The organism is Rhizobium sp. ZK1 (assembly GCF_047782645.1).
GTDB lineage: Bacteria > Pseudomonadota > Alphaproteobacteria > Rhizobiales > Rhizobiaceae > Rhizobium.
Map to the genome: position 1 here is coordinate 940134 of NZ_CP180586.1, position 111406 is coordinate 1051539.

Annotated in this window: 113 protein-coding genes and 3 pseudogenes (2 of these 116 only partly in view); 56 read left to right on the top strand and 60 right to left on the bottom strand. The window is 59.9% G+C overall.

The genetic code is table 11. The annotated features are described in order from the left end of the window. The 5 genes in view from pip to cysS are tightly spaced (at most 8 nt apart) and all read right to left on the bottom strand, a layout consistent with a single transcriptional unit that may run on beyond the window. Positions 1-662, bottom strand: partial view of a prolyl aminopeptidase gene (gene pip / locus ACK9YZ_RS04825; protein ID WP_416065850.1) — the 5' portion only. Its footprint begins 298 nt before the window's first position; the window shows 662 of its 960 coding nt (coding positions 1-662); the start codon lies at positions 660-662; the stop codon falls past the left edge of the window. Beyond that, on the bottom strand, positions 659-1135 hold the full coding sequence (locus ACK9YZ_RS04830) for a GFA family protein (RefSeq protein WP_216757563.1): 477 nt from the start codon (positions 1133-1135) through the stop codon (positions 659-661). The genes pip and ACK9YZ_RS04830 overlap by 4 nt, the downstream gene beginning before the upstream one ends. Beyond that, positions 1132-1608, bottom strand: coding sequence for a GFA family protein (locus ACK9YZ_RS04835; RefSeq protein WP_416066819.1), 477 nt, complete (start codon positions 1606-1608; stop codon positions 1132-1134). The genes ACK9YZ_RS04830 and ACK9YZ_RS04835 overlap by 4 nt, the downstream gene beginning before the upstream one ends. A gap of 8 nt (positions 1609-1616) precedes the next feature. Then, on the bottom strand, positions 1617-2093 hold the full coding sequence (locus ACK9YZ_RS04840) for a GFA family protein (RefSeq protein WP_216757564.1): 477 nt from the start codon (positions 2091-2093) through the stop codon (positions 1617-1619). Beyond that, positions 2090-3466, bottom strand: coding sequence for a cysteine--tRNA ligase (gene cysS, locus ACK9YZ_RS04845; protein WP_416065851.1), 1377 nt, complete (start codon positions 3464-3466; stop codon positions 2090-2092). Before cysS ends, ACK9YZ_RS04840 begins: the two co-directional genes overlap by 4 nt. A 352-nt stretch (positions 3467-3818) precedes the next feature. Here cysS and ACK9YZ_RS04850 point away from each other — a divergent pair, with 352 nt between their 5' ends. Next, a complete protein-coding gene (locus ACK9YZ_RS04850; RefSeq protein WP_416065852.1) occupies positions 3819-4568 on the top strand; it encodes a GH25 family lysozyme in 750 nt (249 codons plus the stop codon). A 9-nt stretch (positions 4569-4577) separates the two neighbouring features. On the opposite strand, the gene ACK9YZ_RS04855 is transcribed toward ACK9YZ_RS04850, so the two are convergent. From ACK9YZ_RS04855 to radA, 4 genes are all read right to left on the bottom strand, one after another. After that, positions 4578-5318, bottom strand: a complete 741-nt coding sequence (locus tag ACK9YZ_RS04855) for an SDR family NAD(P)-dependent oxidoreductase (protein WP_416065853.1) — start codon at positions 5316-5318, stop codon at positions 4578-4580. 79 nt (positions 5319-5397) lie between these two features. Beyond that, the gene (gene purF, locus ACK9YZ_RS04860) at positions 5398-6888 is read right to left on the bottom strand and encodes an amidophosphoribosyltransferase (protein WP_416065854.1); all 1491 of its coding nucleotides are present in this window, start codon (positions 6886-6888) and stop codon (positions 5398-5400) included. Between the two features lie 231 nt (positions 6889-7119). After that, a complete protein-coding gene (locus ACK9YZ_RS04865; RefSeq protein WP_216757569.1) occupies positions 7120-7740 on the bottom strand; it encodes a CvpA family protein in 621 nt (206 codons plus the stop codon). 89 nt (positions 7741-7829) lie between these two features. Next, complete coding sequence (gene radA, locus ACK9YZ_RS04870) at positions 7830-9230, bottom strand: DNA repair protein RadA (protein ID WP_416065855.1); 1401 nt, start codon at positions 9228-9230, stop codon at positions 7830-7832. 146 nt (positions 9231-9376) lie between these two features. On the opposite strand from radA, the gene ACK9YZ_RS04875 reads away from it, so the two are divergent. Next, positions 9377-10012, top strand: a complete 636-nt coding sequence (locus ACK9YZ_RS04875; RefSeq protein WP_216757571.1) for a LysE family translocator — start codon at positions 9377-9379, stop codon at positions 10010-10012. A gap of 7 nt (positions 10013-10019) precedes the next feature. Here the strand turns inward: ACK9YZ_RS04875 and alr are convergent, their stop codons facing one another. Continuing rightward, positions 10020-11186, bottom strand: coding sequence for an alanine racemase (alr, locus tag ACK9YZ_RS04880; RefSeq protein WP_416065856.1), 1167 nt, complete (start codon positions 11184-11186; stop codon positions 10020-10022). 188 nt (positions 11187-11374) lie between these two features. Between alr and ACK9YZ_RS04885 the strand changes: the two genes are divergently transcribed. The 3 genes from ACK9YZ_RS04885 (at position 11375) to ACK9YZ_RS04895 (ending at position 13267) form a co-directional block, all read left to right on the top strand. Then, positions 11375-12196, top strand: coding sequence for an AraC family transcriptional regulator (locus ACK9YZ_RS04885; RefSeq protein WP_416066820.1), 822 nt, complete (start codon positions 11375-11377; stop codon positions 12194-12196). A 67-nt stretch (positions 12197-12263) separates the two neighbouring features. Continuing rightward, a complete protein-coding gene (locus ACK9YZ_RS04890; protein WP_416065857.1) occupies positions 12264-12968 on the top strand; it encodes an AzlC family ABC transporter permease in 705 nt (234 codons plus the stop codon). Then, positions 12965-13267: an AzlD family protein gene (locus ACK9YZ_RS04895; protein WP_216757574.1), complete on the top strand. Its 303-nt coding sequence runs from the start codon at positions 12965-12967 to the stop codon at positions 13265-13267. Before ACK9YZ_RS04890 ends, ACK9YZ_RS04895 begins: the two co-directional genes overlap by 4 nt. A gap of 25 nt (positions 13268-13292) precedes the next feature. Here ACK9YZ_RS04895 and ACK9YZ_RS04900 read toward each other — a convergent pair whose 3' ends face one another. From ACK9YZ_RS04900 to ACK9YZ_RS04925, 6 genes are all read right to left on the bottom strand, one after another. After that, positions 13293-14789: a replicative DNA helicase gene (locus ACK9YZ_RS04900; RefSeq protein ID WP_216758831.1), complete on the bottom strand. Its 1497-nt coding sequence runs from the start codon at positions 14787-14789 to the stop codon at positions 13293-13295. A 304-nt stretch (positions 14790-15093) separates the two neighbouring features. Continuing rightward, positions 15094-15672: a 50S ribosomal protein L9 gene (gene rplI / locus ACK9YZ_RS04905; protein WP_183730661.1), complete on the bottom strand. Its 579-nt coding sequence runs from the start codon at positions 15670-15672 to the stop codon at positions 15094-15096. A gap of 21 nt (positions 15673-15693) precedes the next feature. Then, entirely contained in the window at positions 15694-16674 is a 981-nt protein-coding gene (locus tag ACK9YZ_RS04910; RefSeq protein WP_216757575.1) for a DUF2232 domain-containing protein, read from the bottom strand. Between the two features lie 144 nt (positions 16675-16818). Next, positions 16819-17067 carry a 30S ribosomal protein S18 gene (rpsR, locus tag ACK9YZ_RS04915; RefSeq protein WP_007531286.1) on the bottom strand — a complete coding sequence of 83 codons (249 nt, stop codon included), beginning with the start codon at positions 17065-17067 and terminating at the stop codon, positions 16819-16821. Between the two features lie 12 nt (positions 17068-17079). Next, complete coding sequence (gene rpsF / locus ACK9YZ_RS04920; RefSeq protein ID WP_029616526.1) at positions 17080-17538, bottom strand: 30S ribosomal protein S6; 459 nt, start codon at positions 17536-17538, stop codon at positions 17080-17082. Positions 17539-17867: 329 nt separating this feature from the next. Next, on the bottom strand, positions 17868-18911 hold the full coding sequence (locus ACK9YZ_RS04925) for an aldo/keto reductase (protein WP_416065858.1): 1044 nt from the start codon (positions 18909-18911) through the stop codon (positions 17868-17870). A gap of 208 nt (positions 18912-19119) precedes the next feature. Between ACK9YZ_RS04925 and fabD the strand changes: the two genes are divergently transcribed. From fabD to gmk, 7 genes are all read left to right on the top strand, one after another. After that, complete coding sequence (fabD, locus tag ACK9YZ_RS04930; protein ID WP_216757577.1) at positions 19120-20064, top strand: ACP S-malonyltransferase; 945 nt, start codon at positions 19120-19122, stop codon at positions 20062-20064. Between the two features lie 29 nt (positions 20065-20093). Continuing rightward, entirely contained in the window at positions 20094-20831 is a 738-nt protein-coding gene (fabG, locus tag ACK9YZ_RS04935) for a 3-oxoacyl-[acyl-carrier-protein] reductase (RefSeq protein WP_216757578.1), read from the top strand. A gap of 286 nt (positions 20832-21117) precedes the next feature. Further along, positions 21118-21354, top strand: a complete 237-nt coding sequence (locus ACK9YZ_RS04940; RefSeq protein ID WP_003547058.1) for an acyl carrier protein — start codon at positions 21118-21120, stop codon at positions 21352-21354. 93 nt (positions 21355-21447) lie between these two features. Continuing rightward, positions 21448-22710 carry a beta-ketoacyl-ACP synthase II gene (gene fabF, locus ACK9YZ_RS04945; RefSeq protein ID WP_416065859.1) on the top strand — a complete coding sequence of 421 codons (1263 nt, stop codon included), beginning with the start codon at positions 21448-21450 and terminating at the stop codon, positions 22708-22710. Between the two features lie 117 nt (positions 22711-22827). Beyond that, a complete protein-coding gene (mltG, locus tag ACK9YZ_RS04950; protein WP_416065860.1) occupies positions 22828-24057 on the top strand; it encodes an endolytic transglycosylase MltG in 1230 nt (409 codons plus the stop codon). Positions 24058-24073: 16 nt separating this feature from the next. Beyond that, positions 24074-24961: a YicC/YloC family endoribonuclease gene (locus ACK9YZ_RS04955; protein WP_216757581.1), complete on the top strand. Its 888-nt coding sequence runs from the start codon at positions 24074-24076 to the stop codon at positions 24959-24961. 3 nt (positions 24962-24964) lie between these two features. Beyond that, positions 24965-25627 (top strand): guanylate kinase, encoded by a 663-nt coding sequence (gene gmk, locus ACK9YZ_RS04960; protein ID WP_416065861.1) that lies wholly within the window; start codon positions 24965-24967, stop codon positions 25625-25627. On the opposite strand, the gene rsmA is transcribed toward gmk, so the two are convergent. The 7 genes from rsmA to ACK9YZ_RS04995 all read right to left on the bottom strand — a co-directional run bounded on the left by rsmA (position 25624) and on the right by ACK9YZ_RS04995 (position 34108). Further along, the gene (gene rsmA, locus ACK9YZ_RS04965; RefSeq protein WP_416065862.1) at positions 25624-26451 is read right to left on the bottom strand and encodes a 16S rRNA (adenine(1518)-N(6)/adenine(1519)-N(6))-dimethyltransferase RsmA; all 828 of its coding nucleotides are present in this window, start codon (positions 26449-26451) and stop codon (positions 25624-25626) included. The two genes, gmk and rsmA, sit on opposite strands and share 4 nt — an antisense overlap. Further along, the gene (gene pdxA / locus ACK9YZ_RS04970; protein WP_416065863.1) at positions 26451-27479 is read right to left on the bottom strand and encodes a 4-hydroxythreonine-4-phosphate dehydrogenase PdxA; all 1029 of its coding nucleotides are present in this window, start codon (positions 27477-27479) and stop codon (positions 26451-26453) included. Before pdxA ends, rsmA begins: the two co-directional genes overlap by 1 nt. Positions 27480-27486: 7 nt before the next feature. Continuing rightward, entirely contained in the window at positions 27487-28428 is a 942-nt protein-coding gene (locus ACK9YZ_RS04975) for a peptidylprolyl isomerase (protein WP_216757585.1), read from the bottom strand. Positions 28429-28614: 186 nt separating this feature from the next. Continuing rightward, positions 28615-30969 carry an LPS-assembly protein LptD gene (locus tag ACK9YZ_RS04980; RefSeq protein WP_416065864.1) on the bottom strand — a complete coding sequence of 785 codons (2355 nt, stop codon included), beginning with the start codon at positions 30967-30969 and terminating at the stop codon, positions 28615-28617. Further along, positions 30969-32057, bottom strand: a complete 1089-nt coding sequence (gene lptG / locus ACK9YZ_RS04985) for an LPS export ABC transporter permease LptG (protein WP_416065865.1) — start codon at positions 32055-32057, stop codon at positions 30969-30971. The genes ACK9YZ_RS04980 and lptG overlap by 1 nt, the downstream gene beginning before the upstream one ends. Then, positions 32054-33235, bottom strand: coding sequence for an LPS export ABC transporter permease LptF (gene lptF / locus ACK9YZ_RS04990; protein ID WP_416065866.1), 1182 nt, complete (start codon positions 33233-33235; stop codon positions 32054-32056). The genes lptG and lptF overlap by 4 nt, the downstream gene beginning before the upstream one ends. Positions 33236-33334: 99 nt before the next feature. After that, positions 33335-34108: a phosphatase PAP2 family protein gene (locus ACK9YZ_RS04995; RefSeq protein ID WP_216757588.1), complete on the bottom strand. Its 774-nt coding sequence runs from the start codon at positions 34106-34108 to the stop codon at positions 33335-33337. Positions 34109-34249: 141 nt separating this feature from the next. Here ACK9YZ_RS04995 and ACK9YZ_RS05000 point away from each other — a divergent pair, with 141 nt between their 5' ends. Beyond that, positions 34250-35743: a leucyl aminopeptidase gene (locus ACK9YZ_RS05000; RefSeq protein WP_416065867.1), complete on the top strand. Its 1494-nt coding sequence runs from the start codon at positions 34250-34252 to the stop codon at positions 35741-35743. After that, on the top strand, positions 35740-36189 hold the full coding sequence (locus tag ACK9YZ_RS05005; protein ID WP_416065868.1) for a DNA polymerase III subunit chi: 450 nt from the start codon (positions 35740-35742) through the stop codon (positions 36187-36189). Before ACK9YZ_RS05000 ends, ACK9YZ_RS05005 begins: the two co-directional genes overlap by 4 nt. Before the next feature lie 110 nt (positions 36190-36299). Here ACK9YZ_RS05005 and ACK9YZ_RS05010 read toward each other — a convergent pair whose 3' ends face one another. The 5 genes and pseudogenes from ACK9YZ_RS05010 to ACK9YZ_RS05030 all read right to left on the bottom strand — a co-directional run bounded on the left by ACK9YZ_RS05010 (position 36300) and on the right by ACK9YZ_RS05030 (position 41171). Further along, on the bottom strand, positions 36300-36851 hold the full coding sequence (locus tag ACK9YZ_RS05010) for a GrpB family protein (protein ID WP_416065869.1): 552 nt from the start codon (positions 36849-36851) through the stop codon (positions 36300-36302). Positions 36852-36925: 74 nt separating this feature from the next. After that, positions 36926-37852: a Gfo/Idh/MocA family protein gene (locus ACK9YZ_RS05015; protein WP_216757592.1), complete on the bottom strand. Its 927-nt coding sequence runs from the start codon at positions 37850-37852 to the stop codon at positions 36926-36928. Positions 37853-37941: 89 nt separating this feature from the next. After that, a pseudogene (locus ACK9YZ_RS05020) lies at positions 37942-38073 on the bottom strand (polysaccharide deacetylase family protein); the annotation flags it as partial. A 70-nt stretch (positions 38074-38143) separates the two neighbouring features. Beyond that, entirely contained in the window at positions 38144-40030 is a 1887-nt protein-coding gene (locus tag ACK9YZ_RS05025) for an ABC-F family ATP-binding cassette domain-containing protein (RefSeq protein ID WP_416065870.1), read from the bottom strand. 91 nt (positions 40031-40121) lie between these two features. After that, complete coding sequence (locus ACK9YZ_RS05030) at positions 40122-41171, bottom strand: diguanylate cyclase domain-containing protein (protein ID WP_416065871.1); 1050 nt, start codon at positions 41169-41171, stop codon at positions 40122-40124. 264 nt (positions 41172-41435) lie between these two features. Between ACK9YZ_RS05030 and ACK9YZ_RS05035 the strand changes: the two genes are divergently transcribed. Together ACK9YZ_RS05035 and ndk are read left to right on the top strand one after the other, a co-directional pair. Continuing rightward, positions 41436-42125, top strand: coding sequence for a glutathione S-transferase family protein (locus ACK9YZ_RS05035; protein ID WP_416065872.1), 690 nt, complete (start codon positions 41436-41438; stop codon positions 42123-42125). An 82-nt stretch (positions 42126-42207) separates the two neighbouring features. Beyond that, positions 42208-42630 carry a nucleoside-diphosphate kinase gene (gene ndk / locus ACK9YZ_RS05040; RefSeq protein ID WP_183730591.1) on the top strand — a complete coding sequence of 141 codons (423 nt, stop codon included), beginning with the start codon at positions 42208-42210 and terminating at the stop codon, positions 42628-42630. A gap of 71 nt (positions 42631-42701) precedes the next feature. Here the strand turns inward: ndk and ACK9YZ_RS05045 are convergent, their stop codons facing one another. Beyond that, on the bottom strand, positions 42702-43208 hold the full coding sequence (locus ACK9YZ_RS05045) for a hypothetical protein (protein ID WP_416065873.1): 507 nt from the start codon (positions 43206-43208) through the stop codon (positions 42702-42704). Next, a complete protein-coding gene (locus ACK9YZ_RS05050) occupies positions 43205-43753 on the bottom strand; it encodes a CGNR zinc finger domain-containing protein (RefSeq protein ID WP_416065874.1) in 549 nt (182 codons plus the stop codon). The genes ACK9YZ_RS05045 and ACK9YZ_RS05050 overlap by 4 nt, the downstream gene beginning before the upstream one ends. A gap of 66 nt (positions 43754-43819) precedes the next feature. Here ACK9YZ_RS05050 and ACK9YZ_RS05055 point away from each other — a divergent pair, with 66 nt between their 5' ends. After that, complete coding sequence (locus ACK9YZ_RS05055) at positions 43820-44716, top strand: branched-chain amino acid ABC transporter permease (protein ID WP_416065875.1); 897 nt, start codon at positions 43820-43822, stop codon at positions 44714-44716. Here ACK9YZ_RS05055 and ACK9YZ_RS05060 read toward each other — a convergent pair whose 3' ends face one another. The 5 genes from ACK9YZ_RS05060 to ACK9YZ_RS05080 form a co-directional block, all read right to left on the bottom strand. Further along, positions 44717-45178, bottom strand: a complete 462-nt coding sequence (locus tag ACK9YZ_RS05060) for a molybdenum cofactor biosynthesis protein MoaE (protein WP_216757599.1) — start codon at positions 45176-45178, stop codon at positions 44717-44719. Between the two features lie 34 nt (positions 45179-45212). Continuing rightward, positions 45213-45467 carry a molybdopterin converting factor subunit 1 gene (gene moaD / locus ACK9YZ_RS05065; RefSeq protein ID WP_113427482.1) on the bottom strand — a complete coding sequence of 85 codons (255 nt, stop codon included), beginning with the start codon at positions 45465-45467 and terminating at the stop codon, positions 45213-45215. Continuing rightward, positions 45464-46054, bottom strand: a complete 591-nt coding sequence (pgsA, locus tag ACK9YZ_RS05070; RefSeq protein WP_183730576.1) for a CDP-diacylglycerol--glycerol-3-phosphate 3-phosphatidyltransferase — start codon at positions 46052-46054, stop codon at positions 45464-45466. Before pgsA ends, moaD begins: the two co-directional genes overlap by 4 nt. 110 nt (positions 46055-46164) lie before the next feature. Continuing rightward, positions 46165-48207 (bottom strand): excinuclease ABC subunit UvrC, encoded by a 2043-nt coding sequence (gene uvrC / locus ACK9YZ_RS05075; protein ID WP_216757601.1) that lies wholly within the window; start codon positions 48205-48207, stop codon positions 46165-46167. Next, positions 48204-48971 carry an SDR family oxidoreductase gene (locus ACK9YZ_RS05080; RefSeq protein ID WP_416065876.1) on the bottom strand — a complete coding sequence of 256 codons (768 nt, stop codon included), beginning with the start codon at positions 48969-48971 and terminating at the stop codon, positions 48204-48206. The genes uvrC and ACK9YZ_RS05080 overlap by 4 nt, the downstream gene beginning before the upstream one ends. A gap of 363 nt (positions 48972-49334) precedes the next feature. Between ACK9YZ_RS05080 and ACK9YZ_RS05085 the strand changes: the two genes are divergently transcribed. Then, positions 49335-49967, top strand: coding sequence for an outer membrane protein (locus ACK9YZ_RS05085; protein ID WP_183730567.1), 633 nt, complete (start codon positions 49335-49337; stop codon positions 49965-49967). Between the two features lie 128 nt (positions 49968-50095). Here ACK9YZ_RS05085 and ACK9YZ_RS05090 read toward each other — a convergent pair whose 3' ends face one another. Both ACK9YZ_RS05090 and ACK9YZ_RS05095 read right to left on the bottom strand, forming a co-directional pair. Next, positions 50096-50692, bottom strand: coding sequence for a glutathione S-transferase (locus ACK9YZ_RS05090; RefSeq protein ID WP_416065877.1), 597 nt, complete (start codon positions 50690-50692; stop codon positions 50096-50098). Positions 50693-50748: 56 nt separating this feature from the next. Then, positions 50749-51618, bottom strand: coding sequence for a 23S rRNA (adenine(2030)-N(6))-methyltransferase RlmJ (locus ACK9YZ_RS05095; RefSeq protein ID WP_416065878.1), 870 nt, complete (start codon positions 51616-51618; stop codon positions 50749-50751). 17 nt (positions 51619-51635) lie between these two features. Here ACK9YZ_RS05095 and ACK9YZ_RS05100 point away from each other — a divergent pair, with 17 nt between their 5' ends. The 3 genes from ACK9YZ_RS05100 to ACK9YZ_RS05110 all read left to right on the top strand — a co-directional run bounded on the left by ACK9YZ_RS05100 (position 51636) and on the right by ACK9YZ_RS05110 (position 55719). Further along, entirely contained in the window at positions 51636-53825 is a 2190-nt protein-coding gene (locus ACK9YZ_RS05100) for a molybdopterin-containing oxidoreductase family protein (RefSeq protein WP_416065879.1), read from the top strand. Continuing rightward, positions 53822-54415: an NUDIX domain-containing protein gene (locus ACK9YZ_RS05105; RefSeq protein WP_416065880.1), complete on the top strand. Its 594-nt coding sequence runs from the start codon at positions 53822-53824 to the stop codon at positions 54413-54415. The genes ACK9YZ_RS05100 and ACK9YZ_RS05105 overlap by 4 nt, the downstream gene beginning before the upstream one ends. A gap of 134 nt (positions 54416-54549) precedes the next feature. Further along, a complete protein-coding gene (locus ACK9YZ_RS05110) occupies positions 54550-55719 on the top strand; it encodes an alpha-D-ribose 1-methylphosphonate 5-triphosphate diphosphatase (RefSeq protein ID WP_416065881.1) in 1170 nt (389 codons plus the stop codon). 111 nt (positions 55720-55830) lie between these two features. Here ACK9YZ_RS05110 and purN read toward each other — a convergent pair whose 3' ends face one another. Next, complete coding sequence (gene purN, locus ACK9YZ_RS05115; RefSeq protein WP_416065882.1) at positions 55831-56499, bottom strand: phosphoribosylglycinamide formyltransferase; 669 nt, start codon at positions 56497-56499, stop codon at positions 55831-55833. Then, complete coding sequence (gene purM, locus ACK9YZ_RS05120) at positions 56496-57569, bottom strand: phosphoribosylformylglycinamidine cyclo-ligase (RefSeq protein ID WP_416065883.1); 1074 nt, start codon at positions 57567-57569, stop codon at positions 56496-56498. The genes purN and purM overlap by 4 nt, the downstream gene beginning before the upstream one ends. Positions 57570-57787: 218 nt before the next feature. Between purM and ACK9YZ_RS05125 the strand changes: the two genes are divergently transcribed. From ACK9YZ_RS05125 to ppx, 4 genes are all read left to right on the top strand, one after another. Beyond that, a complete protein-coding gene (locus ACK9YZ_RS05125) occupies positions 57788-58912 on the top strand; it encodes an AI-2E family transporter (RefSeq protein WP_216757610.1) in 1125 nt (374 codons plus the stop codon). Continuing rightward, the gene (gene hdaA / locus ACK9YZ_RS05130) at positions 58905-59618 is read left to right on the top strand and encodes a DnaA regulatory inactivator HdaA (protein WP_216757611.1); all 714 of its coding nucleotides are present in this window, start codon (positions 58905-58907) and stop codon (positions 59616-59618) included. The genes ACK9YZ_RS05125 and hdaA overlap by 8 nt, the downstream gene beginning before the upstream one ends. Before the next feature lie 65 nt (positions 59619-59683). Next, the gene (locus ACK9YZ_RS05135) at positions 59684-61888 is read left to right on the top strand and encodes an RNA degradosome polyphosphate kinase (RefSeq protein WP_216757612.1); all 2205 of its coding nucleotides are present in this window, start codon (positions 59684-59686) and stop codon (positions 61886-61888) included. A 10-nt stretch (positions 61889-61898) separates the two neighbouring features. Continuing rightward, positions 61899-63419, top strand: a complete 1521-nt coding sequence (gene ppx / locus ACK9YZ_RS05140; protein WP_416065884.1) for an exopolyphosphatase — start codon at positions 61899-61901, stop codon at positions 63417-63419. A gap of 105 nt (positions 63420-63524) precedes the next feature. Here ppx and ACK9YZ_RS05145 read toward each other — a convergent pair whose 3' ends face one another. From ACK9YZ_RS05145 to ACK9YZ_RS05170, 6 genes are all read right to left on the bottom strand, one after another. Then, the gene (locus ACK9YZ_RS05145; protein ID WP_416065885.1) at positions 63525-64883 is read right to left on the bottom strand and encodes an esterase-like activity of phytase family protein; all 1359 of its coding nucleotides are present in this window, start codon (positions 64881-64883) and stop codon (positions 63525-63527) included. A 109-nt stretch (positions 64884-64992) separates the two neighbouring features. Next, positions 64993-66054: an adenylate/guanylate cyclase domain-containing protein gene (locus tag ACK9YZ_RS05150; protein WP_416065886.1), complete on the bottom strand. Its 1062-nt coding sequence runs from the start codon at positions 66052-66054 to the stop codon at positions 64993-64995. Between the two features lie 175 nt (positions 66055-66229). Further along, entirely contained in the window at positions 66230-67381 is a 1152-nt protein-coding gene (gene rnd, locus ACK9YZ_RS05155; RefSeq protein ID WP_216757616.1) for a ribonuclease D, read from the bottom strand. Positions 67382-67476: 95 nt separating this feature from the next. After that, the gene (locus ACK9YZ_RS05160) at positions 67477-67602 is read right to left on the bottom strand and encodes a hypothetical protein (RefSeq protein ID WP_281411234.1); all 126 of its coding nucleotides are present in this window, start codon (positions 67600-67602) and stop codon (positions 67477-67479) included. Next, complete coding sequence (locus ACK9YZ_RS05165) at positions 67599-67823, bottom strand: hypothetical protein (RefSeq protein ID WP_416065887.1); 225 nt, start codon at positions 67821-67823, stop codon at positions 67599-67601. Before ACK9YZ_RS05165 ends, ACK9YZ_RS05160 begins: the two co-directional genes overlap by 4 nt. 53 nt (positions 67824-67876) lie before the next feature. Beyond that, complete coding sequence (locus ACK9YZ_RS05170) at positions 67877-69268, bottom strand: multicopper oxidase family protein (RefSeq protein ID WP_416065888.1); 1392 nt, start codon at positions 69266-69268, stop codon at positions 67877-67879. A 251-nt stretch (positions 69269-69519) separates the two neighbouring features. Here ACK9YZ_RS05170 and aspS point away from each other — a divergent pair, with 251 nt between their 5' ends. Continuing rightward, complete coding sequence (gene aspS, locus ACK9YZ_RS05175; protein WP_416065889.1) at positions 69520-71310, top strand: aspartate--tRNA ligase; 1791 nt, start codon at positions 69520-69522, stop codon at positions 71308-71310. A gap of 68 nt (positions 71311-71378) precedes the next feature. Here aspS and ACK9YZ_RS05180 read toward each other — a convergent pair whose 3' ends face one another. Next, positions 71379-72569 (bottom strand): hypothetical protein, encoded by a 1191-nt coding sequence (locus tag ACK9YZ_RS05180; protein WP_416065890.1) that lies wholly within the window; start codon positions 72567-72569, stop codon positions 71379-71381. 232 nt (positions 72570-72801) lie between these two features. Here ACK9YZ_RS05180 and parC point away from each other — a divergent pair, with 232 nt between their 5' ends. Then, entirely contained in the window at positions 72802-75057 is a 2256-nt protein-coding gene (gene parC / locus ACK9YZ_RS05185; protein ID WP_216757621.1) for a DNA topoisomerase IV subunit A, read from the top strand. Between the two features lie 162 nt (positions 75058-75219). Then, complete coding sequence (locus ACK9YZ_RS05190) at positions 75220-75717, top strand: SRPBCC family protein (protein WP_416065891.1); 498 nt, start codon at positions 75220-75222, stop codon at positions 75715-75717. On the opposite strand, the gene ACK9YZ_RS05195 is transcribed toward ACK9YZ_RS05190, so the two are convergent. The 5 genes from ACK9YZ_RS05195 to hemB all read right to left on the bottom strand — a co-directional run bounded on the left by ACK9YZ_RS05195 (position 75707) and on the right by hemB (position 78994). After that, a complete protein-coding gene (locus ACK9YZ_RS05195) occupies positions 75707-76096 on the bottom strand; it encodes a type II toxin-antitoxin system death-on-curing family toxin (RefSeq protein ID WP_216757623.1) in 390 nt (129 codons plus the stop codon). The genes ACK9YZ_RS05190 and ACK9YZ_RS05195 overlap by 11 nt on opposite strands. Further along, on the bottom strand, positions 76096-76317 hold the full coding sequence (locus ACK9YZ_RS05200; RefSeq protein WP_216757624.1) for an AbrB/MazE/SpoVT family DNA-binding domain-containing protein: 222 nt from the start codon (positions 76315-76317) through the stop codon (positions 76096-76098). Before ACK9YZ_RS05200 ends, ACK9YZ_RS05195 begins: the two co-directional genes overlap by 1 nt. Before the next feature lie 172 nt (positions 76318-76489). Then, entirely contained in the window at positions 76490-77266 is a 777-nt protein-coding gene (locus tag ACK9YZ_RS05205) for an arginyltransferase (protein ID WP_416065892.1), read from the bottom strand. Between the two features lie 182 nt (positions 77267-77448). Continuing rightward, a complete protein-coding gene (locus tag ACK9YZ_RS05210; RefSeq protein WP_216757626.1) occupies positions 77449-77907 on the bottom strand; it encodes an RDD family protein in 459 nt (152 codons plus the stop codon). 73 nt (positions 77908-77980) lie between these two features. Then, complete coding sequence (gene hemB, locus ACK9YZ_RS05215) at positions 77981-78994, bottom strand: porphobilinogen synthase (RefSeq protein WP_416065893.1); 1014 nt, start codon at positions 78992-78994, stop codon at positions 77981-77983. A 134-nt stretch (positions 78995-79128) separates the two neighbouring features. Here hemB and ACK9YZ_RS05220 point away from each other — a divergent pair, with 134 nt between their 5' ends. After that, complete coding sequence (locus ACK9YZ_RS05220; protein ID WP_416065894.1) at positions 79129-79566, top strand: DUF6163 family protein; 438 nt, start codon at positions 79129-79131, stop codon at positions 79564-79566. A 128-nt stretch (positions 79567-79694) separates the two neighbouring features. Beyond that, positions 79695-80207: a transcriptional regulator LdtR gene (gene ldtR / locus ACK9YZ_RS05225; RefSeq protein WP_216757629.1), complete on the top strand. Its 513-nt coding sequence runs from the start codon at positions 79695-79697 to the stop codon at positions 80205-80207. Positions 80208-80363: 156 nt separating this feature from the next. Here ldtR and ACK9YZ_RS05230 read toward each other — a convergent pair whose 3' ends face one another. After that, a complete protein-coding gene (locus ACK9YZ_RS05230; RefSeq protein WP_416065895.1) occupies positions 80364-80759 on the bottom strand; it encodes a VOC family protein in 396 nt (131 codons plus the stop codon). Between the two features lie 473 nt (positions 80760-81232). Between ACK9YZ_RS05230 and ACK9YZ_RS05235 the strand changes: the two genes are divergently transcribed. The 5 genes from ACK9YZ_RS05235 to ACK9YZ_RS05255 all read left to right on the top strand — a co-directional run bounded on the left by ACK9YZ_RS05235 (position 81233) and on the right by ACK9YZ_RS05255 (position 86475). Continuing rightward, complete coding sequence (locus ACK9YZ_RS05235) at positions 81233-82534, top strand: L,D-transpeptidase family protein (protein ID WP_216757633.1); 1302 nt, start codon at positions 81233-81235, stop codon at positions 82532-82534. 180 nt (positions 82535-82714) lie between these two features. Further along, a complete protein-coding gene (gene glyA, locus ACK9YZ_RS05240; RefSeq protein ID WP_416065896.1) occupies positions 82715-84013 on the top strand; it encodes a serine hydroxymethyltransferase in 1299 nt (432 codons plus the stop codon). 109 nt (positions 84014-84122) lie between these two features. Further along, positions 84123-84599 (top strand): transcriptional regulator NrdR, encoded by a 477-nt coding sequence (gene nrdR / locus ACK9YZ_RS05245; RefSeq protein WP_007819993.1) that lies wholly within the window; start codon positions 84123-84125, stop codon positions 84597-84599. 2 nt (positions 84600-84601) lie between these two features. Further along, complete coding sequence (gene ribD / locus ACK9YZ_RS05250) at positions 84602-85855, top strand: bifunctional diaminohydroxyphosphoribosylaminopyrimidine deaminase/5-amino-6-(5-phosphoribosylamino)uracil reductase RibD (RefSeq protein WP_416065897.1); 1254 nt, start codon at positions 84602-84604, stop codon at positions 85853-85855. Next, the gene (locus tag ACK9YZ_RS05255) at positions 85855-86475 is read left to right on the top strand and encodes a riboflavin synthase (protein ID WP_216757636.1); all 621 of its coding nucleotides are present in this window, start codon (positions 85855-85857) and stop codon (positions 86473-86475) included. Before ribD ends, ACK9YZ_RS05255 begins: the two co-directional genes overlap by 1 nt. Here ACK9YZ_RS05255 and ACK9YZ_RS05260 read toward each other — a convergent pair. The 3 genes from ACK9YZ_RS05260 to ACK9YZ_RS05270 form a co-directional block, all read right to left on the bottom strand. Then, positions 86456-86971, bottom strand: a complete 516-nt coding sequence (locus ACK9YZ_RS05260) for a GNAT family N-acetyltransferase (protein ID WP_416065898.1) — start codon at positions 86969-86971, stop codon at positions 86456-86458. The two genes, ACK9YZ_RS05255 and ACK9YZ_RS05260, sit on opposite strands and share 20 nt — an antisense overlap. Positions 86972-87013: 42 nt before the next feature. Then, positions 87014-87508 (bottom strand): cupin domain-containing protein, encoded by a 495-nt coding sequence (locus tag ACK9YZ_RS05265; RefSeq protein WP_416065899.1) that lies wholly within the window; start codon positions 87506-87508, stop codon positions 87014-87016. Positions 87509-87633: 125 nt separating this feature from the next. Beyond that, positions 87634-87990, bottom strand: coding sequence for a hypothetical protein (locus tag ACK9YZ_RS05270; RefSeq protein ID WP_216757639.1), 357 nt, complete (start codon positions 87988-87990; stop codon positions 87634-87636). 346 nt (positions 87991-88336) lie between these two features. On the opposite strand from ACK9YZ_RS05270, the gene ribH reads away from it, so the two are divergent. The 3 genes from ribH (at position 88337) to ACK9YZ_RS05285 (ending at position 91612) form a co-directional block, all read left to right on the top strand. Further along, a complete protein-coding gene (gene ribH / locus ACK9YZ_RS05275) occupies positions 88337-88792 on the top strand; it encodes a 6,7-dimethyl-8-ribityllumazine synthase (RefSeq protein WP_183730477.1) in 456 nt (151 codons plus the stop codon). 3 nt (positions 88793-88795) lie between these two features. Next, on the top strand, positions 88796-89278 hold the full coding sequence (nusB, locus tag ACK9YZ_RS05280) for a transcription antitermination factor NusB (RefSeq protein ID WP_007819976.1): 483 nt from the start codon (positions 88796-88798) through the stop codon (positions 89276-89278). Positions 89279-89473: 195 nt separating this feature from the next. Continuing rightward, on the top strand, positions 89474-91612 hold the full coding sequence (locus ACK9YZ_RS05285; RefSeq protein ID WP_216757640.1) for a sodium-translocating pyrophosphatase: 2139 nt from the start codon (positions 89474-89476) through the stop codon (positions 91610-91612). A gap of 74 nt (positions 91613-91686) precedes the next feature. Here the strand turns inward: ACK9YZ_RS05285 and ACK9YZ_RS05290 are convergent, their stop codons facing one another. Next, positions 91687-92220: an outer membrane protein assembly factor BamE gene (locus ACK9YZ_RS05290; RefSeq protein WP_216757641.1), complete on the bottom strand. Its 534-nt coding sequence runs from the start codon at positions 92218-92220 to the stop codon at positions 91687-91689. A 188-nt stretch (positions 92221-92408) separates the two neighbouring features. On the opposite strand from ACK9YZ_RS05290, the pseudogene ACK9YZ_RS05295 reads away from it, so the two are divergent. The 6 genes and pseudogenes from ACK9YZ_RS05295 to ACK9YZ_RS05320 all read left to right on the top strand — a co-directional run bounded on the left by ACK9YZ_RS05295 (position 92409) and on the right by ACK9YZ_RS05320 (position 96841). After that, a pseudogene (locus ACK9YZ_RS05295) lies at positions 92409-93000 on the top strand (ubiquinol-cytochrome C chaperone family protein). 11 nt (positions 93001-93011) lie between these two features. After that, positions 93012-93566 carry a YceD family protein gene (locus ACK9YZ_RS05300; RefSeq protein WP_216757643.1) on the top strand — a complete coding sequence of 185 codons (555 nt, stop codon included), beginning with the start codon at positions 93012-93014 and terminating at the stop codon, positions 93564-93566. A gap of 101 nt (positions 93567-93667) precedes the next feature. Then, the gene (gene plsX / locus ACK9YZ_RS05305) at positions 93668-94714 is read left to right on the top strand and encodes a phosphate acyltransferase PlsX (RefSeq protein WP_183730465.1); all 1047 of its coding nucleotides are present in this window, start codon (positions 93668-93670) and stop codon (positions 94712-94714) included. A gap of 19 nt (positions 94715-94733) precedes the next feature. Continuing rightward, complete coding sequence (locus ACK9YZ_RS05310) at positions 94734-95705, top strand: beta-ketoacyl-ACP synthase III (RefSeq protein ID WP_216757645.1); 972 nt, start codon at positions 94734-94736, stop codon at positions 95703-95705. A 106-nt stretch (positions 95706-95811) separates the two neighbouring features. Further along, positions 95812-96150 (top strand): integration host factor subunit alpha, encoded by a 339-nt coding sequence (locus tag ACK9YZ_RS05315; RefSeq protein ID WP_007819963.1) that lies wholly within the window; start codon positions 95812-95814, stop codon positions 96148-96150. Positions 96151-96298: 148 nt separating this feature from the next. Further along, complete coding sequence (locus tag ACK9YZ_RS05320; protein WP_183730462.1) at positions 96299-96841, top strand: MerR family transcriptional regulator; 543 nt, start codon at positions 96299-96301, stop codon at positions 96839-96841. Between the two features lie 89 nt (positions 96842-96930). Here ACK9YZ_RS05320 and ACK9YZ_RS05325 read toward each other — a convergent pair whose 3' ends face one another. Next, positions 96931-97272, bottom strand: a complete 342-nt coding sequence (locus ACK9YZ_RS05325; protein WP_416065900.1) for a response regulator — start codon at positions 97270-97272, stop codon at positions 96931-96933. Positions 97273-97507: 235 nt separating this feature from the next. Here ACK9YZ_RS05325 and ACK9YZ_RS05330 point away from each other — a divergent pair, with 235 nt between their 5' ends. Further along, positions 97508-98206: an HAD family hydrolase gene (locus ACK9YZ_RS05330; protein WP_416065901.1), complete on the top strand. Its 699-nt coding sequence runs from the start codon at positions 97508-97510 to the stop codon at positions 98204-98206. Between the two features lie 39 nt (positions 98207-98245). Here ACK9YZ_RS05330 and ACK9YZ_RS05335 read toward each other — a convergent pair whose 3' ends face one another. After that, on the bottom strand, positions 98246-98557 hold the full coding sequence (locus tag ACK9YZ_RS05335; protein WP_216757649.1) for a hypothetical protein: 312 nt from the start codon (positions 98555-98557) through the stop codon (positions 98246-98248). Positions 98558-98603: 46 nt separating this feature from the next. Between ACK9YZ_RS05335 and ACK9YZ_RS05340 the strand changes: the two genes are divergently transcribed. From ACK9YZ_RS05340 to ACK9YZ_RS05370, 7 genes and pseudogenes are all read left to right on the top strand, one after another. After that, entirely contained in the window at positions 98604-98846 is a 243-nt protein-coding gene (locus ACK9YZ_RS05340) for a hypothetical protein (protein ID WP_216757650.1), read from the top strand. A gap of 166 nt (positions 98847-99012) precedes the next feature. After that, the gene (locus tag ACK9YZ_RS05345; protein WP_216757651.1) at positions 99013-99330 is read left to right on the top strand and encodes a hypothetical protein; all 318 of its coding nucleotides are present in this window, start codon (positions 99013-99015) and stop codon (positions 99328-99330) included. A gap of 1007 nt (positions 99331-100337) precedes the next feature. Continuing rightward, a complete protein-coding gene (locus ACK9YZ_RS05350; RefSeq protein ID WP_416065902.1) occupies positions 100338-100463 on the top strand; it encodes a hypothetical protein in 126 nt (41 codons plus the stop codon). A 308-nt stretch (positions 100464-100771) separates the two neighbouring features. Beyond that, positions 100772-101532 (top strand): annotated as a pseudogene (locus tag ACK9YZ_RS05355) (IS5 family transposase). 121 nt (positions 101533-101653) lie between these two features. After that, a complete protein-coding gene (locus tag ACK9YZ_RS05360) occupies positions 101654-103438 on the top strand; it encodes a formylglycine-generating enzyme family protein (protein WP_416065903.1) in 1785 nt (594 codons plus the stop codon). Continuing rightward, positions 103431-104021 carry a hypothetical protein gene (locus tag ACK9YZ_RS05365; RefSeq protein ID WP_416065904.1) on the top strand — a complete coding sequence of 197 codons (591 nt, stop codon included), beginning with the start codon at positions 103431-103433 and terminating at the stop codon, positions 104019-104021. Before ACK9YZ_RS05360 ends, ACK9YZ_RS05365 begins: the two co-directional genes overlap by 8 nt. A gap of 51 nt (positions 104022-104072) precedes the next feature. Beyond that, entirely contained in the window at positions 104073-104432 is a 360-nt protein-coding gene (locus ACK9YZ_RS05370) for a hypothetical protein (protein ID WP_416065905.1), read from the top strand. 7 nt (positions 104433-104439) lie between these two features. Here ACK9YZ_RS05370 and ACK9YZ_RS05375 read toward each other — a convergent pair whose 3' ends face one another. Then, positions 104440-105027, bottom strand: coding sequence for a hypothetical protein (locus ACK9YZ_RS05375; protein ID WP_416065906.1), 588 nt, complete (start codon positions 105025-105027; stop codon positions 104440-104442). 178 nt (positions 105028-105205) lie between these two features. Between ACK9YZ_RS05375 and istA the strand changes: the two genes are divergently transcribed. Both istA and istB read left to right on the top strand, forming a co-directional pair. Next, on the top strand, positions 105206-106690 hold the full coding sequence (gene istA, locus ACK9YZ_RS05380) for an IS21 family transposase (RefSeq protein WP_416065907.1): 1485 nt from the start codon (positions 105206-105208) through the stop codon (positions 106688-106690). Continuing rightward, entirely contained in the window at positions 106687-107583 is an 897-nt protein-coding gene (gene istB / locus ACK9YZ_RS05385) for an IS21-like element helper ATPase IstB (RefSeq protein ID WP_138386462.1), read from the top strand. The genes istA and istB overlap by 4 nt, the downstream gene beginning before the upstream one ends. Before the next feature lie 45 nt (positions 107584-107628). Here the strand turns inward: istB and ACK9YZ_RS05390 are convergent, their stop codons facing one another. Further along, a complete protein-coding gene (locus ACK9YZ_RS05390) occupies positions 107629-108111 on the bottom strand; it encodes a hypothetical protein (protein ID WP_416065908.1) in 483 nt (160 codons plus the stop codon). A gap of 478 nt (positions 108112-108589) precedes the next feature. Between ACK9YZ_RS05390 and ACK9YZ_RS05395 the strand changes: the two genes are divergently transcribed. Then, a complete protein-coding gene (locus tag ACK9YZ_RS05395; protein WP_416065909.1) occupies positions 108590-109936 on the top strand; it encodes a tyrosine-type recombinase/integrase in 1347 nt (448 codons plus the stop codon). Next, positions 109933-111406, top strand: partial view of a hypothetical protein gene (locus ACK9YZ_RS05400; RefSeq protein ID WP_416065910.1) — the 5' portion only. It continues 335 nt past the right edge of the window; the window shows 1474 of its 1809 coding nt (coding positions 1-1474); its start codon is at positions 109933-109935; its stop codon lies beyond the right edge, outside the window. Before ACK9YZ_RS05395 ends, ACK9YZ_RS05400 begins: the two co-directional genes overlap by 4 nt.

Genomic DNA, 111406 nt, shown 5'->3' on the forward strand with positions numbered 1-111406 from the left:
AACTTGCCGCTCGTCGATTTCTCCGGCAGCAGCGTGATCGTCTCGCCTTCCCAGAGGCTCCAGGCCTGCGCGGCCTCGAGAGCAACCGCCCGGTCCGAACCGGTGAGCCGGCGGTTATAGGCGAGCATCATCTCATGGCGTTCTTCCGGCGGGATGGGTGCGACGAAGCGCTCCCACTTGTCCGGGAACATTTCGGAGACCCCGAACTGATAATACCAGTCGAGCTCGGCCCTGGTCAGCGTATAAATGCCGCGCACGACGAGTTCGGAAACCCGCTCCGGGTGTTTCTCGGCATAGGCGAGCGCCAGCGTCGAACCCCAGGAGCCGCCGAAGACCTGCCATTTGTCGACACCAGCCATTTCGCGCAGCCGCTCGATATCGGCAACGAGATGCCAGGTGGTATTCGCCTCGAGGCTCGCATGCGGTGTGGACTTGCCGCAGCCGCGCTGGTCGAACAGGACAACGTCATAGAGCTTCGGGTCGAACAGGCGGCGATGAACAGGCGAAATGCCGCCGCCGGGGCCGCCATGCAGGAAAACCGCCGGCTTGGCGCCTGATGTACCGGAGCGTTCCCAATAGATCACATGGCCATCGCCGACATCGAGATGGCCGGAGGCATAGGGTTCGATTTCGGGATAGAGCGTGCGCAGCACTTCAGTCATATCTTCACGCCTTTCGCGGGCCAGACTGCGGTATCGTGATCGGGATGCTGGAAGGAGATGATCGCTTCCTGCCGGGCATAAAAATCCGGATCCTTGTGAACAGGCGCGTCGAAGATCGTCTCGACCCATGGCAGGCGGGCATCATAATTGACCTGGATCTGCGGCGCGAGGTCGCTGCGGTCGTCGAAGGTGCCGATCGCGAGCTCCAGACCGCCCGGATGGCGGTAGGTCATCGGCGTGCCGCAATCCCTGCAGAAGCCGCGCTCGATATTGACCGAGGACTGGAAATAGGCCGGCTCGCCGCGCGTCCATTCCATGCCTTCTTCCGGCGCCGTCACCAGCGCGGAAAAGAAACCGCCGAACTGCTTCTGGCACATGCGGCAATGGCAGATGGACGGGCGTCCGAGCTTGCCGGTTATGCGGAAGCGCACGGCGCCGCACTGGCAGCCGCCTGTTCTCGTCGTCTCTGTCATGGATGATCTCCTGAAGGCCAGTGGGATGTATCGTGGTCGGGATGTTGATGATTGCTCGCTGCGATCCTGTCCTCGCGATCGGTTGTTTCCGGTTCCGGCTCGACAGGCAAGCCATCGAGCGCATGAAACCAGGCCATTTTGCTGTCGAGATTGGACTGCATGACCGGCTTTACCGCCTGTGGGTCATCCAGCGAGCCGAGCGCGATGTTGATGGAGTCGGCATCGGGAATATCGTAGAAAAGCGGCGTGCCGCAGTCGCCGCAAAAGCCGCGCCGCACGAGACCGGAGGAGTGGAACCATTTCGGCTCGCCGCGCGTCAGCTCGAAATCGACCCGCATCACCCCTGCAAGCGGCAGGAAATAATTGCCGGCGGCCTTCTGGCACATGCGGCAGTGGCAGATATGCGGATAGTCGAGTTCGCCGTTCGCCCGGTAACGAACCGCGCCGCACTGGCATCCGCCGGTCAGTCCCATCTTTGCCGTCAAGCCTGATCCTCCGGTGGCCAGACCGCCGTATCATGGTCGGGGTGTTGATAGGATACGATCTGATGAAGGAAAGAGCCGGCAGCAAGGTCCGCTTCGGTTCGTTCCCCCGGCAGTTCGTGCAGATGGTCGACGAAGTCGACCTTGCCTTCCACCCCCCACTGAATGGTCGGCGGCAACAGCGACGGATCGTCGAACGCGCCGGCGGCAACGGCCATACCGTCCGGAGCTTCATATGTCAGAGGCGTGCCGCAATCGCCGCAGAAGCCACGGTTGACGAAATTCGAGGATCGAAAGGTCTTGCGCTGGCCTCTGGTCCATTCGAACTCCATTCCGCGTACGGAAACCAGCGGCGCATAATAGGCGCCGAACGCCTTCTGGCACATGCGGCAGTGACAGATCGAAGAATCCGTCGGCGTCCCCCGCGCCCGGAAACGAATGGCTCCGCATTGGCATCCGCCGGTATAGGTGTTCATTTCTTCACCTCCCACGTCGTCACACGTTCGCCCGTTGCCGGATCCTTGCCGTCCTTGAGTTGGATGCCCTCGGCGGCGAGCGTATCGCGGATTTCGTCGGCTTCGGCGAAATTCTTCGCCTTGAGCAACTCCAGCCGGGCCTTGACCCGCGCATCGATTTCCGCCGCTACCGCCTCGTCGATCTCGGTCTTCGTCGGCAGCACACCGAGCAGGGCCGCACTGGCGGCAAAAACGGCGTCGTTGCCGGAATGCGCCAGCGCATGCAGCGCCTGGACGGCTGCGACCGTATTAAGATCGTCGGCGAGCGCGTTCAGCACCGTCTCGTCCGGCTTGGCATCACCAGGCTCGGCCGCCGGCCATTTGGCAAGCAGCCGTTCGGCCTCTTCCAGCCGCTTGACCGAAAAATCGATCGGCTCGCGGTAATGCGTCATCAGCATCGCAAGACGCAGCACTTCGCCCGGCCATTGCCGGCCGGCGAATGTCTCCGTGTGCAGCAACTCGTAGATGGTGACGAAATTGCCTTCGGATTTCGACATCTTGCGGCCTTCGACCTGAAGGAAGCCGTTATGCATCCAGACATTCGCCATCACGTCGGTGCCGTGCGCGCAACGTGACTGGGCGATCTCGTTCTCATGATGCGGAAAGATCAGGTCCAGTCCGCCGCCATGGATGTCGAAGACATCGCCGAGATAGCGCCCGCTCATGGCCGAGCATTCGATATGCCAGCCTGGACGGCCGCGGCCCCAGGGGCTTTCCCAGCCGGGCTCGTTGTCGTCAGACAGTTTCCAGAGCACGAAGTCGCCGGGGCTTTTCTTGTGCGCCTCGACGGCGACGCGGGCGCCGGCCTGCTGTTCGTCGAGATTGCGCTTGGAAAGCTGACCGTAATCGGCCATCGACTTCGTATCGAACAGCACTTCGCCTGATGCCTGATAGGCATGGCCGCGCGCAATCAGCCGCTCGATGATCTCGATCATCTGCGCAATATTGTCGGTCGCGCGAGGCTGCACCGTCGGCTCGAGGGAGCCGAGCGCCTTAGCATCGTCGAGAAACTGCGTCTCGGTCTTTTCGGTGACCGCCCGGATCGCGTCGTTCAGCGGCAGGCCGGGATAATCCCTGAGCGCCCGCGCGTTGATCTTGTCATCGACGTCGGTGATGTTGCGGACATAGGTGACGTGGCTTTCGCCATAGACATGGCGCAGCAGGCGGAACAGCACGTCGAAGACGATGACCGGACGCGCATTGCCGATATGGGCGAAATCATAGACCGTCGGGCCGCACACATACATGCGGACGTTTTCGGCATCGATCGGCTTGAAGACCGATTTCTCCCGCGTCAGCGTGTTGTATAGCTTCAGTTCCGGCGTGCCGCCCATTTCACTCTCCCGATATGCATAAGCACAAAATACCGCCACCGGCAGGCCGGGGCGTTTCGCATCTTGGACATTTGGGAGACGAAAACGGCCAGGCCAGCTTTGGGCTAGCGAATAATCTTCCGGCAAATAATGCAGGTAACCGTTTTCATGAGGCGTTTTATGGCGCGGGATCGGAGTTTGGTCAAGAGGGCGAGCAACGATCCCCGAGGCAACCTGAGTTATCTGCCTCGCCAATCGACTGCAGCGATGGACGCCGGCGAAGGAGGTGTGTTTGCCTTAAGATTCCTTGGTCATTTTCAAGACGTAAATCTCGCATAGCCAATTGCGAAGCCATTGAAAACAGGAGGAATGGGTGAGGGGAGTGGCACGATGGACAATCGGCGCGACCGCAATTCTGGCAGTCGCGTCCGCCGCATATTTCGCCTACGATTTCGGTATGGTCCGTTTCAACAATCCGTCTCTACGCCGCTATCCGATCCAGGGTATCGATGTCAGCCACCATCAAGGCGACATCGATTGGAAGACCGTCGCCGCACAGCCGAACGTCCGCTTCGCGATCATGAAGGCGACTGAAGGCGGGGATCACCGGGATTCCAAGTTCGCTGAGAACTGGCAGCGGGCCGGAGATGCCGGGCTGGTAAGGGGTGCTTATCATTTCTTCACCTTCTGCCGCCCCGGCGAGGATCAGGCGCAGAATGTCCTCACGACCGTGCCGAAGGAAGCGGGAACCCTGCCCATCGCTATCGACCTGGAGTTCGTCGGCAATTGCGACAAAGTCCCGACGCTCGATGAAATGGCTGCGGAAGTGAATGCGTTTTTCACGGAGCTCAAAGGCACTTTTCCGGAAAAGCCCATTTTTTACGTCACCGAGGAATTCTTCGATCAATATCTGAAAGGCAATGAAGCGCGCTTCCCCGACCACTATCTGTGGCTGCGAAGCGTCTTCAAGGAACCGACGCAGGAAGGATGCGGTCGTTGGTCAATCTGGCAATTTGCCGATAACGGCACGTTGGATGGGATCCGCGGACCAGTGGATCTCAACGCGCTATGCCCATCAGAAATGGGCTTCGCACATCTCTTCCCCGCCGTTGCTGCAAACTGAAAGTTCAGCCTATCCCGGCAACCGGTAATCCACCAGCTTGTTCTCGCGCACGATGAACAGCTTGCCGGTCTCGGTCACACCCGGCCCGAGCAGCGGCAGGATCGCTTTTGCCACCTCAGACGGATGCGGCAGGCTCATCGGATCTTCGCCGGGAACCGCCTGCGCGCGCATGGCCGTGCGCGTTGCGCCCGGATCGACGCTGGTGATGCGCAACGGCGTTGATTGCGTCTCGCCGGCCCAGGTGCGCGCCAGCGCCTCGACGGCGGCCTTGGACGCCGAGTAAGCGCTCCAGAAGGGACGGCACTTATGCGCAGCACCCGAGGACATGATCACGGCGCGGCCGGCATCCGAGCGCGTCAGCAGCGGATCGACCGAGCGGATCAGCCGCCAGGTGGCGTTGACATTGATGTTCATGACCTTCTCGAAAACCTTCGCTTCGATATGGCCGATCGGCGAGATCACGCCGAGCACGCCGGCATTGGCGACGAGAATGTCGAGCTTGCCCCAACGCTCGAAGATCGAGCCGCCGAGGCGGTCGATCGCTTCCATGTCGGCGAGATCGAAGGGAACCAGCGTCGCAGAACCACCGACCGCCTTGATGGCATCGTCGAGCTCTTCCAGGCCGCCGACGGTGCGGGCGCAGGCGATCACATGCGCGCCGGCCTTGGCGAGTTCGAGTGCCGTGAAATAACCGATGCCGCGCGATGCGCCGGTCACCAGCGCGATCCTGCCTTCAAGATTGATGTTCATCTGCCGCGGCTCCGGATGTGCTTGAAAAGGTAAGGGGCGCAATAAGCGCCCCAGATAGGAAAGTCAAAGCGGAAGCGGCTCAGCCGTTGCTGGCAAGCATGGAAATCTTGTTGCCCATGGACTCGCCGTTCTTGTCGAGCAGGCGGGTCGGATAGTCGCCGGTGAAATAGTGATCGGTGAACTGCGGACGGACCGGGTTGCGATCCTCGCCACCGACGGCGCGATAAAGGCCGTTGATCGACAGAAAGGCGAGCGAATCCGCACCGATATATTTGGCCATCGCTTCGACATCGGCATACTGGTTTGCGAGCAGTTTGTCTGCGTCAGGCGTATCGATGCCATAGAAATCCGGGAAGAAGATCATCGGGCTCGCGACGCGGATATGCACTTCCTTGGCGCCGGCTTCCCGGATCATCTGTACGATCTTCAGCGAGGTCGTGCCGCGCACGATGGAATCATCGACAAGCACCACGCGCTTGCCTTCGATCATCGCCCGATTGGCGGAATGTTTCAGCTTCACGCCGAAGGCGCGGATTTGCTGCGTCGGCTCGATGAAGGTGCGGCCGACATAGTGGTTGCGGATGATGCCGTATTCGAAGGGAATGCCGCTTGCCTGCGCATAGCCGAGCGCAGCCGGCGTGCCGCCATCGGGAACCGGTACGATCACGTCGGCATCGACGGGCGATTCCTTGGCAAGGTTCATGCCCATGTTCTTGCGCGTCGTATAGACGTTGCGGCCGCCAACGACCGAGTCCGGACGAGCGAAATAGACATATTCGAACAGGCAGAGGCGTTCCGGCTGCGGCTTGCTGGGCTTGCGCGCGTCGATGGTGATCGAGCCGTCGGGCTGGATTTCGCAGATGACGACTTCGCCATTTTCCACATCGCGGATGAACTTGGCGCCGATGATGTCGAGCGCGCAGGTTTCCGAGCAGAAGATCGGCTTGCCGTCGAGTTCACCCATAACCAGCGGGCGGATACCGGTGGGATCGCGCGCTGCGATCAGCTTAGTGCGCGTCATGGCGAGCATCGAATAGCCGCCTTCCATCTGACGGATGGCGTCGATGAAGCGATCGGCTGTGGATGTATGACGGGAGCGGGCGATGAGGTGGAGGACGACTTCGGTGTCGGATGTCGACTGACAGATGGCGCCGGTTGCGATGATCTGGCGGCGAAGCGTCAGGCCGTTGGTGAAGTTGCCGTTATGGGCAATGGCGATACCGCCTTCTTCCAGTTCGGCAAAGAGCGGCTGCACGTTGCGCATCGCCACTTCGCCTGTTGTCGAATAGCGCGTATGGCCCATCGATATGCTGCCGGGCAGGCGAGCGAGCGTCATCGGATTGGTATAATGGTCGCCGACGAGGCCCATATGGCGTTCCTGATGGAAGCGCTTGCCGTCGAAGGAAACGATACCGGCCGCTTCCTGCCCGCGATGCTGCAGGGCGTGCAGGCCGAGCGCTGTCAGCGCTGCGGCATCGTCATGTCCCAGAATTCCGAAAACGCCGCATTCTTCATGCAGCGTATCTCCGTCGAGCGGATCGTCAGTCGGGAAGGAATGGGACTGGTTCATTTCTGCGGGCCTCTGCTCTCACAAGAATGGATCGGCATTTCCAATTGCATGATACCGGAAATCTCTGAGCTTTCCGATAGCCTCACGCTCAACGACACCTGCCTCAAAGTCGGTTCGCCGGCTCTGAAACGGTTGAGGCCCGGCAAAGCGAAATGCCCGGCCGGACCTTTGGTCTTACGCCCCGCTCAAATGGCAATTGCCAGGCTGCGGGTCAAGCTAGTGAACACTGCGTCAATTCGATGGCTGCTGTGCGCCATTGTTCGGCGCGGGTGCTGCGTCTTCCGCCGGAGCCTGATCGCTGGCCGGCGCATTGTCTTCTGTCGGCTTCGCGCCACCAAGATTCTCGGTGATGCTCTTCTGGATCATCTGGGCGAATTCATCCGGCAGGACCGCCTGCAGGCGAACGACGAGAGAATCCAGGAACGGCTTCGATTTGGCATTATTGACCCACGCCGGGCGATGATCGGCATCGACCAGCCAGTTCCAGAAGGCAACGGCGACGACGAGCAGAAGTATGCCGCGCGCAGCACCGAAGAGGAAGCCCAAAGTGCGGTCGAGCGCACCGATACGGCTGTCGATGATGAAATCGGCGATCTTCATCGTGATGAAGGAAATGACGATCAGCGCGATCAGGAAGACGACGGCGGCCGAACCGACGATGGCGATACGATCGTCATCGGTATATTTCTTCGCATAAGGCACGAGGTAGGGGTAGAGATAGTAGGCGGCGGCTGCCGAACCGCCCCAGCTCGCGATCGAGAGGATCTCACGCGAGAAGCCGCGGACCATTGCCAAAACGGCGGAGAAGAGCACGACGCCGATGACAATACCGTCGAAAATCGTAATGGGCATGTAAATTCCACTCCAGACTACTGCCTTGCGGGCCGCGTCGCGCTTTGTTTGGCTGATCCTATAGCATCCCCGCTATCGGGGATGAAGGATCAAACGTCTTCTTCCACACGCTGCAGCGCCCCCTTCGATCCGGCTATGCGCGCGACCAGATCCGGCAGGCTCTCGACCTCGCTCCAGCGGCCGCCGCCCTTTGGCAGTTCGGCGGAGCCGGACGGTAACAGAGCCGCCGAAAACCCCAGCTTTTCGGCTTCTTTAAGGCGCTGGGCTGTTTGCGCAACCGGCCGGACAGCGCCGGACAGACTGACTTCGCCGAAATAGACGCAATCGGCCGGAAGGGCAATACCGGCAAGCGATGAAACCAGGGCCGATGCGACGGCCAGATCGGCCGCCGGTTCCGAGATACGGAAGCCGCCGGCAATATTGAGGTAGACGTCGTGCTGGCCGAGGCGAACGCCGCAATGGGCCTCCAGAACCGCAAGGATCATCGAGAGACGCGCCGAGTCCCAGCCGACGACCGCGCGCCGCGGCGTACCGAGCGAGGTCGGCGCCACCAGCGCCTGCACTTCGACGAGAACAGGCCGCGTGCCTTCCATGCCGGCAAAGACGGCAGCACCCGGCGATTTCTCGTTGCGCTCACCAAGGAAGAGTTCCGAGGGGTTGGCGACTTCGCGCAGCCCCTTGTCCGACATTTCGAAGACGCCGATTTCGTCGGTCGGCCCGAAGCGGTTTTTTACGGTGCGCAGGATGCGGTAGTGGTGACCGCGGTCGCCCTCGAAATAGAGCACGGCATCGACCATGTGCTCGACCACACGCGGACCGGCGATCTGGCCGTCCTTGGTCACATGGCCGACGAGCACCATGGCAGCACCCGTCTGCTTGGCGAAGCGGATCATCGACTGCACCCCGGTGCGCACCTGCGTCACCGTACCAGGCGCGGATTCGGCAAGCTCGCTCCAGAGCGTCTGGATGGAATCGATGATGACGAGATCGGGGCGTTTGCCGTCCGCGAGCGTCGCGAGAATGTCCTCGACATTGGTTTCGGCGGCCAGCAATACATCGGTATCGGCCGCCGCCAGCCGTTGGGCACGCAGCCGCACCTGCGCCACAGCCTCTTCGCCCGAGACATAGATGATCCGGTGCCCGCGTCGCGAAAGGGCGGCTGCTCCCTGCATGAGTAGCGTCGACTTGCCGATGCCGGGATCGCCGCCGACGAGAACGGCCGAGCCGCGCACGAAGCCGCCGCCGGTCACCCGGTCGAGTTCGGAAATGCCGGTATGGATACGCGGCGCTTCCTCGATCTCGCCTGAGAGAGCGGTCAGTGCAACGGGCCGGCCCTTCTTCGGCGTCTTGGCGGGGCCGCCGCCGATGCCGCCCATCGGGTCTTCCTCGACGATGGTGTTCCACTCGCCGCAATTGTCGCATTTGCCGGCCCAGCGATTATGCACCGCGCCGCAGCTCTGGCAGATGAATTGTGTTCTGGCCTTGGCCATCAATGACTGCTTTCGGGTAAAGGGGCGCGGCAAGCGCCCGAATCGGAGCTTTGCCCTAGATAATGGCTTCCCGCATCGATCAAAACTAATGATTTTCCTATTAGCGAACGGGCTGGCAGCATTGCCGCGCACTCAAAGGATAGGCCATGCTCGATTATTCGCTCGCTCACTGGATCGGCTTCTTTACCGCGGCGGTTCTCCTGAACATCTCGCCAGGTCCCGACATGGCTTTCATTCTCGGCCATACGATCAAGAGCGGCACGCGGGCCGGCTTCTCGGCCGTCTTCGGCATCTGGACAGGCGCCTGCGTGCATGTGCTTCTCGCCGCCTTCGGCTTGTCGGCGATCCTTGCCGCCTCGGCAATCGCCTTTTCGGCCGTCAAATGGGTGGGCGCGATCTATCTCGTCTGGCTCGGCATTCAGGCACTCCGATCGAAGGGCGAGGGCGGTGTCGTGCGTGCGGCGGGTGAGACGCTCGGCTGGCGGCGTATCTATCGCCAAGGCGTATTGGTCTCGCTTCTCAATCCAAAGGTAGCGATCTTCTTCCTCGCCTTCCTGCCGCAATTCGTCGTTGAGGGCGCAGGCCCGGCCTGGCTGCAACTCGCCATTCACGGCGGCCTCATCATTGTCGTGGCCGCCTTCATCGAACCGCCGCTGATCCTTGCGGGAGGACGCCTTGCCGATGCCTTCAAACGGAATGCAAAGATTGGCCTGTGGCTAGACCGCGGCCTCGGCGCGCTGTTCGTGGCGCTCGGCGTTCGCCTCGCGCTGACCACACGCTAGATAGAGACTATTCCTCATCCATCTCGTATTTGCGTTCATGGCGCAGGCCGATGCTCGTCAGCATCTCGTATCCGATTGTTCCGGCAGCCTTGGCGGCGTCGTCCACGAGAATATTCTTGCCGAAGAGCTCGATATAGTCGCCGGCACGAACCGCACCTTCCGGCAGGTCGGTCACGTCGAAGATCGTCTGGTCCATGGTGATGCGCCCTGCGACCGGCACCTTATGGCCGGCAACAAAACCTTGTCCGCCCTGCGGCACGGTCTGGCGCAGCGGCACGCCTGCGCTCGACTGGCTGCGCATATAGCCATCGGCATAACCGGCCGCGACAATCGCCAGCCGGCTGTCGCGCGTCAGCTGCAGCGCCCGCCCATAGCTGACGGATTCTCCGGCCTTGACCGTGCGGATCTGGATGATGCGCGCCTCGGCCGTCGCCACCGGTCGCATCGGGTTCGCCATGCCGTTGACGGCCTGGCCGCCATAGAGCGCGATGCCCGGCCGGGTGAGATCGAAGTGATAATCGTCACCGAGGAAGATGCCGCCGGAGGCCGCAAGGCTTGAATCGATACCTTCATAGGCAGCGCTAACCATTCGGAATGATTCAAGCTGCTGCCTGTTCATGTCTGAGGAATGATCGTCGCCGCAGGCGAGATGACTCATGACAAGCACGGGCGCAAAACTCGCTGGCCGGGACACGTCGTTAGCGAGCGCGATGGCTTCATCAACCGTCAGGCCGAGCCGGTTGAAGCCGGTATCGACATGCAGCGCGCAAGGATAATCGCCATAGTCGGCAAGCACCGCCATCCAGAAAGCAAGCTGCTCTTCCGAAGAGATGATCGGCACCAGATCGTTTTCGAAGAAGCGACGCTCGGTGCCGGGCCAGATGCCGGCCAGCACGAAGATGCGCGCCTCAGGCGCAAACATGCGCAGCGTCACGCCCTCATCGACGGTTGCCACGAAGAAATCCCGCGCCCCGGCAAGGTAGAGCGCTTCGCCGGCATCCTCGATCCCCATCCCATAGGCATCCGCCTTGACGACGGCCGCCGTGCGCGCCTTTCCGGAGCGGCGAGCCATATCCCGCCAATTGTCGGTCAGCGCCGTCAGGTCGACGGTCAGCCGTAGGCCGGCGGAGGCGAAAAGGTCGTCGTCTTCGAAGGGGATGGAAAAATCTGTCATGATCGCCGCGATGAAAGGGAAAGGAAATTGTTCAAAATACACTAGAGAGCATTGTGGCAAAGAGAAAGCATGGGCGGTCACATACCAACCTTTCCCCACATACGATCACTTTTGTTCAAGACGTGGATCAGCCGGCGCGTTAGTCTGATGAGATGCAGAACGTTTCGCAGAAAGAGGCGGCAGACGCCATGCCGCTCGCCAAGGTGGAATCGGCCCGCTTCTGGCGGGATAGCCGCTTCCGCGACATGGAGTGCCTGAGCGCCAGTTTTCTCACGCATGAATATGCGCCGCACGCCCATGACACATTCAGCATCGGCGCGATCGAAAGTGGCAGCCAGATCGCGACTCTGAGTGGAAGGCGGGAAGAAACCGGGCCAGGAGACCTCTATCTGATCGATCCCGGCGTCGTTCACGACGGCGCTCCGGGCGGTGAGGGCTATCGCTACCGCATGATCTACCCGGATACGAAACTCTTCATCGATATTCTGGAGGATGTCACCGGCAAGGCCTTCAATGCGACGCCCTCCTTTGCCGGCGGGCTGCCCCGCGATCCGCAGCTTGCCAAGGCCTTCCATGCCGCCCACCGCACGCTCGAAGGCGGGGCCGGCGCACTGGAATCCGATGAAAGCATGTTTTCGGTGCTGGCAGCGATCTTCGCCCGTTACGGCAACACCATCGTCGTACCAGTCGATACGAAGGAGCGCAGCGCCGTTGCCCGCGCTCGCGATTATCTCATCGAAAATTTCGACAGCGATGTGAACCTCGAGGAACTGGCCGGGGTGGCGGGGCTGAGCCGCGCTCACCTGATCCGCGCCTTCCGCAGGGAATATCACATTACCCCGCACGCCTTCCTGACGGACCGGCGCATTCTTGTCGCCCGCCAACTGCTGCGGGAAGGCCGCATGCCGGCCGATGTCGCCGCAGTATGCGGTTTCGCCGATCAGGCGCATTTCACCCGCCACTTCAAATCGCGAACCGGCGTCACACCCGGCCAGTTCCGCGCCGGGTAATCACTTTCGTTCAATACAGCCCTTGTCAGGCCCGGCTATGTCTCCGCCGTCTTGATAGGAGCTTGCCATGTTGCAGCAAAGCCGGCCGGCCGGCGAATTTATAGCCGGAATGCGTACCATTTTCCCACTGATCGTCGCCGTCTTGCCGATCGGCCTCGTCTTCGGTGCGGTCTCCGCGACCGAAGGCCTTTCCCCGCTTGAAACCACCCTGATGAGCGCGTTCGTCTTCGCCGGCGGCTCGCAATTCGTGGCGATGGATATCTGGACCCATCCGGCGAGCTGGATCGGCGTCGGCTTCGCAGCACTGCTCGTCAATATCCGTCACGTGCTGATGAGCACGTCGATCGGCACGAAGATGCAGTCCTTCTCCAGTATCAAGCGTTATATCGCCATGCTCTTCCTGGCTGATGAGCTCTGGGCCATGGCGGAATTCCGAGCCGGCAGCACACGGCTCACACCGGCCTGGTATGCCGGCATCGTCACGCCTTTCTATCTTACTTGGGTCGGCTCGTCGCTCGCGGGCGCTCTGCTCGGTGCCTTCCTCGGCAATCCGGCGGTCATCGGCCTCGACTTCGCCTTCCCGGCCGTTTTCGTCGTGCTGGTCATGGGCTTCTGGAAGGGACAGGAAACCGGTGCCGTGCTTGCCGCAAGCGCAGTCGCATCCGTGGCCATCAACCATTTCGTGCCCGGGGTCTGGTACATCGCGGCCGGCGCATTGGCCGGGCTCGCGACCGCTCTCTGGCAGGGCAGGGCGAAGGAGCAGGCGGTATGACGCTCGATCTGAACACTCTGCTTGCCATCCTGGCGATGGCCGTCGCAACGATCTTTACCCGCGTCAGTGGTCTTGTGCTGATCCGCTACGTCGAGATCGATGAGAACAGGAGAACGGCAATCGAAGCCATCCCGCCGGCTGTGTTGATGGCCGTCATCGCCCCGACTGCCCTTGCGACCGGCTGGGCTGAGACATTGGCCTGCGCGGTAACGGCGATTGCCGCCAGCCGCCTGCCGATGTTGGCAAGCGTTGTCATCGGCGTCGCGACGGTTGCCTTGCTACGGGCGGCGGGGCTCTGAAGGAAATTGACGCGGAAAACCTGCGTCAATGCTCCTCATACTGCGTGAACGACGGATCGGCGAGATCGGCAAAGCGCGTGAATTCCGACTGGAAGGCGAGCTTCACTGTGCCGGTCGGTCCGTGACGCTGCTTGGCGATGATGACGTCTGCCGTGCCCTTCACCTTGTCGAAAAGCGCTTCCCATTCCGGATATTTCGGATCGTGGATATCGCGCGGTTCCATATTCTTCACGTAATATTCCTCGCGGAACACGAAGAGCACGACGTCGGCGTCCTGCTCGATCGAGCCGGATTCGCGAAGGTCGGAAAGCTGCGGGCGCTTGTCTTCGCGGCTTTCAACGGCTCGCGAGAGCTGAGACAATGCGATGATCGGAACGTTCAGTTCCTTGCCAAGCGCCTTGAGGCCAGTGGTGATCTGGGTAATTTCCTGAACGCGGTTATCGCTGGATTTGCCGGAGCCTGTCATCAGCTGCACGTAGTCGACCACGAGTACGTCGAGCCCGCGCTGGCGCTTCAGGCGGCGAGCCCGCGCCGAAAGCTGAGCGATCGAGATACCGCCGGTCTGGTCGATATAAAGCGGCACTTTCTGCATCATCATCGAGCAGGCGACGAGCTTTTCGAAATCGGCATCGTTGATATCGCCGCGGCGGATCTTTGAGGAGGAGACTTCCGTCTGCTCGGAGATGATACGGGTGGCGAGCTGTTCGGACGACATTTCGAGCGAATAGAAGCCGACGACGCCACCGTTCTTCGCCTTCATGCTGCCGTCGGACTGCACTTCGCCTTCATAGGCGGCTGCGATATTATAGGCGATGTTGGTCGCGAGCGAAGTCTTGCCCATGCCCGGACGTCCTGCGAGCACGATCAAGTCCGACCGCTGCAGGCCGCCCATCTTGGAATCGAGCGAATGGATACCGGTGGAAATGCCGGACAGGCCGCCGTCGCGTTCCTTGGCAACGGCCGCCATGTCGATGGCGAGCGCCACCGCATCGTTGAAAGCCTGGAAGCCGCCATCGTAGCGGCCGTTTTCGGCAAGCTCGAAAAGCCGGCGCTCGGTATCTTCGATCTGCGCCTGCGGCGGCATGTCGAGCGGCGCGTCATAGGCGATATTGACGACATCCTCGCCGATGGTGATCAGCGCGCGGCGGATCGCCAGGTCATAGATCGCCCTTCCATAGTCTTCGGCATTGATGATCGTCACGGCTCCGGTGACGAGGCTGGCAAGATATTGCGAAACGGTGATATCGCCGACTTTTTCGTCGGCCGGCAGGAAGGTCTTGACCGTGACCGGGTTGGCGATCTTGCCCATGCGAATGATGTCGCCGGCGACCTCGAAGATCTTCCGGTGCAGCGGCTCGTAAAGATGCGTGGGCTTGAGGAAGTCCGACACCCGGTAATAGGCGTCGTTGTTCATCAGGATGGCGCCGAGCAGCGCCTGTTCGGCCTCGATGTTGTTCGGCGCTTCGCGATAGTGCTGCTCTGCAGGAGCAACGGCGGCAATCTTTCGTGCAGCTTCGTTCATCGTCATCCGTATTGTCTTTTATCCAAAACTCGGATTTGCAGGGCGGGCCACATAAAATCAAGTGTCGCGCAGCAACAGCTTTCAGGCGATGGTCAAATCGGCAGCGCTTTGCACATTCTTCGACTTCTCCACAGTCGGCGGACCCGCTGAGTAGAAATATCCTGACTGTCGCTTGCGGGACACGCCGCCCGCGGCGACTCACTTTGTCATTCAAGCACGCTGCTATTTTAGCGCCCCCGATTGGAAGGCGCAGCAAAAAAGCCCGGCACGAAGCCGGGCTTTCCGTTCAGTCTGAAGACAGGAATTATGCCTCGTCTTCGGCAACGCCGTCGGCTTCCGGATCGAAGAAATCTTCCGGACGCAGGGCATCTTCGTCAACGCCGTAGATGGCATCAACAGAGGTGAGCTCTTCGCCCTTGGACTGACGCTCGGCTTCTTCGGTGGAGCGGGCAACGTTCAGCTCGATGTTGATCTCAACTTCAGCATGGAGCTGCAGCTCGACCTTGTGCAGGCCGATCGCCTTGATCGGCGTGTTGAGGTGAACCTGGTTGCGGGCAATGTTGAAGCCTTCTGCGGCCAGAACGTCGACGACGTCACGGGCAGCGACGGAGCCGTAGAGCTGGCCGGTTTCGCCGGCAGAGCGGACGACGATGAAGGACTTGCCGTCGAGAACGTCGGCAACCTTCTGGGCTTCGGACTTGCGCTCGAGGTTACGGGCTTCGAGCGTTGCGCGCTCGGATTCGAAACGGGCCTTGTTGGCAGCGTTGGCGCGCAGTGCCTTGCCGAGCGGCAGAAGGTAGTTGCGTGCGAAGCCGTCGCGAACCTTTACGGTTTCGCCCATCTGGCCAAGCTTGGAGATGCGTTCGAGAAGAATGACGTCCATGGTGTTTTTCCTTTCTTGTTCTCAGATTTCGGTATCGGGTTGTTTGGGGGCATCAGCATCCTTGGTCGGGGTCAGGGCGATTGCCTTGCGGGTATCGGCGAGACCAAGCACGAGGATGAAAAGAGCTGGCAGCATCATCGTGCATGCCAGGTAGCTGAGGATGAGGGCCGGCAGGCGCCAGTCCTTGCCGCGGGTGCGGAAATGCAGCGCGGCGAAGCCGGACATCAGGAAGCCGGCGCCGAAGGCTCCGACAACCGTGGCGCCGATCATCGCCGGAACGCCGCCCATGAACGTGGCGGCAAGACCGGCGAGGAAGATGAAGATCGAATTGCGGTTCATGCGCAACGAGGAGGGAATGTCCTCGCGCGGACGCAGGCCCTTGCCGGAAGCGGCGACGATGCGGGTCGCGATGTAATAGGCGGCAAACAGCATCACCACCCAGATGCCGCCCTGCAGGGCCGGCAGCATGAGCACGACGAGCGACTTCGTCTGCGCGGTCGCGGCCGGATCGGGGATGAATGTCGGCTGCTGCTCCTGCAGCGAGGCCATCAGCACATCGACCATCTGATCGGTAATCTCAGGCCCGTAACCGATCATGATGCCGGTGACGATGACGGCGAAGGTGACGAGACCGCACAGATGCAGCAGGATATCGGACAGCGGATACCAGGCGAGCAGATGGTCGGGGCCGCCGAGTTCGGAAGCCGGGCGCGCGAGGTTCGCAAGGTGGCTGATCCATCCTGCCGGCAGCAGCGTCACCAGCGTCATGACGAGCGCGAAGGACGGGGAAATGGCGATGGCGCCAAGCACGGCGGCGGTGACGACGGCCGAAATTGCGGCTGTATTGCCCCAGCCGAGGCCGACGAGCAGGATCGGAAGCGCGGAAGCGGCATAAAGCACGGCGCTGAACGACGGCTGCATGCTCGCGCCAAGCACCAGCAAGGCGGCGGTCAATCCGGCGAGTGCGCCGGTCGCAAGCGTTTTCAGGTTCGGTCTTGTCACTTCGCTGTCCTGCTTCATCAAGCAGTTAGAGGATTTCCCTGATCAAGTTCGGGAGAGGCCTCAACATGGGTTTTCAGGTTCCGATCCGCGCCCATCGCGGAAGGGAGGAAGCCCCGGATCGAAATCCGGGGCTCCAATAGTCAATTAGGCGACGACGTACGGCAGCAGGCCGAGGAAGCGGGCGCGCTTGATCGCCTGGGCGAGTTCGCGCTGCTTCTTCTGGGAAACGGCCGTGATGCGGGACGGAACGATCTTGCCGCGCTCGGAAATGTAGCGCTGCAGGAGACGGACGTCCTTGTAGTCGATGCGCGGAGCGTTTGCACCGGAGAACGGGCAGGTCTTGCGACGACGATGGAACGGACGGCGGACCGGAGCGGAGGAAGATTCAGACATTCTTATTTCTCCTTATGCACGGTCTTCGCGGGGAGCGCGGTCAGGGCGCGGGCCACGCTGGAAGTCGCCGTCACGGCGCGGCGGACGATCACCGAATTCGCGGCGCGGGCCACGGTCGCCGCCTTCACGCGGGCCGCGGTCGTCGCGGTCGCGCTTCTGCATCATGGCAGACGGGCCGTCTTCGTGCTTTTCGACAGCGATGGTCATGTAGCGAAGAACGTCTTCGCTGATGCGCATCTGACGTTCCATTTCCTGGATCGCAGCTGCCGGTGCATCGATATCCATCAGGGCATAGTGAGCCTTGCGGTTCTTCTTGATGCGGTAGGTGAGGGACTTGAGGCCCCAGTTTTCGATGCGCCCGACCTTGCCACCGTTAGCTTCGATCACGCCCTTGTACTGTTCTACGAGGGCATCGACCTGCTGCGTGGAAATATCCTGTCGGGCAAGGAATACATGTTCATAAAGAGCCATGACAGCTTTGCCTTTCTTGCGTTGATCAGAACCCGGCATTCGGCGGCTAAGCCTCAACGACTGCTCCTGAGAGGCGCCAGGCGCCAAGCAAGAAAAGCGTTTCCGAGACGGTCGAGAGCGGAGACACGGGAGGCTGGAACGCTTCCGTTCCGAACGGCTCGCAAGAAGCAAACCGGCCCTCCGTTCAGCCACCAGCCATAAGACCGGGTTAACGAACAGGCGCGCTTATACGGATTTTTGAGCGAAAGGCAAGCGCATATGGCGGAAAAGCAGGTCATGCGCTTGCGAGCCAGAGGCGCCAGGATGCAGAGCGCCCGCTTGATGAGTCTTTAAAGCGGCATCGGATACTGCCGGTGAACCTTCTCGATTTCAGCAAGCACATCGCTGCTGAGCTGCACGTTCGCTGAGCCGATATCCGTCTTCAGCTGCGCCATCGAGGTCGCACCGATGATGACGGAGGTCATGAAGTGGCGGCTCAGGCAGAAGGCAAGCGCCATCTGGGCGGGGTCGAGGCCGTGCCGTGATGCGACGTCGAGATAGGCCTTCGTCGGCGCTTCCTGCAACGGCTGCAGGCGTCCGCCAAGGTCGCCGTTGATCGACGCGCGTGTGCCCTCGGGCTTCTCGCCGTTAATGTACTTGCCGCTTAAGATTCCGGCGGCAAGGGGCGAATAGGCCAGCAGACCGACATCTTCGTGGTGGGAGAGTTCCGCCATGTCGAGATCGAAATGGCGGTAGAGAAGATTGTATTCGTTCTGGACGCTGGCGACGCGCGGCAGGTTCATCTGCTCGGAAAGCGTCACATATTTCTGCGTGCCCCAGGTCGTCTCGTTGGAGAGGCCGAAGGAGCGGATCTTGCCTTCCTTCACCAGTTCGCCCACCGTCTCCAGAATGTCGGTCATGTTGGCGATGGCCTTGGCGCGATCCTGCTTGAAGGGATCGTAGTGCCAGCTTTGGCGAAAATGGAAATGGCCACGGTTCGGCCAGTGGATCTGGTAGAGATCGACATAATCGGTCTTCAGTCGCTTCAGGCTGGCCTCGAGCGCGATGCGGATATTCTTGGCGTCGGCGCCTTCGCCGTTGCGGATGTAAGAGCGGCCGGTGCCGGCAACCTTGGTAGCGAGGACGATATCCTTGCGCTTGCCGGTCTTTTCGAACCAGCTGCCGATATAGTCTTCCGTGCGGCCCTGCGTTTCGGCCGAAACCGGCGTGGTCGGGTATAGCTCGGCAGTATCGAAGAAATTGATACCTTCCTGGACGGCGTAGTCCATCTGCTCATGGGCTTCCGCCTCGCTGTTCTGCGTGCCCCAGGTCATGGTGCCAAGGCAAATCTCGGAAACGGAAATATCTGTGCGGCCTAATTTATTGTATTTCATCGGGGACCTTGGACGTCAGCTAAGAAAGGAAGGGCGTGGGAGGAGCCGCGCAAATCTAGGCTGGATTTACTGAAGCGCAAGAGAAAAAACCGGCCTTTCCCGCTGGGATGAAACGCTTTGGAGAGTATCCGCCGCCACTTGACTCTGAAAGAAAGAATGTCAATTGGAGGCGAAATGGCCCAATGGGCATCATCGAGGGACCGAAAAAATGACCATTGCTTTCACTTTTCCCGGCCAGGGCAGCCAGGCCGTCGGCATGGGCAAGGATCTCGCCGAGAATTTTGCAGAAGCCCGCGCCGTTTTCGAAGAGGTCGATGAAGCGCTCGGCGAAAAGCTCTCCGACGTCATGTTCAACGGTCCCGAAGACAAGCTGACGCTGACGGCAAACGCCCAGCCGGCGCTGATGGCTGTCTCCATGGCTGTCATCCGTGTTCTCGAAGCCAAGGGTCTCGATCTGAAGGCCAAGGTCGCCTACGTCGCCGGCCATTCGCTCGGCGAATATTCCGCCCTTTGTGCCGCCGGCACCTTCTCGATTGCCGATACGGCGCGACTTCTGCGCATCCGTGGCAATGCCATGCAGGCAGCCGTGCCTGTCGGCGTCGGTGCCATGGCGGCCATCATCGGCCTCGAACATGCCGACGTGCAGGCCGTCTGCGAAGAGGCCTCGGCCATTGGCTCCTGTCAGATCGCCAATGACAATGGCGGTGGCCAGCTCGTCATTTCCGGCGAGAAGTCCGCCGTCGAAAAAGCAGCCGGGCTTGCGACCGACAAGGGCGCGAAGCGCGCCATCCTGCTGCCGGTCTCCGCTCCTTTCCATTCGAAGCTGATGGCGCCGGCCGCAGACGCCATGCGCGAGGCGCTCGCCGGCGTGAAGAAGACCAACCCGGTCGTACCTGTCATCGCCAATGTCCGCGCCGCCCCCGTCACTGATGCAGAGGAGATCGCCAATCTTCTCGTTGAGCAGGTTACCGGACAGGTCCGCTGGCGCGAGACTGTGGAATGGTTTGCCGCAAACGGCGTCACCACGCTTTATGAGCTCGGCGCCGGCAAGGTGCTGACCGGCCTTGCACGCCGCATCGACAAGAATATCAATGGTATCTCGGTCAACGGCCCTGCCGATATCGACACTGCCATTGCCTCTCTCACCGCCTGATTGCCCCATTTCATATAAGGAACGTTCTCATGTTCGATCTTTCCGGCCGAAAGGCTCTCGTCACCGGCGCATCGGGCGGCATTGGCGAGGAAATCGCCCGCCTTCTCCATAAGCAGGGCGCCATTGTCGGCCTGCACGGTACCCGCGTCGAAAAGCTGGAAGCCCTGGCAAACGAGCTGGGCGAGCGCGTCAAGATCTTCCCGGCGAACCTGTCGGATCGCGATGAGGTCAAGGCTCTCGGCCAGAAGGCGGAAGCCGATCTCGAAGGCGTCGATATTCTCGTCAACAATGCCGGCATCACCAAGGACGGTCTCTTCGTGCGCATGAGCGACGAGGATTGGGATGCCGTTCTCGAAGTGAACCTGACGGCGACCTTCCGCCTGACGCGCGAGCTTACGCACCCGATGATGCGCCGCCGCTATGGCCGCATCATCAACATCACCTCGATCGTCGGCGTCACCGGCAATCCGGGACAGGCGAACTACTGTGCCTCCAAGGCAGGCATGATCGGCTTCTCGAAGTCTTTGGCGCAGGAAATCGCTACCCGCAACGTGACCGTCAACTGCGTTGCTCCAGGCTTCATCGAAAGCGCCATGACCGGCAAGCTGAATGAGAAGCAGAAGGAAACGATCATGGGGGCGATCCCCATGAAGCGCATGGGCACCGGCGCCGAAGTGGCGTCTGCCGTCCTCTATCTCGCCTCCTCTGAAGCAGCCTATATGACGGGTCAGACCCTGCACGTAAACGGCGGCATGGCCATGATCTGAAACGATTAGCTGCCGCAGCCGTCGATTTCAGCCAATAGCGTGTTGAGCAATCACGAACGGTTGATTTTCTGGCTTTGCGGCAGACTTAAAGCATGTTAAGCGGGCCATGACTGTCAACAGTCGTCCCGAAAAAAGCAGACGGACCGGCGGGCTTTTCGCAAGCCTGGGACTTCTCTAAAGCTGGGTAAACGAGTTTGCCGAGGATGTCTGAACGCATCGCAGGCTGAAACAGGGTAGGGGTGTCAGAAGGACATTCCGATCAGGACATAAGGTCGAGGAAACCGACATGAGCGATATCGCAGAACGCGTAAAGAAAATTGTTATTGATCATCTTGGCGTCGATGCCGACAAGGTCGTCGAGAGCGCCAGCTTTATCGACGATCTGGGCGCTGACTCGCTCGACACGGTCGAACTGGTCATGGCTTTCGAAGAAGAATTCGGCGTTGAAATTCCCGACGATGCCGCTGACTCGATCCTGACGGTTGGCGATGCCGTGAAATTTATTGAGAAGGCTCAGGCCTGATACTGTGCATTCGAGAAAGGGCGGGCCAAGAGTCCGCCCTTTTCTTTTGAGCATGTTTCTCCATAAAACATAACAGACGGGGGAAAGCAGTCGATGAGAAGGGTCGTCATAACAGGTACCGGCATGGTATCGCCCTTGGGATGCGGAACGGACGTTACCTGGTCCCGCCTGCTCGCGGGAGCAAACGGTGCCCGCCTCGTGACCGAATTCGAGGTCGAAGACCTTCCCGCCAAGATTGCCTGCCGCATTCCCGTTGGTGACGGTTCGGACGGTACGTTCAATGCCGACGACTGGATGGAGCCGAAGGAACAGCGCAAGGTAGATCCTTTCATCATCTACGGCATGGCTGCCGCCGACATGGCGCTCAAGGATGCCGACTGGCATCCCGAGACCGATGAGGACCAGATCGCGACAGGCGTGCTGATCGGCTCCGGCATCGGCGGCATCGAAGGCATTGTCGAAGCTGGCTATACGCTGCGCGACAAAGGCCCGCGCCGCATCTCCCCCTTCTTCATTCCCGGCCGTCTGATCAACCTCGTCTCCGGCCAGGTTTCCATTCGTCACAAGCTGCGCGGCCCGAACCATTCGGTCGTCACCGCCTGCTCCACCGGCGCGCATGCCATCGGCGATGCCGCCCGTCTCATCGCGCTCGGCGATGCCGATGTGATGGTTGCCGGCGGCACGGAATCCCCGGTCAGTCGCATTTCGCTCGCCGGTTTTGCAGCCTGCAAGGCGCTCTCGACGCAGCACAATGACGACCCGCAGAAGGCTTCACGTCCCTACGATAAGGACCGTGACGGTTTCGTCATGGGCGAGGGCGCCGGTATCGTGGTTCTCGAAGAGCTGGACCATGCGATCGCGCGCGGTGCCAAGATCTATGCCGAAGTGGTCGGTTACGGGCTTTCCGGCGATGCCTTCCACATTACCGCGCCGTCGGAAGACGGCGACGGCGCGTTCCGCTGCATGACCATGGCGCTGAAGCGCGCCGGCCTGACGCCTGCCGATATCGACTATATCAATGCCCACGGTACCTCGACCATGGCCGATACGATCGAACTCGGCGCCGTCGAGCGCCTCGTCGGCAATGCGGCATCGAAGATCTCCATGTCATCGACCAAATCCGCGACCGGCCACCTGCTTGGTGCTGCCGGCGCCATCGAGGCGATCTTCACGACCCTCGCAATCCGGGATAACATCGCCCCTCCGACGCTCAATCTCGACAATCCTGAGCGAGAAACCGCGATCGATCTTGTTCCGCACAAGGCTCGTAAGCGAGAAATCAATGTGGCGCTATCCAACTCGTTCGGATTCGGCGGCACGAATGCATCGCTCGTGCTGCGCCGCTACGTCGCGTAACAGGCGGTTTGCGAGCGCGGGCGAACGTCAAACGGCGCCGAGAAGCGCGGCAGAACCTGTTTTTGCCGCATTACTTCGCGAAATAGCGAAGCGGGGCCCAGTTTTAGAGGATTGCCGGTGAGCGATACGACCAACCAGAGCAGCGAGAATGGCCAGAACGGCCAGCCGGCGCAGAAGGGACCGATCATCCCGAAGTCCCCGAGCGAAGCCCTGCGCCCGGAACGCGTTCCCGAGCCTCCGAAGCGCTCCAGGAATGCCCGCAGCCAGGTCATCCTCTTCCTGAATTTCGTGATGACCATGGCGGTGGTCGTCTGCATCGCCGGTCTCATCGGCTTCTATTACGCCATCACCGCTTATCAGAGCCCCGGCCCGCTGCAGACGAACACCAACTTCATCATCCGCAATGGCGCAGGCCTTTCGGAAATCGCTTCGAATCTCGAGCGCAATCTCATCATCTCGGATGCCCGCGTCTTTCGTTATCTGACGGCGACTCATCTCAACGCCGGCGAAAGCCTCAAGGCCGGTGAATACGAGATCAAGGCGCATGCGTCCATGAACGAGATCATGGAGCTCCTGAAATCCGGCAAGTCGATCCTCTATTCCGTCTCCTTCCCCGAGGGGCTGACGGTGCGGCAGATGTTCGATCGCATGCTGGACGATCCGGTTCTCGAAGGCGACCTGCCGGCGGCACTTCCTTCGGAAGGCAGCCTGCGGCCCGATACCTATAAATTCTCGCGCGGCACCAAGCGGTCCGAGATCATCGACCAGATGGCTGCCGCCCAGCAGAAGCTGGTCGACCAGATCTGGGAACGGCGCGATCCTTCGCTGCTCCTGAAGAGCAAGCAAGAATTCGTGACGCTCGCCTCGATCGTCGAGAAGGAAACCGGCGTGCCGGATGAACGCGCCCATGTCGCATCCGTCTTTCTGAACCGTCTCAGCAAGGGCATGCGCCTGCAGTCCGATCCGACGATCATCTACGGTCTCTTCGGTGGCGGGGGCAAACCCTCCGACCGGCCAATCTACCAGTCGGATCTGAAGAAAGAGACGCCGTACAACACCTACGTCATCAAGGGCCTGCCGCCGACACCGATCGCCAATCCCGGCAAGGACGCACTGGAAGCCGTCGCCAATCCCTGGAAGACGCAGGATCTCTATTTCGTCGCTGACGGAACCGGCGGCCATGTCTTCGCGGCGACGCTCGAAGACCACAATGCCAACGTCAAGCGCTGGCGCAAGCTGGAAGCCGACAAGGGCGCCGATCCCGAAATTGTCGTCGACGGACAACCGGAAGGCCAGCCTGCGGACAACACATCCGCGGTTCCGTCGAAGAAAAAGAAGATCAACTGATATCGGGAGGCCTTCGATGGCATTGCAGTCCATGACCGGTTTTGCGCGGCGCGAGGGGACGGCCGGCCGCTGGCGCTGGGCATGGGAACTGCGTTCGGTCAACGGCAAGGGGCTCGATGTCAGACTTCGCCTGCCGCCCGGCCTGGAGCGCCTCGAAGCGGATGTTCGCCGCATTGCCGGCGAGAATTTCAGCCGCGGCAATCTGCAGGCCACGCTGTCCCTGACCACGGGCGAAAGCCAGCTTGAGGCCGTGCTCAATCAGGATGCCTTCGCTGCCGTTCTCGCCATGCGCGATAAGCTGGAGGGCCTGATCGATCCGGCACCGCTGCGGCTCGACACGCTGCTTTCCATCCGCGGCCTCGTCGATTTTCGCGAGACGCAGGACAGCGAGGAGGCGATTGCCGCGCGCGATGCCGATATCCTGTCGGGACTGATGGCTGCTCTTTCCGATCTCAGGATCATGCGTGAGCAAGAGGGAGCAGCGCTTACCCGCGTGCTTCTCGGACAGATCGCGACGATCGAAGGCCTGACGAGCACGATCGAGGCCGATCCCTCGCGCTCGCCGCAGGAGATCGCGGCAAGGCTTTCGGCACAAGTCGCGCTCCTCATGGAAGGTGCCGGCGCGCTCGATCGCGACCGGCTGCATGCCGAAGCAGCATTGCTCGCCACCAAGGCGGATCTGCGCGAAGAGATCGACCGGCTGAAGGCCCATGTGACTGCCTCTCGTGATCTCCTGGTCAAAGGAGGGCCCGTCGGACGAAAGCTCGATTTCCTTGCACAGGAATTTAACCGCGAATCGAATACGATCTGCTCGAAGTCGAACGCTTCGGCCGTCACCGCAGCCGGGATCGAGTTAAAGGTGGTGATCGATCAGTTCCGCGAGCAGGTCCAGAATTTGGAGTAGGACATGAGCCCGGCGAAAATCTCGCCCATCCAGATCGCCCGTCGCGGTCTGATGCTGGTCATCTCGTCGCCCTCGGGCGCCGGTAAATCCACCATCGCGCGTACGCTTTTGGAAACGGACAGGCACATCGGCCTTTCAGTCAGCGTCACGACACGCCAGCGCCGGCCGAGTGAAGTGGAAGGCGTTCACTATCATTTCAAGTCCGTGCGGGAATTCGAGCGGCTGCGCGATTCCGATGCTCTGCTGGAATGGGCCGAGGTTCACGGCAATTTCTACGGCACGCCCCGCGAGCCGGTTGAGCAGGCCATGTCCGAAGGCCGCGACATGCTCTTCGATATCGACTGGCAGGGCGCCCAGCAGTTGCAGCAGAAGATGCAGGCCGATGTGGTCTCGATCTTCGTGCTGCCGCCGACCATGACCGAGCTCCAGTCCCGCCTGCACCGCCGTGCCGAGGATTCCGAGGAGGTCATCCAGACGCGCCTCGCAAATTCCCGTGCCGAAATCGCCCACTGGCGCGAATATGACTACGTCATCGTCAATGACGACCTGAACGCCGCCCTCGATGCCGTCCAGTCGATCGTCAAGGCAGAACGTCTGCGTCGCGACCGCCGCCACGGCATGTTCGATTTCGTCCGGGAATTGCTTGAGGAAACGCCAATACTCTAAAGGCTGTTCGCCAGCCGGCAGAATTCCTCCACCGACAGTGTCTCTGCACGCCTGGCTGGATCGATGCCGGCTTTGACGAGCAGGCTTTCCCCGCCGATCGGCTTTAGGCTCTGGCGCAGCATCTTGCGGCGCTGGCCGAAAGCGGCCTGCGTCACCTTCTCCAGATTGGCGACGGAGCAGGGGATTGGGTTTTCGTTTGGCGTCAGGTGGACCACCGTCGAGATGACTTTCGGCGGCGGCGTGAAAGCCTGTGGCGGAATATCGAATGCCATGCGGGCATGGGTGCGCCATCCCGTGAGCACGCCGAGACGGCCATAGTGATCGTCATCCTCCGAGGCGACGATCCGCTCGCCGACCTCCTTCTGGAACATCAGCGTCAGAGATTGCCAGAAGGGCGGCCATGCCTTCGGCAGCAGCCAGTTCACCAATAGCTGGGTTCCGACATTGTAGGGCAGGTTGGCGATGATCTTGACAGGGCCTTCCGGCGCTATCGCCTCGAAATCGATCTTCAGCGCATCGCCCTCGATGACCTCCAGCCGGCCGGGATAATGATCGGCGATTTCGGCCAAGGCCGGCAGGCAGCGTGCATCGCGCTCGACCGCGATGACCTTCTTTGCTCCGAGCGCCAGGATGGCCCGCGTCAACCCGCCAGGGCCGGGGCCGACTTCAAAGACCGTCGCATCATCCAGCACGCCTGCTGTGCGGGCAACCTTATGCGTCAGGTTGAGATCGAGAAGGAAGTTCTGCCCGAGCGCTTTGCGCGCATCGAGCCCATGACGCTGGATAATCTCGCGAAGCGGCGGCAGACCGTCGAGTGCAGCCATCAACGATGGCTTTCCGCAGTACGGCCAAGCTGAGCGCCGAGCTTGAGGGCCGCAACGAGGCTCGTCTCGCGTGCAAGGCCCTTGCCGGCAATGCCGAAGGCGGTGCCGTGATCGGGGGAGGTGCGAACGAAAGGAAGGCCGAGCGTTACATTCACCGAATCATCGAAGCCGAGCGCCTTGGCGGGAATCAGTGCCTGATCGTGATACATGCAGACGGCAACGTCGTAACGTGCCCGCGCTTCGTCATGGAACATCGTATCGGCGGGGAGGGGGCCGATCGCATCGATACCCTCGTCACGAAGGATTTGGACCGCCGGATGGATGATGGCCTCATCCTCCTTGCCGATTGCACCGCCTTCACCGGCATGCGGATTGAGCCCTGCGATTGCGAGCCGCGGAGCAGCGATGCCGAACCGCTGCTTCAGATCCTTGTCTGCGATCCGGCATGTCTCGACGATCAGGCCGAGCGTCAGGGCCTGTGGCACATCCTTGAGCGGAATATGGATGGTGACAGGAATGGCGCGCAGTTTCGGCCCCGCGAGCATCATGACGGGCGTGACCGACTGGCCGGTCGCATGCATGGCGAGATCGGCAAGGAATTCCGTATGACCAGGAAACTTGAAGCCTGTCTCGTAGAGCACCGACTTGGCAATCGGATTGGTAACGACCGCCAGCGCTTCGCCCTGCATCACCAGCGCCACGGCCGTCTCGATCGAGGCGATCGTGCCCTTTGCCGTTGCGACATGCGGCTCTCCAGCGGCAACATCGATGCCGGCCGGTATAGGCATGACCGGCAGCGCTTCCGCAAATATACCGAGGCTCTCCATTGCGTTGCCGATGCTGCGCAGGGGAACGTCAAGCCTCAGCTGTCGCGCCCGCACCGTAAGCACGTCGGGATCGCCAATCAGGAAGAACGGCGGCAGCCCAAGCTCGCGTCTGCGAAGCCAGGCCATAAGGGCGATATCAGGCCCCACGCCGGCCGGATCGCCCTGCGTCAACGCAAGCGGTCGCGAAAACGGTGTCGCCATGGAAAAATCAGCGATAGATGATCTGCGCGTGCTTGCGCAGTTCATCCAGATATTTGGTGCTGTTTTCGTTTTCCGGCGCTGCGGACTTGTCCGACTTGGCCTTGTCGAGATCTTCCTGGCGGAACACCATTTCGGCTGCCTGGTCGTCCGAAACCTGACGCTGGCTGCAGATTGCCAGATATTCTACGCCCTTGTCGGTCACGCGCGTTGCCGTCGTGTTGCCCTTGGCCTGTGCGACGAGATCCTTCCAGTCCGCGGGAATTTCCGGAGCCAGCATGCGGCCGAGATCGCGGATCGAGACGTCCCGCATCGTGGCGGCGAAAGTCTTCGCCTGATCGCAGCCAGGATATTTGGAGCGCGATGCCTCAGCCTCGCTCTTGCGCTTGGCCGTAATCGCATTTCGCTTGGCTGGCGGAACCACGAAGATGACCTGCTGCAGCATGTATTCCGTCGTCACCGGCTTCTGCTTGTTGTTCTGCATCATGCGGTTGACAAGATCGTAGTTCGAAATGCGTGCGCTGGAGCCATAGCGCGCATTGACGATGCGCGGCCAGCTCATCTGCACGGCAATGAAATTCTTGAAATGATCGACACCCACGCCGGCGCGGTCGAGGATCTGTGACATCTGCTCGACGGAAAGCTTGTTGCTGGCGGCGAAACGGGCGAATGAGGCATTGACGTCATCCTGCGAGACGGACATGCGCACGCGAGCGATTTCCTGCCGCTTCAGCGTCTCATCGACAAGCTGTTCTTCTGCGGCTTTGGCATCAGGTTTCTGGCGCTGCAGTCGCATGAAGGCCTGCCGCTTGGCGACATCGCCGCTGGTAATCGCAGTACCGTTTACCACCGCTTTCACTTCGCTTGCGGCGAAGACAGGGGTGCTGAAGGCAGCAAGCATGAAGGCTGCGCCTGCAATGAGCGTGGTTACGGTTTTCTTCGCGTCAATCATCTGTTGACCTCCCGATAGCGCCGACGATCCGGCGCGCGGCGTTCTTACCATAGACTGAGACGAGCGGAAATCGCATCTCTTGCTCCGCGACACCCTACGCCTCACATAACGACTGGTCGCAATGTCCTGCACAGGCTTACGGCGAAAGAATGGCCCGGCCGGAAATCTCCGGCCGTCCATCCGTCATCAGAGGCTATTTGCAGCGTCACCCGTGCCCAACCGGATATCGCCGAGCGTGCGGAAGGTCAGACGGGCGGCGATCGTCCAGTCGCTTGCCGTTTGATCCGTCGTATCCCGCCTATCCACATAGGCGATGGTGAAGATGGTGCACTCGTCCTGATAGGAAATGCCGAGCGAACGCCTGACAACGACGTCATTGTTCAGATCCCAGGCGATACCACCGAAGATCGACCAATAGTCCTTGAACTTGACGCTGCTGCTCGCCTGAATCTCGTCTTGGTCTTCAGCAAAGCCGTATGCCGGCTGGGCGCTCACGTGCGTATAGGTGAGCTGGCCCGAGAAAGTATCGTTCTGATAGGCCGTTGTCAGGTCGCCGCGATTGAAGGCGAAATCCTTCTCGTCCAGCCGGTAGGATGCTGCCACGGAGAGGCCGAAAGGCATTTCGATGCCGCCGAGGCCAACATAGTCGGAACGGTCGGTCTCAAGGCCGGAATCGGCGCCGACATTCACGAGGTCGTCGGTCGCAAACGAATTCTGACCGGCGAGCTGGTAGGACTGTCCGAAGATGCCGTGCAGCTTGTAGCCGCTGTCGAAGGTGCCCGTATACTGGAAGCCGACGTTTGCGCGCGTGCCGCCCTCGATGCGGTCGTAACCGGAGAATCTGTCACGATCGAAAAGGTTGGTCGCATCGAAGACGAAGCTCTGCGCATCTTCATTCGGCAGCCGGCCGGCGAGTGGTTCATCCGGCCGTGCATAGATCTGGGCAATCGGCTCCAGAACATGCGTGCTGTTGCTGGTCGTGAACAGGATCGGGTAGCGCATTTCCAGCCCGGCCGTCACCATTCCGCGCGCTGCCGCGTTATCCTCGTCGTAGTTGCCGGCATAGGGAATGCCGTTGGCATCGACCGGACTGTCCATGTTGAGCGCGAAAGCATCGCCGCGTGCCGCGAGCAACGGTGTGATCACAAGCCCCGTCGGCGTCACGAAGGTGCGCTTCCATTGCAGTTCCGTGCTCAAGCGGGTGGTCTGACCCTCCAGGCCACGGAAGCGGTCGAAACCTGCGACATTATAAAAATCGTCGTGGGTGCGCGAAATATTGGTGAGATTGACATCTGCCGAAAGCTCACCGCCTGCGAGTGGCTGCGGCGCAACATAGTGATAGTCAAGCGTCGGATAGACGATCGCCTGCTGCTTTTCCGCGGTGTTGTTGGGGTCGGCGTCCTGAACGTCGAAATAGAAAGAGCGCAGGTCGAAGTAATTCCGCTTGCCGAGACCCGTCAGATAGACGGTATTGGCGTGCGGCGTGTTGTCGTAACCATCGATCTTGTAGGTGCGCGAGAAGTTGTTGTCGCTCTGGACCATCACATCCCAGCCGAAGGTCCAGCGGGGATTGATCCTGAAGCTCCCTGTCGACGCGACCATGCCGCGCTGTTTGGCTTCGGCATCGCTTGTACCGGCGCTGAAATTACCGGGGTTCATCTGATCGATGCCGGCAATATGCATCGTCACCGTGCCGTTTTCGAAGCGGCGGCGATATTCACCCTCGAGCATGAAGCCCTGCGAGGTATAGCCGGTGCCCGTGACGGTGAAATCCGAACTCGGGGAGATAACGTAATAATAGGGAACGTGCAGACCGTAGCCGATATTCTGCGAAACGCTCATCGTCGGGAACAGGAAGCCCGACTTGCGCTTCACGGTATTATCGGGGACCGTGATCCACGGAACGTAGGCGATCGAACGGCCAAGCAGCTGAAAGCGGGCGTGCTCGAGCCGGATCGTGTGCTTCTGGTTGTCCTGAATGACACGCTGCGCCTTGACCTGCCAGAAGGGCGCGCGTTCGGGCTTTTCGGCACAGGGCAAGCAGGCCGTGTAGACACCTTTATTGAGAATCATCTGCGTGCCGCCGACGCGCTGGCCGGTTTCGGCAACGAGGCGGGTATTGTCGCTTGTCTCAATTCGCAGCGCATTCATGAAGCCGTCTGCGAAATTGTCGGTCACATCGAGGTGGTCGGCATAGATACGGTTGCCGTCGGGCGTCACCATCTCGATGTTGCCGGTCGCCATCATGCGGCCGGTCTTCTGGTTATAGTCGACCTTCTGGGCAACCAGCCTGTAGCCGCCGTAGTTGATCTGCACGCCGCCGATCACAGAGACGAGCTCCTGGTCCCTATTATAGACAAGCTCGTTCGCAGACAGCATCAGCTTCGCATCCGGCGAGATATTCTGGCCGATTGCAGGCATGCCTGTACTGTTCTCCTGGCCGTAGGCCAGCGGAGCATTTTCGAAATAGGAACACAGAGCTGCGCCTAAGAGCAGGGCAACCAACTGTTTACTAAACACCTTGCGGTCGCCTACCGCCACTAGCCATCCTCCTGATGAAGCAGGATCGTCGCGCCTAAAGCGAGCGCCACGATCACTGGTATCCAAGTCGCCACAAACGGCGGCACGACACCGCTGCTTCCAAATGCCTTTACAAGCACGGTGACGACATAAAGCATGAAGCCTGAAAGGATTCCACCCAGAATCACAGAGCGTGACTGGTTGAACCGGCTAAATTTTAGAGACACTGTTGCAGCAATGAGAGTCATAGCCACCAAGAGCAGCGGCTGCGACAGCAAAGAGTTGAATTGAGTCTCAAGCGCCTTCGTGGATATCCCGAAGGATTTGGCGGCAGCGATACGGTTGGAAAGGTCAAAAAAACCAATTGTTTCCGGCGCTGTGAGCCGCTCCTTGATGAAGTCCTGCTTCAGATTGGTACGAAGCTGCTCCGTAGCCTTACGCACCGGGATTTCCCCAGGCTTGCGTTCGATGACGTTGTTAAGCTGCCAGTAACCATCTTCCAATTTGGCCGATGAGGCATCCTGCCTCAGAATGACCTGACCCGTGGAATCGAAGTGGATAAGCACGGCGTCCATGAGCAGCGTGCCGTTCTCCAGTACGGTCTTGGCGCCGATGATGACATCGTCCCGGCCGCTGATCTGGCGCAGCCACGGAACCTGCAGCGCCCTGATCATGGCATTGTCCTGACCGCGCCACGCCGTTTCGAATTGCGTTGCCTGCCTTTGGCCCCAGGCGGCGAGCGGATTGAGCGCCACCACCGTCAGCACGCCGAGAATCAGGGAGCCGGCGATAAAAGGCAGCATGAACTGCCAAACCGAGATACCGGCCGCACGGGTGACGACGAGTTCATATTTCCGGTTGAGCCCGATCAGCACGGTAATGCCGACGAACAGCGCCACGAAGGGGATGGTCTGCTGCAGGATCAACGGCAGTCGAGCGGCAGTGAGCAGCACAGCACCACCCAGCGTGTAGCCGGGAAAGCTGGAGATGCGGCTCGCCGTCTCGCTGAAGTCGAGCAGAAAGGTGATGGCGCTCATGCCGACTAGGAACCACATCGTGGTCACGAAATACCGGCGGAAGAAATACCGCGACAACGTTCCGAAAATCATCGCGCAGCGCCTCCGCCGGTCCAACCCGTCACGGCAAGTACCCGCTTTTGCGCGCGCGTCCAGAGTCTCGAGGTGCGATTTCTGACGGCGAGCGGCATGGCAAGCCGCTTATGCATGTTCAGGAAAATAATCGAAACCAGGCCGGTCACGATCGGGATCGCATAGAGGATCGGGATATAGATCGTGTTCTTGTCGATCTGGTTAGCAACGTAAAACGCCGCCCAGCGCAGTATGAATGCGAGGCCCAGCGCTCCAACCATCGGATGCATGCGCGCCTCGCGATGCGATCGCGCATCCCCGGCTATTGCAAGCGAGAAAAGCGCAAAAACGAAGGGAAGCATCCAGTCGGTCAGGCGGCGATGCAGTTCGGCAGTATAGCTGCCGGGCTTGGCGATATAGTCAGGATCTTTCGGATCGGGATTGAGCAGGAAGGCGAGATCGCGGTCGCTGGCGCGAAGCGTCGCCTGTCCGTTATTTTCCGTCATGTCCGAAAGGTCGAAGGAATAGGAATCGAACTTGATGACGGAGACGTTTCCATCGGGCGTTTTGCGATGGACTTCGCCGTCATGCATGATCAGCGACGTGCCGATATCATCCACGGCGCCTTCGCGCGCATAATAGATGAGCTCGTTATTCGGATCGCGCTCGTCGGCGACGAAAAGGCCCTTCAGCATGCGGCCGGCGAGCCGCTGCGAGATCTGCACATAGAGGCCTTCATCGATCTTGCGAAAGGTCTTTTCCTCGATCACCGACGAAAGAAGATCGGCATAAGTGGCGGCGATCATCTGCCGCACGACCGTCTTCGCGCGCGGCTCGACGACATTGTCGACGAAGAACGAGAAGACGCTGATGAGGACCGCAAGGAGCAGGATCGGCCGCGCCAGGATGGTGCGGCGAGCGCCGGCGGCATCGATCACGGTCAGCTCCGAATCGTTGTTCATCGTCGTCAGCGTCTGGGTAATGCCGATGACGAGAGCGAAAGGCAGCACGATGGGAATGATCGACGGCAGGATCAGCGTCGCAAGCGTGGCGAAGGAGCCGATCGACTGGCCGCTGTCGGTTACTAGGTTGATGCGCTGCAAAACCTGGGTGGTCCAGATGATCGCAAGCACCGGGAGCAGAGCCACGAGAAACATCTGGCCGACACGCCGCAATATATATGTCTCAAGTAGTTTCATGCTCGCCCTTGAAAGCACCCTCAGGCCGATATGGCCAACAGGAGATTCCCTCTACGCTGTTTGTCGCGGTTTTGCGACAAGGCCGTGTCAAAAATTCATTCAAATTTCAGAATTTTTTTGTCGCTGTGGCGACTCAGCGAGTGCCATCAGCGCTGCGAATATGACAACCGAGGAGAGCCACGCCAGCACCACATCGGATAAATAATGTGCGCCGAAGGAAAGCCGCATCGCCGGCGTCAGGATGGAAACGGCGGCAACAGGTGCCACAAGCGCATAGCGCACCGACTTCGGAACGAAGATCAGCAGGCAGAACAGCCAGCCCGCGCTCGCCGCTTCGCCTGATATGAAGGAACAGTTCGAGATGCATTTGCCGGCGAGTGAACCGGCTTCTGCAAAGTGAAGCGTACCGCCGAAGAAATCCGTTTGCACCGGGCGCGGCCGGCCCCAATGCTCCTTGAGGATCACATTGACGAGAAGAACGGGGCCGATGAGCAGCGTGCCGAGCGCGACCTTCAGATCGCGGGCGCGCGGGGCGTTGAATGTCGCGCCATGCTGTTGATAGCATTCGGCTAGCTTCCACAGCATTACGGCGGTGACGACATAGGGAACGTAAAAGAAGAGGGTGCGCAGCAGGCTGAGGATTGCCTCGCTCCGATAGGGAAAGGAGCCGCAGACCTGCGTCGCGGGTGCCGATGCGCCACATGCCTCCTGGACGAAAAAAAGCCGGGAAAAATAAATATCTATTTCGGGAAAGGCCCGAAAGAGGCCTAGCAGAAGCCACCACGCCCAGAAGAGCAGGACAAAGACGCCGAATGCCGTTTGCGGCAGGCGAATTGCCGGACCCCGCCATCGATTTTTCGAAAAAACTGTCAACGCAAACATCTACGAAACTGACGAAAACCTTTTGGCCGGGCGGCCGCGCGGAACATAACAACTGTCGCCGGCCATTGACAGACCCGCCAAACGCGAAATTATCCCCCTGGAACGGATTTAATGAATCCCATCGGAGAAGACATGTCTGCAAAATTCGAAATTTCATTCTCAAAATCGGCAAAGCTCAGTGGTGGTCTCGCAATCCTTCTGAAGGCTTCAGAGGCTGATATGGCGGCTGGAGCCGATATTGCCGATCCGGCGGGGGTGATCGCCAAGGCGTCGAAAATTGCACGCTTCTCTGCAAAGTCGTTGGCTGCTCTTGATCTCGTCGCGCCGGAAGGCGCGCCGGTCGAGCGGATCATCGTCATCGGCCTCGGCAAGGCCGCGGACCTCACCGTCCACGACTGGCTGAAGGCCGGCGGCAGCGCCGCTTCGCGGATCAAGAGCACCGAGAAAGCGACGATCTTCATCGATTCGCCGGGTGTGGAGGTCAGTGCCAAGTCTGCAGTGGATTTTGCCCTCGGCATGCTGATGCGCGCCTACAGCTTCGATACCTATAAGACGAAGAAAAATGACGATGAGGACAAGCAGGCGAAGTCGATCAAGGTGACGATCGTCACGGCGGACGCTGCTGCCGCCAAGAAGGCCTTTGCCGATGCGGAAGCGATTGCCGCCGGCGTCAACCTTGCTCGCGACCTCGTCAACGAACCGCCGAATGTTCTCGGCCCGGTCGAATTTGCCGCCAAGGCCAAGGAGTTGGAAAAGCTCGGCATCGAGGTGGAAATCCTCACCGAGCGCGAAATGCGCCGTCTCGGCATGGGTGCGCTGCTCGGCGTTGCTCAGGGTTCCGTGCGTCCGCCGCGCCTGGCGGTCATGCAGTGGAAGGGCGGCAAGAGCAAGGACCGGCCGATCGCCTTCATCGGCAAGGGCGTGGTCTTCGATACCGGCGGCATCTCGATCAAGCCGGCCGCCAATATGGAAGACATGAAGGGCGACATGGGCGGTGCGGCTGCCGTCACCGGCCTCATGCACACGCTTGCCGCCCGCAAGGCGCCGGTCAATGTCGTGGGCATCATCGGCCTTGTGGAAAACATGCCTGACGGCAATGCCCAGCGTCCGGGCGACATCGTCACCTCCATGTCCGGCCAGACGATCGAGATCATCAACACCGATGCCGAAGGCCGCCTCGTGCTCTGCGATGCGCTCTGGTATTGCAACGACCGCTTCAAGCCTCAGTTCATGATCAACCTTGCAACGCTGACAGGTGCCATCATGGTCGCGCTCGGCAACAGCCATGCGGGGCTCTTCTCGAACGATGATTCGCTATCGGCACAGCTGACCGCGGCCGGTCTCGTGACCAACGAGAAGCTGTGGCGCATGCCGCTCGGCAAGGAATATGACAAGATGATCGACAGCAAGTTCGCCGACATGAAGAATACCGGCGGCCGCCTTGCCGGCTCCATCACGGCTGCGCATTTCCTGAAGCGATTCGTGCAGGATACGCCCTGGGCGCATATCGATATTGCCGGCACGGCGATGGGCTCGGTGCAGGATGAGATCAACCAGTCCTGGGGTTCCGGCTACGGCGTGCGCCTGCTCGACGAACTGGTCCGTGTGAATTACGAAACACGATGACGGAAATCCTCTTCTACCATCTGACGGAATCGAAGCTGGAAGACGCGCTTCCGCCGCTGCTCGACAAGAGTGTCGAGCGCGGCTGGCGCGTCGCCGTTCAGATGAAGGAAGCTGCGCGACGCGATGCGCTGGATACGCATCTGTGGACCTACCGGGAAGACAGCTTCCTGCCGCATGGCACGGACGAGGCCGATTTCGCCGGGGATCAGCCCGTTCTCCTGACCATCTCTCCTGACAATTCGAATGCCGCCACCGTCCGCTTCATCGTCGACGGCGCCGAGCCGCCGCCCGCCGCCGATTATGAGCGGATCGTTTTCATGTTCGACGGTTACGATCAGGAGCAACTTGAAGGTGCACGCGCCCAATGGAAGAAGCTGAAAGGCGAGGGGCATAACCTCACCTATTGGCAGCAGACGCCGGAAGGGCGGTGGGAGAAGAAGGCCTGACTGGAGCATGTCGCGCAAAAGTGTGCCGCGGTTTTGCGATAACGACATGCAGAAGCAAAAGCCTAATGCGTGGCAAGCGAATCTGAAAGTTCGCGACACGCATTAGGTCGTCAGGCGAGGCCCGCTTCCGCCAGAACGGTGTCGATGAAATCCTTCTTCGCTCCGGTATAGGCGGCGCGGCTCTCGGCATATTTCTGCGCAAGGCCGATCTTCAGCTCCTCATAGGCCACCGCGAGTGCCGGATCGTTTTGCAGCCGGTCACGGAAAAAAATGTTCCGCCGCCAGTTGAAGCCCTGATATTCGACGACATGGGCGAGATGCGTGCGCGTCTCGCCCGCAATGCCGCGGCCGAAGAGATGGTCGTCGGGTACGATGTCCGCGCCGGCGTAATCATAGCCGATCTTTGCCATCGGTTCGATGCAGGCAAGCCCGTCTTCGAGGCGGCGCACGCCGATCAGGATGTCGATGATCGGCTTCGCCTTGATGCCGGGGATGGCAGTGCTGCCGAAATGCTGGATATCGAGTGCCAGAGGGCCGAGCGCATCGCGAATCCTGGTCTCTTCCAGCAGATAGGCCTCCCGCCATCTGGCATTGGCGTCGGCAAGCCTGACGGCCAGATGCCGGACGCCCAAACCAAATGATTCATCCTGCTCCTGCTGCATGGAAACGGCCCCTTGATATCGGCGCCGCTATCCTAGCATTTTGCAGGCGCGATGGCATCTGCCGACAAGGCCGATCAGTCGTAAAACGCCTCGACGAATTTCCGCTTGCCGAGCATGAAGGCATCGGCGACGTGACGCAGCGGTGCCAGATCGACATCCGACTTGCCCGCCTTGATGAGCTCGGCAAAACGGCGATAGAGCGCCGGATATTCGGCTTCCGGCGCGGAGAACTTCAGCTCGCCATCGACCGAAAGCTTCGAACCGCCCTCCGACAGAACCATCTGACCCGCAGCCGTTTCCGCGATGATGTCCCAGCTCTGCTTGCCCGTCTGGCGCCAGTCGAATTCGGCATGGACGGGAACATAGTCGACATTGCGGAAATGCAGGTCGGCAGCGATCGGCGAGTCACGGTTCTCTGGGAATTCCAGCGTGCCGGCGCTGAGGAACATTGCCTTGGGCAGGATATGAGTGACGATCGAGAGCGCATTGATGCCAGGATCGAAAACGCCGAGGCCGCCGGCCTGCCAGATCCATTCCTGGTTCGGATGCCAGTGGCGCACGTCCTCCTTCCAGATCACGTGCACGCTCTTGATCTCCGTCGAGGCAAGGAAGGACTTTGCGGCTTCGACGGCCGCTGCATAGCGCGAATGCCAGCTCGCAAACAGTGTTGCGCCCTGCTTGTTCGCGAGGTCTTCCAGATCAGCCACTTCGCTCAGCGTCGCGCCCGGCGGCTTTTCGAGGAAGACATGCTTGCCGGCGACCAGCGCCTTGTAGGCGGCCTCATAACGATATTGCGGCGGCATGCAGAGCGAAACGGCATCGATCGATGGTTCTGCGCCCAGCATGTCGTCGATCGACGTATAGGCGGTAACGCCGTCGACCGTGCCGTGGCGGCTTGCCGTCGCTACCAGCTTGAAATCAGCATTGGCGGCGATGGAGGGGAGATGCTGGTCGCGGACGATCTTGCCGACGCCGACGATGGCGAGATTGATGGCTGACATGGTGCTTGCTCGCGTTCAGTGTTTCGCTAAAAGTATGACTTATTGCGCGCCGTTTTATCAGAAAGCGATCCGCGGGCAAGCCGCCCTTGTCAGAGCAAAGCCATTTCCACCGGTGTGGAGCTCTTTTTGAATTTCAGCGTCACTACCTTGTAACCTTCCGCCTCGAGTTTCGAAAGAAGTGTCGGCAACATCGTTGCGGTGCGTTTATGGATGTCGTGCATCCGGTCTCTCAGGCATGAAGATGCCGGGCGTGCGAGAGGCCCGGCTGTCCGAAGCACGGTCGATGGCACCTCAGCTCGTCATCGCTTCCTCATATTCGGCGGAAAGTTCCAGCCATTGCTCTTCGGCGGCAGCGAGCTTGGCGGCGGCTTCGCCGCGCTGCTTGGCTTTTTCTGCGGCCTTGGCGGGCGCTTTTTCGTAGAGCGCCGGGTCTGCAAGCTCTGCATCAAGAGCCTGAATCAGTTTCTCCAGCTTGCCCGTCAAGGATTCGATTTCATTGATCTTTTTCTTGAGAGGGGCGAGCGAGGCGCGCTTGTCGGCATTCAGCTTGCGCTGGTCGGCTTTCGAGGACTGTTCTTCAGGCGGTCTCTGCTTTTCGTCGTCTTTTTTTTTCCCGGAAGCGACGATCAGGTCGCGATACTCTTCCATATCGCCTTCGAAACTCGTCACCGTGCCGTTGTTGACCAGCCAGAGGCGGTCGACGGTCGCTTCGATCAGGTGGCGGTCGTGCGAGATCAGGATGACTGCGCCGTCATAGTCGTTCAGCGCCTCGATCAGTGCGCGGCGGCTGTCGATGTCGAGATGGTTCGTGGGCTCGTCGAGGATCAAGAGGTTCGGCGCATGAAAGGCGGCAAGCCCCATCAGCAGGCGTGCCTTTTCACCGCCTGAAAGATCTTTCGCCGCCGTCGCCATCTTCTCGGTCGCAAGGCCCATCTGCGCCACGCGGGCGCGCACCTTGGCCTCCGGTTCGGTCGGCATCAGCCGTCGCACATGCTCGACAGGCGTCTCGTTCGGCACGAGGTCTTCGAGTTGATGCTGCGCGAAGAAGCCAATCTTCAGGCTCGGCGCCAGACGCACTTCGCCACTCTCCGGCGCCAGGCGGCCGGAGATGAATTTGGCAAAGGTCGATTTACCGTTGCCGTTCGAGCCGAGCAGGGCGATGCGATCGTCATTGTCGATGCGCAGATTGAGCCCTTTGAGGATCGGCTTGCCCGGCTCGTAGCCGACAGCGCCGCCGCTGATCGCGACGATCGGGGAGGCCGGCTGCTTCTCGGGCTCGGGGAAGGTGATCGGCTGGACGTGATCCTCGATCACGGCGGCCACCGTGCCCATGCGCTCCAGCGCCTTGACGCGCGACTGGGCCTGCTTCGCTTTGGAGGCCTTGGCCTTGAAGCGGTCGATGAAGCTCTGCAGGTGCTTGCGCGCCGCATCGTTCTTCGCCTTGGCCTTCATCTGTAGCTCGTCGGCTTCCGCCTTCTGCCGCTCGAACTGGTCGTAGTTGCCGCGATAGAAGGTGAGCTTCTTCTGGTCGAGATGCACGATGGAATTGACCGCGTTGTTGAGCAGATCGCGGTCGTGGCTGATGATGATGACCGTGTGCGGATAGCGGCGGATATAATCCTCCAGCCACATCGTGCCTTCGAGGTCGAGATAGTTGGTCGGTTCGTCGAGCAGCAGCAGGTCCGGCTCGGTAAAGAGCACCGAGGCGAGCGCCACGCGCATCCGCCAGCCGCCCGAGAAGGAGGAGGCGGGCCTTGCCTGCGCTTCCTGATCGAAGCCGAGGCCTGAGAGGATGCTGGCGGCGCGCGCTTCCGCCGAATGCGCGTCGATATCGACGAGGCGCATCTGGATTTCGGCGATACGGTGCGGATCGGTCGCCGTCTCCGCCTCGGCAAGCAGTGCCGCGCGCTCCTTGTCGGCGGACAGTACGATATTGATCAGCGATTCCTCGGTACCTGGCGCTTCCTGCTTCACCTGGCCCATGCGCGCATTCTTGGGGATCGATATCGTCCCGCTTTCCGCTCCCAGATCGCCTGTTATGACACGGAAGAGGGTGGATTTGCCGGCGCCGTTACGTCCCACGAGCCCGGCTTTCGTGCCTGAAGGCAACGATACGCTGGCATGGTCGAGGAGCAGGCGGCCGGCGATGCGGGCGGAGATGTCTGAAATCGTGATCATGCGCGCGGTTTTGGCCGAAAGCCGCCGCCAAGGCAAGATGGGTCAGCGGCGCTTCGCCGTTCTCTGTCGTCAATTGCTCATGTTTGGCGTGTCAGCGCCCGAAGGCCTGCACCGGCTGGCGTGGGTTGGACTGGGCGGCCAGCAGCGCCACGCGGGCATTGGCCTGAAGCTGGCCCGGCGTTGCCGCATCGCCGCTCAGCGCCACACCGACCGATATCGTCAGGCAGCTCGCCTCCGACGTGTCGGATGCCGCAAAAACGAGATTGTCCTCGACGAAGCCGCGCAGCCGCTCTGCGATCGCCAGCGCATCCTGCATGCCGACATTGGCAAAGAGGAAGGCGAATTCGTCGGCCTCCAGGCGCGCAATGAAATCGTTCTTCTTCACGGTCTTGCGGAAGAGGCCGGCGAGCTTCTTCAGAAGCCTGTTGCCGGTCTGCATGCCGTAGCGTGCGGTAAGTCCCTTGAAATCATCGATATCGATCATGATCAGCGCGTTGCCGGCCGCACCGTCCTCCTGACCATAGAGGTCGTCGAGCGCGCGGTTGAACCCGATACGGTTCGGCAGGCCGGTAATCCTGTCGGTGACGGCAGCAGCCTGCACCGCCGAAATGCCGCGCTCCAGCGCCGTCAGCCGCTCGATATCCTCTTCCAGCCTGGTGCCGATCGTCTGTTCTGCTGCAAGGACGGCCGAAAGCGACGAGGCGAGATATTCGACCTCTGCCATGAAATCGGCAAGGCTCTGGTGATCCTGCTGGCCCGAGACGGATTTGAGGATGGTTTCACAGGCACGCGTGAAGGCCCGGTGATGCAGGCGCCCCTCGGCGAGCCGCTCGGCCGTTTCTTTGAGTATGCGGCTCGCCTCGATGCGCGAACGGTCGCCAGCCAGCCCGTAATGGCCGACGAGCCGGTAGCGCAGACCGAGCTCGTCCAGAGCTTCCTGCTGCGGATGCGGGCCAAGGGCCGCGATATCCTGTGCCAGCCCGGCATTCAGACCGATCAGCGCTTCGTAGAACAGTTCATAATTGCGCGGCAGACCTGCCACATTGAGCCGCATCATGTGCTGAGCGATCTTCTGGATATCGGTCGCCGCCGTGGGCCGGGCAGCCTCGCGCGCATTCAATGCATTTGCGGCAGTCGGCATGACGATCCCCTCATTGCCATCGGTTCTCTTGGGCCATCGGCTCTTCTGCTTCCGCTATGCAGGCAAGCTTTTAAGAGACATTGAATTTTCAAACCTTCTCCCGCGGGAAGCCGCAAAACCGGTTAATGCACCCTTGCTGCGTCCCGATCGGGAGTGGCCGTATCCGTTTCAACAGCAGCGGTGATGGCGCCATGAAAATTCCTGATTTGATCGCACCGGCTTTTGGGCGTGGAATGAACCAATTGCGTTTGCGAAAGGACTGATATGACCAGAGCTCTCTATTCCCTGTGTGGTGCCGACGAGCGTCACTTCTTCTCGCCGCACTGCTGGAAGGCGGTGATGGCGCTCGCCCATAAGGGTCTCGATTTCGAAGAGGTTCCGACGACCTATGGCCGCATTGCCGATATCGGCGGCGGCTTTTCCAAGACCGTGCCCGTTCTGGATGACAACGGCCGGCTGATATCAGACAGTTTCGATATCGCCCTTTATCTGGAAGAGGCTTATCCCGACCGTCCGTCGCTCTTCAAGGGTGAGGGCGGCAAGGCCCTGTCGCGCATGGTCGAGGGCTATTCGCAGATGGTGGTCCATCCGGCGATCATGCGGATTGCGCTTCTCGATATTCATTCGATCCTGGATGAGGGCGACAAGGCCTATTTCCGGGCGAGCCGCGAAGACCGCCTGGGCAAGCCGCTGGAGGAATTCGCCGCCGGTCGTGATGCGGAGAGAGAAGCCTTTGCCGCCAAGCTTGAGCCGATGCGCCATATGTTGAAGTTTCAGCCTTTCATCGGCGGTGACAGCCCGCTCTTTGCCGACTACATCCTCTTCGGTGCGCTGCAGTGGCTGCGCATTGCCGCCGGCCTCGCCATGCTGGCCCCTGACGAGCCCGTCATGGCCTGGTTCGAACGCTGCCTCGATCTTCATGAAAGCCGGGGCCGGACTGTGACAGCGGCGTGAAATTGCCGGAGACCCCTTGTTTTCAGGCGGTGAGGCGGGTAAAGACCGCCCACTTTTCCCTTACGAGTATGAGGACCTGACAATGGCGATTGAACGCACCTTCTCGATGATCAAGCCGGACGCAACGAAGCGCAACCTGACGGGCGCTATCACCAAGATGCTCGAAGATGCCGGCCTGCGCGTCGTCGCCTCCAAGCGCGTCTGGATGAGCAAGCGCGAAGCTGAAGGCTTCTACGCTGTTCACAAGGAACGTCCGTTCTTCGGCGAACTCGTTGAAGGCATGACCTCCGGCCCGACCGTCGTTCAGGTTCTGGAAGGCGAAGGTGCCATCCTCAAGAACCGCGAAATCATGGGCGCAACCAACCCGGCAAACGCTGCCGAAGGCACGATCCGCAAGGTTCATGCTCTCTCGATCGGCGAAAACTCGGTTCATGGTTCCGACGCTCCGGAAACGGCTGCCCAGGAAATCAAGTACTGGTTCTCCGACACCGAAATCGTCGGCTGATTGAGCGCCGGAGCATTCCCTGGGAATGCATTGAATTGACTCATGAAAGCCGGGCTCGTCCCGGCTTTTTGTTAGGCCGGACACTTGTCCGTATTCGAAAAATCCGTCGTCCCATCCGGCTTGAAAACCTCGGGGTTCTTCTCGTATCCGGCACCGAGCACCAGCGGCTTGCTTGGGAGCACGGTCTGGTCGAGATCGGATTTGAACTGCGTCTTCAGTTCCTGCAAGAGCTTGCCATCCTTGTCGACAAGCTTGATCGTAACGGAATAGGGCCGGTCCTTGACCACGCAGTGCAGGTTTTCGCTCTGGACGGAAATCTTGTCATCCATCGGAAAAACCTTCTGGTTCAGAACCAGTGGCGCGCCACCCTGCGGGTTATCGAACTCCGCGACGATGGTGGATCCGTCGGGAATAGGCGCCGTCTTCTTCATCGTCAGCAGGTAGGTGGCGCTGGCGTTTCGATAGTTGAAGACGAAGAGATGACCCGTCACTTCCAGCATGGTTTCGGCCTGGCGCTGGCAGGCGCAAAGCATCAGCCCCGCTGCCGCGAGGGCCATGATGATCGAACGCCGTTTCATGGCGTCTCCTCCTTCTTTTTCTTCCGGTAATGCCTGCTTGCCTTGGCGCGGTTGCCGCAGACGGCCATGTCGCACCAGGCTCGGCTTTTGTTCTTGCTGCGGTCGATGAAAAGCCAGCCGCAATTGCCGCAGATTTTCATCCGCTCCGGATCGGGCATGGCGATCAGCCGCAGAACCGAATGGGCCGTCGCCGCATCGAGTCCCTTCCCTGCTGCACCGCGGAGCGTCCGCGCCAGCGCCTCCAGCAGTTCGGCAAGAAGCCCGTTGTCGTTTCCCTCGAGCACGCGCCGGCGGAAATAGCGGTCCGTTGCTTCCCGCAGTTCGATGAAGTTCGCCCTATTCTGCGCTCGGACCGGCACTATGTCGCCGAAATGTGCCCGTTCAGCGCAGAATTCCTGCGCCGCATCGGGGAAGCGCTCCATTTGCCCTTCGGCCTCGAATCGGTCGATGCGGCGCGCAGGATCGTGACGCAGGATGACGCTGTTGGCGACATCGAGCGCCAATGCGCCGCCGGAAAAACGGTGAGGGGTCCAGGAGAAGCTCATGGGAAAATATAACTGGTAAACCGCATTTTACCAGTTATTATTTTGAGCCGATCCGGAGTTTCGGGAATGGCCTATCTTCTGCAGCAACTGGCGAATGCGGTGCCGCTCGCGGCACTCTACGCTACGCTTGCCTTCGGCTATTCGATTGCCTTCGGCGTCACCAAGCGAGCCGACATTACCTATGGGGCGATTATCGCCTTTGCCGGCCAGATGCTTCTGCTCTTCACGGACATGGCCTATAACCGGCTATGGCTGGTGCTGCCTGCGGCGATAGCGATCGGCGTCTGCGCCTCGCTGATCTATTCGGTCGGGGCAGGGGCCTGGATCGGTCGTTCCATCATGCAGCCGCTCGCCAGCAAATCGCCGAACACGGTTATGGTCGCAGCACTCGGCATGATGATCGTGCTGATGGAAACGGCACGCCTTGCCGCCAATACCCGCGCCATCTGGCTGCCACCGCTCCTGAACGACACTGTCACTTTCTGGAGCGACGGCGCCTTCCGGGTGACGCTCACTTATATCCAGCTTCTGGATACGGTCCTGATGTGTGCGATTATCGCGATCGGCGCACTGATCCTGAAGTGCACAGTATGGGGCCGCCTGTGGCGGGCCGTCATCGACGATCCGCTCGCCGCCGAACTCTGCGGCACCAGCGCCCGCCGCGTCTTCCTGGTATCCTATGCAACGGCGGCCCTCGTCGCCACCTGCTGCGGCATCCTTGCTACCTTCTACTATGGATCGATGGATTTCGGCGCGGGACTGATGTTCGGCCTCAAGGTGCTGATGATTGCGGCCGTCGGCGGCTATTCCGATCCGCTGCGCTCGGCGGGCGGCGCCGCCGGCCTGGCGCTTGTCGAAACGTTCTGGGGCGCCTACGGCTCCTTCATCTGGCGCGATCTCGCCATTTTCTCGCTGCTGGTTTTCCTGCTGGTGCTGAGCCGCCGCGAGCGCGTCGTGCTCTGACTATTTCCAGCGGTCGCGCGCCGTGTCGTCGGCGTCCTTTGCTGCGATCCAGTCGCCCGTATTTCCATCCTTGCCATGTTCCTTCTTCCAGAAGGGAGCCGAGGTTTTCAGGAAATCCATAACGAAGTTTGCGCCGTCGAAGGCCGCCTGCCGGTGCGCAGCCGCGGCGACGACCAGCACGATATTCTCCCCGGCTGCAATCTTTCCAAAACGGTGAATGGCCGTCAGGCCGTCGAGCCCGAAACGCGCGATCGCGAGTTCGCCGATGCGGGTCATCTCCGCTTCCGCCATGCCGGGATAATGTTCGAGCTCCAGCGCCGAGAGCGTGCCACCTTCGTCACGGCAGAGGCCGGAAAAGGTAACGACCGCGCCGATGCCAGGCTTGCCTTTGGACAGCCGGTCGACCTCCGCCTGCAGGTCGAAATCCTCGCGCTGGACGCGGATGGTGGGTGTAATGGTCACAGCAGGCTCCTCCGCCCGGCGGGATTTGCCGTTCTTAGCCACCCGTCATCGGTGGGAAAATGCCGATTTCCTTGGCGCCTGTTATCGGCTCGTCATGCTCCACATGCTCCTGATCGATCGCCACGCGGATCACATCGGGATATTGAAGAGCCATCTCATATTCCTCGCCCAGGCCCTTCAAATGATTCAGAAGATCGGCAACGCTGACGACGGAGGCGGGGAGCTCGATTTCCTCTTCTCCCTTGCCGATGCGTTCGCGCACCCAGGCGAAATAGACAAGCCGTGTCATTCTTCGTCATCCACGATATGTTTCAGCCCGGCGCGGAAATAGTCGTAGCCCGTATAGATCGTCAGCAGCGCAGCGATCCACAGAAGCGCGATGCCTGTCTGCGTCGTATAGGGGAAAATCTCGTCGCCAGCGGGGCCGGCCAACAGGAAGGCAATGGCGACAAGCTGCAGTGTCGTCTTCCACTTGGCGATGCGCGTCACCGGCACACTGACCTTCAGCGCCGCCAGATATTCCCGCAGGCCCGAAACCAGGATCTCGCGGCAGAGAATGGTGATCGCCGCCCAGATCGACCAGCCGGCGATGGTCTGGTCGGCCGCGACCAGAAGAAGGATCGAGGCGACCAACAGCTTATCGGCGATCGGGTCGAGCATGCGGCCGATATTTGACGTCTGGTTCCAGATGCGCGCGAGATAACCGTCGAGGAAATCCGTGATCGAGGCGATGACGAAGATCCACAGCGCCACCCAACGCGCGGTGTTGCTGATCGACAGCTTGCCCTCGATGAAGAAGCAGAGAACGATCAGCGGCACCGCCAGGATGCGGCCGTAGGTGAGGAGATTGGGGATGTTATACGCACGCGATGCCATGATGCGGTTCTCTGTGATGATGCGGCGGTAGATGACGGCTTTGACCCGCGACCGTCAACATTCTTTCTGCTTTTTCGCTGCCTTTGCGTGGAATTTGCGACCGGCGCCGCTTATTTCGCGGCGTCGTCGTGAAAATGATTGTAGACCTGCTTGGCGACGGTCTCGGAAATCCCTTCCACGGCCATGAGATCGGAAAGGGCGGCGCGCGACACCGCTTTTGCCGTGCCGAAGTGCTGCAGCAGCGCCCGCTTGCGGGATGGGCCGATGCCGCCGATCTCGTCGAGCGGGTTCTTGACCATCTCCTTCTTGCGCCGCGCGCGGTGGGAGCCGATCGCAAAACGGTGCGCCTCGTCGCGCATGCGCTGGATGAAATAGAGAACCGGATCGCGCGGCGGCAGTGTGAAGCCTCCCTTGCCCGGCGCAAAGAAACGCTCGCGCCCGGCCTCGCGGTCCACACCCTTGGCAACGCCGATGGCGATCACGCTGTCGGTAATGCCGAGTTCTTCCAGGATCGCGCGCACCGCCGTCATCTGCCCCTGGCCGCCATCGATGAGGATCACGTCGGGCCAGGCGGGGAAGGGCATGTCGGCCGCATCTGCGGCAGAGACCTGCGCGCTGCGATCAGGAATGCCTTCTTCCTTGAGCAGGCGCGAGAAACGCCGCGTCATCACCTCGCGCATCATGCCGAAGTCGTCGCCGGGGGTGATCTCGGTCGATTTGATGTTGAACTTGCGATACTGGTTCTTCACGAAGCCTTCCGGCCCTGCGACCACCATGCCGCCGACCGCATTTGTGCCCATGATATGCGAGTTGTCGTAGATCTCGACACGCTGCGGCACATAGGGCAGGCCGAACGTCTCCTTGAAGCCTTCCAGCAGCCGTGACTGCGATGCCGTCTCGGCAAGCTTGCGGCCATGCGCCTCGCGGGCATTGGCGATGACATGCTCTACGAGATCGCGCTTTTCACCGCGCTGCGGAACGAGGATCGAAACCTTGTGCCCGGCCTTTTCGCTGAGTGCTGCGGCCAGCAGTTCCAACTCCTCCACCGTTTCCGACAGCATGATCTGCCGCGGCACCGGCTTGTCGTCATAGAACTGAGCGAGGAACGCATTCAGCACCTCGGCGCCTGACAGTTGCGGATCGGCTTTCGGGAAATAGGCGCGGTTGCCCCAGTTCTGCCCGGTGCGGAAGAAGAAGACCTGGATACAGGAAATCCCGCCTTCGTGATGGATAGCGAAGACATCGGCTTCCTCGACGCCGGCCGGATTGATGCCCTGATGGCTCTGCACATGCGAAAGTGCGGCAAGGCGGTCGCGATAAATGGCCGCCCGCTCGAAATCGAGGTCCTCGGCGGCAGCATTCATCGCTTCCGCCATATGCTCTTTCACATTCTGGCTCTTGCCCGACAGGAAATCCTTGGCTTCGCGAACCAGTTCCGCATAGCCCTCATCGCTGACTTCATGCGTGCACGGCCCGGAACAGCGCTTGATCTGATAGAGCAGGCAGGGCCGGGTGCGCGTCTCGAAAACGCTGTCGGTGCAGGTGCGGATCAGGAAGGCGCGCTGCAGCGAGTTGATCGTGCGGCCGACCGCACCGGCAGACGCGAAGGGGCCGAAATAGTCGCCCTTGCGCGCGCGGGCGCCGCGATGCTTGAAGATGGCAGGCGCGCGATGATCGCCTGTTATCAGGATATAGGGAAACGACTTGTCGTCGCGCAGCAGCACGTTAAAGCGCGGCCGCAAGCGCTTGATCAGATTCGCTTCCAGCAGCAGCGCCTCGGTTTCCGTCCGCGTCGTGACGAATTCCATATTGGCTGTCTGGCGCACCATCTGGGCGATGCGGTTGGAGTGCACACGACCAACCGCGTAATTGCCGACGCGCTTCTTCAGGCTGCGGGCCTTACCGACATAGAGCACGTCGCCCGCCTCGTTGAACATGCGGTAGACGCCGGGACTGTTCGGCAGGCGCTTGACGAATTCGGCGATCAGATCGGCGCCAACAAGGCCTGTTTCGTTGACGCTGCCGGCATTCCAGTCGACCGCTGCAGAAATCGGCGAGGCAGAGGCATCACCTTCCACCTCGATGATATCGTCGTCGTTTTCGTCGGTCTCATCATAAAGAACACCGCCATCGGGCAGCTTCTTGGCATTCATTCCTTGATCTCCAGCACATCCGGCGTCTGCCACGCGAGATGCTGGCCGCCGTCGAGTGCAATCATCTGACCCGTAATCGAAGGAGTCTCGAACAGAAAACGAATCGTTCGGCCGAATTCCTTGAGCTCAGGTCCTCGCTTCAAGATAAGGGCTGAAACCTGCGCTTGGAAGTCTTCCTGCAATTGTCGTTCGCTCGGCATCGAAGGGCCAGGGCCGATTGCATTGACGCGGATGCGCGGCGCCAGCGCCTGCGCCATGGTCTGCGTCGCCGTCCACAGCGCCGATTTCGACAGGGTATAGGAGTAGAAGCTCGGCCGCAGCGCCCAGACGCGCTGGTCGATGATGTTGACGATCAACCCCTCATACGCCTCCGGCAGTTGTTCGGCGAATTTGGCAGCAAGGATTGACGGCGCGCGAACATGGATGGCGAAATGCTCGTCCCACACCTGCGCATCGAATTTGCGAAGCGAATCCTCGAGAAAAATCGACGCGTTGTTGACGAGAAGATCGATCGGGCCGAGCGCCTCGCACGCCTTCCCGACAAGCCCGCCGGCCTCATCGATTTTGGCGAGATCGGCCTTGATCGCAACCGCCCGATGCCCTTTCTGCCGCAATTCCGCCACAAAATCTTCGGCCTCGGCGAGCGAGTCGTTGGCGTGAATTGCGACCGAAAATCCATCAGCAACAAGGTCTTCGGCGATTGCCCGGCCTATTCTTTTGGCGGCACCCGTCACGAGCGCCGCGCGAAGTCTTTTCTGGGTCAAGAGATAGCCTTCTGATCCTGCGAGTCCGTTTGCTGACTATATAAGGGCAGGCTCTAATTATATAAATAGGCCGAAATCATTGCCTGTGCCGTGCGGATATTCTATGTATTATTTGCAGTCGCGATTTATTAAAACAGGTATTGTAAGTTTAACTGATTATTATCCTTAATAAACAGTATGTTGCAACCAAGCAACATCGAATTTCTGCCGTCGCGCAGCCACAATGATATCACAATTTGGCTCTTTCAAATCCGCATTTGCATTCCAATTTCACTCTCGAACCGGAAGGGACATTTAGTAATCCCCCGTGAATGCTTCGCCGAATTTGAGTTGACGGGCGCGCGGGACTGAAAGGAGAAAAGTATGCGTATACTCTTTGCTGGCCTCATGGCTTCCGCTCTCGCCGTTGGCGGTTTCTCGGTAGCCCACGCAGCTGATGCCGTGGATCAGGTTCCGCAGGCCCCGGTCGCTGAGGAAACCCCGGCTCCGGTCAACAACTGGCAGGGCTTCTACCTCGGTGGCGCAGCGACCTACAATATGGGCAGCTTTGGTTCCGATCGCGACACCTATGATTGGGGCGGTCAGCTCTTCACCGGTTACAACTTCCAGCAGGGCCAGATCGTTTACGGCGCTGAAGCCGATCTCGGCTACGGCGATGCGGACGTTACTCAGGACGGCATCAAGAACAAGACCGGCTGGAACGGCTCCGTCCGCGGCCGCGTCGGTTACGACCTGAACCCCTTCCTGCTGTATGGTACAGCAGGTCTGGCACTCGCCAACACCAAGGTTTCCGACGGCACGTCTTCCGACAGCAAGACCGCCTACGGCTACACGGTTGGCGCCGGTGTGGAAGCCTTCGTGACCAACAACATCACGACGCGTCTCGAATACCGCTACACCGACTACCAGGACAAGGACTACAATCTCGACTCCGGCAGCGTTTCGCGCGGCTTCGACGAAAACAGCGTCAAGGTCGGTATCGGCGTCAAGTTCTGATAAGAATTGTATCTGACATGATAAAAGCCGGGCCTCGTGCCCGGCTTTTTATTGCTGCGTCGATCTGAAATCTCACGGGTCCTGGAGATCTCTCAGGCCCTTCAAATCTTTCAGGCCCTTCAAATCTTTCAGGCTTGTGGCTTCAGCTGATCGTAGCCGTCGAACCTCTTCTCGAATTCCTTGAGCCAGCCGATCAGCTCGGCATGGTCTTCTTCCCACCGGCCCTTGAAGCGCAGGTCGAGATAGCCGAGCGTCGCTGCCAGCGCGAAATGCCCGCCATGCAGCTTCTTGCCGAGCTTCGGCGTATTGGCGGCCAGATAGTTCAGTGCGGTCTCGACCTTCTTCCATTGCCGGTCGATCCAGGGCTGATGCACCTTTTCTTCATTGCGGAAGCGGCGTTCGTAGACGATCGCGAGCAGGCAGTCGCAGACGCCGTCGCAGAGTGCTTCCAGTACTTCGGCGTCCGTGCGCTTGCCCTTCTTGGAAGGATAGAGCGCGCCCTTCGTCATCCGGTCGAAGTAATGCATGATGGCGATGCTGTCGAAGATGGAAACGCCGTCATCCGTCAGCAGCGTCGGGATCTTGCCGAGCGGATTGTTGTCCACGAGGATCGCCGGTCCCGCATTCGTATCGACCCGAATTTGCGCAATGTCGAGGCTGAGATAGCGGGCGGCCATGCCCACCTTGCTGGAGAAAGGGGAGGTCGGGGAGCAGAGAAGCTTCATGGGGCACCTTTTGAAATGCGGATGGCCGGGACTATTCCCCCGCGCCGCAGATTCGGTCAATCGGCCTTGGCAGGCTTCGTCTCGCCGCGCAGCCAGAAGGCACGCTGCGAGGCGAAACGGTCTTGCGCCAGATGGTCCTTCAGGGCCGGCAGCAACTGGTGCAACTCATCCTTCAGCGTGAAGGGTGGGTTGACGATGATGAGTCCCGAGCCGGTCAGCCCCGTCGTCTCGCGGTCGCTGCGCACGGCAAGTTCGGCGCAGAGCATCTTCGGAATGTCCAGCGCCTGCAGCGCCTCATGGAAGTCCTTGATCGGTGCGCCCTTCTTCAGCGGATACCAGAGGCAATAGGTACCACCCGGAAAACGCCGGTAAGCCTTGGCGAGGCCATCCACCAACCGCTCATATTCGCCGTCCTCCTCGAAAGGCGGATCGACGAGCACGATACCGCGCTTTTCCTTCGGCGGCAGATGCGCGCCGAGCGCCAGCCAGCCGTCGAGCTCGGTGATGCGCGCATGGTGATCGCCTTCGAAGACGCGATGCAGGCGAACAAAATCCTCCGGGTGCAGCTCCATCGCCGAAAGCCGGTCCTGTGGGCGAAACAGCATGCGCGCAAGCTTTGGGGAGCCCGGATAGAAACGCAGGCCACCCTGCGGGTTCAGTTCGCGGATCGCGGAGAGATAGGGTTCCAGCAGTTCGGAAACCTGCGGTCCGAGATCGGTCTCCAGCAGCTTGCCGATACCGCCTTGCCACTCGCCGGTCTTCTGCGCTTCCTCGGAAGAGAGATCGTAGAGGCCGATGCCGGCATGCGTGTCGAGCACCCGAAAGCCGGCGTCCTTCTTCTGCATATAGCGGATCAAACGCGCCAGCACCGCATGCTTCAGGACATCGGCGAAATTGCCTGCATGGTAGATGTGGCGATAGTTCATTTTCGCTGATGCCTGTTATGAATTCGGATCATTGGGAGTTTTTGTGCCTTTTGGGCGGTCGAGCCTTGGCATATAGAAATCGCATGAACATTGCGACCCCCATCAACGCCAAATCCCGGATCGGTCATACGGCCTGTCCGCATGACTGTCCCTCCACCTGCGCGCTGGAGGTGGATATTACGGAGGACGGCCGCATCGGTCGCGTCCGGGGCGCCAACGATCATTCTTATACATCGGGCGTCATCTGCGCCAAGGTCGCCCGTTATGCCGAGCGCCTCTATCATCCCGATCGCCTGATGCATCCGCTGCGCCGCGCCGGCGCCAAGGGGGCAGGGCAATGGCAGCAGATCTCCTGGGATGATGCGCTGGACGAGATTGCCGAAGCCTTCGTGAAGGCTGAGGCGAAGGATGGCAGCGAAGCGATCTGGCCGTATTTCTACGCCGGCACCATGGGCTGGGTGCAGCGCGACTCGATCGAGCGCCTGCGCCACGCCAAGTGCTATTCCGGCTTCTTTTCCTCGATCTGCACCAACCCCGCCTGGACCGGATTCACCATGGCGACCGGCATGCTGCGCGGCCCGGACCCGCGGGAGATGGCCCGCACCGACTGCGTCGTCATCTGGGGCACCAATGCGGTTGCGACGCAGGTCAACGTGATGACCCACGCGATCAAGTCGCGCAAGGAGCGTGGCGCCAAGATCGTCGTCATCGACATCTACGACAATCCGACGATGAAGCAGGCCGACATGGCCCTCATCGTCAAGCCCGGCACCGATGCAGCCCTTGCCTGCGCCGTTATGCATATCGCTTTCCGCGACGGTTATGCCGACCGTGCCTACATGGCGAAATACGCCGACGATCCCGCCGGCCTCGAAACGCATCTGAAGGCGAAGACGCCGGAATGGGCCGCCGCCATCACCGGTCTTTCGGTCGAGGAGATCGAAGCCTTCGCCAAACTCGTCGGCACGACCAAAAAGACTTTCTTCCGCCTCGGTTACGGCTTTACCCGCCAGCGCAATGGCGCGGTCGCCATGCATGCCGCCGCCTCGGTCGCCACCGTGCTCGGCTCCTGGCAATATGAGGGTGGCGGCGCCTTCCATTCGAACAGCGATATCTTCCGCATGAACAATGCGGAGCTGACCGGCAAATCGATGAAGGATGCCGACATCCGCATGATCGACCAGTCGCAGATCGGCCGTGCGCTGACCGGCGATGCCTTGGCACTCCGCCATCGCGGTCCTGTAACGGCCATCTTGATCCAGAACACCAATCCAGTGAACATCGCTCCTGAGCAGCGGCTGGTGAAGCGCGGCTTTGCCCGGAACGATCTCTTCGTCGCCGTCCATGAGCAGTTCATGACCGAGACGGCCGACATGGCCGATATCGTCATTCCCGCCACCATGTTCGTCGAGCATGACGATATCTACCGCGCCGGCGGCCAGAACCACATCCTGCTCGGCCCGAAGCTCGTCGAACCGCCGCCGACGGTGCGAAGCAACCTGTTCGTGATCGAAGAACTGGCAAAACGCCTCGGCGTCGCCGATCGCCCCGGCTTCGGTTTCACGGCGCGCGAGTTGGTCGACCGCGTGCTGGCCGCGAGCAATCTGCCGGATTACGACTATTTCCTCGAGCATAAGTGGTTCGACCGCCAGCCCGCCTTCGAAGAAGCACATTATCTCAATGGCTTCGCCCATCCCGACGGCAAGTTCCATTTCCGGCCGGACTGGGTGAACGACCCCGCCCCGAACAAGCCGCCGGCTTCCGTCGGCGCGCTCGGCCCCTACGCAGAGCTACCGCCTTTCCCGGATCAGGTCGATGTCATCGAGCTCGCCGATCCCGAGCATCCCTTCCGCCTGGCGACCTCGCCGGCGCGCAACTTCCTGAATTCGAGCTTCTCGGAAACCAAGACCTCACGCCAGAAGGAAGGCCGTCCGGAAGTGATGATCAACCCTGTCGATGCCGAGGCGAACGGTGTCGGCAATGGCGACCTCGTCCGTATTGGCAATATGCGCGGTGACCTGCGGATCCACGCCCGCGTAACGACCGAGGTCAAGCCAGGCGTTTTGATTGCAGAGGGCCTTTGGCCCAACAAGGCGCATGTCGATGGCGAAGGCATCAACGTTCTCACCGGTGCCGATCCCGTTGCGCCCTATGGCGGTGCTGCCGTCCATGACAACAAGGTCTGGCTTCGCAAGGACGTCATATGACGCAATCTAAGGCAAAAGTGGAAATCGTCGGCAAGGAAATCCTGTCCGACGGCTGGACGAAGTTGACCAGCTACCGGATCGATTACACCGACCGGAATGGCGTGACCCATCGCCTGCCACGCGAGGTCTATCACCGCACGCCCGCCGCCTGTATCCTTCTTTACGATCCCAAGCGTGACGTGGTCGTGTTGGTGAAGCAGTTCCGCCTGCCGGCCCATGTGAACGGCGATCCCGCCTGGATGATCGAAGTCCCGGCCGGCCTGCTCGACGGCGATGAACCCGAGGCCGCGATCCGTCGCGAGGCGATGGAAGAGACGGGATACACGGTTCGCGATATCCGCTTCCTGTTCAGATCCTACACAGCACCGGGCTCCATCACCGAGATCGTGCATTTCTTCGCAGCGGCAATCGATACCGCCGACCGCACGTCCGACGGCGGGGGGCTGGAAGACGAGCATGAGGATATCGAAGTGCTGGAAATCCCGCTGCCGCAGGCTCTCGCGATGATAGAAGAAGGAGAGATCATCGATCTCAAGACGATCATGCTGCTGCAATGGACGGTGGCAAACAAGAGCCTGCTTGGCGCCTGAAAGTCCGGCTTTGAAGCGTGACGGTTGGGGGCCATTCGCACCGCCTGAATTCCTTGGAATTCTTCATCCAATTGTCACGAAGCGGGACTAAGCGCTGCCATTTGACAATCATCGGATACGTCAGGAGAAAGCCCATGTGGCTCAGCAATTTCACCCTCGTTCTCCCAGGCGAGGTGGTGAGTGAAGGTTCCGTGCGGATTGAAGATGGCGTGATCGCCGAAATCAGGCCGGAGCCGGTCGCCAATGCCGTCATTGACGGCGGCGGGCGTCTGCTGATGCCCGGTTTCGTCGATCTGCATGGCGACATGATCGAGCGCGAGATCGCGCCGCGCCCGAACGCCCAGATGCCGATCGATTTCGGCATACACGAACTCGACAAGAAGCTTGCCGCTGCCGGCGTAACGACGGCTTTTGCCGCCGTCTCCTTCGCGACGGAAAGCGTCTACGGCCATGTCCGTTCGCTGGAGACGACCTCGGCCGTCATCGAGGGTATCAACACGCTGCGCGATAACCTGCTGATCGATCACCGTGTCCATGCCCGCTACGAGATCACCAATATCGGTGCGGCACCGACGCTGGAGCGGCTGCTGGAAGCCGGCCATATCGACATGGTTTCGCTGACCGACCACACGCCGGGGCAGGGCCAGTACAACGACATCAAGAGCTATATCCTGAGCATTTCCGAGCGCCGCGCCATATCGGAGGAAATGGCTGCGGAGGTCGTTGCCAAGCGCATCGCCATGCGTGACAATCCCGAGATCGATGCCAAGCTGAAGCATATCGTAGCCCTCGCGAAGAAGCATGGTCTCTCGCTCGCCTCTCATGACGATGACAGCGTCGAAAAGGTCATCGAAATGTTCGCTCTCGGCGTCACGATCAGCGAATTCCCGGTCACGCTGCCTGCCGCCGAAGAAGCCCGCCGCCGCGGCCTCTGGACACTGATGGGCGCACCGAATGCACTGCGCGGCAAATCCATGTCCGGCAATCTGAGCGCGCTCGACGCCGCAAAGGCGGGCCTGCTGACGGTGATCGCTGCCGATTACCATCCGGCTGCCTTCGTGCCCGGCATCTTCAAGCTGGCGGAAATGGTTGAGGGTGGTCTTCCCGCTGCCGTCGCCATGGCGACGGCGAATGCCGCCCGTTCAGCCGGCCTGATGGACCGCGGCGAGATCGCCGTCGGCCAGCGCGCCGATACGGTTGTGATCGAGCCGGGTGACGTTCATCGCATCCGCGCCACCTTCCGCGGCGGCCAGTTCATCTACAGCGACGGCACGCTGCACCCGCTGCAGACCCTTGCGGCCTGAGGTCAGGGTTTAGAGCAATTCCAGCAAAAGTGTGCAGCGGTTTTGCGCCCGGAATTGCGTACAAACAAGCAGATAGAGCGCTTTCGTGATTCGAAGAAAAACGAAAGTTCTCTAGTCGCCGATCAGCGAAATAAGCTGGGATTTGGGGGCGGCGGCGGTGGAAGCTGCCGCCCCGACTGCCTTCCCGCCTTCCATCTTCACCTTGCCTTCGGCAAAGAGCTTGAGCGCCTGCGGATAGAGTTGATGCTCGATGGTCAGTATGCGTCCTGCCAGCGCTTCCGCCGTATCGCCCGCAAGTACAGGCACGGCGGCCTGGCCGATGACCGGGCCTTCATCCATGCCTTCGGTGACGAAATGCACGGTGCAGCCGGCGATCCGCATGCCGGCGTCGATCGCCCGCTGATGCGTGTGCAGCCCAGGAAACAGCGGCAGAAGGGAAGGGTGGATATTGAGGATCCGACCCTCATGGCGCTGGATGAAGACGGCTGAGAGGAGCCGCATATAGCCGGCAAGACAGATGATATCAGGCGAAAGCTCATCGAGAGCGGCAAAGATTGCCGCCTCATGCTCGTCCTTGCTCGCATAGTCCTTTCGCGCGAAGGCGAAGGTCGGAATGCCCTCCGCCGCCGCCTTGGCAAGCCCGCCTGCATCCGCCTTGTCGGAGATCACGCCGATGATCTCGGCCGGATAGTCCGCAGCCTTCGCCGCCTGCACCAGTGCCATCATGTTGGAGCCGCTGCCGGAAATGAAGACGACGGTGCGTTTGCGCGGCGAGTTCATAGGGCGAGCGTGCCCTTATAGATGGTGCCGGCAGCGCCTTCGGCGCGGGCAACCATGCGGCCGAGCGCTACGACCTTTTCACCTTCCGCTTCGAGCACCTGGGAGACCGCGGCAACATTCTCTTCGGCGACGACGACGATCATGCCGATGCCGCAGTTGAAGGTGCGCAGCATTTCCGTGGCTTCGACGCCACCCGTCCTGGCCAGCCACGAGAAGACTGCTGGAGCTTCGACGGCGGAGAGATCAATCTCGGCAGCGAGGTGCTTCGGCAGCACGCGCGGAATATTCTCCGGGAAACCGCCGCCGGTAATGTGGGCTAGCGCCTTCAGCGCACCCGTCTCGCGGATCGCTTTCAGCAGCGGCTTCACATAGATGCGGGTCGGCGTCAGCAGCGCTTCGCCGAGCTTCTTGCCCTCGGCAAACGGTGCCGGCGCATCCCAGCCGAGGCCTGAAAGCGAAACGATCTTGCGCACCAGCGAAAAACCGTTGGAGTGGACGCCGGAGGAGGAAAGGCCAAGAATGACGTCGCCTTCGGCAATATCACCCGATGGCAGCAGATTGCCGCGCTCGGCGGCACCCACCGCAAAACCGGCGAGATCATAATCGCCGGAGGAATACATACCCGGCATTTCGGCCGTTTCACCGCCGATCAGCGCGCAACCCGCCTCGCGGCAGCCGGCGGCGATGCCGCCGACGATGGCTGCGCCCTGATCCGGATCAAGCTTGCCGGTCGCGAAATAGTCGAGGAAGAAGAGCGGCTCCGCGCCCTGCACGACGAGATCGTTGACGCACATGGCAACGAGGTCCATGCCGACGGTTTCGTGATAATCCGCATCGATGGCGATCTTCAGCTTGGTGCCGACGCCATCATTGGCGGCAACAAGTACCGGATCGGTAAAGCCTGCAGCCTTCAGGTCGAAGAGGCCGCCGAAGCCGCCGATCTCGCCATCCGCGCCTGGACGGCGCGTGGAACGCACGGCTGGCTTGATCTTCTCCACCATCAGGTTGCCGGCATCGATGTCGACGCCTGCATCGCTGTAGGTCAGACCGTTTCTTCCAGACTGGCTCATGATGATCTCCAGAGGATTTGAAGCTGCGGATAAAAGACCGCGTCACATGCCGGTCGCAATTGCATGAGAGTGCGCTTTATGCAAGCGTTGCAAGGGAAAAGCCCCCATTTTCCAGCTAATCCCTGTGCGCTTTCCGGATTTGGTGCAACGGGGTTGACCATCTTTGCGCCTCCATCCTATGTGCTGGATGGGCAAGACGTGCGGTCAGCGGGGAAGCGATGCCACAACAGGTCAGCGGAACGATACTGAAGCGCCAGGTCATCTTCTGGGTGGCGGTTCTGCTCATCTTCATCGCCTTCCTCTATATTTTCAGCTCGATCCTGCTGCCTTTCATCGCCGGCATGTCGATCGCCTATTTTCTCGATCCCATAGCAGACAGGCTGGAGCGCCTCGGCTTGAGCCGGCTTATGGCGACCATCGTCATCCTGGTGGCCTTCGTCATCGTCTTTGCGCTGGCGCTGGTGATCCTGATTCCCGTTCTCATCAACCAGTTCAACGATTTCGCCCAGCGCGTGCCGGGTTATATCAGCCAGTTGCAGGAATTCATCGCCCATTACCAGGATTCCGTACTGCCGGGCTGGATCAAGAGCCAGCTCGGCACCATCAAGAACAATTTCTCGACTATCCTGTCGGAGGGCATGGGCTTCCTCACCGGGCTCTTCTCGCAGATCTGGAATTCCGGCAAGGCGATCGTTGACGTCATCTCGCTGCTCATCGTCACGCCGGTCGTCGCCTTCTATATCCTGCTCGATTGGGACCGCATGGTTGCCAAGGTCGATGAATGGGTTCCGCGTAATTATGTGAAAGACGTCCGTCAGATCGCCAGCGAAATGGATCAGGCGATTGCCGGCTTCATCCGCGGGCAGGGTTCGCTCTGCCTCATCCTCGGCATCTATTATGCGGCAGGCCTCTCGATCGTCGGCCTGAACTTCGGGCTGCTCATCGGCCTCTTCTCCGGCATGATCAGCTTCATTCCCTATGTGGGCTCGCTGGTTGGGCTCGTGCTTGCGGTTGGCGTGGCGATCGTCCAGTTCTGGCCTGATTATATCTGGATTATCGCAGTTCTCGCGGTCTTCTTCTCTGGCCAGTTCCTTGAAGGCAATATCCTGCAGCCGAAGCTCGTAGGCTCCAGCGTCGGCCTGCACCCTGTCTGGCTGATGTTTGCGCTCTTTGCCTTCGGTGCGCTCTTCGGTTTCGTCGGCCTGCTGGTCGCTGTACCGGCGGCAGCGGCCGTCGGCGTCCTTGTCCGCTTTGCGCTTTCGCGCTACCTTCAAAGTGATCTCTACTATGGCAGGTCGCCGGGCGGCCGGGCCGGGAAGATGAAATCTGTTTCCGATGAATGACGTGACGAACGCTGATCCGAAGCGCAAGGCCGGAGAACAGCTTCCTTTGGCCTTTTCGCATGACGCCGCGACCGGGCGCGATGACCTGCTTGTCTCGGAGCGTCTCGCCGCTGCCGTTTCGATCGTCGATGCCTGGCCGAACTGGCCGTCACCGGTCGTGATCCTTGCCGGGCCTGTCGGGTCGGGCAAATCGCATCTCGCCGGCATCTGGAAGCAATTGAGTGGAGCGGAGGCCATTCATCCCGCTGATGGTTCCGATGCCGCGATCGCGGCTGCAAACGGCCCCGTCCTTTTCGAGGACGTCGACCGCGCGGGTTTCGATGACGCCACGCTCTTCCACGTCATCAACAGCGTGCGGGAAAACGGCACCAGCCTCCTGATGACGAGCCGCCTCTGGCCCATGTCCTGGCCGGTCACGCTGCCCGATCTGCGTTCGCGCCTGAAGGCTGCGACTGTCGTCGAGATCGGCGAGCCCGATGAGGAATTGCTGTCGCAGGTCATCGTCAAGCTCTTTGCCGACCGACAGCTTTATATAGATGACAAACTCGTCCTTTATATCGTCAATCGCATGGAGCGGTCACTCAACGCCGCCCAGACGATTGTCGAAAGGCTCGATCGGCTGGCGCTTTCCAGAGGCACGGGGATTACCCGCACTCTAGCTGCCGAAGTATTGAATGAATTGGGCAATTCCGGCTCGGGCGATTGACTGTCACAGTTCCGTCGTGAAACTGATATATTCGCCAAAGCGATTGAAAGCGGGGTGAGTGGATCATGGACAGCGCATACCAGGAACATCAGGAACTCGCCCCGGAAAACGGCGCAGACCTGCCGCCGCTGGACCAGCTTCTCTCCAGTCCCGAGCGCTTCATCAACCGCGAATTCTCCTGGCTGCAGTTTAACCGCCGTGTCCTCGAAGAGACGCTGAATACCGAGCATCCACTGCTGGAGCGCGTGCGTTTCCTGTCGATCTCGGCTGCCAACCTCGACGAATTCTTCATGGTGCGCGTTGCCGGCCTCGAAGGCCAGGTGCGTCAGAGCATCGTGGTCAAGAGCCCGGATGGCCGCACGCCCGCCGAGCAGTTGGACTCGATCCTCAGCGAGATCGATCATCTGCAGATGGAACAGCAGGCCTCGCTTGCCGTCCTGCAGCAATATCTCGCCAAGGAAGACATCCTGATCGTGCGCCCCGGCGCGCTGAGCGATTCCGACCGTCAGTGGCTGGCAAACGAGTTCGAGCAGTCGATCTTCCCGGTGCTGACGCCGCTGTCCATCGATCCTGCCCATCCGTTCCCATTCATTCCGAACCTCGGCTTCTCGATCGGCCTGCAGCTTGTCAGCCGCAATGGCCGCGAGCCGATGACGGCGCTGCTGCGCCTGCCGCCGGCGCTCGACCGTTTCATACGCCTGCCTGATGACCGCAACACGATCCGCTACATCACGCTCGAAGATGTCGCCAACATCTTCATCCACCGGCTTTATCCGGGTTACGAGGTACAGGGCTCGGGTACGTTCCGCGTCATCAGAGACAGCGATATCGAAGTCGAGGAAGAGGCTGAAGATCTCGTCCGCTTCTTCGAGACCGCGCTGAAGCGCCGCCGCCGCGGCAAGGTCATCCGTATCGAGACGGATTCCGAGATGCCGGCTTCGCTGCGCCAGTTCGTGGTCCACGCCCTCAGCATTCCGGATAACCGCGTTGCGGTTCTGCCCGGCCTGCTGGCGCTCAACACACTCTCGGAAATCACCAAGGCGCCGCGCGACGATTTGCGCTTTCCGCCTTACAATGCGCGATTTCCAGAACGTGTCCGTGAACACGCCGGTGATTGCTTTGCCGCTATCCGCGAAAAGGACATGGTGGTCCATCATCCCTACGAGTCTTTCGACGTGGTGGTCCAGTTTCTTCTCCAGGCTGCGCGCGATCCTGACGTTCTGGCGATAAAGCAGACGCTCTACCGTACCTCCAACGACAGCCCGATCGTGCGCGCTCTGGTCGACGCCGCCGAAGCCGGCAAGTCGGTGACGGCGCTGGTCGAGCTCAAGGCCCGCTTCGACGAAGAAGCCAATATCCGCTGGGCGCGCGACCTGGAGCGCGCCGGCGTGCAGGTCGTCTTCGGTTTCATCGAGCTCAAGACCCACGCCAAGATGTCGCTGGTCGTGCGCCGCGAAGAGGGCAAGCTGCGCACCTACTGCCATCTCGGCACCGGCAACTATCATCCGATCACCGCGAAGATCTATACCGACCTGTCCTTCTTCACGTGCAATCCTGTGATCGCCCACGACATGGCCAACATCTTCAACTTCATCACCGGTTACGGTGAGCCGGAAGAAGGGATGAAGCTTGCCGTTTCGCCCTACACGCTGCGCCCGCGCATCCTTCGCCACATCAACGAAGAGATCGAGCACGCCCGCAACGGTCGTCCGGCAGCGATCTGGATGAAGATGAACTCGCTGGTCGACCCCGACATCATCGACGCGCTTTATACGGCGAGCCGCGCCGGCGTCGAGATCGATCTCGTCGTGCGCGGCATCTGCTGCCTGCGTCCGCAAGTGCCAGGCCTCTCCGACAAGATCCGCGTCAAATCGATCGTCGGCCGCTTCCTCGAGCACAGCCGCATCTTCTGCTTCGGCAATGGATATGGCCTGCCGTCCGACAAGGCCCTCGTCTATATCGGCTCGGCTGACATGATGCCGAGAAATCTCGATCGCCGTGTCGAAACGCTCGTTCCGCTGACGAATCCGACCGTCCACGAGCAGGTTTTGTCACAGATTATGCTCGGCAACGTGATTGACAATCAACAAAGCTACGAGATATTGCCCGACGGTACGTCACGGCGCATGGAAGTGCGCAAGGGCGAAGAACCGTTCAATGCGCAGCAATATTTCATGACCAATCCCAGCCTGTCCGGCCGCGGTGAAGCTCTGAAATCGAGTGCGCCGAAGCTGATCGCCGGTCTGCTTGAAGGCCGAAACAACAAGTAAACTGGACCTAATGGTTGAATCTGAAGCCCAGGGGCGACTTCCGGGTATCGCCCCGGTCTCCGTTGTCGATATCGGATCGAACTCCATCCGTCTGGTCGTCTACGAAGGTCTGTCGCGTTCTCCCACCATCCTCTTCAACGAAAAGGTCCTCTGTGGCCTCGGCAAGGGCATAGCTCTCACCGGCAAGATGGATGAAGAAAGCGTTGCACGGGCGCTTCAGGCCCTTCATCGCTTCAAGGCCCTCTCGGATCAGGCGCGCGCCGTCACCATGTATGTGCTGGCGACGGCTGCGGCGCGCGAGGCGAGCAACGGCCCCGATTTCATCCATCAGGCAGAGACGATCCTGCAGCGGCACGTCCGTATACTCTCGGGTGAGGAAGAGGCGCGCTTTGCGTCGCTCGGCATCATCAGCGGCTTTTACAATCCTGACGGCATAGCCGGCGATCTCGGTGGCGGCTCTCTGGAGCTCATCGATATCAGGGGCAAGGATGTAAGCGGCGGCATTACCCTGCCGCTCGGCGGTCTGCGTCTGTCCGAATATGCCGGCGGATCACTCGCCAAGGCGCGAGCCTTTGCCCGCAAGCAGGTCAAGACCGCCAGGCTTCTCTCCAAGGGGGAAGGGCGCACCTTCTATGCTGTCGGCGGTACGTGGCGAAACATCGCCAAGCTACACATGGAGATCACCCGCTATCCGCTGCACATGATGCAGGGCTACGAGGTTTCCCTCGAAGGCATGACGCAGTTCCTCGATCAGGTCGTCACTGCCAAGGATTCCAAGGAGCCGGCACTTCAGGCGGTTTCCAAGCATCGCCGTTCGCTGCTGCCCTTCGGCGCCATTGCCATGAAGGAAGTGCTGAACGCCATGAGGCCTTCAGTGATATCCTTCTCCGCGCAGGGTGTGCGCGAGGGTTACCTCTACTCGCTGCTGTCAGAATCCGAGCGCCGGTCGGACCCGCTGCTTGCTGCTGCAGGCGAGCTAGCCATCCTGCGTGCCCGTTCACCGGAACATGCCCGCGAGCTTGCCGATTGGACCGGCCGCATGATGCCCTTCTTTGGCGTGCAGGAAACCGCTGAGGAAAGCCGCTATCGTCAGGCCGCCTGCCTGCTTGCCGATATCAGCTGGCGTGCCCACCCGGATTATCGCGGTGCTCAGGCGCTGAACGTTATCGCCCACTCGTCCTTCGTCGGCATCAGCCATCCCGGCCGCGCCTTCATCGCGCTGACGAACTATTATCGCTTCGAAGGTCTTCACGACGACGGTTCGACGGCGCCGCTCGCCTCAATCGCCGGCCCGCAATTCATCGAACGCGCCAAGCTGCTCGGCGGCATGCTGCGCGTCGTCTACCTCTTCTCGGCCTCCATGCCGGGCATCGTACGCGACCTGACCTTCCGCAAGTCCGCGTCCCCCGATCTCGATCTGGAATTCGTGGTGCCCCACGAATATCGCGATTTCGCTGGCGAACGGCTCGATGGCCGCTTGCAGCAATTGTCGCGGCTGACGAACAAGCGGCTGGCGTTCCGGTTCGAATAGGTCGATCCGACTTAGTGTTGCCTTACGCCGAACTCCAGACCCCGATAGCCAAGCAAAAAGGGCAGCACTTTTGCGCCGCCCTCTCAATTTCACTTCAAACACGAATTACTTCGCGTTCAGGAACTCACCGACCTCGAGGATGCTGAACTCGTCGTTGTCAGCCTTGTCGATGGCGCGGCCGGCCGAGAAGGGCAGGTTGTTGTCGTTGCCGATGATGATGTGCGTGGCGTCGACCCGGTCGACGTTTTCGATCGTCACGAACGGCATGTCGTAGACGCCAGCGATATCGCCGGCCTTCTTCTTGTTGTCCGGATCCTGGATGTTCAGGAGGTCGATGTAGCCGATCTTGCGAACGGCCTTGCCGACATTGGCGTCGTTGAACTCGATCTTGTAGACGCGCTTCAGTTCGGCCGGAGCTTCGAAGCAGTCCGGCTTCGGCTGCTTGGGATCGGCGCAGGCCTTGTCCTTCGTGCCGGCGCCGTTGTCGCGCTCGATGACAAGAGCGGTGCTGTCGTCGAGCATGTTGAAGTCACCGATCGAAGCGCCCTTGTCCTCGAACGGATAGAGCCAGCTGCGGCCCGACCACCTCTTGGAGGCGACGTCGAATTCGATGACGCGGATGGCCGCGTGGCCGTCAACCGATTCCATCTTGCCGTCATCCTGGTAGATGGCGCCTTCGAGCAGGCCGTAGAGCTTGGAGCCGTCCTTCGACATGGCCAGACCCTCGAAGCCGCCGGAGCGTTTCAGGTTGAAGACCGGCATCTTGGCGGCCGGGTTGCCCGGCAGCTGGATCAGCGGATTGTCGGGGGACAGGACCGGCTTGCCGTCGAGCGTGGTGGGGATGACGTCCGTAAGGCGGCCTTCGGTGTTGATCTTCAGGAGATACGGGCCGAACTCGTCGCCGAGCCAGAAGCCGTCGGCAACCGGCTGAACGGATTCGATGTCGAAATCGGCGCCGGTGAGGTAGCGTGTATCGGAGGCTTCGGTGACGATCGGGAATGGAGCGATCTTGTTCGGGTCGGACAGGAAGACGTTCTTGACGACGTCAACCTTGTTGGCGTTCCAGTCGAACTTCAGCTGATGCAGGAACAGCATGGAATCGGACGAGGTGAACTTCGAACCGAAGCCGTTGTCCGAGAGTGTCCAGAAGGTGCCGTCGGGCATGGTCTTGATGCCGGAGAAGCCCTGGATCGGCTGGCCGTCGAGCGGCAGCTTGACGTCGGTGACCCGGGCGCCGTCCTTGCCGGCAATCGTGCCGAGCTTTTCGGTGCGCTTGCGGTCCGGCGTCGTGAACTTGCCGGAGGTCTTCAGGAATTCCGGTGCATCGGCCGGGGCCGGGGTCAGCGTATTGGCAGGCAGGATCGCCTGGCCGGCGAGCTTCGCCGGGAAAAGCTGCTGGTCGGCGGAGGCGGAGCCTGCGACGAGCATGAAAAATGATGCGGAAGCAAAAAGAACGTTCTTCATGATGTCCCCATAGAACGGATTGCAGAGGCGCCATCCGCTTAGCAGGGCATTCATATCGGCACATTGACGGTTGGGTGAAGCTTTGGTGAAGTGTCGACGAAGCGCCGGCTCAACCGCGTCGCAGGTTTGCCGGCTGGTTGAGAACGGTCACGGCGCGCGAAGAAAGGGCGACGACATCAAGCCCCTGGCCGCGCCCGCGCACCGCGTGATTGCCGAGGTTTTCGCCGACGATATCCTCGGGAAGCGTCATACGTTGGGCAAGCTCCGCGGAAATCAGCACCGGCCGGTTCAGCGTCCGGCAAAGCGACTCCAGCCGCGCCGTGGTGTTCACGGTATCGCCGAAGAAGCTGATCTTGTGATGATCGACGCCGACTTCGGCCGTAATGACACTGCCGCCATGAAGAGCGGCCCTGAGCTTCGGCACATGACCATAGCTCTTCTTCCAGCTTGCGGCATTAGCTTCGATATCGGCGAGGATATCGAAAAGGCATCGCACGCAACGAGCATTCTTGGTGCCGCGCGCCAGTGGCCAGGTGATGATCGCCGCATCGCCAACATAGTCGTTGATCATGCCCTTGTGGCGCCGCACCGGCTCTGCGAAGGCCGCAAACAGCGAACTCAGAAGCTGTTGCGCGCGCAGGTCCCCATGCTTTTCGGCAAAGGCGGTGGACTCGGCGAGATCGATGAACAGGAAGACGCGCTCTTCTTTCGCCGGATTGCGGTAGCGGCTGACCAGCATGCTGATGAAGACTTCGCGCCCCAGCAATTCGCGCACCCTGAGCAGGAAGATCAGCGTGGCGCAGACGGCAAGCGCATAGAGAAAGATATCGAACGGCATGATCAGCACGTCGATCATCTTCGGTGGCTTCAGAGCGCCCAGCAGAGTGAGAAGGAAACCGGCAGCCGCAAAGCCGATGCTCATCAGGATTTCATAGATGACGAGCTCGGTGATGATGAAGAGCAGTGTCGGTAATCTTTGGATGCGCCGGTAGAGGCCGCGCAAGAATACCCTACGTTCGAAGGCGAGGATTGGCATGCCGATGAAGAGCGCGAAGATCGCTCCGATGATGGGCGTCTGGCCGCTATAGTAGTACAGATCGTAGACCACGCCGCTGAGTGCTAGGACGAGCGCGATCAGGATCCAGTTCTGCGTCGGGGATATCTCTCTCATGCCGCCCTTTCGCCGAAGCACGTCATTCGGCTATTGTTTCCCGCGCAGTGCTATGGTCAAGACATTTCGAATTTAAGGCAGGTCGCGAAAAACTGTGCAGTTGTTTTGCGACAACGACATGCGTAACAACGATTTGAAGTGTGGCCGGCGAACCTGAAGGCGTGCAACTGCTTTGTTAAGCCGGCAGCGCGACGGTCTCGACCTTGCGGCCGGCGAAGCGCAGGGCGATCTCGCCGCGGATGAGCTGCAGCGCCGGCTCACCGAAAAGATCGCGCCGCCAGCCATGCATCGCGCCCACATCGGCCGTTTCGCCCTCAGCCGCGATTCTGTCGAGGTCGTCACTGTTGGCAATCACCTTGGGCGCCACGCCATGCTTTTCGGAGATCAGCTTGAGCAGTACTTTGAGAAGCTCGACAGCCGCTGCAGCACCTTCCGGCGGCTGTGCCTGGCGCGGTACATGCGGCATTTCGGACCGTGGCAGCGCGAGCGCGGTGTTGACTGCTTCGAGCACCGCCGCTCCGGTAGCCGAACGCTCCCAGCCCTTCGGAATTGTCCGCAGGCGGCCCAATGCCTCGGCATCCTTCGGCTGCTGCTGGGCGATCTCGTAGATCGCGTCATCCTTCAGCACGCGCGAGCGCGGCACGTTGCGGGAGCGGGCCTCGCGCTCCCGCCAGGCGGCAACATATTTCAGGATCGCCAGTTCCTGCGGCTTGCGCAGGCGCAGCTTCAGCCGCTGCCAGGCATCGTCAGGATGGATGTCGTAGGTCTCGCGCGATTCCAGAATGTCCATTTCCTCGCGCAGCCAGGAAGCGCGGCCTTCGCGCTCCAGTTCCGCCTTGAGGTAGAGATAGGCGTCGCGCAAATGGGTGACGTCGGCCAGCGCATATTCGAGCTGCTTGTCGGAGAGCGGCCGGCGGCTCCAGTCCGTGAAGCGCGAAGACTTGTCGATATGGACGTTCTTCGTGCGGCTGATGAGCTGGTCGTAGGAGACGCTGTCGCCAAAGCCGCAGACCATGGCGGCGACCTGCGTATCGAAGATCGGGTGAGGGATCAGGTTGCCGCGATTGAAGATTATTTCAATATCCTGCCGCGCTGCATGAAACACCTTCAGCACGTCAGGATTGGCCATCAGTTCGAAGAAGGGTGAAAGATCGATATCCTTCGCCAGCGGATCGACCAGCACTTCCACCGTCGGGCTCGCCATCTGGATCAGGCATAGTTCCGGCCAGAAGGTCGTCTCACGCAGGAATTCAGTATCGATGGTAATGAAATCGGACTTGGCCAGCTCTTTGCAGGCGGCCGCCAGATCGGCGGTGGTTTCGATCATATCAGTTCATTCGCAAGGAAGAGGTCGATTAAACCTTCCTTCCCCTTTCGAAGAGATATGTCAATACGGTGAGCGGGCTTCACCTTCGCGAAGTCTTATTCGCCGGGATGCAGGCGATGTTTTCTGCGGTTGCTGCGTTCATTCGCGAGCACGGCAACCCATCCGCCGATGGCGACCATCGCCGGCAGGATGATAAAGGCGAAGATTTCAATGCCGCTCATTGGGGCAGACCTTTAAGTGCGCGTCTTCCTGCTAAATGTAATGCAACCGCAGCGGAAAGCCAACAGAAGGCACCGATCACGAACGTGAAGGTTGCGGCAATGGTTCCGGTTGCGGAGTAAAGCGCTGCGGCGATCGGGGCGAAAACCCCGACCGTCAGACAGGACGTTGAGGCCCTGTCGATCGCATTGGCCAGATATTTGGTACGCTCGATCTCACGCACTGTCGCCTGCCTCCAGATGAATCGCCTGGACGATAGCCGAAAGCGTCATCATATCAAACCACGCGAACGTAGCTCGTCATGCCGGTCTTCTGATGCTCGATGATATGGCAATGCAGCACCCAGTCGCCGGGATTGTCGGCGACAAAAGCGAGTTGCACCTTCTCATCCGGTTGCACGAGGTAGGTGTCGGAGACCAGCGGCATGACTTGGCGCGTCGAGGACGAGATGACAGTGAAGCTCATGCCATGCAGATGGATCGGGTGCGTATGCGGCGTGACATTTTCCAGATTGAAGATGTAGCTCTTGCCGAGTTTCAGCTCGGCGAGCGGCGCGGTCGGATCGGACGTGTCGCCCGGCCACGGGACCTTGTTGATGGCCCAGAAGCTGTAGCCGAGCGTGCCGCAAATGCTGTCGACGGCCGCGTTCTCCGCGGTCGCCGACAGCACGAGCGGGATTGCTTCCGCAGACGAGAGATCGGCCTTCGGCACCGGGTTTTCCGCTAGCGTGCCGAGATCGCCGATATCGCGTTTCAGCGACTGGCCGATGGCGCGCAGGCTCGCGATCACCTTCGGCGTCGTACCACGGATATCTTCCAGCGTTGCGAGGGCACCCTCGCTGTCGGGCATGCGAACGGCAAGATCGAGCCGCTGCCCTGGACCGACCTGCAGGAGGTCGAGCGGGAAGCGCTTCGGCACCGGATTGCCGTCGATGGCAATGACCGTTGCATCGGCGCCTTCCATTTTAAGCTGGAAGATGCGGGTCACATCGGTGACCGCGATGCGCAGGCGGATCAGCCCGCCCGCAGGTGCGCCATATGCCGGCTCCTGATGCCAGTTCGCGGTGCGCACCGTGCCATACGTGCCGGCCTTGGCCGCATCGCGCGGACGGAACGGCGCGATGAACTGTCCGTCGCCGCCGAGCCGCCAGTCGCGCAGGTTGAGTACGACCTCCGCATCGAAGATAGGATCCGATGGATCTTCCACGACAAGCACGCCCGTCATCCCATGGCCCATCTGGGTCAGCGTGTTGCAGTGCGGGTGATACCAGAAGGTGCCGGCATCCGGTGGCGTGAAGAGATAATCGAAGCTGTCACCGGTATAGACATAGGGCTGCGTCAGGAAGGGCACGCCGTCCATCTTGTTGTCGATGCGCAGCCCGTGCCAATGGATCGTCGTCGGCTCGTCGAGACTGTTGCTCAGCCGCGCCGCATAAGTTTTTCCCCGCGGCATCCTGAGCACCGGCGGCAGGCCTTCGTCTCCCCATGTCATGATATCCTTGGTTGCCGCTGCATCGACAATCTGTGCTTCCGTCCTGCGTGCCGTCAGCACACGCGGCTCGGGTGCGGCTTCCGCCAGCCCGAACCGTCCCGCAATGGCCATGCCAGCACCATAGGCGCCGGCCACAGCGGAAGCCTTGATGAGGTTGCGGCGTGTGAGCAGGGGCATCGGAAACTCCGTCTTTGATGATGCCTCCTTTTAAAGTTGACTGCCGTCTTCATCAATATGCCGGCTTCTGCCAAACTGCCGCAGCGCGAGCACCGCAACTCCCTCGGAAACGCTGACGCAAACGGCCCGTTGGTCCCGCCAAGTCTTGACAAATCAAAGCGTCCATGCGCTTGTCCGCCCGATTTTCTTGTCGGCGCTGCAGGTCTGCGAACCATGCCGCCGTCTTAAGCCAAATGCCAGGAATTGAGATCATGCACCGCTACCGCAGCCACACATGCGCCGCTCTTCGCAAATCGGACGTCGGCTCGACTGTCCGTATTTCCGGCTGGGTCCATCGTGTCCGAGATCATGGCGGCGTGCTGTTCATCGACCTTCGCGACCACTACGGCACGACGCAGATCGTTGCCGATCCGGATTCGCCGGCTTTCAAGCAGGCAGAAACTGTTCGCGGCGAATGGGTCATCCGCGTCGACGGCCTCGTCAAGGCTCGCACGGAAGATACCGTCAACAAGAACATGCCGACCGGCGAGATCGAGCTCTACGCACAGGAGATCGAAGTTCTCTCTGCTGCCAAGGAATTGCCGCTGCCGGTCTTCGGTGAGCCGGATTATCCGGAAGACGTTCGCCTGAAGTACCGTTTCCTCGATCTGCGCCGCGAGACGCTGCACAGGAACATCGTCAAGCGCACGCAGGTGATTTCCGCCATGCGCCGCGAAATGGGCAATGTCGGCTTCACCGAATACACGACGCCGATCCTGACGGCCTCCTCGCCGGAAGGCGCGCGCGACTTCCTCGTGCCGAGCCGTATCCATCCCGGCACCTTCTACGCGCTGCCGCAGGCTCCGCAGCAGTACAAGCAGCTGCTGATGGTTGCCGGCTTCGACCGCTACTTCCAGATCGCGCCCTGTTTCCGTGATGAAGATCCGCGCGCCGACCGCCTGCCGGGCGAGTTCTACCAGCTCGACCTCGAAATGAGCTTCGTGACCCAGGAAGACGTCTGGAACACGATGGGTCCGTTGATGACCGGCATTTTCGAGGAATTCGCCGAAGGCAAGCCGGTCACCAAGGAATGGCCGCGCATTCCCTATGACGAAGCGATCCGCAAATATGGCTCCGACAAGCCTGACCTGCGCAACCCGATCGTCATGGAAGCCGTGACCGACCATTTTGCCGGCTCCGGCTTCAAGGTCTTCGCCAACATGATCGCCTCCAACCCCAAGGTTCAGGTCTGGGCGATCCCGGCCAAGACCGGTGGTTCGCGTGCTTTCTGCGACCGCATGAATGCCTGGGCGCAGAGCCAGGGCCAGCCGGGCCTCGGCTATATCTTCTGGCGCAAGGAAGGTGAAAAGCTCGAGGGTGCCGGTCCGCTCGCCAAGAACATCGGCGAAGAGCGCACCGATGCCATCCGCACGCAGCTTGGCCTCGGTGATGGTGATGCCTGCTTCTTCGTCGCCGGCGAGCCGGAAAAGTTCTACAAGTTCGCAGGCGAAGCCCGCACCCGCGCGGGCGACGAGCTGAATCTCATCGACCGCGACCGCTTCGAGCTGTGCTGGATCGTCGACTTCCCGTTCTTCGAATGGAACGAAGACGAGAAGAAGATCGACTTCGCCCATAACCCCTTCTCGATGCCGCAGGGTGGCCTCGATGCGCTGCAGAACCAGGATCCGCTGACGATCAAGGCCTTCCAGTACGACGCCGTCTGCAATGGCTTCGAAATCGCTTCGGGCTCGATCCGTAACCAGTCGCCGGAAACCATGGTCGCCGCCTTCGAAAAGGTGGGTTTGAGCCAGCAGGACGTCGAGGATCGTTTCGGCGGTCTCTACCGTGCCTTCCAGTATGGCGCGCCTCCGCACGGTGGTGCGGCCTTCGGTATCGACCGTATCGTCATGCTGCTCGTCGGCGCGAAGAACCTGCGCGAAATCTCGCTCTTCCCGATGAACCAGCAGGCTCAGGACCTCTTGATGGGCGCGCCGACCCCGGCAACGCCCACGCAACTGCGCGAGCTGGCGATCCGCCCGATCCCGCCGCAGAAGAAGGATTGAGGCGCAAGCTCTTCAACAAAAGCCCGGCGAGATCATCGCCGGGCTTTTTTGTTGGATCCAGAACAGGCTCAATCGTTGGCCGAAACCTTCACGCCGAGCATCTGCGGCACCGTGTTGGGTGCGCCCATGGCCGCGCCGACAATCATCGGGAAGGCGACCGGCTTGTCCGGCGTGGCCTTGACGGTCAAGCTCTTCGGATTGTCGAGGAAGGTGCTGACCGCAGCCGAAATCGCATTCTGCAGTTCTGGGATGTTGAGCTGCGCCAGCATGATCGGCGTCATGGCCTTCAGCGAATCCGCCATCTGCTGGCCCGAAACGTTCTGCTTCGAACCGGCATAGTCGAGTGCGCGCTTGGTAATCGATGCATCCTCGAAGCGGATCTGAGCGGAATCGAAGGTCAACTGCTGGGCAAGGCCGAGCATGGCGAGGCCGAGCGCCTGCTGGGCTTCTTCCTTGTTCGGATTGGCTTCCGACTGCTTGACCGCGTCCTGCATCGCCTTGATGAAGGCCATCGTATAGCCGGAGATCTTGAGGCCGAAGTTCAGCTTGCCGACATTGGTGATGTCGAGGGAAATTTCGGAAAGATCGATCGTGCCAGGCCCAAGATCCCAGGCACCCTTTACGGTGATGTCACCCTGGACATGCTGGAGGGCGAGCTTCTCGATCGCATCCTTGCTCTCGGGGTCTTCGCCTGCCTGGCTGAGATCGGCCTTCATGCTCTTGAATGCGCCGTCGAAATCGAAGCCGGATTCGTCTTCGCGAAGCGTGACGTTTGTCTCGCTTTCCAGCACCGAGAAGACTTCGGTACCATCCTTGGTGACCTTGATCACACCTGAATGGCCGCTTTCGGCGAAGAGCATGGAGTCGATCGTGTCGCCGGGCTGAGCGGGAACGGAAATACCGCCAAGGCTCATCTCCTGGACGCTCATGGTCATGCCATCCTTGGACGAGTTGAAATCGGGGAAGGCAGCCTCTTCGATATAATAGCTGCCGTCATCCTGCTCTTCCACGCCGGAGAGAGTGACCTCGCCGATGGAAAACTGTTCGCCGCCGGCTGGCTTGATGCTGACATTCTTGAGCGTAACGTTCGTGCCGTCGATATCGACGCCATCGGCTGCGACGACCAACCCGCCCTGCTGGCTGTAGGCGGCGTTGATCTTCTTCAGGAGGTTCTGGCCGTCGAGCGCGAATGCGGAACCGGCGAACGAAAGAAGGGCTGCGCTCGACAGCATCAGCCGCGTTGTGCGGTAAAAGATCATGAGAAAGTCCCCCTGGGTGGCAAGTGCCGTTGAATATTGCAATGAAGCGACTGCGGAACGGTCCGGCTTTATATTTTGCAGACCCCTAAATTTCTGTTGAGAGCATCGGCGAACGAAGTTCCAAATTCGGACGCCACCTTTTATGGTTTTCATGTCAACACCAAGACGTCATCCACAGCCGGAACGCCCGGATTCCTTGCCCCACAGGGGTTTCTGAGCTAGTCAGGATTCCATGGGACAAGAGATTTTACCGCCTTCCGGCGGAGACGGCGACAATATTCATCCGGTCGATCTGAAGGCGGCGCTTGAAGAGCGCTACCTCCGTTACGCGCTGTCGACCATCATGCACCGCGCGCTGCCTGATGTGCGCGATGGCCTGAAGCCAGTCCATCGCCGCATCGTCTACGCGATGAACGACATGGGCCTGCGGCCGAATGCGGCCTTCAGAAAATGCGCCAAGATCGTCGGCGAAGTGATGGGTAACTATCACCCGCACGGCGACCAGTCGATCTACGACGCACTGGCGCGCCTGGCGCAGGATTTTTCGCAGCGCTACACGCTGGTGAACGGGCAGGGCAACTTCGGCAATATCGACGGCGACAGTCCCGCCGCCATGCGATACACCGAATCGAAGATGACTGCGGTCTCCGAACTGCTGCTCGAAGGCATCGATCAGGATGCCGTCGATTTCCGCGACACTTACGACGAATCCAATTCTGAGCCAGTCGTTCTTCCCGGTGCCTTCCCGAACCTTCTTGCGAACGGTTCCTCGGGTATTGCGGTCGGCATGGCGACGTCTATTCCTTCGCACAACGTGCATGAGGTCTGCGACGCGGCACTGCATCTGATCAAGCATCCCGATGCCACGGTCGAGAAGCTCGTCGAATTCATCCCCGGCCCGGATTTCCCGACCGGCGGCATCATCATCGACAACAAGGAAAGCATCATCGAGAGCTACCGCACCGGCCGCGGCGGTTTTCGCGTGCGTGCGAAATGGGAGACGGAAGATCTCGGCCGCGGCGGCTACCAGATCATCGTCACCGAGATTCCCTTCCAGGTGCAGAAGTCGCGCCTGATCGAAAAGATCGCCGAGCTTTTGATTGCCCGCAAGCTGCCGCTGCTGGAAGACATCAGGGATGAATCGGCCGAGGACATCCGCATTGTCCTGGTGCCGAAGAGCCGCACCGTCGATCCGACCATCCTCATGGAATCCATGTTCAAGCTGACGGAGCTCGAAAGCCGTTTCCCGCTGAACATGAACGTGCTCTCGATGGGCGTGATCCCACGCGTCATGGCGCTGAATGAAGTGCTGAAGGAGTGGCTGGAACACCGCCGCGAAGTCCTGCAGCGCCGCTCGCGCTTCCGCCTTGCCGCCATCGACAGGCGCCTCGAAATCCTCGGCGGTTTGCTTATCGCTTACCTCAATATCGATGAGGTGATCCGCATCATCCGCGAAGAGGATGAGCCGAAGCCCGTCATGATGGCGCGCTGGGATCTGACTGACGTTCAGGTCGAAGCGATCCTCAACATGCGGCTGCGCGCCCTGCGGAAGCTCGAAGAATTCGAGATCCGCAAAGAGCACGACGAACTCACCAAGGAAAAGGCTGATATCGAAGCGCTGCTCGCTTCCGATGAAAAGCAATGGCAGACGGTTTCCTGGGAAATCGGCGAGGTGAAGAAGAAATTCGCCAAGGCGACCGAGATCGGCCGTCGTCGCACGCAGTTTGCCGAAGCGCCCGAGGCCGACGAAGAAGCCATCCAGCATGCGATGATCGAGAAGGAGCCGATCACGGTCGTCGTCTCCGAAAAGGGCTGGATCCGCGCTCTGAAGGGCCACATTTCCGATACCTCGGCGCTGACCTTCAAGGAAGGCGACGGCCTGAAAGTGGCCTTCCCGGCGCAGACGACGGACAAGATCCTGATCGTCACCACCGGCGGCAAGGTCTTCACGCTCGGTGGTGACAAGCTGCCCGGTGGCCGTGGCCACGGCGAGCCTCTGCGCATCATGATCGACATGGATAACGATCAGGATGTGCTGACCGCCTTCGTCCACGACCCGGCGCGCAAGATGCTGCTCGTCTCGACTGCCGGCAATGGCTTCGTGGTGCCGGAAGCGGAAATGGTGGCCAATACCCGTAAGGGCAAGCAGATCATGAACGTCTCCATGCCTGACGAGACGAAACTTCTTGTTCCCGTGAACGGCGATCACGTCGCGGTCGTCGGCGAAAATCGCAAGATGCTGGTCTTCCCGCTGAGCCAGGTGCCGGAGATGACGCGCGGCAAGGGTGTGCGCCTGCAGCGCTACAAGGATGGCGGCATTTCCGACATTCGCTGCTTTGCGATCGCCGATGGCCTGAACTGGGAAGACAGCGCCGGCCGCACCTTTACGAAGAACAAGGACGAGCTTGCCGAATGGCTGGCCGACCGCGCTACCGCCGGCCGTACCGTACCGAAGGGCTTCCCGCGCAGCGGTAAATTCGCCGGATGATCCCGGAATTTTGAGGCTCCGCCCTTGGCAGGCGGAGCAACTCCTCTATCTCAGTCCTGTCACCAAAAGACGGGCCTAAAAAGAAAGGCAACGTCGTTCCGTGGGCGGGCGGGATGGCCGTGAACCGTGCGCTGAAAGCGTGCGAACAATGGAGGATCGTCGATGCCTGCCGCCAATACCATCAAACTGCATGTCGCCCACAGCTACAGGGCGCCGCCCGCTACCATTTATGATGCCTGGCTCAATCCCGAAATCGCCCGCCGCTTTTTATTTGCAACCGACGACGGCCATGTCATCCGCGCCGATATCGATCCGCGCGTCGGCGGCCGTTTCATCGTCGTCGACCGGCGCCCAACCGGCGATGCCTTTCATCACGGCGTCTTCCTGGAATTGAAGCGCCCCAAGCGCATCGTCTTCTGCTTTTCGGTCGAGGAGCACGACCATAATTGTGATCGTGTCGAAATCGACATCGAACCGCTCGGCAGCGGTAGCCGCCTGACCCTCACGCACGAGATGTGCGCGGAATGGGCGGAATACGAGGAAAAGACCCGTCAGGGCTGGACGCATATCGTCGAAGGGCTGGATCGGGAACTGGAGCTTTCCGCAGATTCGAAACGATCGAATCCTGAAGCCGGCCAGTCTGCAGGCGCTACGGCGTGAGCGGGATCGTGTGGTCGCGCAGGAAGCGCGTGGCGCCCTCCTCATCGATTTCGCCTGCTGCTGCACCTATGACAAAAGTGTACAGGTGGGCGTCGGTCGTCTCTATCGAATAGCCGTGCTGCAATAGAAAGACACCGCAACTGACAATGGCGATCCGTTTGTTTCCGTCAAGAAACGCATGATTGCGCGCCAAACCGAAAAGATATGCGGCGGCAAGCTCAATGATGTCATTGCATCCGCAGTTTGCCTTGTTGATGGGGCGCCCCAAAGCGGATTCCAGCGATGCTTCATCCCGAAGGCCGGCGAGGCCGCCAAACCGTTCGATCTGCATCGCGTGCATTTGCTCGACCAGCCGTCTACTTAGAAACTTGAATGTCATTATTCGGCAAGCTTCTTGAGCGCGACCTTATACTTCTCCATGAAGAGACGGGCTGCGTTAAGCTCCTCTGACATGTCTTCATCAACAGGTTTCAGTGAAAGCACCCCGCCTTCGGCCTGAAGATCGAGGGAATCTCCAGCCTTTAGGCCGAAACGGTCCAACACTTCCTTGGGAATAATCACGCCTTCCGAGTTGCCGATTTTGCGGATGGTGACGTTCATTGCCGTCTCCTGTGATAACGACGTTATAACGTAGAGTAGACAACAACCGATTGCCGATCAAGCCAGATGAACGCTCCTGGCTCCCAGCCAGCTGGGGTCCATGGAAAAACACCAGTCCGCGGCTACCGTCAGCAACTGGTTTTTCCGGCAATTCCAAGGTGGGGAGGAAGCATCAGTCCTGCGGATCGTTCTGGAGAGAAGAGGGATCGAAGCGTTCCCAGCCGCGCGGCGTCAGATGTTCCTGCGGCTGGAAGCGCGTCTTGTAATCCATCTTCCGCGATCCTTGAACCCAGTAGCCGAGATAGACATGCGGCAGGCCGAGCGCTTTCGTGCGGCGCACATGATCGAGAATCATGAAGGTGCCGAGCGAGCGCCGGTCGAGATCAGGATTGAAGTAGGAATAGACCATCGAAAGACCGTCGCTCATCGTATCGGTCAGCGCGGCGGCAAGCAGCTCGCCCTTCGGCCGCGTTTCCAGTCCCGAGCCTTCCTCGCGGCGCCGGTATTCGATGATCTTGGTGTTTACATGCGTGTCTTCCACCATGATCGCATAGTCGAGCACGGTCATATCGGACATGCCGCCCTGCTGGTGGCGATAGTCGAGATAGCGGCGGAACAGGGAATATTGCTCGCTCGACGGTTGGGCCGCAAACTCCGTGGAAATGATATCGGAATTGGCCGCCAGCACCCGCTTCATCGATTTGGTGGGCTCGAATTCCTGCGCCAGGATGCGCACGGACACGCAGGCGCGACAGGCCTCGCAGGCGGGGCGATAGGCGATGTTCTGTGAACGGCGGAAACCGCCCTGGGTCAGGATATCGTTCATCTCCGCCGCCCGGGGGCCGACGAGATGGGTGAAGACCTTGCGCTCCATCTCATGCGGCAGATACGGACACGTTGCCGGAGCCGTCAGATAAAACTGAGGGGATGGCGTGGTCTGCGTATTCATCTCTTGCGGAGATTTCCTTTCGGGGCACCTGTCATTCCAGACAGCATGACGCAAGATTAAAAAACGTCAACAGCGCGACATTCAGTGCCGCGCAATCGAATATTCGATTTCTTGGATATGGCGCCCTTTTGTGGCCGGCAAAGGGCGGGCGGAGACTTTATTTCGTCCCCGCCGGGCCGGTATTAGCTGATGCGGATCGTAGCCGTGCCAACGAGGAAATCGTGCAGCAGGCGCGAGCGCTCCGTGAAGAGGCCGACCAGCAGAATCAGCGGCGTCAACACCGAGTTCAGAATCCAGAAGAGCGCCAGGTGAGCAATGGCCAGGATGAAGTCCATCGGCCTTCCATCAACGCGCACGATCGCGATACCCATCGCGCGCATGCCAAGCGAAGCTTGCGACGGACCGCCGACAGTCATGCCAAAGTACAGGCCTGCAACGATGACGAACAGAGCCGGATAAAGAATGAAGCCGAGCCCCAGCGTGACGATCCCCAGGAAGAACACCACGATCGCCGCGGGAATGCAGAGCAGGGCCACGATGACATAGTCGAGGATGAATGCGAAGACGCGACGGCTGAGCACACCACTATAGGCGCGCCAGTCCTCCGGTGCGGCATAAAGCGGATTGGGGTTGTAGCTCATCCATATCTCCCTTCGAAAGACGATGCCGCTGATATGGTATTGTCAGGGGGAAATACAATAATTCGCCCGAAAATCACCTTTTTGCGAGGATTTTCGCCACTTCCGGCGCAAAATAGGTGAGGATGCCGTCGCAGCCGGCGCGCTTGAAGGCAAGCAGCGTCTCCATCATGATCCGCTCGCCGTCGATCCAGCCGTTCATCGCCGCAGCCTTGATCTGCGAATATTCGCCGGACACCTGATAGGCGAAAGTCGGCAGGCCGAACGCCTCCTTCACGCGCCAGCAGATGTCGAGATAGGCAAGCCCGGGTTTGACCATCAGCATGTCCGCGCCTTCCTCGACATCGAGGGCGGCATCGCGCAGCGCTTCCGTGCCGTTCGCCGGATTGATGTAATAGCTGTTCTTGTCACCCTTCAGCAGGCCCTTGGTATTGATCGCCTCGCGATAGGGCCCGTAGAAGCCGGAGGAAAACTTCGTTGCATAGGACATGATGCCGACGCTCTGATGCCCGGCGGCATCGAGCCCGCGGCGAATTGCGCCGATGCGTCCGTCCATCATTTCCGAGGGAGCAATGATGTCGGCGCCGGCATCGGCCTGCAGGATTGCCGCCTTGACCACCTGATCGACCGTCTCGTCATTGACGATTTCGCCGTCGCGCAGGATGCCGTCATGTCCATGGCTGGTGAAGGGGTCGAGCGCGACATCGGTAATAATGCCGATATTGGGCACGGCCTTTTTGATGGCTGCCGTCGTCTGATTGATGAGGTTATTGGCGACGAGGCTGTTCGACCCTGTCTCATCGCGCAATTCCATCTCTATATCGGGGAAGGTGGCAACGGCAGGGATACCAAGATCGGCCGCTTCCTTCGCCGCCTCGACCGCCTTGTCGACGCTCATGCGGTTCACTCCGGGCATCGCGGCGATCGGATCGACGATGCCGGTTCCCGGAACGATGAAGATCGGCCAGATCAGATCGTCAACCGTCAGTCGGTTTTCCTGCACCAGCCGGCGCGTCCAGTCCGCCTTGCGGTTGCGCCGCATGCGGCGGTGACCGGTGATTTCATCGACGAGATGCGTCTTGTCCTGCATGATATCTGCCCCTGGGCCATTCCATTTATCGGAGCGGTCATTATCATGCGCGCCGGGAAATCCAAACCGGACGATTGGCCGCGGCGGATGAAACCCGGAAAAATGAAGCTGCGATCCGAACGTGAGGTCTCGCCATGGAAACCGATTCTCCGACGATACCGAAACGCACGCTGACGGATATCCTCTTCATCTTCTTTCTGCGGCTCGTGGCCGTTTCCTGCTTCTGGTTCGGCCTGCAATATTGGGCGATGCTCGTCGGCTACTCGCTGGTCGGCGCCGGCCGCTTCGATCTCTTGAGCCTGCCGTGGAGGGTCGCAAGCACGTCCCTTGCCGTTCTTTTCCCGGTCGCCTCGCTTGGCCTCTGGCTCACGGTCTCCTGGGGGCCGGTCATCTGGGTGCTTGCCGCCGGCGGCCAGATCCTCATGTATGGCCTGCTTCCGCAGATCTTCGGACCCAACCGGCTGATCATCCTGCTCCACGTGATCGTCGCCGTCATCTACTGGATTTTCAGGCTTTCCCTGTGGCTGGAGCGGCGCCGGCAGCGTCGCCAGGTAAGCGTTGATTTACCCTGATACATCAAGGGCTTTTCGTAAGCCTCTGTTAAGCCTGCGGTTTAAGTCGAATTTTATATGTATTCGATAGGGTCTCACTCAAGGCGGGAAGAAAACGACACCGCCAAACAAAACAGTGAGGCAGTCAAATGAACACGAAACTCAAGCCGCAGGCGGCATCGACTTTCCATGCACACGAACAGGGCATCCGTGATCTTTACATGGAATCCCTTCATCTTGTTGAACGCCTTCATCGTCGTCTGCTCGACGTCATCAAGGACGAGTTCGACCGTCAGGGCCGCAGCGATGTCAACGCCATCCAGGCGCTGCTCCTCTTCAACATCGGCAATTCCGAACTGACCGCCGGCGAGCTGCGCTCCCGCGGCTACTACCTCGGCTCAAACGTTTCCTACAACGTCAAGAAGCTGGTCGACCTCGGCTTCATCAACCACCAGCGCTCGCGCATCGACCGCCGCTCGGTCCGCATCAGCCTGACCGAAACCGGCCAGGACATCGCCGAAACGGTCGCCCGGCTATACGAACGCCACATCGCCTCGATCGACAAGGTCGGCGGCATCGGCACGGATGAGTTCACCCAGATGAACAAGCTCCTGCAGCGTCTGGACCGCTTCTGGAACGATCAGATTCTCTATCGCCTGTAACCTGCACAGCCTGTTCCCTGCAGGCTTATTGGGACCTCCTTACAGGCACCACGAGGCGCTGCAGTGTGCGCAATTGCACGCGGTGGCGCCCGTTTCCATTTCTATTCCGTGCCTGTCTTCAGAAAGCGCTGAAATTTCGGACTATCGTCCTGGACGTCAGGTGCGTTCTGCCCTGTAGCAGACAAACGCCAGTTTGTTGCCGTCCGGATCACGAACATACGCGCCGTAAAACCCATCACCGTACTGGGGTCGGAACCCTGGGAGGCCTTCGTCGAAGCCACCATTTCGTAAGGCAATGTCGTGGAGCCGATCTATCTTGACCGCGCTGTCGACAAGAAACGCTGTCATGGTCCCGTTGCCGACCGTCGCGCGAGCTCCATCGAACGGATACCCCGTGAAGAAACGGGGAGCGCTTTCATCAGCCTCGACACCCCACGACGCCGACTGACTGTCTCGCCAGCACTGATTCAGTCCCATCTCATCAAATAAAGGATCGTAGAACCTCAATGCTCGACCCAGATCCGTGGTCCCCACCATCGTGTAGCCGATCATCAAACCTCTCCCCTTGCTTGAACCCTCCGGCAAAGTAAGGGTTACCTAAGCACGACGTCAAAGCTTCAAGGTCGAATTTCCCATGTAATCAGTCTTCCCGCTCACCTCTGCGTGGCATCTTTGCAACGCACGCCAGCCAAGCGCAAAGCCCGGTATTCAAGCCCTTTTTTAGTCGTTATTAACCCTCACGGTTTACCCGTCATATGGTTTGTTGCATGCGGTTTCCGGCAACCGGCAGTCTGTCTTCCGGTCTGGAAACACGAATTGGCCATATTGATGTGACAGCGGAATGTTCGATAGCCGGCGTCCTCGATGGACCATTGGCACCATCCAGGTTGCTCGCAATCTTGTGATGGGACTGGCGGAATTTCCTGCTGCGCCGGACGAACGAACGGATAGGGATCTGCGTTAAGGCGCAGGATATCGCAAAGGGCCGCGGCTTCCTCCACCGTGGCATTGAGTGGTTGGGACGAATGTCTAAGAAGAACGGAATTGAAGCTCTCTCGCGCCGCGCCTTCCTGGCGTCGGCGGCAACGGTTGGTGCCGGCGCGCTTGCCGCGCCCGCATTCGCGCAATCGGCGCTCGATGGGCTCCTGAATGCCCCGAGGCGCGGCAACTGGGACGACCAGTTCGACGCCAAGGCCGCCTCGCGCACGGCGACGGCCGTCCTTTCCAATACGCCGATCCTCAGCCCGCAGTCGGTGCCGAGCACGCAGCAGGCGATCTGGCAGTATCAGCAGATCGCGTCTGCCGGCGGCTGGCCGGAGGTCAATCCGGGAGATCAGCGCCTGCAACTCGGTGTCAGCTCCCCCGCCGTCCAGGCCCTGCGCCAGCGTCTGGCGATCACCGGCGACCTGCCGCGTGAAGCTGGCCTTTCCAACGCCTTCGATTCCTATGTCGACGGCGCCGTCAAGCGCTTCCAGGCCCGTCACGGCTTGCCGGCCGACGGTGTGCTCGGCGAATTCACGCTGAAGGCGATGAACATCCCGGCTGATGTGCGCCTGCAGCAGCTAAACACCAACCTCATCCGCCTGCAGACCTTCCCGGAAGATCTCGGCCGCCGCCACCTGATGGTAAACATTCCGGCCGCCTATGTGGAAGCCGTTGAAGACGGCAGCGTCGCGACGCGCCATACCGCGGTTGTCGGCCGCCTGAGCCGCCCGACGCATCTCGTCAATTCGAAGGTCTACGAAGTCATCCTCAACCCGTACTGGACGGCACCCCGCTCGATCGTCGAGAAGGACATCATGCCGCTGATGCGCAAGGATCCGACCTATCTCGAAAAGAACGCGATCCGCCTGATCGACGGCAAAGGCAATGAAGTTGCCCCCGAGACTGTCGACTGGAACGGCGAGGCGCCGAACCTGATGTTCCGTCAGGACCCCGGCAAGATCAACGCCATGGCATCGACGAAGATCAACTTCTACAACAAGAACGGCGAGTACATGCACGACACGCCGCAGCAGGGCCTGTTCAACAAGCTCATGCGTTTCGAATCGTCGGGCTGCGTGCGTGTCCAGAACGTCCGCGACCTCACGACCTGGCTGCTGCGGGAAACGCCCGGCTGGAACCGCCAGCAGATGGAGCAGGTGATCGCAAGCGGCGTCAATACGCCGATCAAGCTCGCGACCGAAGTTCCTGTCTATTTTGTCTACATCTCGGCCTGGGGCATGCCCGACGGCGTCGTCCAGTTCCGCGACGATATCTACGAGATGGACGGCAATGCCGAACTGGCGCTCGACACGACTTCGGGCATGGAACAGCCGGTTCAGTAATCCGGACATCAAGCGATCTTCGAGCCGCGCCATTTGCGCGGCTTTTTTCATTCCAGCGGGGCTGTAGCCAACGCAAACCACTCACCCCGCGCGCTTAGCCCAGCAAATGTCGTTCTTCGTATTGCCCTCGCATCGGCGGAAGGCTAATACCTTGCCGCATTCCACCGTAGGAGCCAGCCCATGACCAATGCTTCCACCGAATCCTTCTTCAATCGCTCGCTTGCGGACGTCGATCCGGAAATCTTCGGCGCGATCGGAAAGGAACTCGGTCGTCAACGGCATGAGATCGAACTGATCGCATCCGAGAACATCGTTTCCCGCGCCGTTCTGGAAGCCCAGGGCTCCATCATGACCAACAAATACGCCGAGGGTTATCCGGGCAAGCGCTACTACGGTGGCTGCCAGTTCGTCGATATCGCCGAGGAACTGGCCATTGAGCGCGCCAAGAAGCTCTTCGGCGTCAACTTCGCCAACGTTCAGCCGAACTCCGGTTCGCAGATGAACCAGGCCGTATTCCTGGCGCTGCTGCAGCCGGGCGATACGTTCATGGGTCTCGACCTGAATTCCGGCGGTCACCTGACGCATGGTTCGCCGGTCAACATGTCCGGCAAGTGGTTCAACGTCGTGTCCTACGGCGTGCGCGAAGGCGACAACCTGCTCGACATGGATGACGTCGAGCGTAAGGCTAAAGAACACAAGCCGAAGCTGATCATCGCCGGCGGCACGGCCTATTCCCGTATCTGGGACTGGAAGCGCTTCCGCGAGATCGCCGACAGCGTCGGCGCCTATCTGATGGTCGACATGGCCCACATCGCCGGTCTCGTTGCCGGTGGCGTGCATCCGTCGCCGTTCCCGCACTGCCATGTTGCGACCACCACCACCCACAAGTCGCTCCGCGGCCCGCGCGGCGGCGTCATCCTGACGAATGACGAGGATCTGGCGAAGAAGTTCAACTCCGCCGTTTTCCCCGGTCTTCAGGGTGGTCCGCTGATGCACATCATCGCCGCCAAGGCCGTTGCCTTCGGCGAAGCCCTGCAGCCGGAATTCAAGGATTATGCCGTTCAGGTCGTCAAGAACGCCAAGGCGCTCGCCGAAACGCTTGTCGCCGGCGGCCTCGATGTCGTCTCGGGCGGCACGGACAACCACCTGATGCTGGTTGACCTGCGCAAGAAGAACGCCACCGGCAAGCGCGCAGAAGCCGCACTCGGCCGCGCCTACATCACCTGCAACAAGAATGGTATCCCGTTCGATCCCGAAAAGCCCTTCGTCACCTCGGGTGTTCGCCTCGGCGCTCCGGCCGGCACGACGCGCGGCTTCAAGGAAGCCGAATTCCGTGAAATCGGTAACCTCATCGTCGAGGTTCTCGATGGTCTGAAGGTCGCCAATTCCGACGAAGGCAATGCCGCCGTCGAAGCTGCTGTCCGCGGCAAGGTGGTGAATCTGACCGATCGCTTCCCCATGTATGACTACATGGGCTAGAGCGCCGTGCGCCCGTTCGGGCGCATAAGTCGCTCTAATTCTTTGAATCTACACATCAGGCTTTCCGAAAATCGGTTCCGATTTTCGGGCCGATGCTCAAGGAGAAGGCATGCGCTGCCCCTATTGCGGTTCGGAAGACACTCAGGTCAAGGATTCCCGCCCGGCGGAGGATAACACCTCCATCCGCCGGCGCCGTATCTGTCCGGATTGCGGCGGCCGCTTCACGACCTTCGAGCGCGTGCAGCTTCGCGAACTGATGGTCACCAAGAAGACCGGCCGAAAGGTTCCCTTCGATCGTGACAAGCTCGTCCGGTCCTTCGATGTGGCATTGCGCAAGCGTCCGGTCGATCGCGACCGTATCGAGCGTGCTGTCTCCGGCATCGTGCGCCGGCTGGAAAGCTCGGGCGAGACGGAAATCTCCTCCGAGCAGATCGGCCTGCAGGTTCTGGAAGCCATGAAGAGCCTCGATGATGTCGGCTTCGTGCGCTACGCCTCGGTCTACCGCGATTTCTCGCATGCCGAGGATTTCGAAAAGCTGATCGCCGAGCTCAACGCCAAGATCGCCCGCGATCCACTGGACGTCTGACGATGGGCGAGGGGATCGTGCAGCCTGAGGACGAACGCTTCATGGCAGCTGCGATCCGCCTGTCGCGATGGCACACGGGCCAGACCTCCACCAATCCATCCGTCGGCTGCATCATCGTTCGCGACGGCACGATCGTCGGCCGCGCCGTGACCGCACTCGGCGGACGTCCGCATGCCGAGCCGCAGGCGCTCGCCGAAGCCGGCGAACTTGCCCGCGGTGCGACGGCCTATGTCACGCTCGAACCCTGCTCCCATCACGGCAAGACGCCGCCCTGCGCCGAGGCCCTGATCGCCTATGGCGTCGGCCGCGTCGTCATCAGCGTCACCGATCCCGATGTCAGAGTGTCCGGCCGCGGCATTACCATGCTGCGCGATGCCGGCATCGAGGTGACCTCGGGCGTGCTGGAGGAAGAGGGCAGGCAGTCGCTCGCCGGATACCTCACCCGTCAGACGAAGAACCGCCCCTATGTGACTCTCAAACTTGCCGTTTCCGCCGATGGCATGATCGGTCGAGCAGGGGTAGGGCAGGTGGCGATCACTGGCCCGGAAGCCCGCGCTCAGGTGCAGGCGCTGCGGGCCGAAACCGATGCCATCCTTGTCGGCATCGGCACGGCGATTGCTGACGATCCGCTGCTGACGGTGCGGACGCCGGGTCTTGAGGCGCAGTCGCCTGTTCGGATCGTGCTCGATCCCGCTCTGGCACTGCCGCTGACGAGCAAGCTCGTCGAGACAGCGCGGGACGTGCCTGTTATCGTGGTGGCGAGTGAAGAGATATCGCCGTTAGGGTCTGAGGAAGGGGGAGCTGGCACCCAGCCAATCTCCCCCCTTGTGGGGGGGGAGGTGCGTTCCGGCGAAGCCGGAGCGATCGATCCAGTGAATCGATCGCAGCACCGAACGCCTGGCAGGACAGAGGGGGGTGCCCCACCCACCGACGAAACCGATTCTCGCCGCACCGCACTCGAAGCCGCCGGCGTCGAGATCCTCTACTGCAATCCCTATCACCCCGAAGTCCTGCTGCCGGCGCTTGCTACGCGCGGCATTTCCTCGCTTCTGGTCGAAGGCGGCGCAAAGACCGCGAAGCTTTTTCTCGAAGCCGGTTTCGTCGATCGCATCCAGCTCTACCAGGCGCCACTCGTCATCGGCGAGGGGGGGATTGAATCCCCATTGCAGGCAACCGACATACCATCCGGCTTTGCCCATAGGGGCACATATATATTTGGCGCTGATCGCCTGGACGAATACGAAAGAGAGACTTGATGTTCACCGGAATTGTCACTGATATCGGCACGATCGAATCCGTTTCGACCCTCAAGGAGGGCATCAAGCTCCGTATCGCGACGAATTACGATCCGGCGACCATCGATATGGGGGCTTCCATCTCCCATTCCGGCATCTGCCTCACCGTAACAGGACTGCCGCAGGAGGGCAGCAACGGCCGCTGGTTCGAGGTCGAGGCATGGGAAGAGGCGCTGCGCCTCACCACTATTTCCACTTGGCAGACGGGCAGCCATATCAATCTCGAACGGTCGCTGAAGATCGGTGATGAGCTGGGCGGCCACATCGTCTCCGGCCATGTCGACGGCAAGGCCGAGATCCTGTCGGTGACGGAGGAAGGCGATGCCACGCGCTTCCGTCTGCGTGCGCCGGCCCATCTCGCGAAATTCGTGGCGCCCAAGGGGTCCATCGCGCTGGACGGCACGTCGCTGACCGTCAATGCCGTAGATGGTACGGATTTCGACGTGCTCCTGATCCGCCACACGCTCGAGGTCACGACCTGGGGTGAACGCAAGGCCGGCGACTTCGTCAATTTCGAGGTCGATACCATGGCGCGTTATGCCGCCCGCCTTGCTGAGTTTCCTAGCGCGAAAACTGAATGATCGGGCCGTTATAGTCAGTCCGCGCCGCCTCCTTGAAGCCGAGCTTTTCGGCAACCCTGAGCGACGGCATATTGTCCGGGCTGATGATGCAGGTCATCGGCCGTCCCGGAAACTGTGTCTCTCCCCAGCCGATGATCGCCGTCAGCGCCTCGGTGGCATAACCCTTGCCATGCGCAGATGGCATTATTGCCCAGCCCACCTCCATCGTGCCTTCGATCGAAGGCTGCATGTCCCGCTTGGCCTCGAGAAAACCGGCTTCGCCGATGAAGCGGCCGCTTTCCTTGTCTTCGATCGCGAAGAAACCGAAGCCCATGTGATGCCACATGCCGGCAATACGCAGCAGCCATGACCAGCTCTGCTCGCGGCTGGAGGGTACGCCGCTGATGAAACGCACGACGTCTTCGTCGCGCCAGAGATCGAAATGTGCGTCGAAGTCGTCACGCCGATGCGCGCGCAGAATAAGCCGTCCGGTTTCCAGTGTCGGGATATCGATCATGAATAGGATGCTCTGAAACGATTTGCGATGAAGGTGCTGATATCAGAAGCCGGGTTCGCCGTCCCAGTAGTCGAGGGTGTTCTCGCTCCGTCCAATATGATCGAAGGAGCTGCCGTCGCGATTGGTCTTGGCGAGAAACTTGCCGGAATCGGGATATTCGCAAATCTCGGTCTTCGCCTTGGTCGACAGGCCCAGATAGATCAGCGGTGTCGATCCGGTATTGATGATCTGATGTGCCGTTTCCGGGCCGCCCGCCGGCGCCCCCAACACATCGCCCTTCTTGATTGGATAGCGCAGTTCGCCGAAGCGATATTCGCCCGTGCCGTCGATGATGTAGAAGAGCTCGTCTTCGACATGGTGATTATGGAAGGGGCAGCCGGATTTGCCGGGCGGCACTTCGCTGTAGCTGATGCCGAGGTTGGCAAGCCCGAGATCTTTTCCGAAAGACGTGTCGCGGCTTTCGAAGAGGCTTCCCCTCGTCCAGTGTTCGAGGGAGAGATCGGCCGTATTGATGACCGGTTTTGCGTTCGTCGCCATCGGGTCCTCCGCTTTGGCGAGAAGACAATCCTATCCGACGGAAAATGCAACAGCGATTTCGAGAAAAGGCGAGTATGGGCGGTGAGGAGATCAGCCGTCCATGCTCGCCTTCCAAGTTGGCAGCCTCAGCGAACGTAGAACGTAATGCTGCCGTCGGCTGCCTGTTCTGCATTCACGACATTGCGGATATTGACGCCGTCATTGTTGAGCTTGTGTGCCAGCGACTTGTTGGCGTCGATGGAGGCCTGGATGGCATAGACAGCGCTTTGCGGGCGCTGAATGACGGAGCGCGGACCCGTCATTTCGTCGTCGAGGTTGTGCCAGTTGTATACCGGCTGGATGTCGAAGTCGCCATGGAAGGTGCGAAGTGTCCGCTCGATACCCTGTGCGGTGTTCATGTCGAGGCTTTCAGCGCGGCTGACGCCTGCAAATGCAAGGGAGGAGAAAGCGGCGGCGATGGCGATTTTAGCAACGCGGTTCATGATCGTATCCTTTCGTCTGCTGTGACGGTCGGCTGTCGTTGCAGGGGATCGTCGGTGTTACGACTGGAATTTGGCACCGCAGCATTGGCGTTTCAATGGCGTAAGTTACTGAAAATCAATTAAAAATTGTTCATGAAATCCGCCTTGGATTTGCCGTTTTTGCGTCACCCGGCTAAGCATGTTTTTCACGTCGTTACACCCGACAATGCCGAGCTCCGCTATCCCATTGCAGATATTTTGTCTTTCCTTTTGGAGCGCTACCCGAATTTGCTTGCCATTCGCTCGAAGGCATGTTTTGACCGCGGCCTGCCCGAGTGGAAAATGCCCCTCCAACCGAAGGTGAACCATGCCGAAAGAGACCGCTCCCCATATTTTGATCGTCGAAGCGCGCTTCTATGACGACATGGCCGATGCTCTTCTGGAGGGCGCGACCTTCGCGCTGGAAGAAGCCGGCGCCACGTTTGATGTCGTCACTGTGCCCGGCGCGCTGGAAATTCCGGCGGCGATTGCCATGGCGCTCGATGGCGCGGATAATGACGGCACGCAGTATGACGGTTTCGTTGCACTCGGCATGGTCATCCGCGGCGAAACCTATCATTTCGACATCGTGTCGAACGAGTCTTCGCGTGCGCTCATGGATCTCGCCGTCAGCGAGTCCCTTGCCATCGGCAACGGCATCCTGACCGTCGAGAACGATGAACAGGCCTGGGTGCGTGTGCGCCGCTCGGAAAAGGACAAGGGCGGTTTCGCCGCCCGTGCAGCTCTCACCATGATCGAGCTGAAGAAGAAGTTGGGTGCATAAAGAATGACTGACGAAAATACCGAACGACCGGTCAAGGCTGCCAACCAGCGGGGTGCTGCGCGTCTTGCGGCTGTGCAGGCGCTTTATCAGATGGATATCGGCGGCACCGGCGTTCTGGAAATCGTGGCGGAATACGAGGCGCATCGCCTCGGCCAGGAACTTGACGGCGAAACCTATCTGAAGGCCGATGCCGGCTGGTTCCGCTCGATCGTCTCAGGCGTCGTGCGCGACCAGCTACGCCTTGACCCGCTGATCGCCTCCGCCCTGCAGGACGATTGGGCGCTGTCGCGTCTGGACAGCACCGTCCGGGCCATCCTGCGCGCCGGCGTCTTCGAACTCGTCGACCGCAAGGACGTTCCGGTCGCCGTCATCGTCACCGAATATGTCGAGATCGCTCGCGCCTTCTTCGACGATGATGAGCCGAAGCTCGTCAATGCCGTTCTGGACCGCATTGCCAAGCAGGTGCGCGGCGACCAGAAGAAATAGGCACTTAGCCCCCAAACGATCCCTCTCGTTCTTTCTGCGGAACTGCAAGGCTTTTGAAGTTTTGCAGTCTTGACGCGACGTTATCGACCACGCAATCTCCACTCGCCTGCTGGGCGTTTCTGTGGAGAGGAGTCGATTCAGCAGCGTTCGTCGCCGGAGAAGGAGTGAGTTCCGGCTTATGGGAGGAAAGAGCGAATGACCATTCTTTTATTGGTAATCGCATGTGGCCTGCTCTCGGTGGTCTATGCCATCTGGGCAACCCGGTCGGTGCTTGCTGCCGATCAGGGAAACAGCCGCATGCAGGAGATCGCGGGCTATATCCGCGAGGGCGCACAGGCCTATCTGACGCGTCAGTATAGAACCATTGCCATCGTCGGCATTGTTGTTTTCATTGCAGCATGGCTGCTCCTTTCCGCCACGGCCGCGATCGGGTTCCTGATCGGCGCCGTCCTCTCGGGTGCTGCCGGCTTCATCGGCATGCACGTCTCCGTCCGCGCCAACGTGCGCACCGCCCAGGCAGCGTCCACGAGCCTCAAGGCCGGCCTGGACATCGCCTTCAAATCGGGCGCGATCACCGGCATGCTGGTTGCCGGCCTCGCGCTTCTCGGCGTCTCGATCTATTATTACGTGCTGACGATCGTGCTCGGACACGAGGCCGGCTCGCGTGAAGTCGTCGACTCCCTCGTGGCGCTCGGCTTCGGCGCGTCGCTGATCTCGATCTTCGCCCGTCTCGGCGGCGGTATCTTTACGAAGGGCGCCGACGTCGGCGGCGACCTCGTCGGCAAGGTCGAAGCCGGTATTCCGGAAGACGATCCGCGCAATCCGGCAACCATTGCCGATAACGTCGGCGACAATGTCGGCGATTGCGCGGGCATGGCGGCCGACTTGTTCGAAACCTATGCCGTGACCGTCGTCGCGACCATGGTTCTGGCGGCAATCTTCTTTGCCGGCGCACCCATCCTGCAGTCGGCCATGATCTACCCGCTGGCGATCTGCGGCGCCTGCATTATCACCTCGATCATCGGCACCTTCTTCGTCAAGCTCGGCCCCAACGGCTCGATCATGGGCGCCCTCTACAAGGGCCTCATCGTCACCGGCCTTCTGTCTGTCATCGGCCTCGGTGCCGCAACCTCGTTGACGGTCGGCTGGGGTTCGCTCGGTCAGGTCGCCGGTTTTGACGTTACCGGCACGAAGCTCTTCTTCTGCGGTCTCGTCGGCCTCGTCGTCACAGCGCTGATCGTCGTCATCACCGAATACTATACCGGCACCGGCAAGCGCCCGGTCGTGTCGATCGCCCAGGCATCGGTTACCGGCCACGGTACCAACGTCATCCAGGGTCTTGCGGTATCGCTGGAATCGACGGCGCTGCCTGCAATCGTCATCGTCGGCGGCATTCTTGCCACCTATCAGCTCGGCGGCCTGTTCGGCACCGGCATCGCGGTCACCGCGATGCTCGGCCTTGCCGGCATGATTGTTGCGCTCGACGCTTTCGGTCCGGTCACGGACAATGCCGGCGGCATCGCGGAAATGTCCCACCTGCCGCCGGAAGTGCGCAAGTCCACGGATGCGCTCGATGCCGTCGGCAACACGACGAAGGCCGTCACCAAGGGTTACGCGATCGGTTCGGCCGGTCTCGGCGCGCTGGTGCTCTTTGCGGCCTATGCGAACGACCTGCAATATTTTGCCGCGCATCCCGACCAGTATCCTTATTTCCAGAATATCGGCACGATCTCATTCGATCTGTCTAACCCTTACGTGGTTGCCGGTCTGCTGTTCGGTGGCCTGATTCCCTATCTCTTCGGCGGCATCGCCATGACCGCTGTCGGCCGTGCCGCCGGCGCGATCGTCGAGGAAGTGCGCAAGCAGTTCCGTGAAAAGCCAGGCATCATGCAGGGTACGGAAAAGCCTGATTACGGCCGCGCCGTCGATCTTCTGACCAAGGCTGCGATCCGCGAAATGATCATCCCGTCGCTGCTGCCGGTGCTGGCGCCTATCGTCGTCTATTTCGGCGTGCTCATCATCTCCGGCTCCAAGGCGTCGGCCTTTGCAGCGCTTGGGGCATCGCTGCTTGGCGTCATCATCAACGGTCTCTTCGTCGCGATCTCGATGACCTCGGGCGGCGGCGCGTGGGACAATGCCAAGAAGAGCTTCGAGGATGGCTTCGTCGACAAGGACGGCGTGCGCCACATGAAGGGCTCGGATGCTCACAAGGCATCGGTGACGGGTGATACCGTCGGCGATCCCTACAAGGATACGGCCGGTCCCGCCGTCAACCCGGCGATCAAGATCACCAATATCGTAGCCTTGCTGCTGCTGGCGATTCTCGCGCATTAAGGTGCGCTATCCAACAATACAAAAAACCCGCCGGAATCGCTTCCGGCGGGTTTTTGTATAGGAAACAGCTTGTTTTAGCGCAGGCTGGACGGGTTCTGCGGCGTGCCGCCGGCGCCGCCACCGAAGAGGCTCTTGGCCGCATTCGCCGCGCTGCCGCCGGACAGCATCTGCTGCAGGAAGGTGAGTTCGCGACCGCCGGTCGGCGTGACGCGGGAAATCGTGTCGAATACCTTGCCGTCCTGCAGGGTGTAGTTGGCGCGGCGGGCAACAACCCCGTCCTTGTCGAAATAGATGGCGAGAATGCTCTGGGCGGTGACGCGCAGCTTCTGGAATGCCATCGAGCGCTGGCGGCGCTGCGAGATGTAATAAAAGACTTCCCCGTCGAAGGTTGCCGTGGTCGACGGCGTGCCGAGCGACAGCAGCACCTGCTCACGACTGGAACCTTCAGGCACCAGCGCCAACGACTGCTCGTCGACGATATAGCCGCCGTTCAGCACGGTGCTCGTCTGGCATCCTGAGAGTGTGGTGGCGGAGGCGATTATGATGGCAATGGCCGCATTGCTGAAGAATTTCATGTCAGACTTGAAATACCGTTTCTTCAACGACATCTACTCCCTTGAGTATCGATAGCAGCCATTCCAAACACTGCGTGCTTCCTCCTGCAGAACCATTGTGGCCATTCCGGGGTCGAATTCTCCCGATCTGTCTCGTTGTGCACCGGAGCGCACCTGTCTCGAAACCGGCCACGAACGGCATTGCAATTCGCGCCTGCTTCGGTAAACCAGCTTTCGAAATCATGCAACAAGGCCCGGTGCCGCTCGGCGCCAAGAATGCGGCATTTCCGGAAAAAACAAATGATCTTCGGGCTCTTCGGTAAGAGAAACAGCAACCAGACCATCATCGACCGGCAATACGCCGCGCTGACGGCTGCCGCCCGCATGCCGGAGCTCTATGAGCGCCTTGACGTGCCCGATACCGTCATGGGCCGCTTCGAGATGCTATCGATCGCCATGATCCTGTTTTTCCGCCGTACCCGCACCTCCGGGACGAGCGGCCAGGAGATCGCCCAGGAAATCGTCGATGCTTTTTTTCAGGATATCGACTATTCGATCCGCGAGCTCGGAATCGGCGATAACAGCGTGCCGAAGCGCATGAAGAAGCTCGCAGGCATGTTTTATGGACGGCTGGAAGCCTATTCGAAGGCTATGGATGCCGGCGATGCTGCCGCACTTTCCGTAGCCCTCCAGCGCAATATTTATCCCGAAGCAGCTGAGCCCGCCGATATGAGCGGGCTGGCACAATGGATGGTGGCGGCGGAGGCCCACCTGTCGGCCATTCCCGAAGAGGCGATCGCCACCGGTTCGGCGACGATCCCCGGGGTCGCCTGAGGAGTAGAATCATGAAGAAAGATCTGAGCGAGATTCCCTTTTCCTATCCGGTCAAGGTCGGACACATCTCCGCCAATCCGGTCGAGGTCCGCGTGAGCGCCGACAAGGACGAGCTGAAGGCGCTGGCCGAAAGCTGGAACGTTGTGTCGGTGGACGATCTCCATGCCGACCTGCAGATCAACAGGTGGAAGCGCGACGGCATCCGCGTCAAGGGACGCGTGCAGGCGAAGATCGTCCAGTCCTGCATCGTCACGCTCGAGCCGGTCGAATCTGCAATCGATGAGACCTTCGAGCAGATCTTCGTGCCGGAAAATTCCAAGCTCGCCCGCCATCCCGCCAATGATACCGGGGAAATGGTGCTGGATCCCGACGGTCCGGACCTGCCTGAAATCTTTACCGGCGATACGATCGATGCCGGCGAGATCGTCGCGGAATTCGCCGCACTCGCCATCGATCCCTATCCGCGCAAGGAAGGCGTGGAGTTCGAGGCTCATATCGAGGATACGGGGGAAAATGACCGGAAGCCCTCAGCGTTTGCCGCGCTCAAAGACTGGAAAAAGGACTGAAGCAACACCGGCATTTGCCATAATTCAGTTGTAAGCGACGCCAAAACCGGTATTTTGGCCGAAATTTCGCCCCTGAGGCGAAAAAGAAGGATCAGGGACGCGTGATCAGAATATCTCTCGACCTCATGGGTGGCGACTTTGGTCCCCAGGTTGTCATCCCCGGTGCTGCCAAGGCGCTGGACAGGCACCCGGATATTTCCTTCGTCTTTTACGGCATCAAGGAACAGTGCGACCCGGTTCTGGCAAAGTTTCCCAAGCTCAGGGAAAAGTCGACGTTTCACGATTGCGAACTTGCCGTCAGCATGGAAGAGAAGCCGAGCCAGGCATTGCGCCGCGGCCGCTATGTCTCCACCATGTGGCGCACCATCGAAGCGGTGAAGTCGGGCGAGGCCGATGTCGCCGTTTCCGCAGGCAATACCGGCGCGCTCATGGCAATGGCCAAGTTTTGTCTGCGCACGATGGCCAATATCGAACGCCCGGCGATCGCCGCCATCTGGCCGACGATGAAGGGCGAAAGCATCGTGCTCGATGTCGGCGCCACGATCGGCGCCGACTCGCAGCAATTGATGGATTTCGCGCTCATGGGCGGCGCCATGGCGCGCGCGCTCTTCGAGGTTGAGCGTCCGACCGTCGGCTTGCTGAATGTTGGCGTCGAAGAAATCAAGGGTCAGGAAGAAGTCAAGGAGGCCGGCCGCCTGCTGCGGGAAGCCAATCTCGATTCGCTCGAATATTCCGGCTTCGTCGAAGGTGACGATCTCGGCAAGGGTACCGTCGATGTCGTGGTTGTCGAAGGCTTTTCCGGCAATATCGCGCTGAAGGCTGCGGAAGGTACGGCCCGGCAGATCGCCGGCTATCTTCGCGCTGCCATGTCGCGCACGCTGCTTGCCCGCATCGGCTATCTCTTCGCCAAGAGCGCCTTCGACATGCTGCGTGAGAAGCTCGATCCGAGCAAGGTCAATGGTGGCGTGTTTCTCGGCCTCAACGGCATCGTCATCAAGAGCCATGGCGGGGCGAATGCCGAAGGCATCGCCGCGGCCATCGAAGTCGGTTATGACATGGCCAAGAATGGCCTGACGCAGAAAATAGAAAACGATCTCAAAAAATACCATGCCAAGCGGCTGCCCCCGATGGGGCCGGAAGCCGCGTGAGCAACGAGGTTCAAGCAATATGATCCGATCTGTGGTTCGCGGCTTCGGGGCTGCACTGCCGAAACGCGTAATGACCAACCGTGAAATGGAAGGTATCGTCGACACGTCGGACGAATGGATCGTCCAGCGGACCGGCATCCGCCAGCGCTACATTGCCGGAGATGACGAGACCACGGCATCGCTCGGCGAGGCGGCAGCACGTGCTGCGCTGGCAAATGGCGGCCTGACGCCTGACGATATCGACGTGATCATCTGTGCGACCTCGACGCCTGACAACACCTTTCCGGCGACGGCGGTCAACATCCAGAACCGTCTCGGCATGGCGCATGGCTTCGCCTTCGACGTCCAGGCCGTCTGCACGGGGTTCGTCTATGCGGTCACGACGGCTGACGCCTATATCCGTGGCGGTCTTGCCAAGCGCGTGCTGGTCATCGGCGCTGAGACCTTCTCCCGCATCCTCGACTGGAATGACCGCACCACCTGCGTGCTTTTCGGTGACGGCGCCGGCGCGATCGTGCTGGAAGCAGCCGAGGGCAAGGGGACGGCGGCAGACCGCGGCGTGCTGACCGCGCATCTGCGCTCCGATGGTTCGCACAAGGACAAGCTCTATGTCGACGGTGGTCCGTCCTCGACCGGTACGGTCGGCAAACTGCGCATGGAAGGCCGCGAGGTCTTTAAATATGCCGTGGGTATGATTACCGACGTCATCCAGGCCGCTTTCGACTCCACCGGCACGACATCAGAGGATCTCGACTGGCTGGTCCCCCACCAGGCCAATCGTCGCATCATCGACGGTTCGGCCAAGAAGCTGAACATTGCCCCGGAAAAGGTCGTCATAACAGTCGATCTGCATGGCAACACGTCCGCTGCCTCCATTCCGCTGGCTCTTGCGACGGCTGCCGGCGACGGACGCATCAAGAAGGGCGATCTCGTGATGCTGGAAGCGATGGGCGGCGGCTTCACCTGGGGCGCGGCTTTGCTGCGCTGGTAGGCACGAATCCTAAAAAACTGGCGGCGAACAAGAGCTTGACCGTGAGGCACAAGACAAATAATCTTCGTCCACTTTCACAAAATATTTTCTATTGGGCGGGGAAACCATGACCGGAAAGACAGTTACGCGAGCAGACCTGGCGGAATCCGTTTTTCGGAAGGTCGGTCTCTCCCGGACGGAATCTGCTGAGCTCGTCGAAACGGTCATCGACGAGATTTGCAACGCCATCGTACGCGGCGAGACCGTCAAGCTCTCCTCTTTCGCAACCTTCCAGGTGCGCGACAAGAACGAGCGCATCGGCCGCAACCCGAAGACTGGCGAGGAAGTTCCGATTTCGCCCCGTCGCGTCATGACCTTCAAGGCCTCGAATGTGCTCAAGACGCGCATTCTCAAGTCCCATGTTGCCCGGAAGGGCAAAACCAAGCCGCAAAACCCGGCTGCCTGATCATCTTTTTTCCCGCTGAACGGAAACTTTTGCCGCGTCGCTCCTCCGGCTGTGCGCAACGCGAAGACGTGACTTGAATTCGCGGCTCCAAACCGTTGAAATATGATGAGTCGCCGTTTTGGATGGATCCGCGAGGTCGCGTAGCAGTATGACGTTGGACAAGAGCCCGGATGCCTTTCGCACCATCAGCGAAGTTGCTGATGATCTTGACCTGCCGCAGCATGTGCTGCGCTTTTGGGAAACCCGCTTTCCGCAGATAAAGCCGATGAAGCGTGGCGGTGGCCGGCGTTATTACCGGCCGGAGGATGTCGATCTCCTGAAAGGCATCCGCCATCTGCTCTATGATCATGGTTATACGATCAAGGGCGTGCAGAAGTTGCTGAAGACCAACGGCAACAAGTTTGTCGTCGCGGTTGGTCACGGCGATCTTGCAAGCGTCGAGGCACTCTCGGCCAACGTGGGCGATATTGTCGCAGGTGAACCGCGCGTCGCTATGGCGGAAGAGGACCAGATCGTCGGTCGCGCCAAGCCGCCGATCACGCGCCGCTTCTTCAATTTCGTCAGCGGCGAGGACGATCAGCCGGAAATCTCGGTCGGCAAGTCGAGTGTCGGCAAGGAGGACCGTGCGCTTCTCCAGGAAGCGCTTTACGATCTCCTGGAATGCAAACGCCTGCTTGATCAGGTGCGATAAGGCACGTCGCGCAGCTGTTTTGCAGTGACGACACGCGTGCGGCAGGAACCTGAAGCGTTACCGGCGAATCTTGGAGATCGCGATTCGCTTCAGGCCTGCATGCCTTTGAGCGCTTTTTCGAGATCGGAGAGCTGGAACGGTTTTCTGAGGATAGGCTGGCTAGAACTGGTGCCTTCGGGCGCGCTGCCATATCCCGTCGCGAAGACATAGGGCTTGCCAAGTGCCTCAAGCAGTTTCGCGACCGGCAGCGAACTCTTTCCAGCCAGCGATACATCGAGGATAGCTGCGTCGAATTCCTTGTTCTCGGCTGCATCGAGCGCCTGCTCCAGATCCGGAACACTGGCGGTCACGCGATAGCCGAGATCCCCAAGCATTTCCTCAAGCAGCATGGCGATCAGCGCATCGTCTTCGACGATGAGTATGTCTTTCATGGTCCCGTCCGCCCTTGCGCAACTCGTGCCAGGCCCTTTGCTGGGTGTCACGGCTTATGTGTCCTGAGCCGGCTGCTCGTCAAGGCTGCGGAGCCAACCGTCGGAGAGAACGCCAGCCATGCTTCATGGTCCCCGCCGACCCGGCGCACAGGCCGACATCAAGAGCATTCCCATCCCGAGGTCAACCGTGCGAGCCGAGTTGACGCCGCTCCCGCGCTCGTTTAGTCGCGGAGGCATGACGCCTCCGCTTCGCAAGGAACCTCCTGTGTCCGCTTCCCATCGCGTTCTCGACAAGACCTACGATGCCTTCCTCCTCGATATGGACGGCACGGTGCTGAACTCCATCGCCGTCGTCGAGCGCGTCTGGAGCGAGTGGGCTGTCCGCCACGGCTTCGAGCCGGAAGTCCTGCTCAAGACCATCCACGGCGTTCGTGCATCCGATGCGATCAGGCAGCTCGGTCTTCCCGGTGTCGATCCGGTCGCCGAGGCCAAGCTCCTTCTGAAGGAAGAGATGGAGGATTTCGAAGGTATCATCGAGATTCCGGGTTCCATCCGCTTCCTGAATGCACTGCCCGCCGATCGTTGGGGCATCGTCACCTCCGCGCCCATCGAACTCGCCCGTCTCCGTATGGCGGCAGCGGGCATTCCCATGCCGAAAATGATCGTCAGTGGTGAGGAAGTATCGGCAGGCAAGCCGAGCCCGGAATGTTACCTGCTTGGCGCAAGCCGTCTCGGCGTCGATCCCGCCCGCTGCCTGGTCTTCGAGGACGCGGTTGCCGGCATTCTCGCCGGCGAAGCTGCCGGCGCAGATGTCACCGTCATCGCTGAAACCCATGCGACGCCCTTCGAAACGCCGCACTTCACGATTTACAACTATGTCTCTTGGCAGCCGCGTACGATGGCGGACGGCAAGCTCACATTGGCCGCGCTATGATTGCAGCCGAAGGGCTTCAGAATTTGTAGCACGCCGGGCTCAGAGCTTGACGCGATTGCCCTTGTTATCGATCATTTGCAGCACCTTGCCATCCGTCTTGATCGAGACGCAGTCGGTCTGCTTGTTGGGAAAAAGAACGCAGATCTGACCGTTTGAAATCTTGTAGCCGTTCTTGTTGCCTTGGCGGTATTCGTAGCCGTTGGAGGCCTTCCGTAGATCGCTGGCGCCGTTCAGAAGCTGCCGGATTTCATTTTCCCTGGCGTTCCGGAACTGGACGTTTTCTGCCAATGCGATATGCGAGGAAGCCAGCGTTACGATCACGCCGATGAGAAGTGAGCGGCTTGGCAGCATGTGGTAAACTCCAGGCAATGGTCTGCGGCAGATTGAAGAGAGTGAAATGATCAAGGTCGTTCTTGCCTTAGCTTTAGCAATGCTTGCCAGTAATGCAATGGCTGTTGATCCGACTAATCCGCGCGTCGACCGCCAAAACCGCGAGGATTGCCGCCGTTTTCCGGAGCGCTGCGCCGGCGACGACCGCAACCGCAACCGCCGTGACTATTATCGCGACAATACGCGCCAGGGCTCCGGACAGTATATCTATCGCGGCCAGCGCCGCATATGGACGGATGATTCGCGCTAAGCACCTCGTTTTGCTCTTGGACCGGGATCTTCCGTTAGACCTTCGGCAGTGTAAGATAGCAACCAAACCACGCCCCTCGATGTCGTCAGACCTTGGTCCGTGTCGAACGCTCCGTGATCGTGGTATTCGGCCGCGTCAGGAGTGGTGACGAACCAAGGGGAGAGAGATGCAGATATCGATCATCGCGGAACTGCAGACGGCTCGAAGCAATCTTGCCACGCTCGGGGCGACCGACCGCCGTGTGATCGTGGCGCGCATCCACAGCTACCTCCAGGAATACCGGGACGATATTCTCGGACACGTGCCTGCGGACCGATGCACATGGATCGAGCGATTGATCGCATCCCTTTCGACCAAGGCTTCGCAGATCGCCTTGTTGGACAACGAAGAATTCCGCTCCGTGCTTGCCGAATTCGAAAAACTCCTCGTCCTGCTTGAAGACCTGACGTCCTCCTGGGACGGATTACCCCACACCATTCACTGAGGCATCCGCTGGCTCGTCGCGCCCTCACGCCGGACGGCGACGTGTCATTTGGCGGAGCAAGGATGAAGAGCGGGGTCGGCTTCACGCCACATGATTTTGGTCAGACGCGGGAGGCGATATATGGGAATTTCCAGGACTGATCGCTCAAATCCGGACGCTATGCGCGCTACGCTCCGCCGTCCGGTTGGCCGCGAAGTCAACCGGCTGTTTTAGACTGAGATTTCAAGGGATTAAATGGTCGGGGCGACTGGACTCGAACTTTATATGGGGTGCTATCTGTTCAGATCGCTCCGTGTCCAGTCTCGGTTTCTCAGTTGCCTGAATGGTCACTGCGAATGATAAAGTGCAGAATGAGAACGTGAAAGTCTCCGCCATACCGTCGCGGAACCTTGGTCAAGAGTTTAGGTTACTACGCTGGTCTCAAGTGGCAATCTCTGTGGCGCTTCAAGAAACATTCACTCGGATTAGATCTTGCTACCGGCAGATGCGGCCCCTTCCGCTCAGGTCGAAGACATCTGGGACAGTCTCCAGTAATAACGAGAACTTGGCTGACTTCGGTGGACACTGGTGGAATCCGATACTGCCTCGATCTTCCCGCTGCTTCAGATTGCTTACAGAATTCGTAGCCGCCTATTGTATCGGAAATATAAATCCCTCCTCAGGACACGCAATAACTGTTGGCTAAAGGGCTGAATCGTGAATCCTTGGGCATCGGTGATTGATCAAATCGATTCCTTGTCAAGGTGAAATGCATCAAATCATTGATAGTACATCGCGAGCGTCTCCTCAAAATGAATTGGAGAGAGAAGATGAATATTGAGACGCCAAGAAGATGTTTTGTCATCAAGGTCGTTGAGACGCAGTAATACGAAATTGTCCACAAACGAATACACCAGCGCGCTGTCGCAGTTCTGGAGATCTTCGGCCCAGACGCCGAACCCCTATCGAACAGGAACGAACTCGCTGCCGAAAAAGCCGACAGGGCGCGGAGGGCCGGAAAGTCGTGGTTGAGCACGCAGAACGCTTATGCCGACGATCTCTACCAGTTCGCAACGTTCATGCACGTACGTGGTCTCAGAGGGGACGAGGTGATATTCCCGTTGCTCGTCCATGGAAAGGCGACCACAGATTAGTATCGGCGGGACAACGTGGGAGCGGAATACCGGTTACACTCTATCGCGAGTTTCTGTTTGTTGAGCAGCTCGACAATCTGCGAACCCTGGCCGACGCTCCGATCATAGCACTAGGTGGGTCGAGAGATTTCTGCAACGTGTTCTTCGTCGGAAATCTCGTAGCAGCAGGGTGGCGGACGAAGCCCTCGGCCGCTTGGCGTCAACTGCGGTTAGATGCAAAGCACCTTCTCCCTTCCTTAGGTCGTGTGGACTCTTGGGATTCCCAAGGCTGAGCAAATCAGATTCAAGACTGTCTTTTGGAGGCAGTCATGGGTGTATTGGACCGGTTGATTCTACGGGACGAGCAGTGGGAGCGGATATCGCCGCACATCATAGGTGACGATCGGACGCGGGGGTCTTCGGGCCGCGATAACCGAATGTTCGTGGAAGCCGTGCTTTGGATCGTACGCACGGGCTCGCCTTGGCGTGACCTGCCAGAAGTGTTCGGCGAGTGGAACAGTGTCTTCCGACGTTTCAGCCGGTGGAGCGAGAAGGGCATCTGGTGGCGCATGTTTGCAGCGATGTCAGATGATCCGGACTTCGAGTATCTGATCGTCGATTCCACCATCATCCGCGCCCATCAGCACGCTGCCGGCGCAAAAAAGGGGCTGAAGATCAAGCCCTTGGTCGTTCCCGTGGCGGCCTGAGCACCAAAATCCACATGGCGGTGCGTGGTCTCGGCTGCCCGGTCCGCTTCACTCTGACCGCCGGCCAGAAGGGCGATGCGCCACAGGCCGATGCCCTGATCGAAGGCCTGCCCGCCGATATCGTCATGGCCGACACCGCCTACGACAGTGATCGTCTGCGTGATGCAATTGCGGACAAAGGCGCTGTGGCGGTGATCCCCAATAATCCCTCCCGTGCCAAGAAACACAAGCTGGACAAGCACCTCTATGCCCAGCGCCACCTCATCGAATGCTGCTTCTCCAAGCTCAAGCACTTCCGCAGGGTCGCAACGCGCTTCGAGAAAACAGCACGAAACTATCTCGCAGTCGTCACAATCGCCGCCGTCGTGCTATGGATCAGATAATTGTCCACACGACCTAGACTTGGTGAGCAGCGTGTTGCGGGCGAGTCTTTGCTTTTGGTTGTTTTGATGTATACTATGCACGTTTAGATGTTTCTTGCTCCGAACTATGAGGGGCCGGGGGATGAGTGATATCTTATTGACTGTTAGCGCGCTGGCAGCCAGCTTTCGCGCGATCGTTGATGCCGCATCGCCGGACATGCCGGAACTCATTCAGGAGCATATACATGCGTTGCAGGCACATGTGGCGCGGCGCGACCATCCAGACGTTGGACGGTCTTGGCCCCTGGAAACACGGAACGGAGATCTGCCTTGGTTTGAAAGAATGCCGATCGAAGTGACGCCCCGTGCTCTTGTTGAGGCTCCGTCAAAGGAAGTGCTTGCGCTTGTTGAAGCGGTTGAGGGGTGGGCTGACGAAAACGGTGCAGACCACAATGCAATCTTTACTGGTATCTTCTCGGACTGGCAGTTCAAAACCGCAGCTCCCGGCGATAGGACCTTCGCGCAGTGGATGGCGTTCGCATTGTTGACCGTCGATCTGGCCCGACCATGGCGTCGCGATGGGATCTACACGAAACTCGCCCCGGCCCATGGCGATCCAGTGGTACGATCGCTGGCGCTGTCGTTGGCTTATATCGATCTGCCCTGGGTTCCCGCCGAGCAGTATGTTTATTCATGCACCCACGACACGGACGAGCCGGTTTTTATCAAAGCATTCCGCATTTGTGGTCGTCGGCACGACGAGCGGGCATTCGATCATTTACGATCCATTGTTCAGAGTCCTGCGGCAGTTTTGCGAGAGCTCAATCACGGACGCATGTACTATCCGGTGGGACACGCCGCTTGCTCGATTTGTCCGGCCCAGTTTGCAATATTGGGGACGGACATCCCTGAGATTGCTCAGGAACGACAGAACCAGTTGATGAGCCGAACCCGGCGGCCGCTCAGCGTTCCTGTAGAACACGCACGCGACCGGTTGGAAGCCGCGATCGAAGCTTTTCAGCAGCCACCAGCACCAGCAAAGAAGCCCGATGATCTTGATCAAATGATCGAGATTCCGGCTGGAGGATTCATCGCCGGCGTCGATCCGCACGAAATTGTCAGCGAACCCTTCGACTGGTCCAAATGTACACCACGTCGGTCAATACATCTCGACACGTTCTTCATAGATAAATACCCCGTAACGACTAGCCAGTACGACGCTTGGGTCGAAGATTTTGAGAAGCTTTCAGCGCAGCGCAAACGCTCGTTCGCCCACCCGGGGCAACCGCGTAACAAATCACACCGACGAAATACGGTTGAAGATCCGCGCTTTGCAGCGGATCATCCGGTCGTCGGTATCGACTGGTTCGACGCCTGGGCATATGCTAGGTTCCACGGAAAGTCGCTGCCGACGGAATGGCAATGGGAAAAGGCGGCGCGTGGAGCCGATGGCCGTTGGTATCCGTGGGGCAACATGTTCGCTCCTAGGGCGGTGCGCTATGCAGGCGAGACTTACGGCCGCGAGATGGTGGATTTGACCGACTGGGTTGCCCAACTCAGTCAAGGCTATGCTCATTTTCCACAAACGACGACGGCGCCAGTTGATGCTCACCCAGAGGGGAATAGCCCCTATGGGGTCGCAGACATGTGCGGTAATAGCTGGGAATTCACGACAACTTGTTTCTTTACCGGAGAAACCGTCAGGGCGGCGTTCGCGGACTTCACTCCCGTCGAACTGATGGGCTCGCGCGAGGGCCATGTCGTCATTCGTGGCGGCGCTTGGTCATCGCCGCACCCGCTGATTGGTGCCGCCTATCGCGGATTCGATCTTCTGACCGACCGGCACACGGAAATTGGTTTCCGATGCGTCTGGGAGCCATCGCAGGCATCGAGTGATGAAAGACAGGGGGAAAGGAAAAATGTCTGAACGGGATTGGGAAGCGAAGGCATACCACAAACAGGAAGCGGATTGGTGGAGCCGCCATCCGTCTCCTGCCGCCTGGTCGAAGGTCGAGGGCCGTTGGCCCGGTGCGGGGGCCTGGGACAAGACCGAAGATAGGTACTGGGACGCCTATCCGACGGCGGGTCGCGGTGCTCCTGCCGCCTGGTCGAAGGTCGAGGGCCGCTGGCCCGGTGCGGGGGCCTGGGACAAGACCGAAGATAGGTACTGGGACGCCTATCCGACGGCGGGTCGCGGTGCTCCTGCCGCCTGGTCGAAGGTCGAGGGCCGCTGGCCCGGTGCGGGGGCCTGGGACAAGACCGAAGATAGGTACTGGGACGCCTATCCGACGGCGGGTCGCGGTGCTCCTGCCGCCTGGTCGAAGGTCGAGGGCCGCTGGCCCGGTGCGGGGGCCTGGGACAAGACCGAAGATAGGTACTGGGACGCCTATCCGACGGCGGGTCGCGGTGCTCCTGCCGCCTGGTCGAAGGTCGAGGGCCGTTGGCCCGGTGCGAGGGCCTGGGACAAGACCGAAGATAGGTACTGGGACGCCTATCCGACCAAGGGGTAACAAAACAGGGTCCGGCGTCGTCACGAACCCCGGTTAACCAAAGGAGGAGCAGTGTCGCAATCTAATGAACTGGAGGACTGGCATTGGACAGTTACCTTCGCAACTACCCAAACGGATCTGGTGGATCTGGAGCCACAGCAGATTTGGTCCGCGATGTGGACTCGGATGTCCCATGCGCATCGTTATATCTCGAAGCCGGAGTTGAAATTGGAGCACTCCGAGGACGCCGGTAAGCTCATCGTTTCTTCTATCTGGCGCTCGATGCATAAGCCCGACAACGACGAGACTGAAACGCTTGAGCAAACGCCGGGGTGCTATCTGGCGTGGTACAAAAATCAGGAGCAATGGACAACCGTGGTAAAAAGACGGGAACTGGAACGACCTCCTACTCCGATTGATGCGCCCTGGTAGGACATCGTCAAACGAGCTGCCGAGCAAATTCCTCCACGGATGATCGCGACCATAGCCGGGACGCCGATGTCCAGAGGCTGTGACCGATCCCATCCATCTCCCAGCGCAAATCCCATCCGCCAAACTCCGGGTCGACCGCTGCCGCGAAAATCTGGCAGGCATCGATATCCCAGATCTCGTGATACCTGATCTGCTGTTTTTCGAGGACCGGCGGAAAGGCGAAGCTAGCCGGGCTGTCGAGCGGAATCGAACTGACGATCGCCCAGGCGTCGGGATCGGCTTCGTGCAAGAAGACTCGCTCGTGATCACGATGGGGGCGATTATCGTATTCGGCGGACATCGCGACGGCCGAGGCGCACCACCAGTCCAGGATCCGCTCCTCCGAAGTCTCGATGACAGAGGTGCCATCATAGGCCCGGCGATGGGGGTAGACCCATAGCCCGTGCGGCGTTCGCAGCGGTGGTACCTTATATCGAATCCAATAGTTTTGCTTGTGGCTTCGCGGCACTTTGTCGAACACATCCGGACAGGCCGGCTGCAGCGACCCGAGAAACTCGCCTTGCGCGGCGACAATCACGGTGAGATTCAACGTCAATCAGGATGAGACTCGGCGGCGGGGGTGTGACGAAGGGAGGGCGTAGCCCGACCGGAGTTACACCCCCGCCGCGGCGCAATTTTTAGGCGTCTCATGATCGCGGTCGGCCCGCTACGGTGGCGGTCTTCTGGAATGGAGAACCACCTTCGTGCCGGGTCGCCATGTAACCGATCATCAGATGAGATTATTCATGAAGTACCGACAAACGCATTCTGTTGAGGTCGCCGCCGCGAAGGCGTCGATCAGCCGGGCAACGGCGTTCCGTATCGAGAAAGAGCAGCGCCTTCCGTCGCAGAACAAGCCGCCCCGCGGTCGACGTCGCCCCGATCCGCTTGAGCATATCTTTGATGCAGAGGTCGTTCCGCTCCTCAAGGCTGCTCCCGGCATTCGTGCGGTCGCCGTTTACGACGAGATGCTGCGTCGTCATCCGGAATTGCCCGAAGGCATTCGCCGCACCCTTGAGCGGCGCATCCGGTCATGGCGGGCCATTCACGGTGAGGCGCAGGAGGTGATCTTCCGCCAGACGCACGATCCCGGCCGACTTGGTCTGTCGGATTTTACCGACATGGGCAGCCTCGGCGTGACGATTGCCGGTCAGCCACTCGACCATCTGCTCTATCACTTCCGGCTGGTCTGGTCGGGCTTCGAACACGCCCATGTCATTCTTGGCGGCGAAAGCTTCGTCGCCTTGGCGGAGGGGCTGCAGAACGCCCTGTGGTCGGTCGGCGGCTCGCCGCTCTATCACCGCAGCGACAGCCTGTCGGCGGCCTTCCGCAACCTCGATGCCGATGCCAAGGTCGATCTCACAAACCGCTATGAGGAGCTGTGTGCTCATTACCGGATGACGCCAACCCGCAACAACAAGGGTGTCGCCCACGAGAACGGCTCAATCGAAAGTTCTCACGGCCATCTCAAGAACGCGGTCCGCGATGCACTCCTTATGCGCGGCACCCGAGACTTCGACGATCTTCGCTCCTACCGCGCTTTCATCGATGAGATCGTCAGCCGTCGCAATGCCGCGCATGGCAAGCGCATCGATACCGAGCGTCCGCATCTGCAGGCGCTTCCCGATCGCCGCACCACTGACTTCGAAGAGGTGGTCGTCACCGTGTCGCGCACCGGCGGCTTCGCCTTGCGCAAGGTCTTCTACACCGTCCCCTCCCGTTTGATCGGCCACCGGCTGCGTGTGCGTTTGTTTGACGATCGCCTCGACGTCTTCATTGGCGGCACGCATCTACTGACGTTGCCGCGAGGTCGCGCCCACGCGAGCGGCAAGCATGACCAGGTCGTCAACTATCGCCACGTCATTCATTCCCTGCGCAAAAAGCCGATGGCGCTTCTCAACCTGGTCTATCGCGACAAGCTCTTCCCCCGGCCGGAATATCGAAGGGCTTTCGACACTCTCATCGAGCAACTGCCTGACCGGCAGGCTTGCAAGATTACCGTGGAATTGCTGGCGCTGGCTCATGATCGCGGCTGCGAGCGTGAACTGGCCGAGGAGCTTGCCAGAACGCTCGACGCCCACAAACTGCCCGACCTGGTCACCTTGAGAGCGATCTTCGGCCCGGACCCGGATCAGTTGCCGATCGTTCATGTGCAACTCGCATCGCTCAATAGCTATGAAGCCCTGATGGGGTCTGCCTGCGCGGGAGAGGCTGCATGAAGAACGTCCACAACACCATCGACGAAGCCCGCCTCGGCATCATGCTGAATGAGCTCCGGTTACCGACGATCAAAACGCTGTGGCCGCAATTTGCCGAACAGGCCGATCGTGAAGGGTGGCCTGCGGCTCGCTTCCTCTCGACCATCGCCGAGCATGAACTGGCTGAACGGGCGCATCGCAGGATCGAACGTCATCTCGCCGAGGCGCATCTGCCGCCTGGCAAGACGCTCGACAGCTTCGCTTTTGACGCCGTGCCCATGGTCTCCAAGGCCCAGGTCATGGCCATTGCCGCCGGCGATAGCTGGCTCGCCAAAGGTGCCAATATCCTCATGTTCGGTCCGCCCGGCGGCGGAAAGAGCCATCTCGCTGCCGCCATTGGCCTCGCGCTAATCGAGAACGGTTGGCGGGTGCTGTTCACGCGCACGACCGACCTCGTCCAGAAGCTTCAGGTCGCACGGCGTGAACTCCAGCTCGAGTCCGCCATAACAAAGCTCGACAAGTTCGATCTGCTTGTCCTCGACGATCTGGCCTACGTCACCAAGGACCAGGCCGAGACCAGCGTGCTCTTCGAACTCATCTCCGCAAGATATGAGCGGCGTTCCATCATGATTACCGCCAATCAGCCCTTCGGAGAATGGAACCGCGTCTTTCCGGACCCGGCCATGACGCTTGCCGCGGTGGACCGACTTGTTCATCACGCAACGATCTTCGAAATGAACGTCGAAAGCTACCGGCGACGTTCCGCCATGGAAGCCAAACGCCAGCGCGGCAGACCTGCCGCCTTCGCGACAATCAAAAGCTCTTCCCAGTTTGTCGCGGAGCGGCAATCAGAACACGATGAGACTCTTGCCAGCGACAATCAGCATGATACCTTCATGCCGACCGCGACATAAGAGTCTCATCCAGATTGTCGCCACCGTCTCATCCTGATCGCCGCGCTATACGCCTATTTCTTCATCGCTAAACGCGCCTTCCAAGACGGACAGCTCGACCTGAGTGCCGTAGCGTTCAATTGACGCGCCCCGCCCACCCTTGTAGTCAGTCCCCACCCAGCCGATTGTCCGCCCGCAGAACAATGGAACAAGATCCGAGCTGTCCCACAAGGCTGCAATCGTCGCGGCAGGCGGAGCCCAGTCATAGAAAAACTGTTTGATCCTCAGGCGCCGCCCGTTGCCGGCAAACGCTGAACGCAAAGTACAGGGGTTTGCGTCAGTCCATGGCGACGCCTTGACCAACTCCAGATTGATTCCGTCTGGTCGCCCGGGGGGAAGCTCTGGCCTGAACGTTTCCATAACTAGAGCGATGTCGTCGGGGACGGTCGTCGGATAGAGAATTAGGAAATTCGCGCGCGCTTGAGCATTGGCCCGCGAAACCTGCTCGGGCTGCTCAATTTTTTGTTCAAGCCGAGTTTGCTCAGACATGTCCTACATTCTTTATGCTGGTACTACTATACGCGTTTCCGATGCGGATTATCGAGTAGCTTTACTACCTACGGAACTGGAGTGACAATTCCTGCGGCGCCCCAAGAACATCGGACCTGTGCACTGGACCCGCCGGTGGCAGTCCGGACGCCTTCGATTAATGGGAGCTTTGTTGGGACCGTTTCCACGCAAGAACGAGACAGGCTGACCGCCGAGGTAGCTGGTAGACCCAGAGCCGCTCCGGTGCCCTCAATGTTTCAAATCGCTCGCAAGAATTCATCGGCCGGTTACCATCAGTATCGAAAATGTAAATCCTTCCTCAGGACAACAATAGCTGTCGGCGGAAGGACTTAAGCACGAATCCTTGCTCAGAGGAAACCGATCAAATCGATTCCTTGTCAAGTCGAAATGCATGAAATCATTCAATTGTACATCATGGCCGGTCTCCTCATAACTCAATAAGAGTTGGAGACTAAAAATGAATATTGAGACGCCCAGAACCTGTTTTGTCATTAAGGTCGTTGAGACACACCAACACGATTTTGTTCATCGACGAATACGCCAGCGCATTGTCGCAGGCATGAAGATCATCTTCGGCCCGGACGCCGAACCCCTATCCAACATGAACGAATTCACTGCCGAAAAAGCCGACAGGGCGCGGAGGGCCGGAAAGTCGTGGTTGAACACGCAGAACGCTTATGCCGACGATCTCTACCAGTTCGCAACGTTCATGTATGTACGTGGCCTCAGAGAGGACGAGGTGATAGTCGACGACTTGGAGGAGTTCTCATTCTGTTTAAACGAGGCAATCTCGGTAAAGACGAAAAAGAAACTAAAGCCCGCTACCGTCAAAAGACGCTTGGCCACGGTAGCAAGATATTTCCGCTTTCGGATCGCAAAGGGTCTTCCAACCCAGATTCCACTTGCTCAAGTTACCGCCTTGCTAAAGGACGGCTTCAGGCAGTTTCGCGCTGGATCTAATAGTAATGTCTATGAGCTCACGCCTGGAGATGCGCCCCCTAACGAGAAGATATCTCCCTTCTTTGAGGCAGAGCTCTCTAAAGTGCTCGAACAGCTCGGCCCACCGACGAACAAGGTAATCAATAAATCATGTCGGGACAGGTTGGCATCGGAAGTGTCCTATGCGACTGGCATGAGGCTGGACGAGGTTTGCTCGTTGACCATCGCCCAGATCTTGGAATTGGCTCGGCATGTCGACAAGGATGATCCCTACAAATCAGTGGGTCTCTGGCTGAGCAAGACAAAGGGATTGAAGCCGGGCGAAGTCTTTTTGCCTTCAATTCTAATCGAACATCTGCTCGCATACATCCGGGGCGAGAGAAGTGAAGTAGTGGCCGAGGCTGAACGGCTCTCTCCAGGGCAAAATCGGGATCGCGGGCGGCTCTTTTTGAATGGCCTCGGCTCGAACCATCGTGATATCGGACGACCACTTCAGCCGGACACCTTGTCTCGACGTTTTTCCGCGGCCGTCTATGACGCCGGTCTAGTCATGAGGGAGGAAACCTTTGTACTTCACAAGGATGGGTTTCCGATCACGCAGTCGGATGGATCCTACGCGATGACCGTACGGTTCGTGAACTGCCACAGCTTCCACGATCTTCGCCATACGTTTGCAGTCGAGAATTACTACGCGGGCATTGCAGTTGGCGAAAAGGAGCCGTGGAAAAAGGTGCAGGTGCGCCTTCGACACGCATCCCTCAAAACGACCACCGACATATACTTGAAATGGGTTGAGAAGCGGGAGGAGGTCATATCCGACGCACACGTCGCGGCGCTTCGGTCCATCTATGGGTTGACCAAATGAAGAAGCGACCTTCGATAGCGGTGAACTTTGCGCCAAGGCCAGTTCGCGTAGAAAATTCGAACAGTCCTGAGCCGCAACTGGTTCAAAGGTTCGTCACTCAACCTGGTGTGAAGCCCCAAGACATCAGTTTCGACCGGCTCCGCGGCCGTCCCGAACTCACGCGATTGATCGCCAAGTTCATCAGAGTGACAAATTCCAAGAACGCACCATCAACGCGGATGAACACGGTCAAATTTTTCCGGTATCTCTACGAGTTTCTCGACTCTTGGGAAGAGCTGTTCGGACGCCACGTCGGCTCCATGGATGGGTTCGATCAGAAGGTCCTCGACGGCTACTGGTACTGGTTGGACGGCGACGACAATGTCGGCTCGGTTCTCAGGCTCGCGAACATAACTAAAAATCAAAGATATGGCTGCGTCAGGCGCTTCTTGCAGTGGGCTTCTGATGTCGGTGCGACGTCGGTTCTCGGAAAGGAATTCTTGTTTCATCCGCCGTGGCCAGAGCAAAATCACGACCCCAAACCCCTGAAGTTGTCCCGAATAGAAGTGTCGCTACTCTTTAATGCTTGCAAGAGAGTCATAACCGAAGCTGTCGAGAGGTTAGAGGTAGGGCATGCAGCGGTTCAGACGAGCAACATCGTTGTTCCCGAACTTCACGGTCTCAAGCGCGACGAGTTCAAGAACTTTGAGGTCAAGCTGAAATCTGCGCACGCTGCAATGCATATCAACCTCCTATCTGGTCGATTTCGTGAGGAGATGCCAGGGCTCGCGCGTGCTCTCCGGAAGCCCTATGGCTCTGTAGAAGAGGTGATTGATCATCTTTACCTAACAACCGACACGTTACTACCATTCCTTATCCTGATAGGCCTGCCGACATGCTTTAACGAGGTCGGCTTGGTTTTTCTTCGTTGGTCGAACATACAAGAGCGCGAGGGCCTTTTGGGCGGTACGAGGATCTACATCAAAGCGGAAAAGAGAAGAAGCGGCCATTGGCAACAACGCTCTTTTGCAATCGATGATGACCCTTTCGGCGTTGGAAGCCTCCTCAAACGGGTCAAAAAGTTAACCGCACTGACTCACAACATTTCGCGAGGAAAATACGACGATCTCGTATTTCTTCCTTTCCGCCGTCGTGGGGGTGGCCCACGGCCCTTCTGGAATGGCCATTTTGTGGACACGGGCCTCGCACGTGCTCTCGAGCAATTCAGGAAGCGCTTCGATCTCCCTCCGTTTACGCTGAACGATCTTCGAACTATCGGGGGCGACATCGCATCCGAGATGTCTCAGGGGGATTTGTTGATCCAGCAGATTGTCCAGCAGCATAGGACATCAGCCACGACTGATGGGCATTATGAAACTGCTAGGCAATTCAGGGAGCGTCAGGAAAGCCTCGCACATACCATCGGCGAGCGCGAGAGAATCATTCTATCGAGTGGCAAAGTCGACACCCGCAACCAGGGTGGCCGTCGAA

Coding starts and splice junctions, on each gene's coding strand:
- ACK9YZ_RS04830 (WP_216757563.1), bottom strand. CDS start 1,135: ATGACAGAGACGACGAGAACAGGCGGCTGCCAGTGCGGCGCCGTGCGC.
- ACK9YZ_RS04835 (WP_416066819.1), bottom strand. CDS start 1,608: ATGGGACTGACCGGCGGATGCCAGTGCGGCGCGGTTCGTTACCGGGCG.
- ACK9YZ_RS04840 (WP_216757564.1), bottom strand. CDS start 2,093: ATGAACACCTATACCGGCGGATGCCAATGCGGAGCCATTCGTTTCCGG.
- cysS (WP_416065851.1), bottom strand. CDS start 3,466: ATGGGCGGCACGCCGGAACTGAAGCTATACAACACGCTGACGCGGGAG.
- ACK9YZ_RS04855 (WP_416065853.1), bottom strand. CDS start 5,318: ATGAACATCAATCTTGAAGGCAGGATCGCGCTGGTGACCGGCGCATCG.
- purF (WP_416065854.1), bottom strand. CDS start 6,888: ATGAACCAGTCCCATTCCTTCCCGACTGACGATCCGCTCGACGGAGAT.
- ACK9YZ_RS04865 (WP_216757569.1), bottom strand. CDS start 7,740: ATGCCCATTACGATTTTCGACGGTATTGTCATCGGCGTCGTGCTCTTC.
- radA (WP_416065855.1), bottom strand. CDS start 9,230: ATGGCCAAGGCCAGAACACAATTCATCTGCCAGAGCTGCGGCGCGGTG.
- ACK9YZ_RS04875 (WP_216757571.1), top strand. CDS start 9,377: ATGCTCGATTATTCGCTCGCTCACTGGATCGGCTTCTTTACCGCGGCG.
- alr (WP_416065856.1), bottom strand. CDS start 11,186: ATGACAGATTTTTCCATCCCCTTCGAAGACGACGACCTTTTCGCCTCC.
- ACK9YZ_RS04885 (WP_416066820.1), top strand. CDS start 11,375: ATGCCGCTCGCCAAGGTGGAATCGGCCCGCTTCTGGCGGGATAGCCGC.
- ACK9YZ_RS04890 (WP_416065857.1), top strand. CDS start 12,264: ATGTTGCAGCAAAGCCGGCCGGCCGGCGAATTTATAGCCGGAATGCGT.
- ACK9YZ_RS04895 (WP_216757574.1), top strand. CDS start 12,965: ATGACGCTCGATCTGAACACTCTGCTTGCCATCCTGGCGATGGCCGTC.
- ACK9YZ_RS04900 (WP_216758831.1), bottom strand. CDS start 14,789: ATGAACGAAGCTGCACGAAAGATTGCCGCCGTTGCTCCTGCAGAGCAG.
- rplI (WP_183730661.1), bottom strand. CDS start 15,672: ATGGACGTCATTCTTCTCGAACGCATCTCCAAGCTTGGCCAGATGGGC.
- rpsR (WP_007531286.1), bottom strand. CDS start 17,067: ATGTCTGAATCTTCCTCCGCTCCGGTCCGCCGTCCGTTCCATCGTCGT.
- rpsF (WP_029616526.1), bottom strand. CDS start 17,538: ATGGCTCTTTATGAACATGTATTCCTTGCCCGACAGGATATTTCCACG.
- ACK9YZ_RS04925 (WP_416065858.1), bottom strand. CDS start 18,911: ATGAAATACAATAAATTAGGCCGCACAGATATTTCCGTTTCCGAGATT.
- fabD (WP_216757577.1), top strand. CDS start 19,120: ATGACCATTGCTTTCACTTTTCCCGGCCAGGGCAGCCAGGCCGTCGGC.
- fabG (WP_216757578.1), top strand. CDS start 20,094: ATGTTCGATCTTTCCGGCCGAAAGGCTCTCGTCACCGGCGCATCGGGC.
- ACK9YZ_RS04940 (WP_003547058.1), top strand. CDS start 21,118: ATGAGCGATATCGCAGAACGCGTAAAGAAAATTGTTATTGATCATCTT.
- fabF (WP_416065859.1), top strand. CDS start 21,448: ATGAGAAGGGTCGTCATAACAGGTACCGGCATGGTATCGCCCTTGGGA.
- ACK9YZ_RS04955 (WP_216757581.1), top strand. CDS start 24,074: ATGGCATTGCAGTCCATGACCGGTTTTGCGCGGCGCGAGGGGACGGCC.
- gmk (WP_416065861.1), top strand. CDS start 24,965: ATGAGCCCGGCGAAAATCTCGCCCATCCAGATCGCCCGTCGCGGTCTG.
- rsmA (WP_416065862.1), bottom strand. CDS start 26,451: ATGGCTGCACTCGACGGTCTGCCGCCGCTTCGCGAGATTATCCAGCGT.
- pdxA (WP_416065863.1), bottom strand. CDS start 27,479: ATGGCGACACCGTTTTCGCGACCGCTTGCGTTGACGCAGGGCGATCCG.
- ACK9YZ_RS04975 (WP_216757585.1), bottom strand. CDS start 28,428: ATGATTGACGCGAAGAAAACCGTAACCACGCTCATTGCAGGCGCAGCC.
- lptG (WP_416065865.1), bottom strand. CDS start 32,057: ATGATTTTCGGAACGTTGTCGCGGTATTTCTTCCGCCGGTATTTCGTG.
- lptF (WP_416065866.1), bottom strand. CDS start 33,235: ATGAAACTACTTGAGACATATATATTGCGGCGTGTCGGCCAGATGTTT.
- ACK9YZ_RS05000 (WP_416065867.1), top strand. CDS start 34,250: ATGTCTGCAAAATTCGAAATTTCATTCTCAAAATCGGCAAAGCTCAGT.
- ACK9YZ_RS05005 (WP_416065868.1), top strand. CDS start 35,740: ATGACGGAAATCCTCTTCTACCATCTGACGGAATCGAAGCTGGAAGAC.
- ACK9YZ_RS05010 (WP_416065869.1), bottom strand. CDS start 36,851: ATGCAGCAGGAGCAGGATGAATCATTTGGTTTGGGCGTCCGGCATCTG.
- ACK9YZ_RS05015 (WP_216757592.1), bottom strand. CDS start 37,852: ATGTCAGCCATCAATCTCGCCATCGTCGGCGTCGGCAAGATCGTCCGC.
- ACK9YZ_RS05025 (WP_416065870.1), bottom strand. CDS start 40,030: ATGATCACGATTTCAGACATCTCCGCCCGCATCGCCGGCCGCCTGCTC.
- ACK9YZ_RS05030 (WP_416065871.1), bottom strand. CDS start 41,171: ATGCCGACTGCCGCAAATGCATTGAATGCGCGCGAGGCTGCCCGGCCC.
- ACK9YZ_RS05035 (WP_416065872.1), top strand. CDS start 41,436: ATGACCAGAGCTCTCTATTCCCTGTGTGGTGCCGACGAGCGTCACTTC.
- ndk (WP_183730591.1), top strand. CDS start 42,208: ATGGCGATTGAACGCACCTTCTCGATGATCAAGCCGGACGCAACGAAG.
- ACK9YZ_RS05045 (WP_416065873.1), bottom strand. CDS start 43,208: ATGAAACGGCGTTCGATCATCATGGCCCTCGCGGCAGCGGGGCTGATG.
- ACK9YZ_RS05050 (WP_416065874.1), bottom strand. CDS start 43,753: ATGAGCTTCTCCTGGACCCCTCACCGTTTTTCCGGCGGCGCATTGGCG.
- ACK9YZ_RS05055 (WP_416065875.1), top strand. CDS start 43,820: ATGGCCTATCTTCTGCAGCAACTGGCGAATGCGGTGCCGCTCGCGGCA.
- moaD (WP_113427482.1), bottom strand. CDS start 45,467: ATGACACGGCTTGTCTATTTCGCCTGGGTGCGCGAACGCATCGGCAAG.
- pgsA (WP_183730576.1), bottom strand. CDS start 46,054: ATGGCATCGCGTGCGTATAACATCCCCAATCTCCTCACCTACGGCCGC.
- uvrC (WP_216757601.1), bottom strand. CDS start 48,207: ATGAATGCCAAGAAGCTGCCCGATGGCGGTGTTCTTTATGATGAGACC.
- ACK9YZ_RS05085 (WP_183730567.1), top strand. CDS start 49,335: ATGCGTATACTCTTTGCTGGCCTCATGGCTTCCGCTCTCGCCGTTGGC.
- ACK9YZ_RS05090 (WP_416065877.1), bottom strand. CDS start 50,692: ATGAAGCTTCTCTGCTCCCCGACCTCCCCTTTCTCCAGCAAGGTGGGC.
- ACK9YZ_RS05095 (WP_416065878.1), bottom strand. CDS start 51,618: ATGAACTATCGCCACATCTACCATGCAGGCAATTTCGCCGATGTCCTG.
- ACK9YZ_RS05100 (WP_416065879.1), top strand. CDS start 51,636: ATGAATTCGGATCATTGGGAGTTTTTGTGCCTTTTGGGCGGTCGAGCC.
- ACK9YZ_RS05105 (WP_416065880.1), top strand. CDS start 53,822: ATGACGCAATCTAAGGCAAAAGTGGAAATCGTCGGCAAGGAAATCCTG.
- ACK9YZ_RS05110 (WP_416065881.1), top strand. CDS start 54,550: ATGTGGCTCAGCAATTTCACCCTCGTTCTCCCAGGCGAGGTGGTGAGT.
- purN (WP_416065882.1), bottom strand. CDS start 56,499: ATGAACTCGCCGCGCAAACGCACCGTCGTCTTCATTTCCGGCAGCGGC.
- purM (WP_416065883.1), bottom strand. CDS start 57,569: ATGAGCCAGTCTGGAAGAAACGGTCTGACCTACAGCGATGCAGGCGTC.
- ACK9YZ_RS05125 (WP_216757610.1), top strand. CDS start 57,788: ATGCCACAACAGGTCAGCGGAACGATACTGAAGCGCCAGGTCATCTTC.
- hdaA (WP_216757611.1), top strand. CDS start 58,905: ATGAATGACGTGACGAACGCTGATCCGAAGCGCAAGGCCGGAGAACAG.
- ACK9YZ_RS05135 (WP_216757612.1), top strand. CDS start 59,684: ATGGACAGCGCATACCAGGAACATCAGGAACTCGCCCCGGAAAACGGC.
- ppx (WP_416065884.1), top strand. CDS start 61,899: ATGGTTGAATCTGAAGCCCAGGGGCGACTTCCGGGTATCGCCCCGGTC.
- ACK9YZ_RS05145 (WP_416065885.1), bottom strand. CDS start 64,883: ATGAAGAACGTTCTTTTTGCTTCCGCATCATTTTTCATGCTCGTCGCA.
- ACK9YZ_RS05150 (WP_416065886.1), bottom strand. CDS start 66,054: ATGAGAGAGATATCCCCGACGCAGAACTGGATCCTGATCGCGCTCGTC.
- rnd (WP_216757616.1), bottom strand. CDS start 67,381: ATGATCGAAACCACCGCCGATCTGGCGGCCGCCTGCAAAGAGCTGGCC.
- ACK9YZ_RS05160 (WP_281411234.1), bottom strand. CDS start 67,602: ATGAGCGGCATTGAAATCTTCGCCTTTATCATCCTGCCGGCGATGGTC.
- ACK9YZ_RS05170 (WP_416065888.1), bottom strand. CDS start 69,268: ATGCCCCTGCTCACACGCCGCAACCTCATCAAGGCTTCCGCTGTGGCC.
- aspS (WP_416065889.1), top strand. CDS start 69,520: ATGCACCGCTACCGCAGCCACACATGCGCCGCTCTTCGCAAATCGGAC.
- ACK9YZ_RS05180 (WP_416065890.1), bottom strand. CDS start 72,569: ATGATCTTTTACCGCACAACGCGGCTGATGCTGTCGAGCGCAGCCCTT.
- parC (WP_216757621.1), top strand. CDS start 72,802: ATGGGACAAGAGATTTTACCGCCTTCCGGCGGAGACGGCGACAATATT.
- ACK9YZ_RS05190 (WP_416065891.1), top strand. CDS start 75,220: ATGCCTGCCGCCAATACCATCAAACTGCATGTCGCCCACAGCTACAGG.
- ACK9YZ_RS05195 (WP_216757623.1), bottom strand. CDS start 76,096: ATGACATTCAAGTTTCTAAGTAGACGGCTGGTCGAGCAAATGCACGCG.
- ACK9YZ_RS05200 (WP_216757624.1), bottom strand. CDS start 76,317: ATGAACGTCACCATCCGCAAAATCGGCAACTCGGAAGGCGTGATTATT.
- ACK9YZ_RS05205 (WP_416065892.1), bottom strand. CDS start 77,266: ATGAATACGCAGACCACGCCATCCCCTCAGTTTTATCTGACGGCTCCG.
- ACK9YZ_RS05210 (WP_216757626.1), bottom strand. CDS start 77,907: ATGAGCTACAACCCCAATCCGCTTTATGCCGCACCGGAGGACTGGCGC.
- hemB (WP_416065893.1), bottom strand. CDS start 78,994: ATGCAGGACAAGACGCATCTCGTCGATGAAATCACCGGTCACCGCCGC.
- ACK9YZ_RS05220 (WP_416065894.1), top strand. CDS start 79,129: ATGGAAACCGATTCTCCGACGATACCGAAACGCACGCTGACGGATATC.
- ldtR (WP_216757629.1), top strand. CDS start 79,695: ATGAACACGAAACTCAAGCCGCAGGCGGCATCGACTTTCCATGCACAC.
- ACK9YZ_RS05230 (WP_416065895.1), bottom strand. CDS start 80,759: ATGATCGGCTACACGATGGTGGGGACCACGGATCTGGGTCGAGCATTG.
- ACK9YZ_RS05235 (WP_216757633.1), top strand. CDS start 81,233: ATGTCTAAGAAGAACGGAATTGAAGCTCTCTCGCGCCGCGCCTTCCTG.
- glyA (WP_416065896.1), top strand. CDS start 82,715: ATGACCAATGCTTCCACCGAATCCTTCTTCAATCGCTCGCTTGCGGAC.
- nrdR (WP_007819993.1), top strand. CDS start 84,123: ATGCGCTGCCCCTATTGCGGTTCGGAAGACACTCAGGTCAAGGATTCC.
- ribD (WP_416065897.1), top strand. CDS start 84,602: ATGGGCGAGGGGATCGTGCAGCCTGAGGACGAACGCTTCATGGCAGCT.
- ACK9YZ_RS05255 (WP_216757636.1), top strand. CDS start 85,855: ATGTTCACCGGAATTGTCACTGATATCGGCACGATCGAATCCGTTTCG.
- ACK9YZ_RS05260 (WP_416065898.1), bottom strand. CDS start 86,971: ATGATCGATATCCCGACACTGGAAACCGGACGGCTTATTCTGCGCGCG.
- ACK9YZ_RS05265 (WP_416065899.1), bottom strand. CDS start 87,508: ATGGCGACGAACGCAAAACCGGTCATCAATACGGCCGATCTCTCCCTC.
- ACK9YZ_RS05270 (WP_216757639.1), bottom strand. CDS start 87,990: ATGAACCGCGTTGCTAAAATCGCCATCGCCGCCGCTTTCTCCTCCCTT.
- ribH (WP_183730477.1), top strand. CDS start 88,337: ATGCCGAAAGAGACCGCTCCCCATATTTTGATCGTCGAAGCGCGCTTC.
- nusB (WP_007819976.1), top strand. CDS start 88,796: ATGACTGACGAAAATACCGAACGACCGGTCAAGGCTGCCAACCAGCGG.
- ACK9YZ_RS05285 (WP_216757640.1), top strand. CDS start 89,474: ATGACCATTCTTTTATTGGTAATCGCATGTGGCCTGCTCTCGGTGGTC.
- ACK9YZ_RS05290 (WP_216757641.1), bottom strand. CDS start 92,220: ATGTCGTTGAAGAAACGGTATTTCAAGTCTGACATGAAATTCTTCAGC.
- ACK9YZ_RS05300 (WP_216757643.1), top strand. CDS start 93,012: ATGAAGAAAGATCTGAGCGAGATTCCCTTTTCCTATCCGGTCAAGGTC.
- ACK9YZ_RS05310 (WP_216757645.1), top strand. CDS start 94,734: ATGATCCGATCTGTGGTTCGCGGCTTCGGGGCTGCACTGCCGAAACGC.
- ACK9YZ_RS05315 (WP_007819963.1), top strand. CDS start 95,812: ATGACCGGAAAGACAGTTACGCGAGCAGACCTGGCGGAATCCGTTTTT.
- ACK9YZ_RS05320 (WP_183730462.1), top strand. CDS start 96,299: ATGACGTTGGACAAGAGCCCGGATGCCTTTCGCACCATCAGCGAAGTT.
- ACK9YZ_RS05325 (WP_416065900.1), bottom strand. CDS start 97,272: ATGAAAGACATACTCATCGTCGAAGACGATGCGCTGATCGCCATGCTG.
- ACK9YZ_RS05330 (WP_416065901.1), top strand. CDS start 97,508: ATGACGCCTCCGCTTCGCAAGGAACCTCCTGTGTCCGCTTCCCATCGC.
- ACK9YZ_RS05335 (WP_216757649.1), bottom strand. CDS start 98,557: ATGCTGCCAAGCCGCTCACTTCTCATCGGCGTGATCGTAACGCTGGCT.
- ACK9YZ_RS05340 (WP_216757650.1), top strand. CDS start 98,604: ATGATCAAGGTCGTTCTTGCCTTAGCTTTAGCAATGCTTGCCAGTAAT.
- ACK9YZ_RS05345 (WP_216757651.1), top strand. CDS start 99,013: ATGCAGATATCGATCATCGCGGAACTGCAGACGGCTCGAAGCAATCTT.
- ACK9YZ_RS05360 (WP_416065903.1), top strand. CDS start 101,654: ATGAGTGATATCTTATTGACTGTTAGCGCGCTGGCAGCCAGCTTTCGC.
- ACK9YZ_RS05365 (WP_416065904.1), top strand. CDS start 103,431: ATGTCTGAACGGGATTGGGAAGCGAAGGCATACCACAAACAGGAAGCG.
- istA (WP_416065907.1), top strand. CDS start 105,206: ATGAGATTATTCATGAAGTACCGACAAACGCATTCTGTTGAGGTCGCC.
- istB (WP_138386462.1), top strand. CDS start 106,687: ATGAAGAACGTCCACAACACCATCGACGAAGCCCGCCTCGGCATCATG.
- ACK9YZ_RS05390 (WP_416065908.1), bottom strand. CDS start 108,111: ATGTCTGAGCAAACTCGGCTTGAACAAAAAATTGAGCAGCCCGAGCAG.
- ACK9YZ_RS05395 (WP_416065909.1), top strand. CDS start 108,590: ATGAATATTGAGACGCCCAGAACCTGTTTTGTCATTAAGGTCGTTGAG.